A 112,629-nucleotide genomic window follows, 5' to 3' on the forward strand; every position below is an offset into this window, starting at 1 on the left:
GATCCGGGTTTCCACGCAGCGGCGACCGGCCGCATAGGCGTCAACCTGGACAGCTGGGCAATGGGTCCGGCGTTGCTGGACGCACTGCTTCGGGAGGCCGCCGAAGGCGCGGATGCGGTGATCGTCGAGAGCGCCATGGGCCTTTTCGACGGCATCGAGGCCGGCCGGAGGCGTTCCGGGGCAGCGTCCGACCTGGCCGCCAGGTTCAGCCTCCCCGTGCTACTCGTGCTGGACGTGTCGGGCCAGTCGCGAACCGCCGCGGCCATTGCCAAGGGTTTTGCGGTCTACGACCCCGAGGTCCGGATTGCTGGCGTTGTGCTGAACAAGGTGGCCAGCGAACGCCACCGTTCGCAGTGCGCAAATGCCATCGAGGCCGCCGGCCTGCCGGTGCTTGGCGCAGTCATGCGCAATCCGGACATGGAGATACCCGAGCGCCACCTAGGCTTGGTCCAGGCCAGCGAGCACGAAGCGCTCGAAGGGTTTATCGACCGTCTGGCGGACGTGATGGAGAAATCACTCGATCTTGACCGAATCCTTGCCGCCGCGAGCCCGATCGCGGACGGCGGCGACGCTGCGGCAGAAGCGCTTGATCCTCCCGGCCAGCGCATCGCACTTGCGCGCGACAAGGCCTTTGGATTCCTCTACCCGCACCTGCAGTCGACGTGGCGCGAAAAGGGCGCGGAACTCGTCTTCTTCTCGCCCCTGGCCGACGAGGCGCCTCCAGGGGACTGCGATGTCTGCTGGCTGCCGGGCGGTTACCCGGAGCTTCATGCAGGGCGATTGGCGGCGGCCGAAATTTTTCGCGCAGGCATGGCGCGTTTCGCCGAGACCAAGCCCGTCCACGGCGAATGCGGAGGGTTCATGGCGCTGGGTGTCGCAATCGAGGATTCGGAGGGGATCACCCATCCGACGCTGGGTCTTCTCGGTCACGCCACCAGCTTCGCCAGGCGCAAGATGAACCTCGGCTATCGCCAGGCGCGGCTGCTCTCCGACTGCGCCATCGGGCGCGCGGGCGAAACGGTGCGGGGCCATGAGTTCCACTATGCCAGCGTCGTCGATGCCGGCCACGACGCTCCGCTCGTCGAGATCGCGGACGGTCTCGGCAATCCGCTCGGCCGGGCCGGCGGTCGCCGCGGCAACGTCACCGGCAGCTTTTTCCACGCGATCGCAAAGGGCTGAGCGGTGAACGGCGTCTTAGCGGTTCGCACCATCGTCGGCGACCTGTTCAGCTGCGTCGGCTTCTTCACGCGCATACCCGTCTTCGGCCCAATGGAGCGTCGTCTTGCGGACGCGATCTGGGCGGCCCCGCTCGTCGGCATCGTCGTGGGATTGGCGGGCGCGCTTGCCTTTGCCGTTTCGGCCGCCCTCGGCCTGCCGCCCGCCATATCGGCGATCCTGGCGATCGCCACGACGATGCTCATCACCGGATGCCTGCACGAGGACGGCCTGTCCGACGTCGCCGACGGATTCGGCGGCGGCGTTACGCGCCAGCGCAAGCTGGAGATCATGAAGGACAGCCGCATCGGCGCCTACGGCGTCATTGCGCTCGTCGTCACCGTTCTCTTGAGATGGCAGGCACTCATTGCAATCGCCGATACCGGTTCCGTTCTCCTCGCCCTGCTGGCGTCGCACGCGGCGTCCCGGTCAATTATTCCGGCCTTCATGATGCTAGTGCCGCCGGCGCGCGATACGGGTCTGTCGGCGACCGCGGGCGCCATTCGGGCGGGCGCGGCGCGGACGGCCTTGCTGGCGGGCGCAGCCTCTCTGCTGTTGCTCGGCATCGGTCCGGCGATCGTCGCCGCCATCGTACTCACCATCTGGTTCATCGCCTTGAAATGGCTCACCGAACGCCAGATCGGAGGTCAGACCGGCGACGTGCTCGGCTGCTTGCAGCAGGGGGCCGAGATCGCGGTCCTGCTGGTGGCGCTCTCGTTAGATCATTGAATCATTCTGAGGTTACAAGTGTCTGTTTTCCCGACCATTGACGCCCTGCGGCAAGCCTGCTCCTCGCTCAGCTCCGGAGATGACGCGGCAGCTGCGGCGGCCATCGCGAGGCAGGATACGCTGACGAAACCTCGGGGCAGCCTGGGACGCCTTGAAGACCTCGCGATCTGGTTGGCGCGCTGGCAGGGAAAGCCTGTTCCCGCCCTCGACAACGTGGCCGTCCTCATCTTCGCCGGCTCTCACGGGATCACGGCGCGCGGTGTTTCGGCGTACCCCGCGGAGGTAACCGCACAGATGGTGGCCAATTTTGCGGCCGGCGGTGCAGCCATTAACCAGCTCGCACGCATTGCAGAGGCCGAACTCAAGGTGACGGCGCTCGACATCGATCGTCCGACGGCCGACTTCACACAGGCTCCGGCGATGAGCGAAGCCGAGTTCCTGGACGCGTTTTCGAGGGGATACACAGCGCTCCCGGAAGGCACGGATCTGGTGTGCGTCGGCGAGATGGGGATCGGCAACACCACGACTGCGGCAGCGGTGGCCGCCGCTCTCTTCGGCGGCGCAGGTGCGGACTGGACAGGTCGCGGCACCGGCGTCGACGATGCCGGCCTTGCACGCAAGGCGGCAGTGGTGGACAGCGCGATCTCCTTCCACGGCGCAGCGCTCGGTGACCCGCTCGAAGTCCTGCGCCGCGTTGGCGGCCGCGAACTCGCGGCCATTTTCGGGGCGGTGCTCGCGGCGCGGCGCATGGGAACCGCGGTCCTGCTCGACGGCTTCGTGACGACTGCGGCTGCCGCGCCTCTGGCCCGTCTTGTTCCCGGCGGACTCGATCATGTGCAGGCGGCACACTGCTCGGCCGAGGCCGCGCATGCGCGCTTGCTTGAAAGACTCGAACTCCGTCCAATCCTCGATCTCGGCATGCGCCTTGGAGAGGGATCGGGCGCCTGCCTGGCTGTCAACATCCTGAAATCAGCGGTTGCATGTCACTCTGGCATGGCGACTTTTGCCGATGCCGGCGTCGCCGAAGGCTAGTCGTCGCCGGGACTGTTCAGTTTCGGAACCAAGCGCGCTATGATCCGTTCTCGAAAGGGACATTCCGTTTCTCGAGGAGATTCGAGATGAAGAAGTTCTTATCCGGGTTGATGCCGTCCGCGCTGGCGGCTTCGTTCGCGGTGGCAGCGGGCGTCCCCGCGGGCGCAGCACCGATGGCTGCGCCTTCCGTGCCAGCCGCTTTCCAGGATGTGCAGAAGGTTCAGGATTGGAGATGGCGGCGTTTCGGCGATCACGTCAACTCAGACCACATGCGCTACGCCCAAGGTCAGCGGCCCTGGGTCTACAACAACAACGGATGGCGGGGCCGAGACAATTGGCGCGGTGGGGATCGCTGGCGCGGTAGCGACTGGCGCGGCGGCAACTGGCGCGGCCATGGTGATGGCTATTGGCGCGGCCATCGCGGTTACCGGTACTGGCGCAACGGCTATCGAGAGTACAATGGCTGGTGGTATCCGCTGGCAGCATTCACGGCTGGCGCCGTGATCGGCAACGTGCTGAGCGAGCCGCGCGTCATCTATCGCGAAGGCGGCGATGCTCACGTGCAGTGGTGCTACAACCGCTACCGGTCCTACCGGGCGTACGACAACACGTTCCAGCCCTACAACGGGCCGCGTCGTCAGTGCTACTCGCCATACGGCTGAACGCCTACAAACAGCATGAGCATTGAACCCGCGCCAGCGCGCGGGTTCATCTGTCTGATGGGACGGTCAGGTTTCCGAAAGCGTGCGCCGCACCGCGTTGTGCCATCCCTGCAGTTTCCGGGCGCGGGTCGCTTCCTTCATTGCGGGCATGAAGCGCCGGTCGAGAGCCCATGCCTTGGCAAAGCCGGAGGCGTCCGGCCACACGCCGGCGCGCCAGCCCGCCAGCCATGCCGCGCCGAGTGCAGTGGTTTCCAGAATCGTGGGACGATCAACCGGCGCGTCGAGGATGTCCGCCAGCCGCTGCATGGTCCAGTCCGACGCCACCATGCCGCCGTCGACCCGCAGCACCGTCTCACCATTCCCCGTATGCCAGTCCTTTGTCATCGCGTCGTGCAGATCGCGCATCTGGAAGGCGACCGACTCGAGCGCCGCTTGAGCGAACTCTGCGGGACCGGTGTTCCGGGTCAGGCCGTAAATGGCTCCACGCGCGTCGGCGTCCCAGTGCGGCGCTCCCAATCCGACGAAGGCCGGGACCAGGTAGACGTCCTGTGATTGGTCGGCGAGCGCCGCCATCTCCCCCGAGTGTTCGGCGCGACCGATGATCTTCAGCCCGTCGCGCAGCCACTGCACCGCCGCGCCCGCGATGAAGATCGATCCCTCCAGCGCGTAGGTGGTCTTTCCGTTCAAGCGGTAGGCGATGGTGGTCAGCAACCGGTTCTTAGAGAGGCACATGTCGCTGCCAGTGTTGAGCAGCGCGAAACAGCCGGTACCGAAGGTGGATTTCACCATCCCTGGCTCGAAGCAGGCCTGGCCGATTGTCGCGGCCTGCTGGTCGCCGGCGACGCCAAGGATCGGTATCTCGGCGCCCAGCACCGACTTGTCGCTGACGCCAAAATCGTCGGCACAGTCCTTAACATGCGGCAACAGCGAAGCCGGGATGCGCAGGACCGCCATCAGCTCCGCGTCCCATTCGTTGGTCTCGATGTTGTAGATCAGCGTGCGCGATGCATTGGTGGCGTCGGTTGCATGCATCTTGCCGCCAGTCAGACGCCAGATCAGGAAGGTGTCGATCGTACCCGCCAGAAGCTCGCCTTTCTCGGCGCGAAGGCGCGCGCCCTCCACATTGTCCAGCAACCACGCCAGCTTGGTCCCCGAGAAATAGGGATCGAGCAGCAGGCCGGTCTTGCCGGTGAATTTTGCCTCGAGCCCCTGCTCCTTGAGTTTTGCACAGAGCGGCGCGGTGCGGCGGTCCTGCCAGACAATGGCGTTGTGGATCGGCTTGCCGGTTGCCTTGTCCCAGATCACCACCGTCTCGCGCTGGTTGGTGATGCCGATGGCAGCGATGTCCGCGGCGCCGAGGCCCGCTGTCTCCAGCGCGGTCCTGCAGGTCTCTACGACCGTTGACCAGATCTCTTCCGGGTCATGCTCGACCCAGCCCGAGGCCGGGTAATGCTGTTTGAACTCCTTCTGGCCGACACCGAGGGGCTTCATGTCTTCGCCGAAGACGATGGCGCGCGACGAGGTGGTGCCCTGGTCGATCGCGAGAATGTGGCCGGTCATGGTCGGGTCCCCGCGAGCGAATGCTGCTCAAGGCAAAGTTCGAGTTCCAATTCCGTCTCTCCGCGCAAGAAGGAGGCGGCATTACTGCCGCCTCCCGTTTCCTAAGCCAAGGCCTGGCAGCCTCAAAATGCTCAGCCCCTCACCAATTCGTCATGATCGACGGCGATCGGCCGAAATAGACAGAGGCAGCGCCCGGCGTCGCGGCGCGGTGCGCATTCCCCTGTCGCCCCTTCCATGCACTCCCTGAACAAGCCTATTCGGCTGCCGCCCTGCGCCCGTCGCTGCCGTTCTGATCCAGATAATCCGCCAGTGCGGCGGCCTCCTCCGGCTTCAGCACCAGGCCCCGCTTGGTGCGCCGCCACAAGATGTCGTCGGCCGTGCGGGCCCATTCGTGCTCGACCAGATAGCGGACCTCGGCTTCGTAGAGATCCGCGCCGAAGTGCCGTCCGAGATCGCCGAGCGATCCAGAACGCCCCAGAAGCGTGCGCGCCCGCGTCCCGTAAAGGCGGGTGAGCCGTCGCGCCATGCCGGCGCCGAGAAATGGATAGGAAGACTTCAGCTTCGACACCTCGGCGTCGAAGGCGGTCGCAGGGAAATCGCCGCCGGGCAGCGGCGCAGTCTCAGTCCACGGCTTGCCACGCGCGCCGAGCCTGGCCTCGATCAGTTCCAGCATGGATTCGGCCAGCCGCCGGTAGGTGGTGATCTTGCCGCCGAAGGCATTGATGATCTGGGGCTGCCCGGGCTTGCCTTCCGGCTTCAGCACATAGTCGCGCGTTGCCTCCTGGGCCTTCGAGGCGCCGTCGTCGAAGAGCGGCCGCACGGCGGAATAGGTCCAGACGATGTCCTCACGCCTCACCGGCTCCGCGAAATACTCACTCGCCGCGGCGCACAGATAGTTCGTTTCCGCCTCGGTGATCTCGACCTTTCGCGGGTCGCCGTCAAAATCCCGGTCGGTCGTGCCGATCAGCGTGAAATCTTCCTCGTAGGGGATCGCGAAGATGATGCGCCCGTCAGTATTCTGGAAGAAATAGGCCCGCGGGTCATCGAACTTCCTGCGCACGACGATGTGGCTGCCCTGGACCAGGCGTACATTGTGGACGCCGCTGTTACCAACCGCCTCCGAAAGGACATGATCGACCCAGGGTCCGGCCGCATTGATGAGCAGTAGCGCCTTCACGAGCTGCGCGGAGCCATCGGGCCCCTGGAGCGTGACCAGCCAAAGCGAACCTTCGCGCCGCGCCGAGACCACCTTCGTTCGGGTGCGGATGATCGCCCCTCGGTCGGCCGCATCGCGCGCGTTGAGCACGACGAGACGCGCATCGTTCACCCACCCGTCGGAATACTCGAAAGCCTTTGTGAACAACGCCTTGAGGGGCTTTTTCGCCGCATCGCGGGTCATGTCCAGCGTGCGCGTCGGGGGCAGCAGCTTGCGGCCACCGATGTGGTCGTACAAGAAGAGGCCAAGTCGCAGCATCCACGCCGGACGCGGCCCGCCTTTGAAAAAGGGCAACACGAAACGCATCGGCCAGATGATGTGCGGCGCGTTTCGCCACAGGACCTCGCGCTCCATCAACGCTTCGCGCACCAGCCGGAACTCATAGTGCTCGAGGTAGCGCAGACCGCCATGGATAAGCTTGGTCGAACCGGAGGATGTGCCGCTCGCCAGATCGTTCATCTCGGCCAGCATGACGCTGTAACCGCGCCCAACCGCATCACGCGCGATGCCGCAGCCGTTTATGCCGCCGCCGATGACGAAAACATCATGGACCGTTTCGTTGTCCAAGGGGCTTACTCCGCACTTTCGCAGTGCAGCGCCCTGCCCACCTACTCGAAAACGCAAAGCGATTATTTCGAAGTATAAACGAATGTCAAACGAATTTCGCCCAGCCGCGGCTCTGCCTCAGCGGGCGGTTTCGATGAGTTCGACTTCCGCCTCGGCGCAGATGCTGCGGATGCCTGGCAGATCGCACCGGTCGGTTATGAAGGTATCGACCTGGGACAGATGGGCGATGCGCACGGGCGCCGTACGTTCGAATTTGGTGGAGTCCGAGACCAGGATCACGTGGCGGGCGTTTGCGATGATCGCCTGCGCAACCTTCACCTCACGGAAATCGAAGTCGAGAAGCGCCCCGTCATGGTCGATCGCGGATGCGCCGATGACCGCATAGTCCACCTTGAACTGCTTGATGAAGTCGACCGCCGCCTCACCGACGATGCCTCCGTCGGAACCGCGGACGACACCACCCGCAATCACGACCTCCATCGAAGGATACACCCGCATCCTGTTGGCAACGTTGATATTATTGGTGATGATCATCAACCCCGAATGATCTAGCAGCGCCTTGCTGACGGCCTCCGTGGTGGTGCCGATGTTGATGAACAGGGAGGCGCTGTCGGGGATGAGCCTGGCCGCCGCGGCGCCGATGGCTTCCTTCTCCATTGCAGCAATCTTGCGCCGCGCCTCGTATTCGACGTTCTCGATGCCGGACGGGAACAGCGCGCCGCCATGGATGCGGTTCAAGAGCCGCTGGTCGCACAGATCGTTGAGGTCCTTGCGGATCGTCTGCGGCGTGACGTTGAAATGGGTAGACAGATCGTCGACCAGGACACGCCCGTGATCCTTCGCCATCTGCAGAATTTCAGCGTGGCGTGGCGACAGGAACATTGGCTAGCCCTCTGACTTTCGTTTACGGGAACTATATCAATAAACGAAAGTCATTTCCACTCGGTTGAGCCAGTAACGAAATTCGCCGACTCGAACCAGACTCCCAGGAATTGCAAGGTCCGTCGGCTCAGTTCAGCGAACCGGCAATCTCGGTGATAACGTCATAGGCGAAGTCGACATCCGCCGTGGTGGTTTCGAATTGCCCGACCTGAAAGCGAATCGCGACGCGCCCGTCGACACGCGTCTGCGTGACATAGATGCGGCCGTCGGCGTTGATCTTCTCGACCAGCGAGAGATTGTGCATGTCGAGGTCGCGATCATCGCCGGCAATGTGCCGGAACGAATAGAGGGAAAGCATGGGCTCAGAGACGATCTCGAAGCCGCGCGTGGCGCGGATGCGCTCGCAGTGCCGGCGCGCCCACGAGACATGATCGCGGATCATTTTGCGCAGGCCTTCGAGCCCGTGCGCCCTAAGCAGGAACCACAGTTTCAGTGCTCGGAAGCGGCGACCGAGCGGCACTGACCATTCGGAGAAGTTGATGATGCCGTCCTTGCCGTGCGTCTTCAGGTACTCCGGCTTGATCGCAAGTGTTTTCACGAGGCTTTCGGGATCGCGCAGGAACTGGATCGAGCAGTCGAACTGCGCGCCGAGCCATTTGTGCGGGTTGAAGACGATGGAGTCGGCGCGTTCCGCGCCGTGCCAATAGTGCCTGAACTCCGGGCAGATCATCGCTGAGCCCGCCCACGCCGCGTCAACGTGAAGATAGAGACCGTTTCGCGCGGCGACATCAGCGACCGGGTTCACATCGTCTGTTCCCCCGACGCTGGTGCCGCCAATGCAGGCGATGATCCCGGCCGGGATCATGCCTGCGGCCCGATCGGCGGCTACGGCTGCTTCAAGCCTCGCGGCGTCCATCCCCCGCAACGGGCCACTCGTCGGGATCCGCACGAGGTTGTCTTCGCCTATTCCCGAAATCCAGATCGCGCGGTCGATCGAAGTGTGGACGTGTTCGGAGCAATAGACCCGCAAACGCGGCTGGCCGGCGAGGCCTGCACTGTTGCCTTTCCAGTCCAGCGCCCGTTCCCGCATGGTCAGCACCGCGGCCAGGGTCGCCGTCGAGGCCGAATCCTGGATGACGCCGGCAAAGCCGTCGGGCAGACCGAGCGCCTGCCGCATCCAGTCGACCACCCTCACCTCCAGTTCAGTGGCGGCGGGCGACGTTTGCCACAGCATGCACTGCGCGGCCATCGCGCTTACCAGGTATTCCGCGACGACGGAGACCGGGGCCGCGTTTGCCGGAAAATAGGCGAAGAAGCGAGGATGTTGCCAATGGGTCATGCCGGGCAGGATCTTCGCTTCGAAATCAGCGAAGATCGCTTCCATCGATTCCGCGCCTTCAGGGGGAGCATCCGGGATGAGCGCCGCAATGGAGCCGGGCTGGACTTGCGCACGCACAGGTCGGTCACGGACCCCGTCCCGATAGTCCACTCCCCAATCGGCCGCGCGGCGCGACCATTCCCTAAATGTGTCGCGGTCCATGCTTGTGTCCCCCTGCTTCGCTTGATTACTTCTCCGGATAATCAGGAAGCGCCGTGAAGGCGTTCCGCAACGCGTTCGACCAGGCGTCGGAAACTGTGCGGTAATACGGATCGTCCTGTGTGATCCGTCGCTTGAGGCCGACACGGAAGGTGTCGCGTTCGTAGAACATCATGTCGAGCGGCAGGCCGACGGACAGGTTCGACCGCACCGTCGAATCGAACGAAACCATCAGCAGCTTCGCCACCTCGGCAAAGTTCATGTGCCGGTCGTAGGCGCGAACGATGATGGGCTTGCCGTACTTGGTCTCGCCGATCTGGAAGAACGGGGTATCCTCGCTCGCCTCGATGAAATTGCCCTCCGGGTAGATCAGGAAGAGGCGTGGCTCGCCGCCGCGAATCTGGCCGCCGAGGATGAACGAGGCGTTGAAGTAGGACTCGGCCTTCTCCCCTTCCGGCGCCGACGACGAGATCACCTCCTTGATCGTGCTGCCGACGAGCCTGGCCGTCTGGTAGAGCGACGGCGTTTGCAGGAGCGACGGTACCCGGTCGGACGGCGCCTTGGATCGCTCATTGAGCAGACTGACCACGGATTGCGTCGTGGCGAGATTGCCCGATGTCAGCAACACGATGACGCGCTCGCCGGGCTCCTCCCAGACGTGCATCTTGCGAAACGTGGAAATGTTGTCGATTCCGGCATTCGTGCGGGTGTCGGACATGAACGCAAGGCCCTGATCAGTCTGCAGGGCGACGCAGTAGGTCATATTATGCTCAAGATCGGCGGCAACGCCGATTCCCGTTTGGCTTGTCCGTGATTACTGCTCCACGGTAATCCTCACTGCAAGGCGCTCGTCGCCTTGTCCAAGTCGAACGCCCGACAGGGGCATGGCGTCGCGATAGTCACGCCCGGTCGCGATCCTCACATAGCGCGCGTCGGGCGAGATGCCGTTGGCGACATCGAAGCCCACCCACCCGAGTTGACGAACATGCGCCTCGGCCCACGCATGGGTGGCGACCTGGTGCGTGGCGGAATCCATCATCAGGTAGCCGCTGACGTAGCGCGCTGCGAAGCCGAGATGGCGGGCTGCGGCGATGAAGACATGCGCGTGGTCCTGGCAGACGCCTGCTCCCGTCGCCACTGCATCCTCCGCGGTCGTCAGCGTGTCCGTCGCGCCGGTCTGGTAGGCCACGCGCTTACGGATGAGCGTCATCAACTCGTGCAGGCGCGCCAGTTCGTCACCCTGTGGCGCCGCTTCCGCGATCGACCGCACACCCTCGCCGATCGTGGTCAGGGCGGTGTCCGATTGGAAGAGCCACAACGGCGCGAAGCCGCGATGGGGTCCGGCCACCCCTGCCCGGTCCTCCGTTTCCACCTCGCCAGAGACCTCCACCGCAATCACATGCGGTTCGCCGCTGACGCTGAGCAGGCGGGTGTCGTTGCCGAAATGGTCCACGAAGCGGAGTTCCTCGCGAGCGCCATCGATCGCCATCGACCAGGACAGGACCGTCTGGCCCTCTCCCGTCAGCGGTACGAGACGGATGCGCTGCAAGGCGTAGGCTACCGGCGCATCGTACTGGTACTCGGTCCGGTGCGAGATTCTCAGCCGCATGGCCGGCCTTCAGTGGAATTGGTAGTCGAGCGCGATCTGGTCGCCCAACTGATTGTTGTCGCGGATGAAGTCCGAGAGGAACTCGTGCAGGCCCGCATCGATGATCTCCTTGATCGAGCCAACCCGCAACTTGGCGAAGATGCGGTCGAGCGCATCATGGCTAGGATGCCGCATGCCGTACGCCGCCGCCAGGGAATTCAGATGTTCCGAGATCATGCGGTAGCAGAACGCGAGCGAGCGGGGCATACGCCCGTTGAGGATGAGGAAGTCGGCGATGTTGGTCGGCCTGTATTCCGCCTCATAGACCCAGCGATAGGAACGGTGCGCCGAAACCGAGCGCAGGATGGACTCCCACTGGTAGTTGTCGAGTGAGGAGCCAACCCAGGAGATCGACGGCAACAGGACGTAGTATTTGACGTCGAGGATGCGCGCGGTGTTGTCGGCGCGTTCGATATAGGTGCCGATCTGGTAGAAATCGAAGATCTCGTTGCGCAGCATGGTGCTGTAGAACGAGCCGCGGATGAGGGCCGCCTCGCGCTTCACGGCGTCGAGGACGGCCGGCAATTCGCGGCCATCGATCGGCCCCTCAAGCATGCGCTCCAACGACATCCAGGCTTCATTGATCGCCTCCCACGTTTCGCGGGTCAGCGCCGTACGCACCATGCGTGCGTTGTTGCGCGCCGTTTCGACTGCCGCGAGCACGCTGGACGGGTTGTTGCCGTCGCGCAGGAGAAATCCCGCGACCGTCTCCTCGGTGTAGTTCGTGCCGTGCATCGTCTGGAACGCTACCTGGGCGCCGGCGCTGGTCACCACGGAAGACCACTCCTCCGCGGTGTTCTCGGACCGCGTCAGCGCCATGCGCAGCCCTGCGTCGACCAGACGCGCCATGTTCTCCGAGCGCTCGATGTAGCGGCTCATCCAGTAGAGGCCATTAGCGGTGCGGCCGAGCATCAGGGGCGCCCGCTGGCGAGTGAGTAGTGAATAGTGAGTAGTGAGTAGTGGACGACAGAGTTCATGATTTCTCCTGCAATCGGCGGATCGACGAACGCAGCATCTTTCCGATTTCCTTTGTCCGTTTCATCAGCTGCTTCACATCGGACTCGCCCAAGAGATTGACGCGATCTACTCTCTACTCTCCATCTAATCATCCAGCACCCACGTATCCTTCGTCCCGCCGCCCTGGGAGGAGTTGACGACCAGCGACCCCTCCTTGAGCGCTACGCGCGTCAGGCCGCCGGGCACGATCTGGATACGGTCGGAGACAAGTACGAAGGGGCGCAGGTCGACGTGGCGCGGCGCTAGCCCTTTTTCGGTGAGGATAGGACAGGTCGAAAGCGAAAGCGTCGGCTGCGCGATGTAGTTCGAGGGCTTCGCGGCGAGCTTCTTCGAAAAATCCTCGCGTTCCTTCTTCGAGGCGGCGGGTCCGACAAGCATGCCGTAGCCGCCAGAGCCGTGCACCTCCTTCACGACCAGTTCGGCAAGGTGCTCCTGGACGTATTTGAGACTGTCCGGCTCGGAGCAGCGCCATGTCGGGATGTTGCCCAGGATGGCCTTGCGGCCAGTGTAGAACTCGATGATCTCGGGCATGTAGGAATAGATCGCCTTGTCGTCGGCGATGCCCGTGCCGGGCGCATTTGCGATGGTGATGTTGCCGGCGCGGTAGACATCCATGATTCCCGGCACGCCGAGCGCGGAGTCGGACCGGAAGGTCAGCGGATCGAGGAAGGCGTCGTCGACCCGGCGATAGAGCACGTCTATCTGCCTATAGCCCTCGGTGGTGCGCATGGCGATGTGGCCGTCGATCACCCGCAGGTCCTGGCCTTCGACGAGTTCGACTCCCATCTGGTCGGCCAGGAAGGCGTGCTCGAAATAGGCGGAGTTGTAGCTGCCGGGCGTCAGGATCGCGAGCGTGGGCGGACCTTTCAGATTGGCCGGGCAGACCGCGGCCAGGGACTGGCGCAGCAGTTGCGGATAGTTCTCCACCGGACGGACCCGCACGCGCTGGAAGAGCTCCGGGAAGAGCTGGAGCATCGTCTCCCGATTCTCCAGCATGTAGGAGACGCCGGAAGGCGTGCGGGCGTTGTCCTCCAGGACGTAGAACTCGCTTTCGCTGATGCGCACGATGTCGACGCCGATGATGTGGGTATAGACGCCGCCGGGCGCGCGTACGCCGATCATCTCGGGCAAAAACGCCTCGTTTCCGGCGATGAGGTCGTGGGGCACGCGGCCCGCCTTCAGGATCTCCTGCCGATGGTAGATGTCGTCGAGAAACGCGTTCAGCGCTTGAACCCGCTGCTCGATGCCCTGCGTCAGGCGACGCCATTCCGAGCCGGACAGGATGCGTGGAACGATGTCGAAGGGGATCAGCCGCTCGGCGGCCTCTTCCTCCCCGTAGACGTTGAAGGTAATGCCGGTCCGCCGGAACACGCGTTCCGCGTCGCACATCTTGTCGGCCAGCCGCTTGGGATCCTGCCCGCTCAGCCAGCCCTCATAGGCTGCGTAAGGCTGGCGAATTCCCGCGCCGTCCGGGAGCATTTCGTTGAATGCGGCCACGCATGTCTCCCCTGCATGGCCTATTCAACGGCGCGCGGGAGCAAATGCAAGCGGATTCAATGCGCTGGGGTGTCGGGGAAAGCGCGGGCTCATCAACGTGCCCGCTTCGTCGTCAGCCTGCCTTCGGAGCGGGCAGCGACTGGCCGCGATGTGGGCAGCTCAGAAGGCGCGATAGGTGACGATCGTGTGGGTGTCCTTGATATGGGGAATCACCTGAACGCGCTGGTTGACGAAGTGGCCGATATCGATCTCGTCCTCCTCGACATAGAATTTCGCCAGCAGGTCAAAACTGCCGGCGGTCGAGTAGATCTCCGAAGCGATCTCGGCATCGGCGAGCGCGCTGGCGACCTCGTAGGACTTTCCAAGCTCGCATTTGATCTGGACGAAGAACGCTCTCATGGCCGCACCGTCGATTTGTCTTGCCGGTTTCTGGCAGACCACGCCCGCGGTTTCAAGGCGAGTGCGTCGCTTGCCCTGTCGCTGCGCCGAAATTTCGCGGCTTGGCGAAACCGGACGCGCCAAAACGGCGTATGATCGCCATAATCGGTTATCGCCGCCCCAACGGACAAGGGCATAGGATCATGCTTCGCGCCGTCATCATCTTGTTGGTCCTCTTCGCGCCACTGTTCGCCCGAGCGGGCGAAGTCGAAGTGCAGGCCGCCCAGACCACCATAGACAGCCAGATCCGCGCATTTTTGGCCGATGATGCGGATAGAGCCTACAGTTTTGCGGCGCCGAACGTGCAGCGTCTTTTCCCCACGGTCGAAACCTTCATGGGAATGGTCACGGGCGGTTACCAGCCGGTATATCATCCGCGCGACTGGTCCTTCGGCAAGGTCAAGGAGATGGACGCAGTCTCCATCATCCAGCAGGTATTCACCGTGGGCCCGGATGGGAAGGATTATGAAGCGGTCTACACACTGGAATTGCAGGCTGACGGGGTCTGGCGCATCACCGGCGTCAGTTTGCGCGCCGCGAACAGCGTGAGCATGTAGTGCGTCAGGCGGGCCGACGCGCCTCGAAGCTGATGGTGTCGTCCGTCCGTTGCGGAGCGCGACCGTACTGGTAGTTGCCGGAGGCAACGACGTCCACGAATCCCGCCGCGCCGAGAGCCATGGAGAATTCGGCCACACCCCACCAGCGCAGGCTGAACAGCTCGCGCTCCGTCTCAACCAGCCTGCCCTCGCGCCAGCGTTCGTAGCGGTGCTGGGAGACGGTGGTCTGGGCGACGAAATCCGTCTCGATCCGCTGATCGGTCAGCGTCAGCACATCAGCCTCCTCCGTGGTCCAGCTGCGAACGGCGCTGCCGGGGTCAAGGAAGCCTCCTATCGGATCGAGGTCCACCATCAGCCGCCCATTCGGGGCGAGATGGTGGTGAAACCGCCGGAGAACCGACATGGCCACGGAGAACTCGGTAATGAGCTGGAACGAACCAAGCGGAATGACGATCGCCTCGAAGCGGCGATCGTAGGAAAAGGTCTCGAACCTCTGACAGGTGAGGCTTTCGTCGAAGGCGCGCACCTTCTCGTGGCTGCGGCAATGGGCCAGCATCTCTTCTGAGGGGTCGAAGCCCTCGACGGCGAGACCGGCCTCCAGCATCGGAACCAGGAAGCGCCCATTGCCTACCGCCGGCTCGAGCACAGGTCCCTGGCAGCTGGCGAGGCGCGCCCGATAATACTCGACGTCCCCGAAGGAGCAGCCCACAGGCTTGTCCAGATTGTAGACCCAGGACGCCAAAGTCCCGTAGCGATTGTTCATGCGCCCCGCGCCCTCTTGCGTCTCGCTACCATCATGGCGGCAACCTCGAGTTCACCGCGCCTGATAGACGGGAAGGTCGCCCCTCACCCAGCCTTCGGAGATTTCCGCGGCGCGATCGGTGAAGCGGCCCGCCTCGATGGCGTCGCGCAGGTCCTGCATCAGCCTCTGGTAGTAGGCGAGGTTGTTCCAGGTGAGCAGCATGGCGCCCAGCGCCTCCTGCGATTTCACCAGGTGATGCAGGTAGGCCCGGGAATAGTCGCGGGCGGCGGGGCAATTGCTCTCCTCGTCGAGGGGGCGCGGGTCGTCGGCGTGGCGCGCGTTGCGCAAATTGATCTTGCCGCGCCGGGTGTAAGCAAGGCCGTGCCGCCCTGCCCTGGTGGGCATCACGCAGTCGAACATGTCGATGCCACGCGCCACCGATTTCACGATATCGTCCGGCGTGCCGACGCCCATCAGGTAGCGCGGCTTCTCCGTCGGCAGCTCAGGACAGGTGACGTCGAGCATGTCCAGCATCACCTGCTGCGGCTCGCCCACCGCGAGGCCGCCGACTGCATAACCCTTGAGATTCATCGACTTCAGGGCCTGCGCCGACCTCACGCGCAACGGCGTGCTGTCGCCGCCCTGCACGATGCCGAACATAGCCTTGCCCGGCTGGTCGCCGAACGCGACCTTGCAGCGCTCCGCCCAGCGCAGCGAAAGCTCCATCGCGCGCTCGATCTCGTCCGGCTTCGCCGGCAGCGCGGTGCATTCGTCGAGCTGCATCTGGATGTCGGAGTCGAGCAGACCCTGGATCTCGATCGAGCGCTCCGGCGTCATCTCATACGGCGCCCCGTCGATGTGGGAGCGAAAAGTGACGCCTTTCTCGGTCAATTTGCGCAATTTCGACAGCGACATGACCTGAAAACCGCCGGAATCCGTGAGAATCGGATGGGGCCAGCGGGCGAATTCGTGCAGTCCGCCGAGTCGGGCGACTCGTTCAGCGCCCGGACGCAGCATCAGGTGATAGGTGTTGCCGAGGATCACGTCGGAGCCCAGCGCCCGCACCTGATCGAGATACATCGCCTTGACCGTACCGCCAGTGCCGACCGGCATGAAGGCGGGGGTGCGGATCGTGCCGCGCCGCATGGTGATTTCGCCGCGCCGCGCCTTTCCGTCGGTGGCGATCAGGCGGAAGGAGAACTCGTTACTCATCACGGATCTGCTTGTGCGAATGGGCGTAGGAAATGGTCAAGGCGCATCCCTGAACAGCAGGCTGGCGTCGCCATAGGAATAGAAGCGATAGCCGTTGCCGATGGCGTGCGCGTAAACCTGCCGCATGCGGTCCAGCCCCGCAAAGGCTGAAACGAGCATGAACAGAGTCGACTTCGGCAGATGGAAATTCGTCATCAGCGCGTCGACAACACGAAAGCGATAGCCGGGCGTGATGAAGATATCGGTCGAGCCTGACCAGGCTTCCAGATGACCATCTTCGCGCGCCGCGCTCTCCAGCAACCTCAAGGAGGTCGTGCCGACGGCAACGACACGGTTGCCGCGTACCCTGGCGGTGTTGATCGCAGCAGCCGTTGCTGCCGAAACCATGCCGGTCTCGGCGTGCATCTTGTGGTCTGTCGTGTCGTCGGCCTTGACCGGGAGGAAAGTTCCGGCGCCGACATGCAGCGTCACGAAATGCCGCTCGATGCTGCGTGCATCCAATGCTGTGAACAACTCGGGCGTAAAGTGCAGGCCCGCCGTCGGGGCAGCCACCGCGCCTTCTTCGCGTGCATAGACGGTCTGGTAGTCTGCACGGTCGCGGTCGTCGTCCGGGCGCTTCGACGCGATGTAGGGCGGCAGAGGGATATGGCCGACGGCGTGCAAGGCCTCGTCCAAAAATGCGCCGGAGAGTTCGAAGCCGAGCAGCACTTCGCCGGCCTCGCGCTTTTCAATGACGGTCGCGTCGAGCTTGCCGAGAAAGCACACCTCGCCGTCGTGGCCGAAGCGGATGCGGTCGCCGGGCTGGACGCGCTTGGCCGGCCGCATGAAGGCAAGCCACTGGTCCGGCGCCACCCGCATGTGGAGCGTCGCATCGACGGCGGCGACCGCTTCACCGCGATGCCGTATGCCGCTGAGTTGCGCCGGGATGACCTTGGTGTCGTTGAACACCATGACGTCACCCGGATCGAGCAATGACGGAAGCTCGCTGACGATGCGGTCAGCCAGCACCTCGTCCGGCTTCACGACCAGCAGTTTAGCGCTGTCGCGCGGCTCCGCCGGTCGCAGCGCAATACGGTCGTCCGGAAGATCGAAATCGAAAAGGTCGACACGCATCTCGGGTCAGTACAGCCTGACGAGGAGGGCCCCCGCCATCAGAAGGAGTGCTCCGGTCAGCCGGCCGACCGAAATCTCGCGCACGGCCATGCCCAGGAAGCCGATGCGATCGAGAACGATGCCGGCAATGAGCTGCCCGGCAACCAGAAACGCCATGAGCGAGGCAGCGCCGATGCGCGGCGCGAGTATCACGGAGATGGTCACATAGGCGGCGCCCAGAAGGCCGCCCGTGACGAACAGCCAGGGTGCGGGTGCGCGCCAGTCGAGCACAACGCCCTGCCCCCGCGTGACGGCGATCGACACTATGCCGAGGACCACCGCGCCGGAGAGGAACGAAAATGCGGCGGCCGCGACCGGAAGGCCGAGGCCGCGCGACAGCTGCGCATTGATGGGCGCCTGGATGGCGATGAAGGCGCCCGACAGGATGCCGAGCAGCGACCAGATGAGCCCCAACATCGCCGAATCCGCTTCGGTTAGGCCGGCTTCACGTCGGCCGCGACCTTCATCGAAACGATCGTGTCGGGGTCCTTCACGGGCTCACCGCGCTTGATCTTGTCGACATTCTCCATGCCCTCGATCACCTGGCCCCAGACGGTGTACTGGCGGTTCAGGAAGCCGGCGTCCTCGAAGCAGATGAAGAACTGCGAGTTGGCCGAATTCGGATTCTGGGCGCGCGCCATGGAGCAAGTGCCGCGGGCATGGTTCATGTTCGAGAACTCGGCCTTGAGATCCGGCTTGTCCGAACCGCCCATGCCGGCGCGCGACGGATTGAAGGACGCGCCGCCGGTCTTGCCGAACTTAACGTCGCCCGTCTGGGCCATGAAGCCGTCGATGACGCGATGGAAGACGACGCCGTCATAGGCGCCTTCGCGCGTCAGCTCCTTGATCCGCGCGACGTGGCCGGGCGCGAGATCCGGAAACAGTTCGATGACGACGTTGCCCTTCGTCGTCTCCATGATGATGGCGTTCTCGGGATCTTTGATTTCGGCCATGGCCGCTTCCTTTCGTCTGGTGAATTGCCGGTCAGTTGCCGTCGGCGCCGATGCGCACCTTGATCATCCTGTCCGGATCGGCGACGACGCCGTTCTGGTTCGGGTCGCCTTTCTTGATCATGTCCACCACGCCCATCCCGGCCTCAACATTGCCGACCACGGTGTACTGGCCGTCGAGCCCCGGATTCGGGGCGAACATGATGAAGAACTGCGAATTGGCGGAGTTCGGGTCCTGCGCGCGCGCCATGCCAACGGTGCCGCGCACGAAGTGTTCCTCAGAAAACTCCGCTGGCAGGTCGGGCAAGTCGGAGCCGCCGGTTCCGGCGCGCTCCGCGCTGTATCCGTCGTTCAGGTCGCCAAACTGCACGTCGCCGGTCTGCGCCATGAAGCCGTCGATGACGCGGTGGAACGCGACGTTGTCATACGCGCCGTCACGCACCAGCTTCTTGATCTGCTCGACATGCTTCGGCGCCAGGTCGGGGCGCAGGGCAATCGTCACATCCCCATCCTTGAGCGTGATGATCATGGTGTTTTGCGGCTCGGCGGCCTGGGCGGCCGGAGCCCCTGCCACCACGGCGGCGAACGCGAATGCGAGTGCGAACTGTCTCAGGCGCATGATCGATCTTCTCCCTAGGATCGCTTTGGGAACTTGGTCTGGAGAGCGGCTGCGACGTCGGTGGGCACGAATGGGCGGATGTCGCCTCCCATTCCCGCAATCTGCCTCACCAATGTCGCGGTGATGGTGCGAACCGATGGGCTGGCCGGCAGGAAGACGGTCTGCAGTTCGGGCGCCATCGTCTCGTTCATGCCGGCCATCTGCATCTCGTAATCGAGGTCAGTGCCGTCCCGCAGGCCGCGGATCATGATCGAAGCGCCATGTTTCCTGGCAGCGTCGATGACGAGACCGTCGAAAGCGACCACTTTCACCCGCGCACCGTTCTCGCCAAGTTCTGCCCGGCAGGCCTTCTCGATCAAGTCGACCCTTTCCTCGAAGGAGAAGAGCGGCGTCTTGCCCGGATGGATGCCAATTGCGGCATAGATCACGTCCGCCACGGCGAGCGAGGCCTTGATCACGTCGAGGTGACCGTTGGTCAGCGGGTCGAAGGAGCCCGCGTAGATGGCGATGCGTTCTTTCATGGCGCTGCTTCTATCGGGCGACGCAGCCAAACGCAATTCGCCAGCCGCAGGTTGAAGGGGCAACGACGCATTCAGCAACTGTTCAGGCAAGCCGCCGCAACGTCGCCGCACGTCAAATGCAACCAAACTCCCGAACGGCCGTTACTTGCCGCAGGAGATGAACATCATGCTGATCTACATGCTCGCTATTGCCATGACCGTGCTGATGCTGATCGCCACCGTGTTTGGCCTGCACGAGGAAGCTCAGCGCGTCAGGGCGGAAAACCGCCGACGCGGTTCCGAACGCTTCGGTCCGGGCTGGAACTGACCTCCGACACCCGGTCCCGCTGCACCATCCTCCCAAGAAGAAGTGCGGATTGCGCTGCAACGCAATCCGCCCTTCTTGATTCCACCGAGGCAGGGCCGATGCTCAGTCCGAAATCACGGCTCCGGCGAAGCCGCTTCGTCCTCTTCGCCTTCCGGTTCCGAAATACGCTCCACCGACACGACCTTCTCGCCTTCGGCGGTGGAGAAGATGGTGACGCCCTTCGTTGCTCGGCTGGCGACGCGGATGTTGTTCACAGGAACGCGAATCACCTGCCCGCCGTCCGAAACCAGCATGATCTGGTCCTCGTTCTCCACCGGGAAGGTCGCGACCAGCTTGCCGATCTCCGCCGTCTTGGAGACGTCAGTGGCCCGGATGCCCTTGCCGCCGCGTCCTGTCAGACGGAAATCATACGAAGATGACCGCTTGCCGTAGCCGAACTCCGTGACTGTCAGCACGAACTGCTCATGCGCCTTGAGGAATTCGTACCGCTCATCATTTAGCTGTGCGTCCTCGCTTACCTCTTCGTTGGTCAGGGCGATTTCTTCGTCGTCGCCGCTCACTGCGCGACGCTCAATCACCGAGCGCTTGAGATATGCAGAACGCTCCGCCGGATCGGCGTCGACATGCTCCAGGATGGTCATGGAGATGGCGCGGTCGGTCTCACCCATCAGGATGCCGCGCACGCCCTGCGAGCCGCGGCTCTGGAAGACGCGGACATCGGTGACCGGGAAACGGATGCACTGGCCAGAATCGGCCGTGAGCAGCACGTCGTCGTTCTCGGTGCAGGTTTCCACAGCGAGGATGGCGTCGCCCTCCTCGTCGAACTTCATGGCGATCTTGCCGTTGCGCTTCACGTCGACGAAGTCGGACAGCTTGTTGCGGCGCACTGTTCCGCGCGTGGTCGCGAACATGACGTCGAGGTTGCCCCAGCTTTCCTCGTCCTCCGGCAGCGGCATAATGGCGGTGATGCGGTCGCCGCTTTCGATGGGCAGCATGTTGATGAGGGCCTTGCCGCGCGACTGCGGCGTACCGATGGGCAGGCGCCAGACCTTCTCCTTGTAGACGATGCCACGGGAGGAGAAGAACAATACCGGCGTGTGCGTGTTGGCCACGAACAGGCGGGTGACGAAGTCGGTGTCCTTGGTGGACATGCCAGACCGGCCCTTGCCGCCGCGATTCTGCGCCCGGTAGATCGAGAGCGGCACGCGCTTGATATACCCCTCGTGGGTCACGGTTACGACCATGTCCTCACGCTGGATGAGGTCCTCGTCCTCCATATCCGCGCCGCCGTCGGTGATCTCCGTGCGACGCGGTGTCCCAAACTCGTCGCGAACCGCGGCCATTTCATCCTTGACGATCTGCTGGATGCGCGCGCGAGACGACAAAATGTCAAGGAAATCAGCAATTTCAGCGCCGATCTTGTTCAGTTCGTCGGCGATCTCATCGCGGCCCAGCGCCGTGAGACGGGCCAGACGCAGTTCCAGGATGGCGCGCGCCTGCTCGTCGGACAGATTGTAGGTGCCGTCTTCGTTGATGCGGTGGCGCGGATCGTCGATGAGCAGGATGAGCGACTCGACGTCGGCCGCCGGCCAGCGCCGCGTCATCAACTGTTCGCGCGCCGTCGACGGATCGGGCGCATGGCGGATCAGGCGGATCACCTCGTCGATATTGGCGACCGCAATCGCCAGTCCCACGAGCACGTGGGCACGCTCGCGCGCCTTTCGAAGCAGGAACTTCGTGCGGCGACTGACGACGTCTTCGCGGAAGGCGACGAACGCCCTCAACATGTCGAGCAGGTTCAGGATCTCCGGCTTGCCGCCGTTGAGCGCCACAACGTTTGCGCCGAACGACGTCTGCAGCGGCGTGAAGCGGTAGAGCTGGTTGAGAATGACCTCGGCGTTGGCGTCGCGCTTCAGCTCGATGACGACGCGATAGCCCTGCCGGTCGCTCTCGTCGCGGATGTCCGAGATGCCTTCGATGCGCTTGTCGCGCACCAGTTCGGCCATCTTCTCGATCATCGTCGCCTTGTTCACCTGGTAGGGAACTTCGGTGACGACGATGGCCTCGCGCTCATTGCGGATCGGCTCGACGTGCACCTTGCCGCGCATGATGATCGAGCCGCGGCCGGTCGAGTAGGCCGAGTAGATGCCGGAGCGACCGAGAATAAGCCCGCCGGTCGGGAAATCCGGTCCGGGAATGATCTCCATCAACTCCGGCAGATCGATTGCCGGATTATCGATGAGCGCTATGGCGCCGTCCACGACCTCCGACAGGTTGTGCGGCGGGATGTTGGTCGCCATGCCGACGGCGATGCCGCCCGACCCGCTGACGAGCAGGTTTGGATAGCGCGCGGGCAGGACCTTCGGCTCGCTGTCGGTACCGTCATAGTTCTCCTGGAAATCGACCGTGTCCTTGTCGATGTCTTCAAGCAGTTCGTGGGCGACCTTGGTCAGGCGCGCCTCGGTGTAGCGCATGGCCGCCGGCGGATCGCCGTCGATGGAGCCGAAATTGCCCTGCCCGTCGATCAGCGGCACGCGCATGGACCAGTCCTGCGCCATGCGCACCAACGCGTCATAGATCGAGGCGTCGCCGTGCGGGTGATACTTACCCATCACGTCGGACACCGGACGCGCCGACTTCACATGCTTGCGGTTCCAGTGATAGCCGCTCTCGTGCGAGGCGTAGAGGATACGCCGATGCACCGGCTTAAGCCCGTCGCGCACGTCCGGCAGCGCACGGCTGACGATGACGCTCATCGCGTAGTCGAGATAGGACCGCTGCATCTCCTCGATGATGGAGATGGGCTCGATATCGGAGGGACCGCCTTCAGAACCGGGCGGCGTTTTCTGGTCTGTCAAAACGGATCACAAAAGTTGGGAATCACTTGATCCTTATATAGGAACACTATCGCCTTCTCCAATGCCGTCGAAGCTTTTCCAACGACGATTTCCATCGTTATTTCAAAAGGATATTAGACTGCTTCACGACGCCGCAAGGAAGCGGCGTACTGCGCGCAAGGTTTCCGGAACAATGGAAGCCGTGGCCGCTGGTCTGGCGCGCCGTCTGGCTTCACGATAGCTTTGCACCGGGGGAGATCCGCAGCGTGCCCAATTTCGACAGCCTGTTCAACGCTTTCGTGACGATCCTGGTGACCATTGATCCGCCGGGCCTGGCGCCGCTTTTCCTGGCGGTGACGCGGGGCATGAACCGCCAGCAACGCTATCAGGTGTCCATCCGCGCCTCGGTCATCGGATTCGGCGTGCTGGCGGTGTTCGCGCTGATGGGCGCCGCCATCCTGGCCGCCTTCGGCATCACGCTGCCGGCCTTCCGAGTCGCAGGCGGCCTGCTGCTCTTCTTCATTGCCTTCGAGATGGTGTTCGAGCGGCGCAACGAGCGCAAGGAAAAGAGCGCCGACACGGCGATCACCAAAGACCACATCCACAACGTCGCGGCCTTCCCCCTGGCCATTCCGCTGATCGCCGGTCCCGGCGCGATTTCCGCCACGGTGCTGCTGTCCGGCGGCATGCCGACCACCGCCGGCCAGATTGCACTGGTCGCCATCATTCTCGTCTGCCTGCTGATCACTTATCTCGTCTTCGTGCTCGCCGAGCGCATCGACAGCCTGCTCGGGGAGACCGGCCGCTCTATCCTCACGCGCCTGCTCGGCGTGATCCTGGCGGCGCTTGCGGTTCAGTTCGTCGCCGACGGCGTCAAGGCGCTGATGGCTATCTGAGGGCACAGCAGCGGAGCCGAACATGGTTTCCGATCTCACCCGTCACCGGCGCGACTTCTGGCAGTATTTTGCCGACACCCTTCCGGAGCTCAACGTTCGCATGCAGCGCGGCAACGAGCACTCGCGCTGGCTGGCCGTCGGCCATCGGCCGCTGGTCATCGCCCACTACATCGCCAACGCCGGCGTCGGGCTGTTCATTCGCGGCGAGGCCGGAGAGCCGACCTGGCGCGTGCGCGAGTTTCTGTTCCCGCACCGCGAATTCCTTGCCAGACGCCTGGACCGGCCCGGCCTCAAGCTGGGCAACATGTTCCTGCTGCCGAATAGCGTACGCCTGGACATGACCGATCGGAGCAACTGGCAGCGGGCGACGGCGTGGTTCGCGCAAAACTCGCCAGTCTACGAAACAGTGTTCACCGACTTGCAATCGAAACGGGAGGGCTGGCCGGACGAGCGCCCTCCACCACCCGATCTGAGATCAAACACACGATGACACAGGACAGGACAACCGCCGGTGCCGAACCCATGACCGCCAAGCACGGCCCACATCCAGCACGATTGCTTGGCGCGGAACCGGTCGTCTTCGTGACGGATTTCCCCGAATCCCTCGCCTTCTATACCGGCGCGCTCGGCTTTCAGGTGGCCTTTACCTATGGCGATCCGCCCTTTTACGGCCAGGTCCGGCGCGACGCTGCGCGCCTGAACCTTCGCCATGTCGACGCTGCTGTCATCGATCCGGCGCAGCCGGCGCGAAGATCTGCTGTCGGCGGCGATCACGCTGCGCGATCTCGACGCCCTCTTCATGGAGTTTCGTCAGGCGGGCGTCCTCTTCCACCAGACGCCGCGCACCGAGCCATGGGGCGCAAGAACCTTCATCGTGATCGATCCCGACGAAAATCTCATCCTATTCGCCAGCGACGATGCCTGAGAGCCTGCCGCGGCATTGGCCGCGATACGGGCCATAGCGCCGCCTGGCAAACGCGCCGCGCGCGTTGCGCCAGTGTGCCTTTCGACTTGTTTCGGCTGGGTTGTGGGTCTATCTCAGGGCAACAATGTTCGCTCGACTCCCACGAGCATATGAAAGGTTCGCGCCAATGAGCGGCATCAACGAATACATCGACAATGAGGTCAAGGGCAGCGACGTGGTGCTGTTCATGAAGGGCACGCCGGGCTTCCCGCAGTGCGGCTTCTCGGGACAAGTCGTGCAGATCCTCGACTACCTGGGCGTCGAGTACAAGGGCGTCAACGTGCTGACCTCGAACGACCTTCGCCAGGGCATCAAGGACTATTCCAACTGGCCGACCATCCCGCAGCTCTATGTGAAGGGCGAATTCGTCGGCGGCTGCGACATCATCCGCGAGATGTTCCAGGCAGGCGAGCTCCAGAGCTTCCTGGAGGACAAGGGTGTGAGCGTCAAAGGCGCCGTGTGATCTCCAGATCATGAATTGAGGTCCCGTCACGCGGGGCCGCTAAGAATGCGCCGGTAGTCCGGCGCATTTCCTTTCCGGCATTGACGCGAGACATCGAATGGACCAGCAGAGATCCGCACCTTCGCAAGCGGCCTTCGGCATTCCGCAGTGGGAGTTCATCACAATCGCGGCAGCGCTGATGGCGCTCAATGCGCTGGCCATCGACATCATGCTGCCCGGCCTGCAGGAGATCGGCGCCAGCCTCGGGGTCGAGAATGAGAATCATCGCCAATATGTGATTTCGGCCTATTTCGCCGGCCTCGCCTTCGCCTTGCTCGCCTATGGCCCGTCGTCGGATCGCTTCGGCCGGCGCGCACCTCTGCTGTTCGGCCTTGGCGTCTACATCGTGGCCGCGTTCGCGGCAGCCTTCTCGACCGATTTCACCACGCTGCTCGTGCTACGCTTCATCCAGGGCATCGGCGCAGCCTCGACGCGGGTCATCGCCGTGTCCATGGTGCGCGACCGCTTCGGCGGGCGTCAGATGGCCGAAATCATGTCGCTGATCTTCATGGTGTTCATGGTCATCCCGGTCGTGGCGCCGGGCATCGGTCAGATCGTCATGCTGTTCGCCGAATGGCACTGGATTTTCATCTGCATGGCCGTCATTGCGCTGGCCATCATGGCATGGGCGGCGATCCGCCTACCTGAGACCCTGCCGGCCGAACACCGGCGTCCTATGGATATCGGATCCGTCGGACGCGGCTTCGCGGCCGTGCTGACCAACCGGCTGTCGCTGTTCTATACGCTGGCCTCGACGATCCTTTTCGGCGCGCTGTTCGGCTTCATCAATTCGGCCCAGCAGGTCTATGTCGGCATCTATGGACTGGGCGTCTGGTTCCCCGTCATCTTTGCTGCGATCGCCGGCATGATGGCGGTGTCGTCCTTTCTCAATTCACGGCTGGTCGGGACGCTCGGCATGCGCAGGCTGTCGCACGGCGCACTGCTTGGCTTCCTGGGGGTCAGTGTGATCTGGCTCGCCTGGTCGCTCGTAGGCGTCATTCCGCTCGCCGCCTTCGTGCTCCTCTTTGCGGCCGCAATGTTCCAGTTCGGCTGGATCGGATCGAATTTCAACGCGATCGCGATGGAACCGCTCGGCCACATTGCCGGAACAGCGGCGTCCGTCCAGGGGTTTTTCCAGACGCTGGGGGGCGGACTGATCGGCGCGTTCATCGGACAGTCGTTCGACGGAACGACGACGCCGCTTGCCGCCGGCTTCTGCGGCGTCGCCCTGTTGGGATTGACGATGGTCCTGATCGGCGAACGCGGCAAGCTGTTCACGGCTAGCCACAAGCCAACCCGCTAGGACCTACTCCGCCCACAGCTCTTCGCGCAGCTCGCGCCAGCTGTCGCGGTCCGGCGCGACCAGCAGCCCGCCGTCGACATGACCCGGCATATAGGAGCTACCATCGATACGTGCGGAGTATCCTCCAGCCTCCTGGTGGATCAGCACGCCGGCCAGGTGGTCCCAGGGCATCAGCTTGTTGTAGACGACGAAGTGGCCGAAGCCGCTGGCCAGCAGGCGGTATTCGTGCGCTGCGCACCGGTAGCCGAACTGCGCGAGGCTCTTGGCCTGGTTCTTCGCCATGCGCGAGCGCATCGGCTCCTTGAGATAGTGCCAGGAGACGGCGCCCGTCATCTGCGAGATGGGGGCGGGCGCGGCGACCCGAACTGGCGCCTGTGAGCCGTCGGTCGATCTGACATGGCTTCCCGCACCCTTTGCGCCGATCAGCCAATCCCGGCCGAGCGGGTCATGGATGAGACCGGCGACTGTCTCCCCATTCGCCACGACGGCGAGCATAACGCCGAACAGCGGGACGCCTGATGCGAAGTTGAACGTGCCGTCGACCGGATCGATGACAAAGGCCAGCTCTGCATCGGAGAGACCCGGGAGAAGCGAGTTGTCCCGCTCGTGCGCCTCTTCGCCGACGATCAGGGCGTCTGGGAACTTCTGCTTGAGTTCGGCGGTGATCATGAGTTCAGCGCGTTCGTCGGCTTCGGTCACGAGATCGGCGGCCGAAGTCTTCTGGCGGATGTCGTCGGGCGAGAGCCGCCGGAAGCGCGGCATGATCTCCGCAGTCGCTGCACGGGCTAGAAGATCGGCAAGCCAGTCGATGTCGGCGTCGCGGAAAGTCGTCACTCAATTCTCCTTGTCATTCGGCTGCGCGAGCGTAAGCCCGGCAAAGTCGAAGAGCCTGCGGTCCAAAAGGTGCGAGGGCTTCACGTTGCTCAAGGCCCGCAGCATCGTCTCCTTGCGACCCGGCATCCGGCGCTCGATGTCGTCGAGCATGGCCTTCATGGCGTTGCGCTGCAGTCCGTCCTGGCTGCCGCAAAGATCGCACGGAATGATCGGAAAGCGCATGTGCTCGGCGAAGCGGGCGAGATCGGCCTCGGCGCAATAACTCAACGGCCGGAGCACCATCACGTCGCCTTCGTCGTTCAGGAGCTTCGGCGGCATCGCCGACATGCGGCCGCCGTGGAAGAGATTCATGAAGAACGTCTCGAGGATATCCTCGCGGTGGTGGCCCAGCACCAGGGCAGAGCACCCCTCCTCCCGCGCGATGCGGTAGAGGTGTCCCCGGCGCAGCCGCGAGCAGAGCGAACAGTAAGTCTGGCTCTGCGGGATCTTCTCGGTCACCACTGAGTAGGTATCACGATACTCGATCCGATGTTCGATACCCAGCCCGTCGAGAAAGTCGGGCAGGACATGCTTGGGAAAATTGGGCTGCCCCTGGTCCAGATTGCAGGCCAGAAGGTCAACCGGCAGCAGGCCGCGCCATTTGAGATCGAGGAGCACCGCGAGCAGCCCGTAGGAGTCCTTGCCGCCGGACAGCGCGACCAGCCATCTCTCGCCGGCGTTCGCCATGGCGAAATCCTCGATCGCCTGGCGGGTCAGACGCAGCAGCCGCTTGCGCAGCTTGTTGAACTCGACCGACGAAGGCGCGCTGCGGAACATCGGGTGGCACCCGTCTTCCGGCAGATCCTCGATCAATTCCGACATCATGTTCATGGCGCGGGCGCTCCTGTCGCGAAGCGCTCTAGTCGACCTCGCCGACAAAGAAAAGGCCGCCTGGAGGCGGCCATTTCGATCGAAGGCGTCTGATCGGTCACATCACGATCACGTGCGTGCCCATCTTCACGCGAGAGTAGAGGTCCTTCACATGCTCGTTGACCATGCGGAAGCAACCGTTGGACGAGTTGGTGCCGATAGTCTCCGGCTGATTGGTTCCGTGGATGCGCAGGTAGGTGTCCTTCCTGCCCTGGTAGAGGTAGATGGCGCGCGCGCCGAGCGGATTGCTCGGACCGCCCGCCATGCCGTCCTTGTACTGACCATACTTGTGCGGCTCCCGCTTCTGCATGTCCTGCGTCGGGATCCAGCGCGGCCATTCCTGCTTGTCTCCGACGGTGACATTGCCCTTGAACTGCAGCCCCTCGCGTCCGACGGCGATCGCATAGCGACGCGCCTTCGACGAGGACTGGACCAGGTAGAGGTAGCGGGCGGAGGTATCGATGACGATTGTGCCGGCCTCGTATCCGGGAAACTGAACTGTCTGCGGCTCGAAGTCGGCCCTGACCTTGAATTTGCGTCTTGCCTCCTGCTGCTCCAGCGCCGCGTCCAGGGCGCGCGTCTCCGGAAGCATCGACGCAGTCGGGGCGGCGCCGAACAGACCGAGGAACCCGGTCTTCTGGGGCGTCGCCAGCGTCTCGCTGCGAAGCTCACCGTTGTTTCCGGTGCGCGCAATGTCCATCGACGCAAGTTGGGCGAGTTCGGCCTGGCGTGATGCCTCGGCGGCGCGGACGCGGGCCTGATTAGCGTCCTCAATCGCCTTCAGCTTGGCCAGACGTGCGTCTTCCCTGGCCTTTTCCTTCGCAAGCTTGGCCGCGAGAGCTGCGTCTGCCTTTGCCTTCGCAGCCTGCTGCTTCTCCTCGAGAGCCTTGGCCTTTGCGGCGAGGCGCTCCTGCTCGGCCTTGGCCTTGGCTGCCTTCTTCAGCTCCGCAGCCTTGGCGGCCGCTGCTTTCTTCTCGGCAAGCTCCTTGGCACGAGCAAGCTTCTTCGCCTCTTCGGCCTTCTTCTTCTCGGCGAGCTTCTTGTCCGCCTCGGCCTTGGCCTTTGCTGCCAGCTTCTGCTTCTCGGCCGCCTTGGCCTTTGCGGCGGCCTCGCGCGCCTTCTTCTCAGCCGCCTTCTTCTCGGCGGGTGTCATCTCTTTGGCAGTCTTGGCGTTCTTCCTGACCTTGGCGGGGTCCTGGGCGGAGGCTGTCGCCTCCGTCTTGAGAATGGATGTGAAAATCTTGCTTTCCGCGAAGGCCGGCGAACTGACGCCGATCAACGCGCAGAGGCTCAACGCGACGAAGCCACGGAGTTGCATGAGAAAAATCCCGAGTATGCTCTAATGTTTTTGAACGCGCGCCAAGGGCACCGAACATATCTCCCCCCGGCCGCCGGCACTCATAATCGAACTGCTTGTGACGACTCAAGCGCAGACATGCAACACTCGGATGCGCATTGCTTTTCCGACGGGCAAATCACGCGAGTGTGATCGAATCACAACAAGCCCGCATACAATTTGTTGCGGGCCTGCCAGGAAATGTTTGAGGAGCGCTACTGGCCCGTGGGGACCTGCGGCTGCGCGGGTGCGGCCGGCGCCTGCGATTCGCCGGCGGGAACCGTCGCAGAGCCGGCGGGAGCCGGAGCGGTGTCGGTGCTCTCCGCAGGAGCAGGGACAGCCGGCGCGGTGGAGCTGCCGCCAAGCTGGTCAAGCACGCCGGCGCCGCCGCTCTGGCCCTGGCCGCTCTGCGCGGGCACGCGGTCAAGGATGTCGATCGGACGGTCCGAATAGCGCGCAATGATCGACAGCGTCAGCGAGGTGGCGAAGAACGCGATGGCAAGGATGCCGGTGGTGCGCGTGAGCGCGTTCGCCGCGCCGCGGGCCGTCATGAAGCCCGAACCGCCGCCGATGCCCAGTCCCCCGCCTTCCGAGCGTTGCAGCAGAACGACGCCGACCAACGCCAGCACGACCATGAGGTGGATGACAATGATGATTGTTTGCATGGTCGTTCCAAAAGCTAGTCGCAAGCGGGCCGGATGACGCGCTCGATGGAGGCGGCTCAGTACAATGGTTTCATTGCAAATCCAAGCCCCGCGCGAATATGGGGCGGGGCAGGCGAATTGCAACCGCGACGGTCACATCGCGCGATAGGCTTCCGCAATGCCAAGAAAGTCGGCTGCCTTCAGGCTGGCGCCACCGACAAGCGCGCCATCGACATTGGCGACTCCCAGCAGCTCGACCGCATTCGACGGCTTGACCGAGCCGCCATAGAGAATGCGCAATTTCGCTGCTTCGCCACCCACTTTGTCGTGAAGCCGGGCCCGGATGTGGGCATGCGCCTCGGCAACATCCGAGGCGGTCGGCGTCAGCCCGGTACCGATGGCCCAGACCGGTTCATAGGCCACGATCGTGTTGTTCGCATCCGCGCCCGGCGGAACGGAGCCCACGATCTGGCGGGCCAGCACGTCGAGCGTGGCGCCCGATTCGCGTTCGGCCTGCGTCTCGCCGATGCACACGACGGCTACCAGCCCGGCCCGCCATGCCGCCTCGGCCTTCGCACGGACGATGTCATCGGTTTCTCCATGATCCGTCCGGCGCTCGGAGTGGCCGACGATGACATGCGAAGCGCCCGCATCCTTCAACATCTCAGCAGCAATGTCGCCCGTGTGGGCGCCGCTCGGCTTCGGATGACAATCCTGTCCCCCGACCTTCAGCGGCGTGCTCGCCGCGATAGCCGCGGCGCGGTGAAGCAAGGTCGCAGGCACGCAAATCAGCGCCTCCGTTTCGGCATCCAGCCCGCCCATGAAACCATGGCCGATGCTTCTCAGCTCATCGAGCTGCGGGCCCGCGCCGTTCATCTTCCAGTTCCCCGCCACCAGCGGGCGAATGCCAGGTGTCATCAGCCGATCTCCAGTAGGCCGGTCCCCGGCCGCGCGGGGCTTCACTAGCAAAATCAGGCCACAAAGCAATCGACACTGGCGGCGAAGGACGCTATTGCGCTTGCCAGGAACAGCGCACAACAATGCGCAACACCGGATTTTGCGATGCTTGACAGTCTTAGAAAAGCCGCCGGAACATGGGTGGCAAAGCTTCTTTTGCTCCTCCTCGTGGGCAGCTTTGCCGTATGGGGGATCTCCGGCCAGCTGGTGACCGGCATGGGCGGCAACAGCGTCATCGTGGCAGGCGGCACCGAGGTGTCCGCCACGGACTACCGCCTCGCCTACGACCGACAGCTTTCGGTCATGTCGCAGCAGTTCGGGACGCGCATCACCCGCGACCAGGCGACGGCGCTGGGCATCGACAACCAGGTGCTGGCGCAACTGGTCGCTGGCGCCGTGCTGGACGAACAGGCGCGCAAGCTCGGTCTCGGAGTTTCACGGGATCGCGTCGCCGCCCTCACCGTCGAGGATCCGGCGTTCCAGGGTCCCGACGGCAGGTTCGATCGCAACCAGTTCGACTATGTGCTGCGTCAGGTCGGAATGCGCCCGGAGGATTACCTGACCAATCGTGAGCAGGTGGCCGTGCGCCAGCAGATCGTCGAAGCGGTTTCGGACGGACTGACAGCGCCAGATGCGTTTTTCCGCGCTCTCGCTTTGTACGAGGGCGAGGATCGTACGGTCGATTTCGTCGTGCTGCCCAGCAGTCTGGTCGAGCCGATTGAAGATCCGTCCGCCGACGTGCTCGCAAAGTGGTTCGAGGACCGCAAGGCGAACTATGGAGCGCCCGAGTACCGCAAGATCTCCTACGTCAAGCTTGAGCCGGAGGACATCGCCGACGAGTCGGCTATTACCGACGATCAGGTCGCCAAGGACTACGAGGCCAGCAAGGCGCGATACACGACGGCCGAGACGCGCAGGATCGAGCAGCTCGTGTTTGCCTCCGAAGAGGCTGCCCAGGCTGCGGCCGACAGCCTGAAGGCCGGCTCCACCTTCGATCAGGTCGTCGCCGCGGAAGGCAAGTCGATGGGCGACGTTCAGATGGGAGCGTTGACGAAGGACAAGGTGCCAGATCCCGCCGTCGCCGAGGCCGCGTTCAAGCTCCAGGCCAATGAAGTGAGCCCCATCATCAAGGGTTCATTCGGCCCCATGCTCGTCCGCGTCACCGAAATCACGCCCGAGACGGTCAAGTCGCTGGACGACGTGAAGACGGAGATCCGGAAGGCCCTGGCGCTCGCCGAGGCCAACCGCATCCTGCTCGACGTTCATGACAGCTACGAGGATGCGCGCGCCGGCGGCGACAGCCTGCAAGATGCCGCCACGAAGCTCAATCTCAAGGTGACGACCATCGACGCCATCGATCGCACCGCACAGCGCCCCGATGGCACGATCGTCGACGACATCCCGGAATCGGCGGCCCTTCTCGCCGCGGCATTCGAATCCGAGGCGAACGTCGAGAACGACCCGATCAACATCGGCAGCAACGGCTTCGTCTTCTTCGAGGTCGAAGGGATAACGCCGGCGCGGGAACGCATGCTGGACGAAGTTCGGGAAAAGGTTGTCGCCGACTGGAAGGTCGCCGAAGTCGCGGCTCGCCTCGGCGCGAAGGCGACCGAGCTCGAGAAGCGCCTGAAGGATGGCGCCACACTGGACACCATCGCAGCCGAGCTGAAGCTGGAGAAGCAGACGAAGCGCGGACTGAAGCGCCAGGCAGACGATGCGGATTTCGGCCGCACGGGCGTCGCGGCGGCTTTCGGCGTCCCGGAGAAGGGCGTGGGCCTCACTCCCGCCCCGACCGACGGCGGACAAATTCTCTTCCAGGTCTCCGAGGTGTTCGAGCCTGCCGGCGCCGATGCCAGCACCCTGCCCGAGCAGACCCGTACCTCGCTTTCGCAGGGGCTGGCCGATGATCTGCTCGACCAGCTGGTGGCACGGCTCCAGGCCGAATACGACGTCGAGGTCGACCAGGGCGCTATCCAGCGCGCACTGAGCTTCTGAACCCAAATGAGCGCGCTCAAGCCATACATAGCAAAGGCAGCCGGCGCCCAGTCGCTGACCTTCGAGGAAGCCAGGGACGCCTTCGACATCATCATGTCGGGCGACGCCACCCCGGGACAGGTCGGCGGCTTCCTGATGGCGCTGCGGGTGCGCGGCGAGTCCGTCGACGAGATCGCGGGCGCTGTGGCGACCATGCGTGACAAGATGCTGCGCGTCGAGGCGCCCGCCGACGCCATCGACATCGTCGGAACCGGCGGAGACAATTCGCACAGCGTCAACATCTCTACGGCGTCGGCATTCGTGGTGGCCGGCTGCGGCGTCCCAGTCGCCAAGCACGGCAATCGCGCCCTCTCCTCCTCAACCGGATCCGCGGATGTGCTGACGTCGCTTGGCGTCAGGCTCGACCTTGGGCCGGAGATGATCAGCCGTTGCGTCAACGAGGCCGGCATCGGCTTCATGTTCGCGCCGGCGCATCACCCCGCCATGAAGCACGTTGGTCCGGTGCGGGCCGAACTGGGGACGCGCACCATCTTCAACCTGCTCGGGCCGCTCTCCAACCCGGCCGGTGTCAGCCGGCAGCTGGTCGGCGTCTTCGCACCTGAGTGGGTGGGGCCGGTTGCCGAGACGCTTCGCAACCTCGGCGCGGAGACGGCCTGGGTGGTCCATGGCGACGGCTTCGACGAGATCACGGCGACAGGCGAGACCCAGGTGTCACGGCTCGCCAACGGCGGCATTGAAACTCTCGTGCTGAAGCCAGAGGACCTTGGCCTGAAGCGCCATGCCCGCGAGGCATTGCGTGGTGGCGACGCCGCCTTCAACGCGCAGGCCCTGCATGCGGTCCTCACCGGCCAGCAGGGGGCATACCGCGACACCGTCCTGATGAATGCAGGAGCAGCGCTGGTCGTCGCCACCAAGGCCGAAACACTCCAAAGCGGTATTGAGCAGGCTGCAGCATCCATAGACAGTGGCCGCGCTGTCGGCGTTCTCGAAACCCTCAAGCGCGTATCAAACGCTTGAACCGGCAGGCGTGACGATGGCCGATATTCTCAAACGCATCGAATCCTACAAGCGCGACGAGATCGAAGCTGCAAAGTCGCGCGAACCAATCGCCGAACTCAAGGCGCGCATCGCCGACCAGGACGCTCCGCGAGGCTTTCTGCGCGCCCTCGAAGCGCGGCGTGCGGCGCAGTCGTTTGGGCTTATCGCCGAGATCAAGAAAGCGAGTCCGTCGAAGGGCCTGATCCGGCCGGATTTCGATCCACCCTCGCTGGCGCAGGCTTACGAGGCCGGCGGCGCAGCCTGCCTGTCCGTGCTCACCGATGCGCCATCCTTCCAGGGCGCACCGGAGTTTTTGACCGCCGCGCGGGCGGCAACGCGTCTGCCTGCACTGCGCAAGGACTTCATGTTCGAGCCTTACCAGGTGTACGAGGCGCGCGCCTGGGGCGCGGACGCCATCCTGATCATCATGGCCAGCGTCGATGACGGCATGGCGCGCGAATTGGAGAGCACCGCCTTCGAACTTGGCATGGACGCCCTGATCGAGGTGCATGACGAGGCCGAGACCGAGCGCGCGCTCAAGCTGTCGTCGCGCCTCATCGGCATCAACAACCGCAATTTGCGGACCTTCGAGGTCAGCCTGACGACCTCGGAGCGGCTGGCTGGCATGATCCCGGACGATCGCCTGCTGGTCGGCGAAAGCGGCATCTTCACCCACGAGGACTGCGCGCGACTGGCGCGCTCCGGCATTACGACGTTCCTGGTCGGCGAGAGCCTCATGCGACAGCAGGACGTCACGGCGGCGACGCGCCTGCTGCTCGGAGGCGCGCCCGCCGGCGCGACCGCGGGCTGAAGCCATGACGGCCGGACCGAAACTCACCCATCTCACCGCCTCGGGCGAGGCGCACATGGTCGACGTGGGCGCGAAGGCCGAAACCGAACGCACGGCGATCGCGGAGGGCGCGGTATCGATGAAGCGCGAGACGCTCGAGATGATCCTCGCCGGCGACGCCAAGAAGGGCGACGTGCTCGGCGCCGCGCGCATTGCCGGCATCATGGCCGCCAAGCGCACGCACGAACTCGTCCCGCTGTGCCATCCTCTCCTCCTCACCAAGGTCACCGTCGACATAGAGCCGGATTCCAATCTGCCGGGCCTGCGCGTGACCGCCCTCGCCCGGGTCACCGGCAAGACGGGCGTTGAGATGGAGGCGCTGACCGCCGCCTCGATCGCCTGCCTGACGATCTACGACATGGCCAAGGCGGTCGACCGCGGCATGGTCATTTCGGACATCCGGCTCCTGCGGAAAACCGGCGGCAAGTCCGGCGATTTCCAGGCAGATTGAAGCAATGTCGCTCCTGCCCGTCGAAGACGCCCTCACCCGCCTGCTCGACGGCGCCAAACCGAGACCCGCAGAAACGGTGGCCCTGAACCGGGCCGCCGGGCGCGTTCTCGCCGCCGACGTGAAGGCGCGCCGTACGCAGCCGCCGTTCGACGCGTCGGCCATGGACGGCTACGCTGTCCGCTGGAGCGACACCGCCACCCTTCCCGCGAAGCTCAAGGTCATCGGCCAGGCGCCAGCCGGCAGACCCTTTCAAGGCAAGATCGGCGCCGGGCAGGCCGTGCGCATCTTCACCGGCGCTCCGGTGCCCGAGGGCGCGGACACCGTGGTGATCCAGGAGAACACCAGGGCTGTCCCGGGCGCGGTCGAGATCGTTGAAGCCACCCTGAAAGGCCGGAACATCCGCGCCCGCGGTCTCGATTTCGCGGAAGGCGATATTCTTCTCGAGAAGGGCCGCCTCATCGACCCGGCAGCGCTGTCGCTGGCCGCCGCGGGCAACAACGCCACGCTCGAGGTCGTTGGACGGCCGCTTGTCGCCATCATCGCCACGGGCGACGAGCTTCTGCCGCCGGGCAGCGATCCCGGGCCAGGGCAGATCATCGCCTCGAACGGTTACGGTGTGGCCGCGATCGCGGAGCAGGCCGGCGCTGACGTGCTGGATCTCGGCATCGCGCCGGACGATGTGACGGCTGTCTCCGCGCTGGTCCGTCGCGCGCTCGCGGCGAAGGCGGACGTGATCGTCACGCTCGGAGGGGCCTCCGTCGGCGATCACGACCTCGTTCATGAGGCGCTGACGGGCGAAGGCATGACGCTCGATTTCTGGAAGATCGCCATGCGCCCGGGGAAACCGCTGATGTTCGGCCGGCTCGGCGCCACCCGCTGCATCGGCCTCCCCGGCAATCCGGTAGCCAGCCTTGTCTGCTCGCTGGTGTTCCTAAAACCGCTGCTGGCAAGCCTTTCCGGCGCCGCGCGGTCTGCGAGGCTGCTTGAGGGCGAACTCGAAACGCCGATGTCCGCAAATGACCACCGACAGGACTATATCCGCGCGGTCGTCAGTGAGACGCCTCGCGGCCTGAGCGCAGCACCCTTCCCTGTCCAGGATTCGTCCATGCTGCGAACGATGGCGACCGCCAACGCGCTGATCGTACGCGAACCCCATGCGCCAGCCGCGCCCGCTGGGGCGATGTGCCGGCTGATCCGCTTTCGCTGAACAGTCCGCTGTACGCCTTTGACGGCTGACGCCGGCTCAATGGGGTCGGGCCGGCGGGTATCCGAAAGCGTGCTTGTGTCTCCGACAGCCGTTCAGTCGAGGCCAAGCAGGGCAAGGCTGTCGCGGTGAATGATCTCTTCGATCTTGTCCTGCGGCACACGGGGCATCCTGGTGCCTTCGAGGATGTCGTTCACCCCCCGAAGCCCGGCCATGGTCTCGGCGGGCGTGGCGATGGGAAAATCCGAACCGAACAGGATCTTGTCCAGGACGTTCCACTCCGTGGCCTTTATCAGCGCCTCGTAGGAGGTGTAGGGCCTGTAGAACAGGCCTGAAATGTCGGTGTAGACATTGGCGTGCTTGCGCACGACCACGACCGTGTCGACCGTCCACGGGTGCCCCATATGGGCCATGATGATCCGGAGTTCGGGATAGCGCATCGCGATCTCGTCCACGATCAGCGGGTGCGCTGCAGGGATCGGCGCGGTCTTCACTGCAGAGGTGCCGGTGTGAAAGAGGATCGGCAATCCGTGGCGCTCGGCGTACTGGTAGACGGCCAGCGCGCGCCGGTCGAGCGGATCGTAGCTCTGGTAGTTGGCCCCCAGCTTGACGCCCTTCAGGCCAAGGTCGACGCGGCTGCGCTCCATCTCGTCCATGAGCTGGAGGTCGTAGGGGTGGACCGCCATGAAACCTATCAGTTCGTCCGGATAGGCGTGGACGAACGCCGCCGTGCCATCATTGACTCGGTCGGCCACATCGCCCTCGTCCTTGGGGCCGTTGCTGCCCCCGACGCGCTCGCCTGGTTCCCAGGCGATGCCGAAGACGATCGACTTGTCCACCGTGGACTGGGCCTCGCGATACTCAGCCCATGAATAGTTGGACGGCCTGGCCGCATCGGGCCGCCAGGTCGTATTGATGCGCCTGCGGTCTTCGGGCACCGCGTTGCGGAACTGTGGCGTGTGCGTATGGACGTCGATGATCATGCGCGAAACCGCTCCCTGCAAATATCCGAGTGCCTGAAGGATGCAGCGCGTTCCGGACCGTCACCCGCTGCATCCGAGGCATTGCGCCTGGGCGCTTTTCTTACCGATCCATCAGTTGAGCGTGCTGACAACCTTTTCGGTCATCTCGATGGTGCGGTCGATGTCGGCGTCAGTGTGGGCCAACGAGATGCTGCCCTGCTTGGTCACGACGGGGAACTGGAAGATCCCTTCCTCGATCAGCGCCCTGCGGTAGGCGATGTCGCGATCCATGTCGTGGTTGAGAACCACGTCGCGCCAGCTGACCGGAGCATGGTCCATGAAATAGACGGCGAACGCAGAACCCTGCCTGACGATCGTGGTGGGGTAGTTCCGCGCCGCGAACACCTCGTTCAGACCCTTCTCTAGGCGGGCGCCGAGGCGCTCCAGTTCGCCATAGACTTCACTCTCCCGCGTCTTGAGACGCGTGAGACAGGCCTTGGCGGCAGCGACATTTACCGGATGCCCGTTGTAGGTGCCGGCCACGACCACGCGCTTGGCGGCTGATGGGTGGCTGCACAGGCTCATGATGTCGCGCTTGCCGCCGATGACGCCCATCGGATAGCCGTTGGCCACGGCCTTGCCGAAGGTGCAAAGGTCGGGGGTCACGCCGGAAAGCGCCTGATACCCGCCCAACGCATGGCGGAAACCGGTCTTCACCTCGTCGAAAATCAGCACCGTGCCGTACTTGTCGCAGAGCGCCCGCAGCCCTTCGAGGTAGCCCGGCAGCGGCTTGACGATGCCGATGTTCTGGAGAACCGGCTCCAAGATGATCGCCGCGACATCCCCCTTGGCAAGAGTGCGCTCGGCGGCTTCGAGGTCGTTATACTCGATGGCGCGCACCGTCTGGTCGATGACCTTCGGAACGCCGGCCGTGATAACGCTCAGCGGGTATTCCTCGCCGGCCATGTGCGGCTCAACGAAAGAGGCCGGATCCATCAGATTGTAGCTGACGTAGTCGGAACAACCGTTGTAGCCGCCCTGCATGACGACGACGACGTCGCGTCCCGTATGGGCCCGCGCCAGGCGCAGCGCATAGCCGACCGCTTCCGAGCCGGTGCTCGTGAGCTGCAATTGTTCGATGCCCGGAACGCACTCCACCAGCAGTTCCGAGATTTCCGCCTCCCAGGGCATGGTTCCGGCGCCGATGAGGGAGGCGCCGGACCGGATCGCGGCGATTACCGCCTCGTCGATTTCCTCGTCGCCGTGACCGAACAGATAGGGAGCGAAACCGGCATGATAGTCGATGTATTCCTTGCCATCGACATCATAGAGATAGGCGCCCTTTGCGCGGACGAAGAGCTTCGCGGGGTTGATCGCCCGGTTGACGGACATGGTGCCGCCGGCGATGAACTGACGCTGCCTTTCGACCGAATTGCGCAGATTTTCAGACATTTCTCAGCTTTCGATTTGTTGGTGGCGGCCGTTGTCGACGATGCCGAGACGTGTCCCGGGTGTTCTTGATCCGGCCCTGGATCCCAAATTGGGTAAGATTTAACGTTAAGTCAATGCCGAAAGCCGCCAATATCGGTGGAATCTGATCAGGTGACGGGTGTCAGGGGAGATCTGCCGGCGAAGTGGGCGTCGAGATTGGCGACGACGAGCGCGCCCATGGCGTCCCGGGTCTCATAGGTGGCGCTGCCCTGATGCGGAGACAGGACCACGTTCTCCATCTCCCACAGCGCTTGCGGCACGGTCGGCTCGGCCTCGAACACGTCGAGCGCCGCGCCGCCCACTCCCCCGCTCTGAAGCAGTTCGACAAGGGCCTCCTGGTCGACAACCGTTCCGCGCGCGACGTTGACGAGCATGCCGTCCGGACCGAGCGCCTCAAGCACGGCGCGGCTGACCAGCTTGTCCGTGCCGGCGCCGCCAGGTATCACCACAACGAGCCAATCGGCATCCCGAGCCATATCCAGAAGGCTGGAGTAAAAGACGTAGGGCTGGTGGTCCTGCCGGTTGCGGCCGTGGTAGACGACGCGCATCTTCATCGCCTGCGCCCGCAGCGCGATCTCCTTGCCGATGCGGCCGAGGCCGACGATCCCCAGCGTGCGTCCCCTCAGCTCGTGGGTCAGGGGAAAATTGCCGGCCGGCCAGCGCCCTTCCCGGACATACCGGTCGGTCTGGGGGATGCGGCGCGCAAGGGCAATCATCAGCCCGATGGTGATTTCCGCCATCCCGTCATTGAGGACGTCGGGGGTATTCGTCACCGTCACCTTGCGTGCAGCGGCCGCGCGCACGTCGATGGAATCGTAGCCCACGCCGAAATTCGCGATGATCTCGAGGTTTGGCAAACGGTCCATCAGCCCTGCCGAAACTTGGCCGCCGGCGATGGCTCGAATCAATTTCCCGGTGTCTGTCAGCAGCCGGTCGCGGTCCGTCGCCTCGTACAGCTTGTGGACAATGAAACGCTCGGCAAGGGCCGTTTCGCAGCTCTCGTGCAGCGGATGGGTTTGAAGGATATGAATGCTCATGTGTCTCGTTCCTGGTGGCGGAAGGGAAGTGGGCGACAAGATCTACGGCCAGAAGGTGCTGCCCTCGATGAAGCCGTACCGGGCAAGGAGTTCCTCATTCAGCCTCACGCCGAGGCCGAGAGCGGTCGGAGCGGCGATCTTGCCGTCCACGAGCTTGAACGGGGTCTCCGCCAGTTCATCGACAAGCGGCAGCCCGTGGGTCGGATATTCGAGATAGCGCGCGTGGGGGTCGGCGAAGGCGAGGCTGTAATTGGCCGCCAGGCACGGGGCCATGCCCCATGAGTGATAGATGACGCCGACGCCGTAGGCGCGGGCGAGCGCGGCAATGTCCATGCACTCCGTGATGCCGCCGGAATGGGTCGGATCCGGCTGCACCCAGTCGAGCGCGCCGCACTCGAAGTAGGGCAGGAACTCGTGCACGCCGACGGCCGTTTCACCAGCTGCGACAGGGACCGGCGAATTCTGGCGCACGAAGGCGCAGCCATCGTAGTCGCGATTGCCGACCGGATCCTCGAACCAGGCGATATCGAACTTCTCCAGCGCGTTAATATGCGCGAGGGCCTGCTTGGCCGAGAACGGGCGCGGATTATGTCCCATCACCGCATCGACCATGAGCTCTACGTCAGGCCCCAGCACGTCGCGGCAAAGACGTACCTTCTCGACATCCTCGGCAATGGATTGGCCGATTCGAATCTTGACGGCGCGAAAGCCGCGTTCGAGGTATCCTTCCATCTCGGCGATCAATTGATCGCGCGGAGCATCCATGCCGCCGCTGGCATAGGCCGTGATCGCATCATGCGCCTTGCCGCCAAGGAGTTCATACAGCGGCACGCCAAGCGCCTGCGCCTTGATGTCCCAAAGCGCGACCTCGATGGAGCCGGCGACCATGAGCGGCAGCCCCGCCTTGCCCCAGGCGAGCGATTTCGAGCGCAGCTTGTGGAAAAGTCCGGTTGCCTCGGTCGCATTCTCGCCGATAAGTAGTGGGGCGTAATTTTCAACAAGCGCGCGTGTCGCCAAGGGGGCGCTAAGGCCGGGATAGTATGCCTCGCCGAAGCCGCGCAGGCCGTCTGCCGTCGTCACTTCGACGAGCGCAGTGTTCCAGTAGCGCATGTTGCCGCCGGCCCACCTGATGGCGAGTTGACTGATATCCTGCGTCAGGAGATGGCAATGGACCTTCGTAATGGTGGTATCTGTCATGAGCATCCTCCGCAAAAGGGTGAGAGTGGCCGCATGGCCATGTTCAAGGGTTGATTGACGGTTCGAAGCGGGAGTTGAGGGTTTGGCGCAGCTGGAAAAGCCGACGGGGGAAAGACCGGTCACGATTAAGGACGTCGCCCGCGAGGCGGGCGTGTCGGCGATGACGGTTTCCAACGTTCTCAACGGGCGCGGCCGCGTTTCGGATTCCACTGCCGAGCGCATCCGCGCCGTAGTCGAGAGGCTGGGCTATCGACCGTCCGTCGTCGCCAGACGACTGCGCCTCTCGCAGCAATGGACAATCGGCATGCTGATCGTCGTCGAGGATCCCGACTTTCTCAGCGATCCCTTCATCACCGCGCAGGTCACCGGTCTGACGAACTATCTCACGGCGAACTCGTACAGCCTCATCCTGCGCGGCATAAAGCCGTCCGATTTCCGCACGACCGGCCTCTTCCAGGACATCGAGGCGGACGGGATGGTGGCGATCCTGTCCGGAGAGAAGGTCCAGCGAAACTGGTTCGTAAGCGAATTGGCGACGCTGCGCGTACCCTTCGTTCTCCTGCAGGAGCACCACGTCCCCGAAAACGCAGACTGCGCCATTATCCGCCAGGACGACGAGGATGGAGGGCGTCAAATCGCCCGCCATCTTCTGGCTACCGGCGCGCGCAAGTTCTGGATGCTCATGCCGCAGGCCGAATGGGCCGCGATGCGATCCCGCATGGAGGGCGTCGCCTCGGTGATCAGGGAAGCAGGCGCTCCCGACCTCGAAGTGATCCGCTGCGGCGACGAAAGCTATGATGTCACCTTCGACGCGACGCTGGCCGCGCTCGGTCAGCGCCCGCCGCCGGACGCCATCATCGGCGGCAACGACCAGATGGCAATTGCCGCGATGAAGGCCTGCATCGCCAGGGGCATGCGCGTCCCCGAGGACATCCAGGTCAGCGGCTTCAATGCCTTTGACATCTGGCGCTATGTCGACCCGGTGCTGACGACTGTGCGTTCTGCCGCGCACGCGCTCGGCGAGCGCGCGGCATCGGAGCTGATCGCCCGCCTTCAGGAAGGCAAATTCAGCAAGACCGAAATCGTCCTTCCCATCGAGTTCCAGCCCGGCCGCTCGACACGATCCCCCGTCTAGTCGCATCCACCCTCCCCGGTGCGTTTCGGATTCTCTGCGTTTGACAAGACCCGAGATTGATGTATCGTTAAACCAACTGGACAACAATACGGTTCTTTAGTCGCGCTGGGCATTCAGGAGGGGAAGCTTCGGTTCGATCCGTAGCTCCATGCCGCCGGAAAGCCTACCAAAGCTTGGGCCTGAGGCCGTCCGGCCATTCGTTTCGAAATGGAGCGCAGCGCATGATCGTCGATTGCCACGTCAACATCTTCAACGCCGACCAGTTTACACCGCCGCCCGTCGACCTGAGCGGCGGCGCGCGTCCGGGCGGCGTGCCCATGAAGGCCGACGCGGACACGCTCTATGAGGCGATGCGCGAGGTCGACAAGGCGATCATCTTTTCGCTGCGCTACAAGGATGCGGTCGGCATCGACGGCAATGACGAAGTGACTGCCGCGGCGGTCGCGAAGTATCCGGACAAGTTTGTCGGCTTCGCCTGCGTCGATCCGCGGCGGCCTGACTACATGGACCTCCTGGAGCACGCCATCGGAACGCTCAAACTGAAGGGCGTGAAGTTCGGGCCGATCTACAACAGCGTTCCTCTCGATGATCCGCGCCTCGATCCGGTCTACGCATACTGCCAGAAGAACGACATTCCGCTGACCATGCACATGGGCACCACATTCGCCCGCGACACGCTGCTGGACGCCGGTCGGCCGCTGCATGTCGATGCAGTGGCGCAGCGCTATCCCGACCTCAAGATGATCATGGCGCACATGGGCCACCCATGGATCGACGAATGCATCGTCGTGGCCCGCAAGCGGCCCAACGTCTACACCGAGGTTTCAGCCCTCTGCTATCGTCCCTGGCAGTTCTATCAGGCGCTGATCTCCGCCCAGGAATACCTCATCACCGACCGGAACAAGATCTTCTGGGGCACGGATTTTCCGTTCGCCCAGGTGCGCGAATCGATCGACGACCTGCGCAACATCAATCGCTTCACCGAGGGAACATCGCTTCCGCGCGTATCGAAGGAAACGATCGACGCCATCCTCTACTCCAACCCTTTCGAACACTGGTGGCACACGCCGCTGGCTGTCTGAACAACGCCACAACAGGCTTCAACCGATCAATGGGAGACTATCGGATGAGAAGATATCTTGAGTTCGCGACCGCAGCCGCAATGGCCGTCGGCCTCACCGTTTCGGCGGCATCGGCCAGCGAATGGCCGAACCGACCCGTCACGCTGATCGTAGCCGCCGGAGCTGGCGGCGGCACCGACGCGACCGCTCGCTGGCTGGCGGCGGACCTGGAGAAAAAGTTCGGCAAGCCGTTCAACGTCGTCAACCGCGCCGATGGCGGCGGCATCGCCGGCATCACGGAGCTCTCGAACGCTACGCCCGACGGCTACACGGTCGGCATTCTGTTCAACTACGCGCCGTACCGCTTCCTCGGGATGGGAAATTTGACGAGCGATTCCTACACCCCGATCGCCCAGTACAATTTCGACTACTCCGCCATTCACGTCAAAGCGGACAGCCCGTTCAAGTCGCTGGCAGACGTCATCGAAAAGCTCAAGGCAGATCCGCAGTCGGTCGCCATCGGCTGCGGCGCGACCTGCCCCAGCAGCTGGAGCAGCGCCTTGTCGAAGGTGCTCATCGACAACGGCATCGACATCAAGGTCCTGCGCTGGGTCCCGAGCGCCGGCGCCGCGGCCGGCCTGCAGGAACTCGTTGCCGGCGGCGTCGATGTGCTGACCGCATCGGTTCCGGAAGCCGCATCGATGCTCGATGCAGGCGAGGTGCGCTCGCTTGCCGTCCTCGCGCCCGAGCGACTGGCAGCCTTTCCGGATGTTGCGGCCGCCGGCGAACAGGTGAAGGACGCAGCTCCGGGCGGCGTCTTCCGCGCGCTTGCCGGCCCGCCCGGACTGCCCGTCGAGATCGTCGACAAGCTGGAGGCGGCAGTCGAGGAAATCTACAACAGCGAGTCCTTCCAGAAGAGCATGGGCGACCGAGGCTTCGGCCTTCAGTACCGTGACCGCGAAGGCCTGCTCGGCTGGATGAAGACCCACGAACAGGACACCGAAACGGTGCTTCGCGCGGCCGGCGCGGTCCAGTAGTCCGGACCCGCTTCGAGGCGTCGACAGCAACGAGAGAGGAGGTCTTGTGAAGGTATCCGACATCATACTGGGACCGATCATCGTCGCCATCGGCGTCATCGCGCTGATCGCCGCGTCGGTGCAGCCCAAGCCGATCTTCGGCGGGGGTTATGGAGGGGGATTCTTCCCCTCCATAATCGGGGTCGGCCTCCTCGGCGCCGGCTTGATCCTGAGCTGGAATGGCTGGCGCGAACGCGCCGGCGTGCCATTCGTCGCCTTCGACGGCTGGATCAGGTCTCCGAGGCATATCGCGAACGTCGCGGTCGTCATCGGAGCGCTGCTGTTCTACATCCTTGCCTCCAACTGGCTCGGCTTCATCATCGCGGGCTTCATCACGCTGTTCGCGACCCTCCTGCAGTTTACCCGGTCTCCCATGCGCTCGCTGGTTGTCGCGGCCATCACGACCCTGGCCGTCAAGGCGACGTTCCAGGACATGCTGCTGGTTCCGCTGCCATGGGGATTGCTCGAGCCCTATGCGGGAGTGCTGACATGGCGGTGATCTACGACGCCTTCCTCGCGCTGATGGCGCCCGAAGTCCTGATCGTCGTGGTGCTGTCGTCGGTCTTCGGGCTGTTCGTCGGCGCAATTCCGGGGCTGACCGCGACCATGGCGGTCGCGCTCCTGGTGCCCGTCACCTTCTTCATGGATCCGTTGCCGGCCATTGCCGCAATCGTCAGCGCCAGCGCCATGGCAATCTTCGCCGGCGACATCCCGTCCGTGCTGTTGCGCATACCGGGCACGCCCGCATCCGCCGCCTATACGGAAGCGGCCTATCGCATGACCTTGCGCGGTCAGGCCGAGCTCGTGTTGGGCGTCTGCGTCGTCACTTCCGCCGTAGGTGGTCTGGTCGGCGCGCTTTTCCTGATGTTCTTCGCGCCGGCAGTGGCCCGTTTCGCACTGAATATCAGCAGCTACGAATATTTCTGGCTCGTCTGCCTGGGCCTGACCTCGGCCGCGTTCATTTCGCCGGGCAGTGCGGTGAAGGGCATCATATCGCTTCTTCTCGGCTTGCTCATTGCGCTGATCGGCCTGTTCCCGGTCACCGGACAGCCGCGCTTCACATTCGGCAGCACAGCCCTCTATGGAGGGGTTGGACTTGTCGCGACGCTGATCGGCATGTTCGCCATCGCGGAGATCCTTCGCTTCGCGATGTCACGCGACCCATTGCCCAGCATGGCGAAGATGAAGATCGGCAACATCTTCAAAGGGCTCATGCCCGAACTCTGGCGATACCGCAAAGGCTTTGCCAACGGCATTGTCGTGGGGACCGCCACCGGACCATTGCCCGGCGCCGGCGCCGACATCGCGGCCTGGATCTCCTACGCGCTGTCACGGCGCTTCAGCCACAACCGCAAGGAGTTCGACGAGGGAAGTCTTGAGGGCATCGTCGCAGCGGGCGCGGCCAACAACGCCAGCGTTTCGTCGAGCTACGTTCCTGCGACCGTTCTCGGCATCCCCGGGGACTCGATGACGGCCATCGTCATCGGCGTCCTGTTCATGAAGGGCCTGACGCCCGGCCCGACGATCTTCCAGACGCAACCGACGCTGATCTACGGCATCTTCCTGTCGTTCATCCTCGCCAATCTGCTGATGATTCCGCTGGGTTACGGCGCCATCAAACTCTCCCGCTACATCCTCGATGTTCCGCGCGCATATCTGATGCCGATCATCATGATCTTCTGTGTGGTCGGCGCTTTCGCAATGGACAACACGCTGACGGCGGTCGTCACCATGCTCATATTCGGCGTCGTCGGATGGTTCATGGAGGAAAACGGCTTTCCCATCGCGCCCGCGCTTCTGGGCATCGTCCTCGGCCGGATGCTCGAGGAAACGTTCCTGACCTCGATGATCAAGGCGCAGGGCGATTTCCTGCAGTTCTTCTCGAGGCCCATCGCCGGCACGATCGGAGTGATCACCATACTGGTCTGGGTGTCGCCGATCCTGGTCATGCTGTGGAAGCGCACCAGCGGCCGGAAGGTGCTCGCTTAGCCTCTGCACCTGAACCTGCATTCGAATTGGATAACCGCCGGCGGCCGCGCCGGCGAGGAGGAGATTTGCATGACGAAACCTGCAGGCGAGAAGCCGGGTAGCCAGACACCCATGCGCAGTGGCGAGTGGTTCGCCCGCGAGGGAAAGTACGGTTTCATTCCACGCAGCTGGATGCGCAGCCAGGGCTTCGGGCCGGAACTGTTCGATGGCCGCCCCGTGATCGGCATCTGCAACACCTGGTCGGAGTTGACCCCTTGCAATGGGCACCTGCGCGATCTCGCGGAGTTCGTGAAGCGGGGCGTGCTCCTGGCCGGCGGCTACCCGCTGGAGTTTCCCGTCATGAGCCTTGGCGAGCCGTTGATGCGGCCGACCACGATGATGTTCCGCAATCTCGTCAGCATGGACGTCGAGGAGACCATTCGCGCCAACCCGATCGACGGGGTCGTGTTGCTTGCCGGCTGCGACAAGACCACGCCGGCGTTGCTCATGGGCGCGGCGAGCTGCGACATCCCCTCAGTGCTCGTGTCCGGCGGACCGATGCTGAACGGACGTTTTCGAGGCCGTGAACTTGGCTCCGGCACCGACGTCTTCCGCTTCGACGAGGATTACCGGACCGGCCGCCTGAGCCGCGAGGAATATGCGGAGGCCGAAGCGGCGATGAGCCGCTCGGCGGGTTCCTGCATGACCATGGGAACCGCGTCCACCATGGCCTCGCTTTCCGAGGCGATGGGTATCGCCCTTCCCATGAACGGCTCGATTCCGGCAGTCGACAGCCGGCGGAGCCGCCTTGCCGAGGAGGCTGGCGGCCACATCGTCAGCCTGGTGCGCAGCGGCACGACCATCTCGCGCATCCTCACGCGAGCAGCCTTCGAGAATGCTATCGTCGTCAACGGCGCCATCGGTGGATCGACGAACGCGGTGGTGCATCTGCTTGCGCTGGCGGGCCGTCTCGGGGTGCCGCTCACGCTCGACGATTGGGACAGGCTCGGCGCGGACGTGCCATGCCTTGTCGACCTCAAACCTTCCGGCCGCTTCCTGATGGAGGATTTCTACTACGCCGGCGGCCTGGCCGCGCTGATGAAGCGCATCGAAGACCGGTTGGACCTCTCCGCGCGCACGGTAGAAGGCGCTGCGATCGGGGACAGGCTCAAGCGCGCCGATTGCTATGACGACGCCGTGATCCGGCGTCGCGACGATCCCGTCACCGAACTGGGCGGGATTGTCGTTCTGCGCGGCAACCTCGCGCCTGAAGGCGCGGTGCTCAAACCATCGGCGGCTTCGCCACGCCTGATGAGTCATCGCGGCAAGGCGCTCGTCTTCGACAACGCCGACGACTATCGCGCGCGCATCGATGATCCGGACCTGGAGGTCGACGCGGACACCGTGCTGGTGCTGCTGAACGCCGGCCCCGTCGGTTATCCGGGCATGCCGGAGGTGGGCAACCTGACACTCCCAGCCAAGCTGCTCGCACAGGGCGTGACCGACATGGTGCGCATTTCGGATGGGCGGATGAGCGGCACCGCATACGGAACGGTGGTGCTGCACGTATCGCCGGAATCCGCCATCGGCGGCCCTCTGGCCCTCGTGCGCACCGGGGACGAGATCGTTCTGGACGTCGCATCGCGCAGCCTGGAGCTCAAGGTTGACGAAGCCGAGTTGCAGCGACGCCACGCAGAGCTGGTGCTGCCCCCGCCGTATTTCGAAAGGGGCTACGGCCACATGTTCATCAACTCGGTCCAGCAAGCCCATCAGGGCGTGGACTTCGACTTCCTCGTCGGCGCGACGCGCATTCAGCCGAGCAAGGTATCGTTCTGAACCGGCCCACCATCCATAGCCTTCTTCACGCAATTGCGAACGGGAGAACCAAACGCGCGACAACTAACTTTCGGCTTTCTGAACGCATTCATTAAAATTTAAACAGTTGCGGAACACAACTGGAACAGATAGTGATTGTTCTGGTTTTGTTTTGATGCGATTCACAGGGGCCGCGAAATGCTGACGCGCAAGCAACTTGAACTTCTGGTGTTCATCAACCAGCGCCTCCGGGAAGCCGGCGTCCCTCCCTCGTTCGACGAGATGAAGGAGGCGCTGGACCTCGCATCGAAATCCGGAATCCACCGCCTGATCACGGCGCTCGAGGAGCGCGGCTTCATCCGCCGTCTGCCTAACCGGGCGCGCGCGCTCGAAGTGATCAAGCTGCCCGAGGCCATGGCTCCCGGATTGGGCCAGCCCCGAAAATTCTCTCCGAGCGTCATCGAGGGCAGCCTTGGCCGCAAGACGGAACCACCCAAGCGGCCGATCGCCGGCAATGACGACGAATCCTCCGCCGTCTCGATCCCCGTAATGGGGCGCATCGCGGCGGGTGTGCCGATCGACGCCATCCAGCACAAGACGCATTCCATCGCCGTGCCCCCGGAAATGCTCTCCGGCGGCGAGCACTATGCGCTGGAGGTCAAGGGCGATTCGATGATCGAGGCCGGCATTCTGGACGGCGATACGGTGATCATCAAGAATGCCAGCAACGCCAATCCGGGCGAAATCGTCGTGGCCCTGGTCGATGATGAGGAGGCGACCCTGAAGCGGTTTCGTCGCAAGGGCGCATCGATCGCGCTGGAGGCCGCCAATCCGGCCTACGAGACACGCATCTTCGGGCCGGATCGGGTGAAGGTGCAGGGCAAGCTGGTCGGACTGATCAGAAAATACTGAGCGAGGCGACGCATGTGTCGGCGCTTGCGCCCGCGTGCGCGAGGCTCTTGGTTGCGCGCACGCGCGGATTGCTCTTCATTTCCCAGACCGTTAGGGTTGTTTTCCGGGAACCTTGCGGGCTGAGTTGGGCGCTGGCGCGTATCGCAATGCGAGCCCCCTCCTCCTGATCAGTGCACTTCGCAGCCCTAGGCGCTGCGCCTTTGCTACACTCGCCGACGCTCCTGGACCAACCGCCGCCCAAATGGCTCCCTCGCGCCGGGCTTGTATCAGGCATTTCCCTGCACCTGAGATGCGAGCCTGCTGGACTTGGCGTTCGCTAGCCTGCTGCGGGCTTGCGCTTTGCCTTCGCGGGGTCCGGCTTCCAGGGCGGAAGTCCTCTCGCCTCGCGTGAAAATTGTCGGTGGACGTGCCAGGGGCGATAGGGCTCGAAAGTCGCGAAGGTGGCGCGATAGGCGTGTTGCCCTGATCTTTGCGACTCAACCACGGGCAGCGCCTGCGAGCCTGGCGCGACATGCGGATTGGCGGCATTGGCGCTGACAGCATCGTCGCTGGGAGCAGCATAGCTCCGGCGCGAGGGGAGTGTTTCGCGGAAGATCATCGCGCTGCCCCAACGTGCAAGCTCGCGACGCGTAATGACAAGGCCAGCCGTCGCCGGGCAAATGTCGACCACGGTCGGATCGTCGAAGATCAGCACCGCCGCATCGCCGCAGGCCGCGCGTGCTATCGACAGGTCGGACGTCGTGACAACGAGGTCGCCGTCGAGTCGCGCCACGCAGGTCGATCTGGTGCAGGTGAAGCGCGCAACATCGTCTGCGCCGGCCGCAGGCATGGCGGACGCCTCTCCGTCGGCCGCCTGATCGACCAGAATCGGCTTGCTCACGCCGCTTGCCGCCATCGCCGACTCCCAGTTCCGGAGCGTGAAATCGTTCGGACCTGAGCGGTTGAGCGCGATGCGTCCGTCCTCCGTCAGCAACGCCGCCAGCCGCCCGTCTTCCGAGACGATCAGCCGGGGCGTCGGAGGAAGGAAGCACAGGACCAGCCCGCCGGCGATGAAAGGGACGGCCAGCAGCCGAAGCCAGGTGGTCAACAGCGTGGCGAGGACCAGCGCGATAGTGAGCGCGATGATGGCGGATGGAGCAATCATCCCGATCACGTCGATCGGTGAGCGGTCCGAAAACCACCGCGCGATGGCGACCATCATCCGCAGGCCCTGCCCCATCACGCCGAATGGCAGGTCATCAAGGCCGAACGGCATGGCAACGACGCCGAGTACTGCGAACGGCATGACCAGAACCGAAACGACCGGCATCGCCGCGAGGTTGGCGGCGAGACCCAGCGGCGACACCCGCTGGAAATGGTAGGCGCCGTAGATCGTCGTCGCAACGCCGGCCAGCAGCGACGTCGCAGCCAGACCCAGGACATAGAGCACAACGAGGCGGATTGCCCGCAGCAGAAGATGAGAGCTGCGCGCATGCGGACCTTGCGGCCGCCGCCTCGACCAGGCCGCATAGGCTCCGATCAGTGCTGCGGTCGCGGCAAACGACATCTGGAAGCTCGGGCCCACCACCTCATGCGGCGACACGACGATGACGACGATTGCGGCCAGCGCAAGATTTCGCATTGTGAGCGCAGCATGGTCGAAGAGCAGCGCGATCAGCATGATGGCGATCATGATGAAGCTGCGTTGCGCCGCGACCTGGTAGCCGGAGATGAAGAGGTACACCGCCAAGACGGCCAGCGCGACCGCGCCGGCATATTTGCGGACGGGACGACGCGCTGAAAAATTCTGGAAGCAAGCAAAGAACGCGCGCATTGCGCCCATGATCGTGGCCGCGACCAGCGCCATGTGCAGTCCCGATATCGACAGCACATGAGCGAGGCCGGTCCGGCGCAGGGCCTCGTTGACATCCTCAGGAATGCCTGCGCGCACGCCCGCGATGAGTGCGGCGGCGATTTCGCCCTCTGCGCCACCGATCGTGTCCCGGATGCGGGCCGCCAGTGTGTCACGGGTATTTTCCACGACCGCACCGAGACGCTCCGAAGGCGTCGGCGGATCGGATGTGGCGATCAGTGTCGGCTCCATCAGGAAGAAGCCGGTTGCGCCGACGCCGTCGAAGTAGCTTTCGAAGGCGAAATCGTAGGCGCCGGGCCGCACTGGGCCGCGCGTAGGCAGCAGCCTGACGACCCCTTCCAGCACGTCGCCCGCCTCTGTCCCTGCTGGAATGGCGCGCGCCGAGACACGCACCCGCTCCGGCGCATGGCGAAGGCTCGGGCGTTCTGTCGCGATGACGTCAAGCGTCAGGCGCACCCGGCCGCTGGCAAGATGGTCCGTCGCGACGATCCGCCCGGTCAGGCGGGTGGTGATCTCGCCTCCCAACATCTTGGTGCCGGCGCGGATGGTCTCGACCTTGGCGAAGAGTGCGCCCAGCGAGATGCATAAAAGCGCGGCGGCAATCAGTTGCGCCAACGCCGAGCGTCTTGCCGCGAATGCGGTCACTGCAAGAGCGCCGGATGCGCCGAATAGCGCCCAGAGAGAGGGCTCGGCTCGGGCAACGAAATAGGCGAACGCCCCGATCGCAAGAAAGACAGGAACGAAGGTGAACGGTGTGCCGCGCTCCATTTCCACGGCAACGGCCCGTGCGATGCCTTTGTGCAGTCTTGCAAGCCGCTGGTGCGGCGCCAGCGCCGAAACGGTCGCGTCGAAGGCGCTCAGCGTACCCGCGACGCCCCCTGCGGCCGGCGGGTCGCCCCCGTCCCCGGGCGGGCGAAAGGGATCCGTCGCCAGACGATAGGCGGCGTCCGGCGACGGAGCGAAGAATCGGTCTTCCTCTGCGTCTATGGAGGACGAACCCACCGTTCGCCGGTTCCCCAACCCTTGCACCCCCGGGAGCCTATGCTACATGGACGCCATCAGCGCGCCACTGGCGCGAAACCGTACCTTGCCGCGCGTATTGCCGGCCGCTCGAGAAGCCCCATGACCGACACAATCGTTACCCGATTTGCGCCCTCACCGACCGGCTACTTGCACATCGGCGGCGCGCGCACCGCACTCTTCAACTGGCTCTACGCCCGCCACACTGGCGGCAAGATGCTCCTGCGGATCGAAGATACCGACCGCGAGCGTTCGACGGACGCTGCAACTGCCGCGATACTCGACGGGCTGACCTGGCTCGGCCTGCACTGGGAAGGCGAGCCGATTTCCCAATTCGGGCGCGCCGAGCGGCATCGGGACGTCGGCGAGGAACTGGTGCGCCTTGGCAAAGCCTATTACTGCTACGCATCGCAGGCCGAACTCGAGGAGATGCGCGAGAAGGCGCGCGCCGAGGGTCGTCCCCCGCGCTATGACGGGCGCTGGCGTGACCGCGATCCTTCCGAGGCGCCCGCGGGCGTGAAGCCGGTCATCCGAATCAAGGCTCCGCGCGAGGGCGAGACGATCGTGCGCGACCGTGTGCAGGGCGACGTGCGGTTCCCAAACAAGGATCTCGACGATTTCATCATCCTGCGCTCGGATGGAACGCCGACCTACATGCACGCGGTCGTGGTCGACGACCATGACATGGGCGTCACGCACATTATCCGGGGCGACGATCACCTGACCAACGCGGCGCGCCAGACGGTCATCTACGACGCCATGGGCTGGGAGGTGCCGGTGATGGCGCATATCCCGCTGATCCATGGAGCTGATGGCGCCAAGCTGTCGAAGCGCCATGGCGCGCTGGGCGTCGAGGCGTATCGCGCCATGGGCTACCTGCCGGCGGCACTGCGAAATTATCTTGTGCGGCTGGGCTGGAGCCATGGCGACGACGAGGTCATGAGCCTCGACGACATGATCCGCTGGTTCGATGTGGATGACATCAACAAGGGCGCGGCGCGCTTCGACTTCCAGAAGCTGGAGGCGCTGAACGGCCTCTACATGCGCAAGATGGATGACGCCGAGTTGCTGGACGCCTTCATCGTCACCCTGCCCTATCTTCCCGGCGGTGACGAGATATTGAAGCGGCTGACGGACGACCGCAAGGCGCAGTTGCTTGCCGCCATGCCAGGTCTCAAGGAGCGCGCAAAGACGCTTGTTGAACTCGCCGACGGCGCGGGATTCCTCTTCGCCGAGCGCCCGCTGCCAATGGACGAAAAGGCAGCCGCGTTGCTCGATGCCAACGGACGCTCTGTGCTCGCCGGCGCCCATGCGGCGCTGGAGGGGACGCAGGAGCCCTGGAGCGCGGCCTCGACCGAGGCTGCCGTCAGGGCTTTCGCGACCGAAAAGGGCCTCAAGCTCGGTGCGGTGGCGCAGCCGCTGCGCGCCGCTCTGACCGGCAAGGCGACGTCACCGGGGGTGTTCGACGTGCTTGCCGTGCTTGGCCGAGATGAAAGTCTTGGCCGAATTCGGGACAAAATCGATTAGGTCAGCCTCACTGCCCCAAAACCGTATTGAGTCCCGACTTTTGCGATGCAACATTGCTGTCACGGGCGAGCTTGGCACGTGTGCTGAAATACGTTAGCACAAGCCGCCTTCCATCATACTGTCCCCTGCGCCGGCGGGCCGTCCGTCCCTCGGCGACGGGGATTTTTCAAGGAGCCTTCCATGACCAATTCTTCGGCGAAACTCGAACTTGGCGGCAAGACCCTTGATCTCAAGATACGAAAAGGCTCGGTAGGACCGGATGTGATCGACATCGCCCCGCTCTACAAGGAAACGGGCGCATTCACCTACGACCCCGGTTTTACCTCGACCGCATCCTGCGAGTCCGAAATTACCTTCATCGACGGCGATGCGGGCGTGCTGCTGCACCGCGGCTATCCGATCGACCAGCTCGCCGAGCACGGCGATTTCCTCGAAGTCTGCTACCTCCTGCTCTACGGCGAACTGCCGACCAAGGCCCAGAAGGAGGACTTTGACTACCGCGTCACGCGCCACACAATGGTGCATGAGCAGATGTCGCGCTTCTTCACCGGTTTCCGCCGCGACGCGCATCCGATGGCCGTGATGTGCGGAGTGGTCGGCGCGCTGTCGGCTTTCTACCACGACTCCACGGACATCTCCGATCCCTACCAGCGCATGGTGGCGTCCATGCGCCTGGTCGCCAAGATGCCGACGATCGCGGCGATGGCCTACAAGTACCACATCGGCCAGCCCTTCGTTTATCCGAAGAACGAGCTCGGCTACGCCGCCAACTTCCTGCATATGTGCTTCGCGGTTCCGTGCGAGGAGTACAAGGTGAACCCGGTTCTCGCCCGGGCGATGGAGCGCATCTTCATTCTGCACGCAGATCACGAGCAGAACGCCTCGACCTCGACCGTGCGTCTGGCCGGCTCGTCGGGCGCCAACCCGTTCGCCTGCATCGCAGCCGGCATTGCCTGCCTGTGGGGTCCGGCGCATGGCGGGGCCAACGAAGCGGCGCTGAACATGCTGGCCGAGATCGGCTCGGTCGACAACATTCCGGAGTACATCGCCCGCGCCAAGGACAAGAACGACCCGTTCCGCCTCATGGGCTTCGGCCACCGCGTCTACAAGAACTACGATCCGCGCGCCAAGATAATGCACAAGACCACGCATGAGGTTCTGGGCGAGCTGGGCATCAAGGACGACCCACTTCTGGACGTCGCCATGGAACTCGAGAAGATCGCCCTCACGGACGAGTACTTCATCGAGAAGAAGCTTTACCCGAACATCGACTTCTATTCGGGCATCACGCTGAAGGCGCTGGGCTTCCCCACGACCATGTTCACCGTGCTGTTCGCCGTCGCGCGCACCGTCGGCTGGATCGCACAGTGGAAGGAAATGATCGAGGATCCGCACCAGAAGATCGGCCGTCCGCGCCAGCTCTACACCGGCGCGCCGGAGCGCGACTACGTTCCGATCGCCAAGCGGTAAGCCGCCGGCGCTAGATCGAAGATCCGGGGAAAGAAGGCGCGAGGTTCGCGCCTTTTTCTTTTCTTGCGGAGCCTACCGGCCTCTCCGCGCCTCGATCAGCTGCCTGACCACCCCGGCCGCGATCTCGCCGGCCGGCCGATCGACAGCCATGCGACGGGCCACTTCGGCAAAGCCCTCTTTCTGCCAGGCGCGCAGAGATGTGTCGCAGAACAGCGCCTCCATGTGCCTGACGATCGTCTCGGATCGGATATAGCGGTCGTACACTTCCGTCACGATGGGGCGGTCGGCGATGATGTTTGGAAGCAGGGCGGACCACGTCGTCAGCATCCTCACGGCAAGCTTGGCAATCGGGTCGAGCGTGTAGCAGGAGTACATGGGCACGCCCGCCAGCGCCAGTTCGAGCGACACTGTGCCCGACGCGATCATGGCGGCGTCGGCCTCGCCGAAGGCCTTCCATTTGCGCTCGGGTTCGACCGTGATCTCCGGCTTGACGTCCCAGTCTGTCGTGGCGTTGGCGACAAGTTGCGCAACATGCGGAACCGTCGGCATCAGCACCTTCAGCCGATGGCCGCGGCGCTGCAGGGACGACACCGCCTCGCCGAAGACGTCGATCAGGCCCGAGACTTCCCCGCGGCGCGAACCTGGCAGCACAAGCAGCTTCTTCTCACGCCCAGGCGAAAGGTCGGCCTTTTCCGCTTGCCTCTGCGCAGCGCGCAAAAGACTGGGATCGTGTGTCAGCCGGTGACCGACATAGGTGCCGGGCGGCCCGCCAAGACGCGCAAGCGCCTCGACCTCGAACGGCAGAATGCAGAGGATGTGGTCGACATGACCGCGCATTGCAGGCGCACGCTTGGGACGCCACGCCCACACGCTCGGGCAGACATAGTGGATGATCGGGATATCGGGGGCCGCCGCCCTCACCTTCCTGGCGACGCGCAGCGAGAACTCGGGACTGTCGATCGTGATCAGACAATCCGGTTTCGCCGCCACGATCTCACGCGCCGTCTGCGAGATACGGCGCATCAGCCGCGGCAGATCGCGCACGATGGCGCCGATGCCCATCAGGGCGATCTCGCCTGCATCGAACAGGCTGGTCAATCCGAGGTCCTGAAGGTGGCGTCCGCCGACGCCGACCAGCTCAAGCCCGGAGCTTTCGGCCCGCAGCGCCCGCACGATATCGGCGCCCAGCAGATCGCCAGACTCCTCGCCCGACACGATCGCTATCTTGAGCGCGCGGCTGATCATGGTTCGCGATCCGACTTCAATCCGACGACGAACAGTCCCAGCGCGTCGGCCCTCTCGATGACCTTCGCCCAATCCAGGATGAGCGAACGCCCGGCCTCCACACCGATTCCCGCAAGCCCGGCGGCATGGGCGCCGTCAACGGTCGCCGGACCGATGGCCGGCAGGTCCGCCCTCACCTCCTGATCGGGCTTGGCGCACTTGACGATGACGCCGCGCTTCAGCTTTGCGATGCGGCCGTGGGTGCGCAGCTCCCGGGCGCGCTCCAGCAGGCCGTCGGTGCCCTCTATGCCCTCCAGGGCAATGACGCGCCCATTGACCGATATCGCGGCCTGCCCGATGTCGAGGGCGCCTATCGCCAGGGCCGCCTCGCGCGCTGCCTCAAGGTCGCGCCAGTCGTCCGGCAATGGCTGAACCGCGGTCAGCGAACCTTCCAAGGCAAGCAGGTCCGGGACAATCTCGTGGGCGCCGACCACCTTCATGCCGGCCGCCTCGATGTGCTCGATGAGCAACCTCAGCATGCCATCGTCGCCGCGCTTCAGGGCTCTGGAGAGCCGCGGAAGCGCGGCCAGCAGGCCGAGATTGAGCTTGTAGGAACCCAATGAAGGACGTCGGTCGATGCTGCCGGCGAGCACCACATGGGTAACCTTGCGGCGCTTCAGCAGGCCACGGAGCGCGCCAGCGTCCTCCAGACTCATCGTCCTGTGCTCGAAACGGTCGAGACGGGAATCCGCGTCGGTTTCACCCTCGATAAGGACCACGAAAGGATCGTGTCCCAGCGCCCTAAGGCCTTCCGCGACATTGACCGGAAGCCGGCCGCCGCCGGCAACGACCGCGACCTTGTCCGGCGCAGACAGACGAACGGTTGCCCGCCGCTCAGACGTCTTCGACATCGGCGCCGGCGTCGCGGCCCTTGCCACGGGGCGGCACGACGAAATGCCTCTTGCCGCGCGCTGTGATGAAGTCGACGATCTTCAGCACTGTCGGTGAACCGGAGAACTCGGTCCGCACCCGTTCCACGTTCTCGCTGACGGGGCGCGCCTCGTCGAAGAGCGCACGATAAGCCGCCCGCAGGGTGTATATCTCCTGGCGCGGAATGCCGGCGCGCTTCATGCCGATGATGTTGAAGCCGCGCAGGCTGGCCTTGTTTCCTTCCGCCATTCCAAACGGGATGACATCCCCGGCCACGCCGCAGGCCCCACCAACGAAGGCATTGTCGCCGATCCGCACGAACTGATGAACGGCAGTCAGCCCGCCGATGATGACGTTGTTGCCGACTTCCACGTGACCACCCAGCGTCGCCAGGTTGGCGAAGGTGACGTTGTCGCCGACGATGCAGTCATGAGCAATGTGCGTGTAGGCCAGAAAGTTGCCATTCTCGCCGACCCTCGTCTCGCCGCGGCTGGTGTCGGTGCCCGTGTGCATCGTCACGCCCTCGCGAATGGTCGTGTTGCGGCCGACGATCAGCGTGGTACGGCCGCCCTTGTGTTTGGCGTTCTGGGGCGGTGCGCCAAGCACGGCCTGCGGAAACACCTTGCAGCCCGAACCGAGCGTTGTAGCGCCCATTATCGTCACGTTGTTCATGAGCTCGACGCCGTCGCCGATCTCCGCGTCCGGGCCGATGCAGCAGAACGCGCCCACGCGCACGCCAACGCCCAGCTGAGCACCGGGTTCAACAAGTGCTGTGGGGTGGATAAACGTCTCGGCGGTCATTCGGGCTCCTGGTCGGACGTCTTCGGCGTCATCAATGCGGAAATCTCCGCTTCGGCGACCTTGCTTCCAGCCACGATTCCCTCGCACTGGAAGCGCCAGATGTTTCCGCGCTTCTTGAGTTTCTTCACATGGAGTTCCAGCCTGTCGCCCGGAATCACGGGCTTGCGGAACTTGGCGTTGTCGATGGTCATGAAATAGACGAGGGACGGTTTGTCCCCGCCCATTGAAAGCAGGCAGATCGCCCCAGCCGTCTGGGCCATGGCCTCCACGATGAGCACGCCCGGCATCACCGGCGCGTCCGGGAAGTGACCCTGGAAATGCGGTTCGTTGATCGTGACGTTCTTGATCCCGATGGCTGAATTGTCCTGGTCGATCTCGACGATCCGATCGACCAGCAGGAAAGGATAGCGATGCGGCAACAGACGAAGCAGCCGCATGATGTCGACTGCTTCCAACGCGGACTGTTCGGCCTCAGCCATCTGATGTTCCTGCCTTGCCCTTAGACTTCGCCAATGCACGCAAAACCGCGATCTCGCGGAAATGCGCCTTTACCGGCTGCGCGGGATAACCCGCCCAGCGCGATCCTTCCGGAGCGTCCTTGATAACGCCCGAGCCGCCGGCGATCTGGGATCGCGCGCCGATGGTGACGTGATCAGCAATGCCGACGCTGCCGCCCAGCATCACGAAATCCCCCAGTGTCACCGACCCGGAGATGCCGCAGTGTCCGGCGATGATGCAACCCCGACCGATGCGGCAGTTGTGGCCGATCTGAACGAGATTGTCGATCTTCGTCCCCTCGCCGATCACCGTATCCGCGAGCGCGCCACGGTCGATGGTCGAATTGGCGCCGATCTCGACGTTGTCCTGGATAACGACGCGGCCGAGCTGCGGCATTTTCTCAGGACCTTGCGGGCCCGGCACGTAGCCGAACCCATCCTGGCCGATCCGGACGCCCCCATGGACGATGACCCCGTTGCCGACAAGCGCATACTGAATAGACGCTCCCGGCCCGACAAACCCGTCACGCCCGATCTGGCAGTTGCGACCGATCACGGCATTCGGTCCGATCACTGTGCCGCTGCCGACGCCGGCGCCAGGACCGATCACCGCGCCCGCCTCGATAATCGCGCCATCCTCGATATGCGCTGACGGATCCACATGGGCGCGGCGCGAGATCCCGGTCTCGCCGGTGATCGCCGCGGGAACGGCGGCCTGGGGAAACAGCAACCGACCGACCTGCGCAAACGCACGGTGGGCGTGTTTCGTCACCAGCACGGCGACGCCCGGCGGCACCGCCGAGGCGAGTTCCTCCGGACACAGGATGGCCGCGGCGCCAATGGCCGCAACGTCGGCCGGACGGCGGCGCGAATCGGCGAAGACGAGGTCACCCTGTCCGGCGTCGGACAGGGATGCCACGCCGTCGATCTCGACATGCCCGTGCTGGGGCGTCGCCAAAACGGCGCTTGTCAGCATCGCAATCTCCGCGACGGAGAAACGACGCGCGGGAGCGAAGAAAACCGGTTCTGTCATGACAACCTGCCTTCCGGGCCAGAGGCCCGGAAGCCGTGCAATCGCGTGCTAGAACTTGTTGCTGATGCTGAAGTTGAAGTTCTGCTCGTCGTCGGTGTCCTCTTTGGCGACCGGAACCGCATAGTCGATGCGCAGCGGTCCGAACGGCGACGCCCAGATCACGCTGGCGCCGACCGAAGCGCGCCACTCCATGTCCCTGCTGCCGATGGTCACGCCCGGAACCGAGATGTCGTTTCCGTACAAGGTGGCCGCATCGGCGAACACGGCGCCCTTGAGCCCGAAGCTCTGTGGGATGCCGGGTACCGGGAATTGTGCTTCCGCGCTCACGTTGAAGTAGGTCGTGCCGCCCAGGTGATCGCCGGTCGCGGCGTCGACCGGACCGATGCCGCCATACTCGAAACCGCGGATCATACGGTCGTTGCTCTGGAACAGGTCGAACACCCGCAGGCCGTCATCGCCGATCGGCTCGATGTGGCCAGCGCCCAGACGGATCAACCCGATGAGATCCATTTCTTCGTTGAGCGTGTGGTAGTAGTTCGCACGCCCGGCGACCTGGAAGAAGTTCGCATCGCCGCCGAGGCCCGCGAACTCCGTCGTGAACGTCGCGTAGAGACCCTGGCGTGGGTTCTTCATGTCGTCGATGTTGTTGTAGGTCGCCGTTGCGCTGAGCGAGGACTTCGACCACGGGCTCTGGTTCTCGATCGCGTCCTGGATGACCGGGCTGAGATCGCACTTCGTCGGATCGAACGCGCCGAATGCGTCAACGCACTCGTCGTTATATTCGTACTCTTCCTCGGTGTAGTTGTAGGCCAGCTGCGTGCTCAGGTTCTCCGTGATCGGAAGACCAAAACGCACGGTCGCGCCGTTCAACTCGCTCTTATAGTCGTCATAGGTTCGCGTCTGGCGGTAGACGTCGAAGCCCGCTGCGATACGGCGACCGAGGAAATACGGCTCGGTGAACGAGATCGAGTAATCGCGCGCGTTCTTGCCACCGCCGGCAGAGAGCCGGATGAACTGGCCGCGGCCGAGGAAGTTGCGCTCGACAATCGAGCCTTCAACCGTGGGACCGTCGGTGGAGCCGCCCGTCGTATACCCGCCACCGATGGCGAACTCGCCGGTCGACTTTTCCATCAGATCCACGACCAGCACGACCTGGTCGGGCTCGGATCCGGGCACGGTCGAAATCTCGACGACCTGGAAATAGTCGAGCTTCTCCAGCCGGCGCTTGGCGCGCTGGATGAGAACCTGGTTGAACGCGTCGCCCTCGGCAATGTCGAACTCGCGACGGATGACATAGTCGCGCGTCTTCGCGTTTCCGCGGATTTCGATGCGCTCGACGTAGGTGCGTGCGCCCTGGTCGATCGTGTAGACGACGGAGATCGTCCGGTTCTCGAAGTTGCGATCGCCGCGCGGGGTGACCTGCGCGAACGCATAGCCCATCCCGGCCAGACGCTCGGTGATGGCGATGATCGTGTCTTCGACATTCTTGGCGCTGTAGACATTGCCGGAATGCGTCTCGAGCAGCGAATTGAAGGACTCGCTCTCGACGCCGGGAATGGTGCTTTCGACGCTGATGTCGCCGAATGTGTAGCGCTCGCCCTCTTCCACCGTGATCGTCACGGTGTACTCGTTGCTGGTCTCGTTCAGCTCGCCGACGGCCGACAGAACCTGGAAGTCGGCATAGCCGCGATTGTAGTAGAAGCGGCGCAGCGCTTCCTCATCCGCCCGCAGACGGTCCTCGTCGTAAATGTCGTCGCGCGTCAGCAGCGACAGGACGGTCGACCGCTTGGTCGAGATCACGTCGGCCAGACGGCCGTCGCGGTACGCGGTGTTGCCGACAAAGTTGATCGCGGCGATCTTGGTGCGATCGCCTTCGTTGATCTGGTACACCACGTTGACGCGGTTGTTGCCGAGATCGATGACCTGAGGCGTCACCGTGGCGTCGTCACGGCCGATGCGCGAATAGGCCTGACGGATCATGTCGGCGTCGGCCTCCATGGTCGCGGTCGAGAATGCGCCACGAGGCTTCAGCTGCACCTGAGCGGCAAGCGCGGCATCCTTGAGCTTCTTGTTGCCCTGGAAGAGCACCTGGTTGACGACGGAAAGCTCGCTGACCTCCACGACGAGCGTCGAGCCCGCCTGACTGACGCGCACGTCCGAAAACAGTCCAGTGGCGAAGAGCTTCTTCACCGCTTCGTCGATGTCGTCGTTGGAAAACGACTTGCCAGGCTGGATGCCCACATAGCTGCGAATGGTTTCGGCGCCGACGCGCTGGTTGCCCCGCACTTCAATGCGGCTGACAACCGCAGCCTCCGCGGCGGTGACGGCGACCAGCTGGATCGCAACCGCGCCCTGCAAGGCAAGGGCCGCGCTTAAAGCGACCGCCGAAACGGCCCCCTTGAAACTTTTCGTTGCCTTCATCGGGCGTTCAAACCTTTTTTCTCGTAGTCCCCACGGCGAGAAATCCGGACGTCGCTGTGTTTGCGATACCGTAATAGCCGGATTTTCCCTACACGCAAGGCTTCTGGTTAATTTGTATTTACTAAGCGTTCCGGCGTGACATTCGCGTCACGCCTAACGAGCCTCATGGTAAACGAAATCTCAATACGCGCCCGCATCCCATGGAATTTCCTAACTTTTCAGCAGCCAAAGAGATCATTCCAGAAGACGAACACCATGAACCCCAAAACCAGAAACATGCCGACGCGGTAGATGGCGTCCATGAACCGCTCCGACACGGGCCGCCTCAGCACAGCCTCGGCTCCGTAGAACGCGAGATGGCCCCCGTCCAGAGGCGGAATCGGGAGGAGATTGAGTATGCCGATTCCTACGGAAAGCAAGGCCACCAGTTGCACCAGCCACTCAAAGCCAAGCTTTGCCGCGCGTCCCGCCATGTCCGCTATCTTGACCGGCCCTCCAAGCTGGCATTTGTCCTCACGCCCGACAACAAAGCGTTTCAGAAATTGACCGGTTCGAGCCACTACGTGGCCGGTCTCGCGGACCGCCTCCACGACCGCACCGGCGGGCGTGAAGGTGATCACTCGCGGCTCGCCCATCTCGGCATTGTTGATCACGCCTATGGCGGCCACCTTGATCTTGTTGCCTAGCGCGTCCTCCTGCTCAACGAGCTCAGGCGTCGCCCGCAGGGTGACCTCCCGCCCGTCACGCAGGACGACGAAGACCAGCTCGTCGCCGGCCCGCCCCTGAACGAATCGCTGCAGGTCGGCAAAGGTCTCGACCACACCGCCATCGACGGACACGAATCGGTCGCCCGGCTCGAATCCCGCGGCGGCGGCGGGGCTGTCCGGACGGACTTCGGCGACCGTGGGTTGCAGAACGGTCTTCCCATACATCGCGAAAAGTACGGCGAAAACGGCGATCGTGAGCAGGAAATTGAATAGCGGTCCGGCGACTACGGTCGCCGCCCGCTTCCAGATCGGCTGCAGATGGAAAGCGCGCCGGCGGTCGGCCTCGCTGAGGTGACTGGACACATCGCCGCTTGGACTGCTGGTGACGCTCATGTCACCGACGAACTTCACGTAACCTCCGAGCGGCACGGCGCAGATCTTCCAGCGCGTGCCGTGCCGATCATTGAACCCGATCAGCTCCGGCCCGAAGCCGATCGAAAACGCGGTAACCCCGATGCCGCACCAGCGGCCTACGAGATAGTGGCCAAGCTCGTGGACGAAGACGACCACCGTCAGCACGAAAAGGAACGGGACGATGGTGCCGATCAGCAGTCCCTCGGTACTGAAGATAGCGGGCAGGAGATCGCTCAAATGACACACTCAGCGCTGGCAGGGACCTTGCGCGCAATTGCCAGAGCAATGGCGAAGAATCCGTGGCTTGTCGTCTGTGACGATCGTGGCGTGGGCCCGGTCTCCCGCCGCCCCGTCACGGGAAGAGGGATTGTGCCGGGTGGTTGAGCCCGCCAGTCGCCGCTCCGATCAGGTACAGACCAAACGCGGCCGCGACAAGCCCGTCGACGCGATCCATCACGCCTCCGTGACCCGGAATGATGTTGCCGGAGTCCTTCGCGCCGTGGCGCCGCTTGACCGCGGATTCGAACAGATCGCCGACCTGCGATACGATCGAGAGCAGCAGCGCGACGAGCGCCAGCATCGGAAGGTTGCCGGCTCCCGCCACAAGGGCAACAAGGACCCCGCCGAGAACGCCGCCGGCAGCGCCACCGAGCGCGCCGCTCCACGTCTTGCCAGGGGAGATCGACGGCGCGAGCTTCGGCCCGCCGACAGCGCGGCCGACGAAATAGGCCAGGATATCCGTCGCCCAAACGACCGCGAAGAGATACAGGATCGCCAGCAGCCCTCCGGCATCATTGTCGCGCAGGAACGCCAGGGAAATCGCCGCCGCGCCCGCATAGGCTAGGCTTGCGGCCGTCTCCCGGCCGTCGCCCCCTGCGAGACCGAAGGCGAAGCTCGCCACGACCGAGGCCGTGACCAGCAGGATCACCGTTTCCGCCGAAAAACCCGCCACAAGCGCCAGCATGCAGCCGCCGAGCAACGCACCGGCAAGAATCTTCCCCGCTACGCTGCCGGTCCGCCGCGAGATCGTCGACCACTCATAGATGATCGACATCGCTATCAATGCAGCAAGCAGGCGGAACCAGAAGCCGCCGACCCACGTGATCGCCAGCACGGCCACCGCAAGGATAATCGAGGAAATGACGCGCAGCTGGAGATTGCTGAGCGGCAGCCTTCCTGGTTCCGCGTTCGTCACGAAGCCACGTCCCGGGCGGCAGCGCCGCCAAACCGCCGCTCCCGCGCGGCGAAGATCTTCAGCGCCTCGTCGAGATCGGCCGTGGAGAAATCGGGCCAGTAGCAGGGAAGGAATACAAGCTCGCTGTAGGCCGCCTGCCATGGCAGGAAATTGGATAGCCGGACTTCTCCGCTGGTTCTTATTACGAGGTCGGGATCCGGCATCTCCGCGGTGTCGAGGCAGCGCGCAAAGGCGGCCTCATCTATCGCGTCCGGCTCGATGGCGCCTGCCCTGACCGCCTCGGCGAGCTTCCGCGCCGCCCGGGCGATCTCGTCGCGACCTCCATAGTTGAAGGCGATGACGAGATTGAGCTGACCGTTTCCGGCCGTCAGCGTCTCGGCCTCCTGCAGCAATGCACGGATGTCGGGCGCCAGGCCCTCACGGTCGCCGATCACGTGAACGCGTACGCCGTTCTGATGAAGGTCGGCAAGGTCGCGTCGAATGTAGATCTTCAGCAATCCCATCAGATCGCTGACTTCCGACTTGGGCCGGGCCCAGTTCTCGGACGAGAAAGCATAGACCGTCAGCCAGGGGACGCCGGCGTCGCCGACGAAGCGCACCGTCTTGCGAAGCGCTTCGACGCCCGCGCGATGCCCCGCGAGGCGCGGAAGGCCGCGAGCCTTCGCCCAACGGCCGTTGCCGTCCATGATGATCGCTATATGAGCGGGCGTCGCCATTCCCTGCCCTTCAAGCCGCCCCGGTCAGACGCCGGTGCGGTCAAACCTGCATGATCTCAGCTTCCTTTTCAGAAAGCAGCGAGTCGACCGTGCTGATCATGTCGTCGGTCATCTTTTGCACGCGATCGTGTTGGGCGCGATGATCGTCCTGACTGATGGTGCCGTCTTTCTCGGCCTTCTTCAGGATCTCCATACCGTCGCGGCGCACGTGGCGCACGGCAACGCGCGCGTTCTCGGCGTAGGTATGAGCGATCTTCACCAATTCCTTGCGCCGCTGCTCGTTGAGCTCCGGCAGCGGAATGCGCAGCGTGGTGCCGTCCATGATCGGATTGAAGCCGAGATTGGCTTCGCGGATCGCACGATCGACGGCGCCGACCATCTGCTTGTCCCATACCGACACCGAGATCATCCGGGGTTCCGGCACAGAGACCGTGGCCACCTGGTTGATCGGCATGCTGCTGCCGTAAGCGGTCACCTGAATGGGATCCAGCAGGTTGCTGGAGGCACGGCCCGTCCGCAGCGAAGCAATATCATGCTTGAAGGCGCTGATTGCGCCATCCATGCGCCGCTGCAGGTCCTTGAAGTCCGCCCCTTCCGACATCTTTAGTTCTCCTTGCTACTGCTGGGGACTGCGGCGATCAGGCGTCCGCCACGATCGTACAGCGTCCGCCGCCTGTCAGAATTTCCCCAAATCCGCCTTTCTCATGGATCGAAAAGACAATTATCGGGATGTGGTTTTCACGTGCAAGCGCTATTGCGGCGGTGTCCATGATCGACAGCCCGCGCTGCAGCACTTCGTCGTGGGTGATGCGTTCGTAGCGCTGAGCGCTCGGATCCTTCTTCGGATCAGCCGAATAGACCCCGTCCACCTGCGTGCCCTTGAAGAGCGCATCGGCGCCGATCTCGGCTGCCCGAAGCGCGGCGGCGCTGTCCGTCGTGAAGAATGGATTGCCCGTGCCGCCGGCAAAGATGACGACCTTGCCCTGATCCATGTAGGCGGTCGCCTGCCGCTGCGAGAAGCTCTCGCACAGCTCGGGCATGGCGATCGCGGACAATACGACCGCGTCGACGCCAAGCTTCACCAGCGACGTGCGCAGCGCGAGAGAATTGATGACGGTCGCCAGCATGCCCATGTGGTCGCCGGTGACCCGGTCGCCGCCCTTGGAGGCGACTGCAACGCCGCGGAAGATGTTGCCGCCGCCGATGACGACGCCTACCTCCACGCCAAGCGCCCTCGCCTCGGCGATGTCGGATGCGATCTGGTCGACCACGGAAACGTCGATGCCAAAGCCTTGGCCGCCCATCAAAGCCTCGCCCGACGCTTTCAGGAGCACACGTCGATAGAGAGGCTTCACCGGCATTTGTTTCCCTGGATTCGTTGGATGCGGTGCTGCGATACACGAAGGCTGCCGCGATGTCACGCCGCGCACGGCCGAGTTCACAGCCGTCGCAGGGATTCGGCAGTGCGGGCCATGAGCTCGCGGCTCAAAACGCATCGGCCGGACATTCTCACGAATGCCCGGCCGAAGATTTACCTGCTTGTGGGCAGATCGATCGTTAAAAGACTCAGCTCTTCACCGCCGCGGCGACCTCGGCCGCGAAGTCTGTCTCTTCCTTCTCGATGCCCTCGCCGAGCGCAAAGCGCACGAAAGCGGTGATCTTCGCAGGGGCGCCGATGTCCTTCTCGGCTTCCTTGAGCGCGTTCTCGACCGTAACGTCCGGGTTCATGACGAAAGCCTGCTTCAGGAGCACGACTTCCTCGTAGAACTTGCGCAGGCGGCCTTCGACCATCTTCTCGATGATGTTCTCAGGCTTGCCGGACGCACGCGCCTGGTCGGAGAAGATCGCCTTCTCGCGCTCGACGGCAGCCGGATCGACCTCATTCTCGCTCAGCGCAAGCGGGTTGGTCGCCGCCACATGCATCGCCACCTGGCGTGCGAATGCGGAGGCCTTCTGCGCATCGCCGATCGTCTCGATGGCGACGAGGACGCCCAGCTTGCCGAGATTGTCGGCGACCGAGTTGTGGACATAGGTCGCCACCGCGCCCGACGAAACCTCGAGCTTGGTCGAACGACGGAAGCCCAGGTTCTCGCCGATGGTGCCGACGGCGTCCTTGATCGTCTCGGTAACGGACTTCTCGGAACCCGGATAGCGCGCCTCAGCGACCGCATCGGTCTTGCCGCCCTGCGCCAGGGCAACCTTGGCGACGTTGCGAACGATTTCCTGGAAGGCGGCGTTGCGGGCCACGAAGTCGGTCTCGGAGTTGACCTCGACGATCGCGGCTTCGCGTTCGCCGGCGTCGACACCGATCAGGCCTTCGGCAGCAGTACGTCCCGCCTTCTTGTCGGCCTTGGCGATGCCCTTCTTGCGCAGCCAGTCGACGGCAGCCTCGATGTCGCCATTGGTCTCGGCAAGGGCGGCCTTGCAGTCCATCATGCCCGCGCCGGTCAGATCGCGGAGTTCTTTCACCTGTGCAGCAGAAATGCTCATCTCGAAACCTCTTGTGTAAACACGGCGGCGCACCATCGGTTGCGATGATGCGCCGTTCGCCGGCGCGGATCATACGCGCCGAATCAATCAGGGGTTTGAAGGCCCTGGAGCGGGCCTTCGCACTCAGGCCTTCGGCGCTTCGTCGGTCGATTCCTCGAGCGCAGGCTCGACAGGAACCTCGGCGGACGCGCCAACGTCGACGCCCATGGCGCCCTGCTGGCGTGCGATGCCGTCGATCGCCGCCTTGGCGATGAGGTCGCAATAGAGCTGGATGGCGCGCGCGGCGTCGTCGTTGCCCGGAATCGGGAAGTCGATCTTGTCCGGATCGCAGTTCGAATCGATGATGGCGACGACCGGGATGCCGAGACGCTTGGCTTCCTGGATGGCGATCGCTTCCTTGTTGGTGTCGATCACGAACATCAGGTCAGGCGTCGAGCCCATGTCCTTGATGCCGCCCAGCGCCTTGTTGAGCTTCTCGCGCTCGCGATCGAGGTTGAGGCGCTCCTTCTTGGTGAAGCCCTGAGCCTCGCCGCCGGCAAGAATCTCGTCGAGCTTGCGCAGGCGCTGGATCGAGTTCGAGATCGTCTTCCAGTTGGTGAGCATGCCGCCCAGCCAGCGCGAGTTGACGTAGTACTGCGCCGAGCGCGCTGCTGCGTCAGCGACGATGTCCGACGCCTGGCGCTTGGTGCCGACGAACAGGACGCGACCGCCGCGGGCGACGACGTCGGAAACCTGCTTCAGGGCCTGATGCAGAAGCGGCACCGTCTGCGACAGATCGATGACGTGGATGTTGTTGCGAGCGCCGTAGATGTAGGGCGCCATCTTCGGGTTCCAGCGATGGGTCTGGTGGCCGAAGTGAACGCCAGCTTCCAAAAGCTGACGCATGGAGAAATCTGGCAGAGCCATTCTTTAGTTTCCTTTCCGGTTGGCCTCCACGGACATCGGCAGCTTCCGCCTGAACCGGATCGAAAAGCCAAAAAGCGATTCGGGGTTAGCTTCTGCCGCCACCGGAGGTCTCAGCCGGATTTCTCCCGGACAGACACCAAAGTCCGTGTGTGGAATGGTCGCGCATATAGAGGGAGATGCGAGGAAAGGCAAGCGCGTGGCCGGTAAACGTCTGCCGCGGCCACGCGGGAGCGTGGACCAGACCCTAGTTCTGATCTTCATCCCCCAGATCCCCGTCCATCCGATCATCGGCACGACCATGGAAGAAGATTTGAATCTCCTCCATGTCGACACGCCCGTCTGCATTTCCGTCCACGCCCTTGAAGATACGAGCATGGAAGTCCTGAATTTCCTGGAGCGAGAGTGCGCCATCCCCGTCAGCGTCCGCGACGGCGAACAGGATCTTCATAGCCGGACCGTGCATGCCGCCTCGCCTGTCTCTCCAGCCGTCACGTCTTCCGTGACGAGCCATTCGGTCACCATAGCGGTCCCGGTTCCAGTGAGGCCCGCGATCGCCGCCCCCACGTTGCTCGCGGGACATCATGTCTTCCATCATCTGACGCATCATCTGGCGCATTGCTGGAGCGTCGCCGGGCATTGCCTGCCCATTCGCGCCAGAAGGTGAAGCGGTGGCATCACCCGTCTGAGCCGAGGCGGGTGACACGGCCGCCGTCACCCCGCAGGCGATTGCGAGAGTTGCTAGTTTCCAGAGCGTATTCATCGTCTCCTCCGCTGCACAAAGTGTGCGGTTCACCATTCTGCCGATCGCAGGATGGTGAAGGTGCGAAGACAATTCATCGCCCAGAAGATTGTTCCGACGATGCGATCAAGTGCACGATAACGAGGTTGGAGGTCGTCACGATCCGCATGCTGAGGAAGCGTGGGAGCTTCGCCTCACTTGCAGCCTGTCTCGGCCGGGGCAGGAAACATCGACAGGTTGACGAGCGTACCCTTCATGGAGAAGTCCCCATAATCCATGACCAGATCGCGGCTCATGCCGTTCTCGTGCAGCTTGAAGCTGATCCGGTATTCGGGCACGTCCTCCCCTCCCGTCGCCGCCTCGTCGAAATAGGCGATGTCGACCGGCCAGAATGCGTCCGCGGCAAGCGTCGCCAGCACCTTCTTCTCCGGATCGGAGTCTTGCGGCTTCTGCCGTTTGCCGATGATCACGGTGGTGGTCATCACCTTGTCGGCATCCTCCGAGCCGTCGAAAAGACTGGTCTCGTAAAAAGTCTCGCCGGCCTCGGCCTTATGGATCAACTCTTCCAGGTGCTTGGTCGGAAACTGCGTCGGCTTGAGGTCGATCTCGGCCGGTTCCGGCTTCTCGATATCGACCACGAGCCTGTCGCCCTGGAGCTTGGCAGTGCCCTTTACTTCCCGATCGGGGTTCTGGTCGACGAAGGATTTCGTCACGAAGCTGAAGGTCTTGCCCTCTGCATCCTCGAAGGTGGTGGTCTGCTGATCGGTGAGCCGCGAGACGTCGCGCGTCTGGATGTCGGTGACGAATCGGAACTTGACCGTGTAACCGTCGCAGGGCGAGCCGTTGAATTCGTAGACCATGCGTCCGTTGAGCCCGATGATGCCCGACCGCTCGCTCGCCTTGTCCAGCACCAGATCGTAGACGGCGCGATGCGGCGCCAGCGGCGTGGCGGCTGCGGCGGGCTGCGCGGCAAGGGGAAGAAGCGGCAGGAGAGCAAGGGCTGCGAGGCGCTTGGCGCGCATGAAGTCACTCCGAATGCGCGGTCACAATGAGACCGCTGGGCAAGTTGCCCCACCATAAAAAAAGTCGTGGCGGAAGCGAGGCAAAAATAGCACCTTCCGGCCGATCCGTCCGAACTGCCCCCAAGATTTGAGGAAGACGACCATGGCTGAGACAATCGAGCAAAGGCTGGCGAGCCTCGGTGTCGAGTTGCCCGCGGCGGCCGCGCCCGCCGCCAACTACGTGCCGTTCACACGCACCGGCAATCTGCTGCTCACCGCTGGCCAACTGCCGCTGAAGGACGGGAAGCTCGCGGCCAGCGGCAAGCTCGGCCGCGACCTCGACGTCGGAGCCGGCAAGGAGGCTGCCAAGCTCTGCGCCATCAATATCCTCGCCCAGGCAAAGGCGGCGCTCGGCGACCTGGAGAAGATCGCGAGACTGGTCAAGATAACCGTCTTCGTCGCTTCCGATCCGGAGTTCACCGAGCAGCATCTTGTCGCCAACGGCGCGTCGGACTTCCTCGCCCAAGCTTTGGGGGAACGTGGCAAGCATGCGCGCTCTGCGGTCGGCGTATCCTGTCTTCCGCTCGGCGCGGCCGTCGAGATCGAAGCCATCATCGAGGTCGCGTGAGCCATGGTGTCGGATATCGCATGGCTCACCGAACGCCCGATCGCGCATCGCGGCTATCATGACCTGAACAACAAGATCTGGGAGAACACGCTGACCGCCTTCGCCCGTGCGGCAGAGCACGGATATGCGATCGAATGCGATGTGCATCTCTCTTCGGACGGCGTTCCGGTGATCTTCCACGACACCACGCTCGCACGGCTCACCGGGACCGAGGGATTTGTGTGGCAGCGCACGGCGGCCGAAATGCAAGCGCTGCGCATCGGCGGCACCGCGGACCATGCACCCTCGCTTCAGGAAATGCTCGACCTCGTGGCAGGCCGCGTGCCGCTCGTCATCGAACTGAAGGGCATTCCCGGCAGGGATGCCGGGCTGGTGGCGGAGGTGGCTCGAACGCTCAAGAACTATCGCGGCAAGGCTGCGATCATGTCCTTCGATCACTGGCTAATCCGCGATTTTTCCCGCGACGCGCCCGGCGTTCCGGCAGGCCTCACCGCCTGGGGAGACAAGGAGCACGAACTCGAGGCGCATTTCTCGATCCTCGCCCATGGCATCGACTTCGTATCCTACGGGGTCGGTCACCTGCCGAACCGGTTCGTGTCCTTCGTCCGGGAGCGGCTGAACATGCCGGTAATCACCTGGACAGTACGCGACCAGGCCGCGGTCGAGGCGACCTTTACCCATGCCGACCAGATGACATTCGAAGGGTTTGCGCCCGGCGCAGTGGCTTGAAGGCGGAAACAACGCCGCCAGTTTCAGGCGCTTGTTTTCGCAACTGCGAAGCGTAAGTAAGGGGAATGGACGGCGAAACCGATGCAGGCTTGCAACGTGGGGATGGCGCGCTGGTCATCCGGGCCGCCTCGAGTGTCGGCGCGTTCAGCCGCAGCGAGTGGCTCGCGCTTCGGGGAACCTCCAGAAGCGACTCAAGCATCACTTACAACCCGTTTGTTTCATACGACTTTCTGTGCTCGCTCGAAGAGTCGGGCTGCGCCGTTCCCCGTTCCGGATGGCAAGGGCATCATCTGCGACTGGAAGCGACGGACGGCACCCTGCTGGGAGCCGTACCCTGCTATCTGAAATCACACAGCCAGGGCGAATATGTCTTCGATCACGGCTGGGCGGATGCCTTCGAGCGCGCCGGCGGGCGCTATTATCCGAAGCTGCAGGCCTCGGTGCCCTTCACGCCGGCAACGGGACCGCGGCTGCTGGTGGGGCAGCATGGCGAGCCCGGCGCGATAAAGGCGGCGCTCGCGGCCGGGCTGAAGACTGTCTCGGAGAAGCTCGGCGTTTCCTCCGCCCATGTCACATTCGGGGAAGCGGGCGACATGGCCGCGCTCGAACAGACAGGCTTCCTGAAGCGCACCGACCAGCAGTTCCACTTCTTGAACGCCGGCTATTCCAGCTATGACGACTTCCTAGGATCACTGGCCTCCCGCAAGCGCAAGGCCTTGAAGAAGGAACGACGCGAAGCGCTGGCCGATGGTATTTCCATCGACTGGCTGACCGGCAAGGACCTGACGGAATCCGTGTGGGACGACTTCTTCGCCTTCTACATGGACACGGGCAGCCGCAAGTGGGGGCGACCGTATCTCAATCGAAGATTCTTCTCCCTGATCGGCGAGCGCATGGCGGACGACGTGCTGCTCATCATGGCTAAACGGGCGGGGCGCTACGTCGCCGGCGCCATCAATTTCATCGGCTCGGACACGCTCTACGGACGCAACTGGGGCTGCATCGAGCATCACCCCTTCCTGCATTTCGAGGTCTGCTACCATCAGGCGATCGATTTCGCGATCGAGCACAAGCTGAAGGTGGTCGAAGCCGGCGCTCAGGGCGAGCACAAGCTGGCGCGCGGCTACACCCCGGTCACGACGCATTCGGCGCACTACATTGCCCATCCCGGTCTGCGCCGCGCCATTGCCGACTACCTGGCGCGCGAGCGCCGGGAGGTCGAGAGCATCGGCACCTATTTCGAGGAACATACACCGTACAGGAAAGTGAGTAGTGAATAGTAAGTAATAATCCGCCGATTCACGCTTCACCGGAGAGGCAAGGACAGCAGGCGCATGGGCAGGTCCTGCACAAAATGAATGTGTCTCAGGCATAGATCATTCAATTGTTCCAATCGCTACTCTCTATTTTCTACTCACTACTCACTACTCACTACTCATTATTCACCATTCACTATTCACTATTCACTATTCACTATTCACTATTCACTAAGGAAGCACCATGACACCCCAGTACGACGACGGCAACGTGTTCGCGAAAATCCTGCGCGGCGAGATGCCCGCCTACAAACTCTATGAGGATGGCGACACCCTGGCCTTCATGGACATCATGCCCCGGGGAACGGGTCATTGCCTGGTCATCCCCAAAGCGCCGTCGCGCAACATCCTGGACGTGACGCCTGAGAGCCTGGCGGCGGTGATGAATACCGTGCAGAGGCTGGCGCGCGCCGTGAAGAAGGCCTTTTCGGCCGACGGCGTTACGGTCCAGCAATTCAACGAGACCGCCGGCGGACAGATCGTCTTCCACCTGCATGTCCACATCCTGCCCCGCTTCGAGGGCGTTGCGCTGAGGCCGCATACGGGCGTGATGGAGAAGGCGGACGTGCTGGCGGACAACGCCGAAAAGATCAAATCCGCCCTGCAGGAGGCGTGAAGCGGCGGCCGTCCCCGCAGGGACCGGCCGCTATGGCGTTGCCAGCAGTCCGATCACCAACACAGCCTCGGCGGCAAGAATGCCGGCGAGGACCGAGCGGCGAACCAGGATGAATGTCGCGAAGCCGGAGGCCGCGGCGCCGACACGCAACACCAGCGGGCTCTCAGCCAACTCGCCACCCGGAAAGACGATCAGGTTGCCGATGACGGCCGCCACGAAGGCCGTCGCCACTGCCCGCACGAGCACCATGAACTCCGATTTCTCAGGGATGCGGTCGCCCAGATAGACGCCGAGGAAGCGCCAGGCGTCCGTGGCCAGCCAGCCGCCGACGATGATGAAGAGGTAGGGCCACCACCAGGCGTCGAAATATGCGAAGGTCATGTCCGACGGCCCGCCTTGAGCAGCCTGTGAGCCCCATAGGCGGCGGTCCCACCGATCAGTCCCCCGGCAAGCAGGTCTATCCCCGGCGCAAGCACGTGAAAGACCGGTCCCAGCACCATGCCGAACGCCATCGCGAAGTGCCCGGCCCGCTCTCGCGACGAAGCCCACAACGACGTCAGGAAGTACATCGGCGTGAGGAACAGCAGCGAGGCCGACGCCATCGGCGGCAGCGTCTCGGCCACTGCAAAGGTGACGGCAACGACGGCCATGTTGAGAAGGATCAGCGTCGAACCCAGGCCTGCATAGCAGGATGTCCGCATCTCGGGCGGCACGCTGCGCAGCCTTTCCATGGCGAGCACCCAGGACGTCACCGCCACGAAATGCGAGAGTGCGTAGAACACCCAGCGCGGCGTGCGCGCGCCGCGCAACTCCGGCAATAGCGCAATGACCATCGGCATCAGCCTGACCGAGGAAAACGCCACGGCCAGCGCGGCGGCAGGCAGCGTCGCGCCCGACATGATGGCGCCGATGAGCACGACCTTGGCCGGCAGGGCCCAGACGATGGCCGTCATGAACAGCGTCTGCTGAACGGTGAGACCGGCCTCTCGGGCCAGTCCGGCGAAGCCCACGAAGGAGACCGCCAGAATGAGACCGGGTATCGAGAAGGCCATGATCACGCCGTGGAAGAACCATCGGCGTCGGTTCTGGAAGGATTGGGGTGCGAATTCGGCCATGCTGTCCGGCGCATATCACGGGCGTCCGCAGGCAGCGATGCACATTCCTCACAAAGATGTGCTGTGGCGCCATCAACTCAGGGCCGTCGTTCGGGCGGCGGCTTGTGAAGCGCCACGCCGCCCGTGACGAGCGCGATGCCGAGCAGGTCCCGCAGGGTCGGGATCTGCCCGAGGACGATGGCAGCGATCAGGGTTGCGATGGCCGGAAGCAGCGAGAGCATCAGCGCGAACGTGGCGCGCGGCAGCCGCGACATGGCAAGTTGGTCAGAGACGTATGGGATGACCGAAGAACAAACTCCCACGCCTATTCCGGCCAGGAGAAGGGTCGGCGAGGACATGGCCTCGATCGCCTCGCTCACCCCGATCGGGAACACGACGATGAGTGCTATCAGCATGGCGCTCCCCAGCCGCTCGACGCCCGTTCCAGCCCCCGCCTCTGCTGCCCGGTGGCCGAGCACGATGTACATCCCGAAGAGTGTCGCGTTGGCGGCGGCGAAGGCCAGGCCGACCGGGTCCGAAGCCAGGCTGAGGTTGATGAGCACGAAGACACCGAAAGCTGCGAGCGCAAGAGCCGCCAGATTGCGCAAAGATCGAAGTCCGACGAGTGCGACACAAATTGTCGCGACGAACTCCATTGCCGCGACGAGGCTCACGGGCAGGCGCGCCAGCGCCACGTAGAACGACACGTTCATCAGGGCGAGGCAGGCGCCAAGCGCCATCAGCAGGACTCGGCTTCGCCCGTCGGCGCTGCGAAACGTTTTAACAGGTCGCGTGACGGGCGCGAAGATGAGCGCCGCCGAAGCGATGCGCAACCAGGCCACTCCCAGGACCCCGACGGCAGGAAAGAGCAGGACTGCGAAGGCGGGGCCGAGATAGTGAAAAACAGCACTGACCCCGAACCAAGCTTGGGGCGGAACTCTTTCGGCCATTTCCGTAAAGACTTGCATTGCGCTCTCCCACCAGCACAATGCAAGTCACGAAGCGTATTATCGATAAGCGATCGTCGTCACCAGTTGCCTATTGGCCGACAAAAATGAGAGATTTCGAATGAAACGCCTTCGATATGAAGATGGCAACGTCGACGCCGTGGACGCTCGGATTCTCCAGGCCCTGTCGCAGAACGCCCGCACAAGCGTCGCCGATCTGGCGCGCGCTGTCGGCCTCTCCGCGCCGAGCGTCTCCGAACGGCTCAAGCGCCTGGAGGAGAACGGCGTGATCGAAGGCTATGCCGTCCGGATCAACGCAAGAGCGCTGGGGCTTCCGGTGGCGGCATGGCTCCGCGTGCGACCGCTGCCCGGCGAACTGCAGCGCGTCGCGGATATCTTGAGAAAGTTGCCAGAAGTGGTCGAATGCGACCGTATCACCGGAGACGACTGCTTCATGGCCCGCGCGTTTGTGCGGGACATGCAGGATCTCGAACGGGTGATCGACCAGATCATTCCCTATGCGATGACAAATACGTCGATCATCCAGTCGACGCCTGTGGAGCGCCGCATGCCACCGCTTGTCGCCGGTTCGCGATCAACCACTGGCGCTTTCGCAGCCCGGATTCCCGGCAAATGAAAAAGGCCGCCCGAGAGGACGGCCTGTTTCAGATCAGCTGGAGGCTACTTTCGTGGCAGCTGCGGCACCAGACTACGCTTGGGGCCCTTCCCGGCCGCAGGCTTCGGCTTGGGTGCGGCCGCCTTCTTCGGCGCCGCCGCCTTCTTCGCCTTGGACTTGCGGGGAAGCGGTTTTTCCGGCTCCTCCTTCTTCGGCTTGACCGGCACCTCGTCGGCGACGGTGTCGAGCTTCAGCTTGTCGCCGTCCACGGTGACCCGGACCGTGCCGCCCTTCCTGAGCTTGCCGAACAGCACTTCGTCCGCCAGCGGCTTCTTGATGTGCTCCTGGATCACGCGGCCAAGAGGCCGCGCGCCCATGCGCTCGTCGTAGCCCTTGTCCGCCAGCCAGGCGACAGCCTCCGGCGCGAGGTCGAAGGTGACGCCACGCTCGGACAACTGCGCCTCGAGCTGAATGACGAACTTCTGCACCACCTGGTGGATGACCGGCACGGGCAGCGAGCCGAAGGGGATGATCGCGTCGAGACGGTTGCGGAACTCCGGCGTGAACATCCGGTTGATCGCTTCCATGTCGTCGCCTTCGCGCTTCGATGAGCCGAACCCGATCGCCGCCCTGGCCATGTCGGCTGCACCCGCATTGGTCGTCATGATGAGGATGACGTTGCGGAAGTCGATCTGCTTGCCGTTGTGATCGGTCAGCTTGCCATGGTCCATCACCTGCAACAGGATGTTGAACAGGTCCGGATGCGCCTTCTCGATCTCGTCGAGCAGCAACACGCAATGCGGATGCTGGTCGACGCCGTCGGTCAGAAGGCCGCCCTGGTCGAAGCCGACATAGCCGGGAGGCGCGCCGATGAGCCTGCTCACCGTGTGGCGCTCCATGTATTCCGACATGTCGAAGCGCAGAAGCTCGACCCCGAGCGAGGCAGCAAGCTGCTTCGCCACCTCGGTCTTGCCGACGCCCGTCGGACCGGAGAACAGGTAGGAGCCGATCGGCTTTTCCGGTTCGCGCAGGCCGGCACGCGCCAGCTTGATCGACGCCGAAAGCGCCTCGATCGCCATGTCCTGGCCGTAAACGACGCGCTTCAGCTCGGCCTCGAGATTGGCGAGTACCTTCTCGTCGTCGGCAGAGACGGTCTTGGGCGGGATGCGCGCCATCGTGGCGATGGTCGCCTCGATTTCCTTCACCGAGATCGTCTTCTTGCGCTTGGCCTCCGGCAGCAGCATCTGCGACGCGCCCGTCTCGTCGATCACGTCGATCGCCTTGTCCGGCAGCTTGCGATCGTTGATGTAGCGGGCCGAAAGCTCGACAGCCGCCTTGATCGCGTCGTTGGTGAACTTCACTTTGTGGAAGTCTTCGTAGTAGGGCTTCAGGCCCTTCATGATCTCGATGGCATCATCGACCGTCGGCTCGTTCACGTCGATCTTCTGGAAGCGACGGACGAGGGCCCGGTCCTTCTCGAAGAACTGGCGGAACTCCTTGTAGGTGGTCGAGCCGATGCAGCGGATCGTGCCGGACGACAGCGCCGGCTTGAGCAGGTTGGACGCGTCCATGGCGCCGCCGGACGTCGCACCCGCCCCGATCACTGTGTGGATCTCGTCGATGAAGAGGATGGCGCCGGGGTAGTCCTCGAGCTCCTTGACGACCTGCTTCAGCCGCTCCTCGAAGTCGCCGCGATAGCGCGTGCCGGCAAGCAGCGTGCCCATGTCGAGCGCGAAGATGGTGGCGTTGGTGAGCACGCCGGGGACGTCGCCCTCGACGATGCGCTTGGCCAGTCCCTCGGCGATCGCCGTCTTGCCGACGCCGGGATCGCCGACATAGAGCGGGTTGTTCTTGGAGCGGCGGCACAGCACCTGGATCGTGCGATTGATTTCGGACGCCCGCCCGATCAGCGGGTCGATCCGACCGGCCTTGGCCTTGTTGTTCAGGTTGACGCAATAGGCCGACAGCGCATCTTGCTGCTTCTTCTTGCCGTTGTCTTCGGACTGATCGCCGTTCGCCTGGCCGGACTGCTCCTCCTCGGCGCCACGCGGCGAACGCGATTCGTTGGCCCCCGGCCGCTTTGCTATGCCGTGCGAGATGTAGTTGACCGCGTCGTAGCGGGTCATCTGCTGCTCCTGGAGGAAGTAGGCAGCATGGCTCTCGCGCTCGGCGAAGATGGCGACGAGCACGTTGGCGCCGGATACCTCCTCACGACCCGATGACTGCACGTGGATCACGGCGCGCTGAATCACGCGCTGAAAGCCGGCCGTGGGCTTCGAGTCCTCGTCATAGCCCGTGACCAGGTTGTCGAGCTCGGTGTCGATGTAGGTGATTACTGTCTGCTTGAGCTCGTCGAGATCGACATTGCAAGCACGCATGACCGCGGCGGCGTCGCCGTCATCGATCAGCGCGAGCAGCAAGTGCTCGAGCGTCGCATACTCGTGATGGCGTTCGTTGGCGAAGGTCAACGCCTGATGCAGCGCCTTTTCCAGGCCTTGGGAGAAAGCCGGCATTATAACCTCACTTCTTCTCCATCACGCATTGCAGCGGATGCTGATGCTGACGGGCAAAATCCATGACTTGCGTCACTTTGGTCTCTGCGACCTCGAACGTATAGACGCCACACTCGCCCACTCCGTGATTGTGGACATGGAGCATAATGCGCGTCGCGGCTTCCCGATCCTTCTGAAAAAAGCGTTCCAGCACATGGACCACAAATTCCATCGGCGTGTAGTCGTCGTTCAGGATCAGGACACGATAGAGCGAAGGCTTCTTGGTCTTGGGTTTCGTGCGCGTGATCACGGCTGTGCCGCGACCGGGTCCGCCGCTCCGCTCGTCGCCGTTCTGCATTCGCGCCACGATGTCTCGCGTGGCCGCACCGCCCATTCTCACAACATCTGCCCTTGATTCCGCAAGCTCGCTCACTTCCACATGTATGTGCTTCGGTCTCGATTTTAAGCCCTTCTTCCACGCTGACAATACGGTGCGGAACTGACCATGCGGAGAGTTGACGGAATTGTGTGGCAGGGCGTGCATAGCAAAAGCCCGGCCGCGCTTCCGCGACCGGGCTTTTGATGCCTGTTGCTGACGCTGACCGAAGTCAGACGTCGGCGATCATTTCGCCTTGGCGATGATGGACTCGTAAGGCTTGTAGGCTTCCTTGGCCAGATCGGCATAGAGTTCGCCGAGCTTGGTGGCTTCGGCGACGAGGCCCTCATAGGCCTGCTTGGCGTAATCCGACTGGATCTCGATCGCCTTCTCGAGCGACTTCGCAGAGACCAGCTTCTCGAAAGCCTGGCTGCCGGCCTCGAAGCTCTTCTTCGAATAGTCGGTCGCCTCGGCTGCGATCGCCTGGGCGCCCTTCGACACCGAAGCGTAGCTCTTCAGCCCGGTATCCACGAACTCTTTGCCATACTTGCTGAAATCATCAAACGACTGCCACATCTGGAAATCCTTTCATTCCTGGGGATGCTGCGGTGCGCTAGAGATATTGTGCACTGCACAATTTGTCAAGAAGCGCCCCGCGAAAAGGCCGGAAACCGCGGTTTCGAGACAAGGTCGAATGAAATTGTGAACGTCTCGGTTACCATAAACGGATTGGTAACGCTGGCGCAGCTAAAGTCCCCGGATGCTTGGATGGACACCTTTGGCCGTCCGGGGACCGACAAGAACATCAAAGGATGTAACAGTGCGTCAGGCGTTTGCGCTGCCCAGCAAGTGGGCTTTCTTCGGCCGGCCGGCCGCCCTCCTCCTCGCCATCGTTCTCAGCTTGTCGTTCGCCGCCGAGGCTGTCGCGGCGAAGTATGCGGCGATCGTGGTCGACGCGAACACCGGCAAGGTCCTGCACTCGTCGAGTGCGGATTCGCGACGCTACCCCGCGTCCCTGACGAAGATGATGACGCTCTACCTGACGTTCGAGGCGCTGCAGCGCGGCAAGATCAAGACGACGAGCCAGGTCCGGTTCTCCCAGCATGCTGCGTCGCAGCCGCCCACGAAGCTCGGCGTGAAGGCCGGCGGTTCGATCAGCGTCGAAACCGCCATCTATGCGCTGATCACGCGCTCCGCCAACGACGCGTCTTCGGCGCTCGCGGAACTGCTCGGCGGTTCAGAGGCCGACTTCGCGAAGATGATGACGGCCAAGGCGCGCAGCCTCGGCATGAAGAGCACGGTGTTCCGCAATCCACACGGCCTCCCCAACACCGGCCAGTTCACGACGGCGCGCGACATGGCAACGCTCGGCATCGCGCTGCGCGAGCACTTCCCGCAGTATTACGACTACTTCTCCACCCGCTCGTTCAAGTACGGCAAGCAGCGCATCGCCAACCACAACCGCCTGCTGGGACGCATCGAAGGCGTCGACGGCATCAAGACCGGCTACACGCGCGCATCCGGCTTCAACCTCGTTTCCTCGGTGGTCGACGGCAACCGCAAGATCGTCGCCGTGGTGCTCGGCGGCGAGTCGGGCCGCAGCCGCGACAACCGTATGGCCGAACTCATCAAGACCTACCTGCCGAAGGCTTCGGGTCGCGGCGGCGGGGGCGATCTGATCGCCAAAACCGACCCCAAGACTCTGAAGGACATGGCTGTCGCCATGCTGCCCAAGAGCGACGCGCCGACGCCCGACGAGCGTCCTGACGCGTTCGACGTCTCCGAAGGCGACGCCAATGACGTCGCCGACGCGATCGAGGAATACAAGATCGCGTCCGCCGGCGTCGCGATCGAGGCGCCCGCCGCTGAGCGCTTCGGCGGTGACGTGCCGACGCCGAAGCTGCTGGCGCGGCAGGAGCGTGTCGAAGCGATCGAGCAGGCCTACGCGGACCCCGCCCCCAGGCCGAAGGTCGCCGTCGACCCGATCAGCACGGCATCCACGCGTGGCGGGAGCGGCTGGTCGATCCAGGTCGCCTCTTCGCCCAGCGAAAGCGAAGCCCGCAAGGCGCTGGAATCCATCGCCCAGAAGGCGGGCGCCGCGGTTGCCTCCGCATCGGCCTACACCGTCACCTTCGAGAAGGACGGGACCCTCTACTATCGCGCCCGTTTCGGTGGGTTCGAAACCAAGACCGCCGCATGGAGCGCCTGCGGCGCGCTCAAGAAGAAGAAGATCGCCTGCTACGCCACTCAGTGAGTGGGTGAACTCTCCGCCTCCGGGCTTGTATTTCGTCGAAGGAGCTTCAGTTGTGATCGGAGAGAAGGACGTCCTTGGCTTCGTTGATCCGCGCCGCCAGGAACGGCGATCCGCCGATGTCGGGGTGCAGGCGCTGCATCAGGCGGCGGTGCGCCTTGCGGACATCCGCCGGGGTAGCCCCCGATTCAAGACCAAGGACCTTGTAAGCCTCCTCCTTAGTCATGGCGCCCGAGCCTGGAGGAATTCCCTTCCCGTGGCCAGCGTCCGCCTTCAGGTCTTCGCGCCAAGCGGGAAATCGGCCGTCAAGGTACGTCTCAAGTAGCTGCCGGCTCTCGCCGTCCGACGCCAGCTCGGCGTAAATGCCGAGCAGATCGGCCTCGCTCATCCGAGTCAGGATGCTGCCTTCGTAGCGACCGGCAAGCACGATTCCTTCCAGGGCGCCGGTGTCGTGGTCAAGCTCCATCTCCAGCGCAGCGGTACGCACCGTCGAGCGCCTGGAGGGCGACTTCGTCGCTCGGGTGGCGCGGCGCACCGACGCGAACCATGCCAGTGCGCCGGAGATGAGCATCCCGCCCAATCCTGCGCGTCCGAGCAACATGAGCACGACGCCGGCGACGCCGGCCACCACCGGCCCGGCCAGCCGCAGTCCGTTCGCCAGGGATTGCGCGTCCGTCCTGACAAAAACGACGAACAGAGCGGCGATCACGGTCAATCCCGCGAGCAGTCCAAGAAAAACGCTCATCTCGACCCGCTCAGATGTTCGATCATCAGGCGATCTTCGGGGCGATTGCGCGCCTGCAGCGCCTTCAGACCGCCAGTGGCGAAGACGGCGATCGACGATAGGAGCTTTGCCAGCGTCGACGCCGAGTCGCGGTCGAATCGGAACCATGCGCCTTTCGTCAGGCGCGCGATCTCCTTGAATGCGCGTTCCGCCTGTTGGTCCCTGCCCTCCTGGAACACAAAGGCCGGCACGCCATGCAACCCGAGCCGACCGGCCTTCTCGGCGAGGTCGTCGATGCTCTCTTCCATCGCGTCGCCAATATAGACCAGAGCGGCGATCTTCTGTCCGCTTGCTTCCTTGAGCGCGTGCGTCAGCACCTTGCCGATCTGCGTATGGCCGGCCCGGCAGTCGATCCTGGTCATCAGGTCCTTCAGCGAGTTCGTGTCGGCGACGAACCTTGATGACCGGCATTCGCCGAAGCCGCGGAAATAGACCAGCTGGACCTTCAGCGCGCCGGTCTTGCCCACGGCATCGAACATCTTCCCTTGCAACTCGCAGGCAAGGTCCCAGGTCGGCTGGCGACTCATGGTTGCGTCCAGGGCAAGGATCAACCTGCCCGCGCCGGAGGTGGCGGCGGCGGCCTGGACCTGACGCACGAAGGCCTCGATCTCGCTCGGCGCGGAGCGCCGCAGCGACGGCTCACCGGCCTTTCCGGTGGATGTGAGGGATTTTTCGTCGCTCATCACCATCAAGATGTGGCGAACGCCCCGCGCTTGCAAGCCCGCTGGTGGCATGAAGGCTGAACTGGACCGAACGCGGTCAACCTCAGCGCGTTCTTACAGCAGTCCAAGCGAGGCGAGTTCCTGCCGAAGGTCGGCAGGCATGGCGACCAAGCCGGCATGCCCCTTCCCGAGATCGGCCGGGGCATCTTCCGCCTTCAGGTAGCGCCATCCCTGGAAAGCGCGGCGCGGCTGCCAATCGGTGCGCACCACGTTTTCATCCAACATGAGCTTGCAGCGCCCGATTCCCTCGCCGTCGACGAACGGCCTGATCTCGGTGATCAACTGGCGGCACTGCACGTTGCCCTTGATGACCCAGTAGAGCGAACCGCCCGACGTCACCTCGTTGGTGCGGCTGGGCACCATGCGCGTCGTATGGAAATGCTCCACAGGCTCGCCGGCGCGCCGCCGCTCATCGAGCTTGAACGCGATCCATTCTTCGAGATCCTCAACGCTGTCGCAGCCGACGCAGAGTTTTAGGATGTTCAGGGCCATTGCAGGACCGTTTAAGCCTCCGGCATGGCGGGTCAACCGTGAAGGCGGTTATTCACAGGGGGCGCTCAGCACTCCACGACGTTCACGGCAAGCCCGCCCAGACTCGTTTCCTTGTACTTCTCGTTCATGTCGACGCCGGTCTGACGCATCGTCTCGATGGCCGCATCGAGCGGCACGAAATGCGTTCCGTCCCCCTTGATCGCCAGCGAGGCAGCGGTCACGGCCTTCACCGCGCCGAGAGCGTTGCGCTCGATGCATGGCACCTGCACAAGACCCGCAACGGGATCGCAAGTCATGCCCAGATGATGCTCGAGGGCGATCTCGGCAGCATTCTCGACCTGCTCGGGCGAGCCGCCCAGCACTGCCGCCAACCCGGCGGCGGCCATTGCCGATGCGGAGCCCACCTCTCCCTGGCAGCCCACCTCGGCGCCGGAGATCGAAGCGTTGGTCTTGATGATGCCGCCGATGGCGGCCGCCGTCAGCAGGAAGTCACGGATGCTCGCCTGGTCGGCCTCGGCGTGAAAATGCAGCCAGTAGCGCATCACCGCGGGCACCACGCCGGCGGCTCCATTGGTGGGCGCCGTGACGACGCGGCCGCCGGCCGCATTCTCCTCGTTCACGGCCATCGCGTAGATCGACAGCCAGTCATTGGCGAGCAGAGGATTGGGCCGATTCCGTTGCCATTCGTCCTGCAGCTTGTCGTGCAGTTGGCGCGCCCGGCGGCGCACCTTGAGCCCGCCAGGCATGATGCCGTCCTGGGAGAGCCCGCGGTCGATGCAGGCTCGCATGGCGTTCCAGATCGCGTCGAGGCCGGCATCCAGCTCGTCGCGCGACATGAGGCTTTCCTCGTTCACGCGCTTCATCTCGGCAATGGAGAGCCCGCTCTTCTCAGCCATCGCGAGCATTTCAGCGGCGCTCCTGAACGGATAGGGCACCTTCTTGCCGGCCGCGGCCTTGGCGCCCTGCGCCTTCATGCGCTGCAGTTCCTCCTCGGATACGACGAAACCGCCGCCGATCGAGTAGTAGATGCGCTTGAGGAGCAGTCGGTCGGAAGCGTCGTAGGCGTAGAAGGCCATGCCATTGGCATGACCCAGCAACGGCGTCTTCTTGTCCAGGACAAGGTCGTGGGCCGGATCGAAACGGTAACCCGAATGTCCGGGCGGCGACACGCGCCGTTCTGCCGTGATGCGGGCGATCGTCTCGTCGACCCTGTCCGGATCGACAGTCTGCGGGGTCTGGCCCGTCAGCCCCAGGATGACGGCGCGGTCACTTCCGTGGCCGACACCCGTAAAGGCCAGCGAGCCGTGCAGGCTGGCGGCCACGCGGTCCACCCGGACACCTGCCGGGCGCGGCCAGTCGCCGTTGAGGATTTCGTCTAGAAACCGAACGGCGGCCGACATCGGCCCCATCGTGTGCGAGCTCGACGGGCCGATGCCGATCTTGAAAAGGTCGAATACAGAAAGGAACACGCGCCTGAGCTCCCGATATGCCGTCAGCAGGTATCGATAGGCTTTGTCGATTTGATGGTCCAGCGCGCAACTGTCGCCGTCTTCGGCTGGCGGACGCACGACATCGAGCCTGAGAGAATGCAACGAGGGCGCAGCCCCGAAGCCGCGCCCCCAACAATCCCGGATTGACCGTCTATCTTGCCAGCACCGCTGTCGCGGTTTCAGCTCCGGTGAAGAGCCATGCCAGAAGCAACAAAACTGCAATTCCAATCACTGCTTTGACGGTGACGCCCCAGCAGGATTTCTGAACGCTTTCGTCCATGATTTTCCTGTATGCCTGCCAATCCCACCGGGGACACCGGCTTTGCCGCATCTTTCCCGGTCCCAAGTGACGCCTTGGGATACGCGTTCGGTTCGCCCTTCGCAACGAGAAAAGTGGCAAGAACGTGGCAGCGCCCCGCAGGCCTGCCATGCACAAAGCACATGCCGTCGTCAGATCAATGGCTTAGCCGCGGCAGCGCGTATACGCATTGGTAGGATTTGCGGCAAGTCTGCGGCGGCGCGCCACCCTGCTCCGCTCCTCGATGGTTCGTGCTAGACAGGCGCATGGCCGAATCCCTTCCTTTGTCCGGTGCGGACATTGCCTCCCTAGCGCTGTTCCTGATCGTCTGGATTGTTCATTCGATGGCCGCCGACGGGCGGCTGTTTTCACGCGTCTCGCTGTCGAGGGCGATGAACCGCCAGCGCGAGGAATGGATGCGCATGATGGCGCGCCGCGAGTTGCGCATGATCGACACCAGCATCATGATCGGGCTCCAGCAGGGTACCGCGTTCTTCGCCTCGAGCTCCCTGATCGCGTTGGGCGGCTGTTTTGCACTGCTGGGCTCGCGTGACGTCGTCCACTCGGTGCTGGTGCAGCTTCCCTTCGTCACCGAGCCGCCGCCCGGCGTTTTCGAGCTGAAGGTCGTCGGCCTCGCCGTGTTGCTGGCCTATGCCTTCTTCAAGTTTGGCTGGTCGTACCGGCTGTTCAACTATTGCTCGATCCTGATCGGCGCCGTGCCCCTGCCGCACGACGCGGCCTCTTCCGGCACGGCGACCGAGATCGCCGCCTGGCGCGCCGCCCGCATGAACGTTCTTGCCGGACGGCACTTCAATGCCGGGCTGAGGGCGATCTTCTTCTCGATCGCTTATCTTGGCTGGTTCGTCGGCCCGCTGGCGCTGGCCGTCAGCACGCTGCTGCTGTTTGGCGTCCTGGTACGGCGCCAATTCTTCTCCGAAGCGCGGCACGCCGCCATCCGCGCGTCGACCGGTCAGGGTGGCCCGGGAAATGGGGTATCGATGCGGCCGGAGAACCAATAGGCAAGGAGCCCTATCCACTCGCGGATCGCGGTTCCCGTGTTGCGGATCGAATCGTTGGGGTTGTCGCGGAAGAAGCCAAGACCCTCTGCTCCGGAGGTGCGATAGTCCACCGGCCATGGCAGCACGTCGAACCCAGCTTTACGGAAAAGCGCCATGGACCGAGGCATGTGGAACGCCGACGTGACCAGCAGCCAGGTCTCGCCCGGTTTGGGATCGACCATTGCCTTGGTGTAGACCGCGTTCTCGTAGGTGTCGCGAGACTGGTTTTCGAGGGTCAGTCGTTCGCGCGGAAAGCCGAGGGCTGTGAACAGGCGCACCGCGGTATCCGCATCGCCTTCCCCCTCCAGGATGAGGGTGCCCACCCCACCGGTCACGACAACCCTCGCATCGGGGAACCGCCGGCCGAGCACCGCCGCCTCGAGGAAGCGGTCGCCGCCCGCATTGAGCTCGTAGCCGCCGCGCACGCGGTTGATCTGTCCTTCCAGCCCGCCGCCAAGGACGACGATGCCGGTCACGCTTTCTGGGAGATGGGGCCGCTGGAAGCGTTCCTCAAGCGGATTGAGCAGCAAGGCGCCCAGCGACGTCCAGGCCGACAGCACCAATCCCAACGCCGCAGCGGACATCACGGCCGTCGCTGTCGTCTTCCATCCGATCAACAGGAAAAAGACACCGAGCAGAAGCAGGATCGCCGTCAGATTGATCGGCTGCGCGACGAACCAGAAGACCTTGGCGGCGACGAAGAACAAAGGGTCAGCTGCCGATGGGCCTACCACCACCTCTCGGGCTCGAAACGGCCCGCGGCCTTCTCGATCACCGCACCGGTGCGGAACAGCGTCTCCTCGTCGAAAGGCTTGCCGATGAGTTGCAGCCCAAGTGGGAGCCCGTGACCGTCAAGCCCGGCAGGCACGGCAATGCCCGGCAGGCCGGCCATGTTCACGGTAACGGTGAAGATGTCGTTGAGGTACATCTTTACCGGGTCCGCGGCCATATCCTGGTCGGCAAGGCCGAAGGCGGCGGATGGCGTTGCCGGCGTCAGGATGACGTCGACGCCCGCCGCGAAGACGTCCTCGAAATCCTTCTTGATGAGCGTACGCACCTTCTGCGCCTGCAGATAGTAGGCGTCGTAGTAGCCGGCCGACAGCACATAGGTGCCGATCATGATGCGACGCTTGACCTCGCGGCCGAAGCCTGCGGCGCGGGTCTTCTCGTACATGTCTATGATGTCCTTGCCCGGCACCCGAAGGCCGTAGCGGACGCCGTCGTAGCGGGCGAGGTTCGAAGACGCCTCGGCAGGCGCCACGATGTAGTAGGCCGGCAGCGCATATTTCGTGTGCGGCAACGAGATGTCGACGATCTCCGCGCCGGCATCCTTCAACCATGCGATGCCCTTCTGCCACAGGGCTTCGATCTCCTGCGGCATACCGTCGACGCGGTATTCCTTCGGGATGCCGACCTTCATGCCACGGATGGACTGGCCGATAGCCGCCTCATAGTCAGGGACCGGACGGTCTACCGAGGTGGTGTCCTTGGCATCGACCGAGGCCATCGACTTCAACATGATCGCCGCGTCGCGCACGTCGCGCGTGATCGGCCCGGCCTGGTCGAGAGACGAGGCGAAGGCGACGATGCCCCAGCGCGAGCATCGCCCGTAGGTGGGCTTGATGCCGACCGTGCCGGTGAAGGCCGCAGGCTGGCGGATCGAGCCGCCGGTGTCCGTCGCCGTTGCTCCGGCGCAAAGCCACGAGGCGACGGCCGAGGCGGAGCCGCCGGAGGAGCCGCCGGGAACCAGATCGCGATTGGAGCCCTTCGCACGCCACGGGTTCTTGACCGGCCCGTAGTAGGACGACTCGTTGGAGGAGCCCATCGCGAACTCGTCCATGTTCAGCTTGCCGAGCATGACCGCGCCGTCGGCCCAGAGATTGGACGAGACGGTCGATTCGTAGCGAGGCTTGAATCCGTCGAGCACGTGGCTGCACGCCTGGGTGTGCACGCCTTCGGTGGCGAACAGATCCTTGATGCCGAGCGGAATGCCTTCAAGCGCGCCGCCCTCGCCGCTCGCGAGCTTCGCGTCCGAAGCCCGGGCCATGTCCCGCGCCTTCTCATGGGTCACGGCGACATAGGCGTTGATTGCCGGATTTGCCCGGTCGATGGCGTCGAGATACGCGTTGGTCAGCTCGCTCGACGTGAATTCGCGAGCACGGAGCTTTTCGCGCGCCTCAGCAATCGTCAGTTTCGTCAAATCGCTCATGGCAACAGATTCCGTTCAGCCTTCGAGGCTCTTTTCATAGAAGACGGACCACTTGGAGTCCGGGTAGTCGAGCACCGGCCCGCAGCGCCTGAATCCGGCACGTTCGTACACCGCCCATGCCGCCGGGTGGCGATCGCCCGTTTCCAGAACCAGCCGCTTGAGGCCTTCCTTGCGGGCCTGCGCCTCGATCCGTCCAACGATCTCGGCGCCGATCCTGCGACCCCGATGCGTCCGCCGCGTGTACATGCGCTTCACCTCGCCGACGCCGTTGTCGTGGCGCTTCAGCGCTCCGCACGCGATGGCCTGCGCGTCATCGCGCGCGATGAAGACGGAGGTATCGGCATCCGCCATCTGCTCGACGGTCATGTGATAGCAGAATTCTGCAGGCGTCAGTTCGAGCAGCGTGGCGTTGAGCTCGGCAATCAGCGCGCGCACGTCGTCCTGCAGCGGGCTCTCGACTGCGACCGCGAGGACCATCGCCTACTCCACCACTTTGGGGACCAGGAAGAAGTTCTCGTCCGTAGCCGGTGCGTTCGCCACGATGTCGGCGGCCTTGTTGCCGTCGGTGACCTGGTCCTCACGCTTCTTCATTTCCATTGGCGTCACCGAGGTCATGGGCTCGACGCCCTCCACATTGACCTCGTTCAATTGCTCGACGAAGCCAAGGATGGCGTTCAGTTCGCCGGTCATGCGCTCAGCGTCCTCATCGGTCACTGCAATTCGGGCAAGATGCGCAACGCGCTTCACTGTCTGGAGATCGACGGACATGGATGCTCGTGGTTCAGCTGAAGTCAGTACCGGCCTATAGCGGCGCGGCGGCGGCGGCGCAACACACCCACCCGGAGGAACCGGCCGGATTTCTCCCAAGCGAGGCGAGAGGCACGCCCAGCCGGTCCTGCACGGCGATGCGCCTAGATGGTGAACGCTTCGCCCGGCTTCGGCAGCTTCACCTCAACGCCGGATCCCTGCATCCCGGCGACGAACTTGTCGGCGTTCTGGTCGATGATCGGAAACGAGCCATAGTGGCAGGGGATGACCGTCTCGAACTTGAAGAAGCGCTTGCAGGCGAGCGCGGCCACAGCGCCGCCCATCGTGAAGCGATCCCCGATCGGCACGATACCGACAGCAGGCTCATGCAACTCGTTGATCAGCGCCATGTCGCCAAAAATGTCGGTGTCGCCCATGTGGTAGAGCGACTTGTCGTTCGGAAAGTGCAGCACGAGCCCAGCCGGATTGCCAAGATAGGTGTTGGAGCCGTCGCCGGCATTGAAGGACGAGGAATGCAGGGCATTCACGAAGGTCGTGGTGAAGCCGCCGCAATCGACGGTGCCGCCGTGATTGCCGGGGTTGATCCTGTCGCCGCTGACGCCCTGGCCAACGAGGTACATGCAGATCTCGAAATTGGCCACCAGCATGGCGCCGGTCTTCTTCAGGATCGCCGCCGAGTCGCCGATATGATCATTGTGACCATGGGTGAGCAGGACGTGAGTCACGTTTTCGGCAGCCCCCTCCCAGCCGCCGCTCCACGAAGGATTTCCGGTCAGAAAGGGGTCAATCAGGATGGTCGCGTCTCCCGCTTCGACGCGAAACGCCGAATGCCCGTACCAGGTGAGTTTCATCGCGATCTCCTGTCTCGATTTCAAATCGCCGGGAGGATAGAACGCGGTAGCTTCAAGTCAAAGGAAAGCCGTTGCCCGTCATCGAAATCGACGCCGTTCCCGCTCACCTTGGCGAGCGCGGCGCTCTCGCGGCTCTCGACCTCGGCGAGAAGACGATCGGTGTCGCCGTGTCGGACCGCGGCCTGTCCTTCGCGCATCCCCGCCCGGTGATCATCCGCAAGAAGTTCACCGCCGACGCCGAGGCGCTCCTGGCTTTGCTGGCCAGGGAGGGCGTCACGGCAGTGATCATGGGATTGCCGGTCAACATGGACGGCTCCGAGGGCCCACGCGCACAAGCGTCCCGCGCCTTCGTGCGCAACATGGCGCGGCTGACCGAAATGCCCTTCGCCTTCTGGGACGAGCGCCTGTCGACGGTGGCCGCGGAGCGCGCGCTGCTTGAGATGGATGTGTCCCGCAAAAAGCGGGAGGGCCGGATCGATTCGGCCGCGGCCGCTTTCATTCTGCAAGGAGTGCTGGACCGGATCCACGCTCTGCGTTGAGCGCCACTGACTCCGGTGCTTCCCTGCGCCGGCGCCACCAGGCCGCTATCTCGCGGCGGCGGCGGAATGCCCAAATCGCCCCGATGATCCCCGTGTCGATGATGCAGGCTTTCAGGATCATGCCGGGAATGACCGCAGGATCGATGCCGAGAATCTGCCCGTACATCCGGAACGCGAAATCGTGGACCTGTCGGCTCAGCATCGCGTAGCCGAAGTTGATGTCGTTGAGGGAGAGAAAATACCAGCCCCAGAATATGACCAGCGGCAAAGCCCACAGCGTCAGGATATAGCGCATTATCGGCGTCCTCCGGACGCGGGTACGGCGGATGCGGACATCCGGCTGGAAGTGAGATCGGATATCGGAACGCGCCGCATGATTTGCCTAATCTGCTGAGACTAAAACTGACGCGGGCGGAGGCCGACGGCAACGTAAACCATTTGTTAAGGTTAACGCGCATCGCAAAAACGTGGAAAACCCGCGCTGCGAGGTGGGCTGCGCGGGAACCGTATGACTGCGAGCGCTTGTTGTCCTACGACGCCGGATAGAGCGTTTCGACGATCAGCCGCGCGTCGTGGCGCGCGTCCAGCATGCCGTAGGTTCCTCGCCATTGCCCGGCGAGCCGGGTCTCGAGGAAGGCGTCAGCGATTCGCCCTGCCCCCAATCGGCGCAGTTCGGCAGCAGCGGCAGCCAGCGCGAGCTGCTCCGTGAGGATGCGCGCCGAACCCTCGTCGCGGCCGGCGACCTGCATTGCCGCCCGCAGCACGCCAACGGTACCGCGGCCATGCGCCCCGAGATCGCGCTCGATACCGCCCAGCACCTCGTCGAACAGCGCAGGGGCGCGTGACAGCACACGCAGGACGTCGAGCGCCATCACGTTGCCGGACCCCTCCCAGATGGCGTTGACGGGCGCCTCGCGATAGTAGCGCGCGACAGGCCCTTCCTCGACATAGCCGTTGCCGCCCAGGCACTCCATCGCCTCATAGAGCAGCGCCGGGGCGATCTTGCAGACCCAATACTTGACGACCGGCGTCATCGCCCGGGCAAAGGCCGCCTCCCCGCGCGATTCCGCCGCCTCGTCGAACGACCGTGCGAGGCGGAACGAAAGCGCGGTCGCGCCGGCGACGTCCAGGGCCATGTCGGCCAGGACCCGCTGCATGAGCGGCTGGTCGAAGAGCGCATTGCCGAAAACCTTGCGGTGGCGGGCATGGTGCACCGCCTCGCTCAGGCCTGCCCGCATGAGGCCGGCCGAGGCCACCGCGCAATCAAGCCGGGTCAGCGTCACCATGTCCATGATCGTCTTGATGCCGGCGCCGGGCTCACCCACCATCTCCCCGATGGTGTTTTCGAGCTCGACCTCGGAAGAGGCGTTCGAGCGGTTGCCGAGCTTGTCCTTGAGCCGCTGAAAACGGAAGCCATTGCCCTTGCCGTCGCTGAGGAGCCGGGGCGCAAGGAAGCAGGACAGACCTTCCGGCGCCTGCGCGAGGATAAGGAATGCGTCGGACATTGGCGCCGACATGAACCATTTGTGGCCGGTCAGTCGGTAGAACCCGTTCCCCGCGCGCTCGGCGCGGGTGGTGGTGGCGCGCACATCCGTCCCGCCTTGCTTCTCGGTCATGCCCATGCCCAGCGTCAGCCCGGTCTTCTCGACGGGCGGCTTCTGCGACTGGTCATATTTGCGCGTGGTCACACGCGGAGCCCATTCGCGGAACAGCTTCGGGCTCGACATCAGCGCGGCGAGCGAAGCGGAGGTCATCGTGATGGGGCACAGGTGGCCGCATTCGAGTTCCGCCGTCAGGTAGAAGCGCGCTGCCCTTACCTGATGTCGACGTCCGATCTCGGCGTCGCCGTTCTCCCAGATCGAGGCGTGAAGGCCGTTGGCGATCGAACGCCGCATCAGGGCGTGATAGGCCGGATGGAATTCCACCATGTCCAGCCGGTTGCCATGCCGATCGTGCGTCTTGAGCTTCGGCGTCTCGCTGTTGGCAAGGCGGGCGAGCTCCTGGGCTTCCCCGTTCGTCACGAATCGGCCCAGCTGGTCCAGGTCCCTGCGCACCGCTTCCGAAAAGCGCTCGCCTATCTGGGTCAGCAGCGGGTCGCCACGCCAGGCATTGGTTCCCGTCATAGGCGGGGACTGATTGGTAACCTCGTGGTTCAACTGAAACCTTTCGCTCCGCCCGCCGGCGGAGAATTCTCGGATGCCCGCGTCGCTTATAAACCATGGCTGCACGCCGTCGCGACGAAAATCCCGGTAAGAATCGCCACTATCCCCGGTCGCCGCTTGCAGCGGGCTGCCCCCCCGCCTATAGCACCGGCTTGAGATGACCGAGCCAAGATCCCTGCCGCTCTACCCCCACCGCCACCTGCTTGGCATCCGCGACATGTCGCCCGTCGACATCGAGCTGCTGCTCGACCGCGCCGACGCCGCAGTGTCGATCTCTCGTCAGCAGGAAAAGAAGACGGCGACGCTGCGCGGACGCACGCAGATCAACCTCTTCTACGAGGCGTCGACGCGGACCCAATCGTCATTCGAACTCGCGGGAAAGCGCCTCGGCGCGGACGTCATGAACATGTCGGTCGGCAGCTCTTCGGTGAAGAAGGGCGAAACGCTGATCGACACGGCCATGACGCTCAACGCCATGCGACCGGATATCCTGATCATTCGCCACCAGTCGGCCGGGGCCGCCGCGCTGCTCGCGCAGAAGGTGGGATGCTCGGTCGTCAACGCGGGCGATGGCGCGCACGAGCACCCAACCCAGGCGCTGCTCGACGCGCTGACGATCCGGCGCGCAAAGGGTTCGATCTCCCGACTGACGATCGCCATATGCGGGGATATCCTCCACTCCCGCGTCGCTCGCTCGAACATCATTCTTCTCAATGCGTTGGGCGCGCGTGTTCGTGTGGTTGCGCCATCGACGCTGCTGCCCAGCGGCATCGCCGAGATGGGCGTGGAAGTTTCCCACAGCATGGCTGACGGCCTCAGGGGCGCCGACGTCGTGATGATGCTGAGGCTGCAGCGCGAGCGCATGAGCGGCGCATTCGTGCCGTCCACGCGCGAATACTTCCGCTATTTCGGCCTCGATGCGAAAAAGCTGAGGGTCGCCAAGGAGGACGCCCTGGTCATGCATCCGGGGCCCATGAACAGAGGCGTCGAGATTTCGTCGGAAATTGCCGACGGACCGCAAAGCGTGATCCAGGAACAGGTCGAGATGGGCGTAGCCGTGCGGATGGCCGTGATGGAGGCCCTGCTCGATCCGCGCCGCAACCGGGACGCTGTGTGATGTCCGTTACAGTCTTCACCCATGCGCGCGTTGTCGACCCCTCGCGCAACATCGACGAGATCGGCGCGGTCATCGTGGATGGCGCCACCATCGCGGCCGCCGGCGCGTCGGCGATCAACCAAGGCGCGCCTGCCGGTGCGAAGATAGTCAACCTTCACGGCAAGACCATCATCCCGGGCCTCGTCGACGGACGGGTGTTCGTCGGCGAGCCAGGGGCAGAGCATCGCGAAACGCTAGCCTCGGCGAGCGTCGCCGCCGCCGCGGGCGGCGTCACGTCGATGGTGATGATGCCCGACACCAACCCGGTCATCGACGACGTCGCCCTGGTGGAGTTCGTGCTCAGGACCGCTCGCGAGACGGCCTGCGTCAACGTGCATCCCGCCGCGGCCATCACCAAGAGGTTCGAAGGCCGCGAGATGAGCGAGTTCGGCCTCTTGCGCGAGGCCGGCGCCGTCACCTTCACCGAAGGGCGGCATACGATCGCCAACCCCCTGATCATGCGGCGCGCCCTCACCTACGCCCGCGATTTCGGCGCGGTCATCGCGCATGAGACGCAGGACGTGGATCTGGCCGCCTCGGGCGTGATGAACGAGGGGCTCTATGCCAGCTGGCTCGGGCTGTCAGGCATTCCGCGCGAGGCCGAGGCCATTCCGCTCGAGCGCGACCTTCTGCTCGCCCGGCTGACCCGGGGCGCCTATCATGCGGCCAAGATCTCCACCGACATGTCTGCACAGGCGGTCGCGCGGGCCAAGTCGGACGGTGCGAACGTCACCGCGGGCGTCTCGATCAACCACCTTTCCCTCAATGACAACGACGTCGGCGAGTACCGCACTTTCTTCAAGCTCTCCCCGCCGCTGCGCGCCGAGGAGGACCGGCGGGCGATGGTCGAAGCGCTGAGGGACGGGGTCGTCGACATCATCGTCTCCTCGCACGATCCCCAGGACGTCGACACCAAGCGCCTGCCCTTTGCCGATGCGGCGGACGGCGCGATCGGCCTGGAGACGCTGCTGGCCGTTGCCCTGCGACTCCATCACAATGGCGAAGTTCCTCTGCTGCGGCTGATTGAGGCTCTCTCGACGGCGCCGGCTCGCATCTTTGGTCTGCCGGGCGGCACGCTCGCACCCGGCTCGACGGCCGACCTAGCGATCGTCGATCTGGATGCGCCGTGGATCGTGCGCGAAGCCGATATCCGCTCGCGCTCCAAGAACACCTGCTTCGAAGGCGCCCGCCTCCAGGGCAAGGTCTTGCAAACGCTGGTGGCGGGCCGCACAGTGTTCGAGGAAGGTGGAGGAGCTTGATGGAGGGGACGACTGCCGAAGCCGGCGCGCTTGCGCTCGTCCTGTTCCTGATCCTCGGCTATCTGGTCGGATCAATTCCGTTCGGCTTGCTTATCACCAGGGCTGCGGGCCTCGGGGATGTCCGTAGCATCGGATCCGGCAACATCGGCGCCACTAATGTGCTGCGAACGGGCCGGAAGGAGCTTGCGGCGCTGACCCTCCTGCTCGACGCGCTGAAAGGCGCGGTCGTGGTCTGGATCGCTGCGCAATGGGGAGGGTATGCCGCAATCGCCGCCGGGTTTGGCGCGTTCATCGGTCATCTGTTCCCCGTTTGGCTCTCGTTCAAGGGCGGCAAGGGGGTCGCGACCTATCTCGGCGTGTTGCTGGGGTTGGCTTGGCAAGGATTTGTCGCTTTCGCCGTGGTCTGGCTCGCCGTCGCGTTCCTCACGCGTTATTCGTCGCTGGCCGGTCTCATAGCGGCGATCACCACGCCCATCTTCCTGTTCTTGTTCGGCGCTGAACCCGTCGCCATCCCTCTTGCCGTGATGAGTGCGCTCATCGTCTGGAAGCACCGGGCGAACATCGAGCGGCTGCTTGCCGGCACCGAAGGCAAGATCGGGGCGAAATAGATGAACGACGCGCCGCAGGCCGGAGCCCTTCACCTCTCCGACCGGCAGCGCCTCGCCTGGCTTCGCCTCATCCGGACGCCGAACGTCGGTTCGGCCAGTTTTCGCGAATTGATCAATCGATTCGGGTCGGCAGAGGCGGCGATCGAGATGTTGCCGGAACTGATGCGTCGTGGCGGCGCAGTCCGCCCGGTTCGCATTCCCTCCATTGCCGATGCCGAGGCGGAGCTGGATCAGGCGCGGACGTGCGGCGCCGCGTTCGTCGCCATCGGCGAACCGGATTATCCGCCGATGCTGAGGCGCATGGATCAACCGCCGCCGATTCTCGCGGTCAAGGGCGCGACATCCGTATTCCGTCTTCCACCGGTCGCCATCGTCGGCGCACGCAACGCTTCGCTCGCCGGATGCAAGTTCGCCCGGCAGATCGCCGCGGATCTGGGCCGCGGAGGCTATGCCGTCGTTTCCGGATTGGCGCGAGGCATCGACACGGCCGCCCACCAGGGGGCCCTGCACTCGGGTACGATTGCCGCAGTCGCCGGCGGCATCGACCGCCCCTACCCGCCCGAGAACGCCGGCCTGTTGGGCGAAATCGCCGCCCGCGGCGGGGCGATCGTCTCGGAAATGCCGTTCGGCTGGGAGCCGCGGGCGCAGGATTTTCCACGACGCAACCGGCTCATCGCAGGCCTTTCGCTGGGCCTTGTGGTGGTCGAGGCCGCCAGACGGTCGGGATCGCTGATCAGCGCCCGCCTCGCCGGCGAGATGGGGCGCATCGTCTTCGCCGTTCCCGGCTCACCGCTCGATCCGCGCGCCGAGGGGACAAACGGGCTCCTGAAAGACGGCGCCATTCTGGTGACGAGCGCCCTCGACGTCTTCGAGCACATCGCGCCATTGTTGCCGCAACCCGCTCCGTCGACGGACCGCCTCAATGAGCCACCAGACGATCAGGGAGATTTCGCCTCGGCGCCTGCCCCGGCCGATCGGGACCGCGCCGCAATCATCGAGGCCTTGGGGCCGACGCCGGTCACGGTGGACGAACTGATCCAGCATACCGGGCAGCATGCCGCCCAAGTCCTGATGGTTCTCCTGGAACTTGATCTGGCGGGTCGGCTGGAGCGTCACTCAGGCGGCGCTGTTTCGCTTTTGTTTCCTGATTCTTGACGGCCGCTCCCCGCGCAGGATGTCGCCGGCCTCCACATAGGCCATGTCAATCAGGTATGTCAGCATGTCGTGCCCATTGGCCTGGGTGAGCCCACGCAGCTGACCGAGCATCGACTGGACATAGTCGAGCGTCTCCGACCGACTGTCAGCCATGCGCCCAGACCTAGACATCTCTCCCGTCCATGGTTGGCATGTCACGCTGTTGCGGAGGCCCGGCCGGCACCTTTGCCGGCAAAGCCATGCGGCCAACGCGCGTCATGCTTGCTGGCATAAATCCAATCATAAGTTGTATCATCATTTACTACATCGTCAAGGTTGCACACGTCGCCCGAGCCGGATTTTGCGCCCTCGCCCTTGACCTCCTCGAAAACCACAGCCATGTGACGGACGATTTTCCTGCGAGCGGACCGTATGCCTCGCAATGCCGGTCATCTGACCGCCTGTTTCAGTGAGAGAGAATGGACGTCGTCGTCGTCGAGTCACCGAACAAGGTGAAGAGCATCAACAAGTATCTCGGGCGGAACTACAAGGTTCTCGCCTCGTTCGGCCATGTCCGCGATCTCCCCGCCAAGGACGGATCGGTCAAGCCGGACGAAGACTTCGCCATGTCCTGGGAGGTCGATGGCCCCTCATCGAAGCGGCTAACCGACATCGCCAAGGCGGTGAAGGAGGCCGATGGCCTCATTCTCGCCACCGACCCCGACCGGGAGGGCGAAGCGATCGCATGGCACGTCCTGGAAGTGCTGAAGCAGAAGCGCGCGCTCAAGGACAAGCCGGTCAAGCGGGTGGCCTTCAATTCCATCACCAAGCAGGCCGTTCTCGACGCCATCGCCAATCCGCGCGAGATCGATCCGCCCCTGGTGGACGCTTACCTCGCCCGGCGAGCGCTGGATTACCTAGTCGGTTTCACGCTGTCGCCTGTCCTGTGGCGAAAGCTGCCGGGCGCGCGGTCGGCGGGCCGCGTCCAGTCGGTCGCGCTACGCTTCGTCTGCGATCGCGAAGCGGAGATCGAGCGCTTCGTGCGCGAGGAATACTGGAACATCGCCGCCGTACTGGGCACGCCGCGCAGCGAGAGCTTCGAGGCGCGGCTCACCGCCTATGACGGCAAGAAGCTGCAGAAGCTCGACATCAAGAGCAAGGATCAGGCCGACGCCATTCGGACAATGCTGGAAGGCGCGGCCTTCAAGGCAGTGTCGGTGGAAGCGAAGCCGACCCGGCGCAATCCGGCTCCGCCGTTCACCACTTCGACGCTGCAGCAGGCCGCCTCCTCGCGCCTCGGCTTTTCCGCCAGCCGCACCATGCAAGTGGCGCAGCGCCTCTATGAAGGCATGGAAGTGGGCGGCGAGACCACCGGCCTGATCACCTATATGCGTACCGACGGCGTGCAGATGGCGCCGGAGGCGATCGCCGAGGCGCGCACCTCTATCGCCAGGGAGTTCGGCGAAAAGTACCTGCCGGAGAAACCGCGCCACTACACCACCAAGGCCAAGAACGCCCAGGAGGCGCACGAAGCCATCCGTCCGACTGATTTCTCTCGGCTGCCGCAGGAGATGAAGAAATACCTCGATGCGGACCAGGCGAGACTCTATGAGCTGATCTGGAAGCGGGCGATCGCCAGCCAGATGCAGCCGGCCGAGATCGAGCGAACGACGGTGGAGATCGAGGCTGTCAACGGCGGCCTCACCGCCGGTCTGCGCGCGGTCGGGTCGGTGATCCGCTTCGACGGCTTCATCGCTGCCTATACCGAGCAGAAGGAAGATGACGCGGACGACGAGGAGAACAAGCGCCTGCCCGACATCCGCTCCGGCGAGAGCCTGAAGCGTGAGAGCGTCGTGGCGACGCAGCACTCCACCGAGCCGCCGCCGAGGTATTCCGAAGCCTCCTTCATCAAGAAGATGGAAGAACTGGGCATCGGCCGTCCTTCGACCTATGTCGCGACCCTGAAGACGCTCGAGGATCGCGACTACGTCAAGATCGAGAACCGCAAGCTGATGCCGCAGCCCAAGGGCCGTCTGGTCACCGCCTTCATGGAGAGCTTCTTCCAGCATTACGTGGAGTACGACTTCACCGCGTCTCTGGAGGAGAAGCTCGACGAGATTTCGGACGGCAAACTTGCCTACAAAGACGTGCTGCGCGATTTCTGGCGCGATTTCTCGCGAGCCATCGCCGACATCAAGGATCTGCGCGTCACCGAAGTTCTCGACGCACTGAACGAGGAACTTGCCCCGCTGGTCTTCCCCGAGCGCGAAGACGGCTCCAATCCGCGCATCTGCCCGAAATGCGGCTCCGGCAATCTGTCGCTGAAGCTCGGCAAGTTCGGCGCGTTCGTCGGCTGCTCCAACTACCCCGAATGCAGCTTCACGCGCCAGCTCGGCGACGCTGTGAACGGCAACGGCGAGGCCTTGTCCGGCGAGGACGGCACCAAGGTGCTCGGCAACGATCCCTACACCGCCGAAGAGATAACTTTGCGCAGCGGCCGCTTCGGCCCCTACGTCCAGCGCGGCGACGGCAAGGAGGCCAAGCGCGCCAGTTTGCCGAAGGGCTGGACGACCGACAGCATCGATCATGAGAAGGCTTTGGCGCTGCTGTCCCTGCCGCGCGACGTCGGCAAGCATCCCGAGTCCGGCAAGATGATCTCGGCCGGCATCGGCCGCTATGGTCCCTTCGTCCTCCATGATGGCACATACGCCAATCTGGAAAGTCCCGAGGATGTGTTCTCGATCGGCATCAACCGCGCCGTCTCGGTCATCGCGGAGAAGCAGAGCAAGGGCAAGGGTGGACGGAACGGCGGCACGCCGGCGGCGTTGAAGGATCTGGGCGCCCATCCGGACGGCGGCGGCAACGTCACCGTACGCGACGGGCGATACGGCCCTTATGTCAATTTCGGCAAGGTGAACGCCACGCTGCCCAAGGACAAGGATCCGGCGTCGGTGACCCTGGAAGAGGCGCTCGTGCTGATCGCCGAGCGAGAAGCGAAGGGCGGCGGCAAAAAGCCGGCGCGGGCGAAAAAGGCTACCGGCGGCGCAAAGAAGCCGGCCGCGGCCAAAAGCGCCAAAGCGAAAGGCTGATTCGGGTTGGCGCGCAGCATCTCCGGCCGAAACAGGTCCAGGTCCACCGGCAGCAGCGTCGCTCCTGCCGACGCACCCGACTATCGACCGACGCGCGAGCAGATTCTCGCCTACATAACCGAGAATCCCGATCAGGCAGGCAAGCGCGAAATCGCCAAGGCCTTCCGGCTCAAGGGAAGCGACCGTGTCTGGCTGAAGGACGTGCTGCGCGACCTTCAGGACGACGGCCTGCTGCAGAAGAGCCGCAAGCGCCTGTCAAGACCGGGCGCGCTGCCGGCTGTGGCGGTGCTGGAAATCTTCGGCCGCGACGCAGACGGCGGACTTCTGGCAAGGCCGGCCGAGGGGGACGAAGCGGAAGGCGAAAGTCCTGTCGTCTCCGTACGGGTCCCGCGTGACGCCAAGGGCCCCACCCCCGGCATCGGGGACAAGGTGCTTGCCAAGACGTTTCGGGCGAAGGAGCCGGAGGGACCCGCCTACACGGCCCGCGTGCTGAAGGTCCTGGATTGGCGCGTGGAGGCGGTTCTCGGCGTCCTTCGCGCCGGCCACAATGGCGCCTTCCGCCTGGAACCGGTGGAGCGCCGCCAGCCGGCGCTGATGATCGACGCTGAGTTCGTCGGCGACGCCAAGCCCGGCGATCTGGTGGAGGCTGAGCCCGTCAAGGTCGGCCGCTACGGCCTGCCTCGCGCCAAGGTGCGCACGGTTCTGGGCTCCATGACGTCGGAGAAGGCGGTCTCGATGATCGCAATTCACGCCCACGACATCCCGCATATCTTTCCGCAGGGCGCCATCGACGAAGCGGAAAGCATGAAGCCCGCAACGATGGCGGGCCGGGAGGACTGGCGTGAGCTGCCCCTGATCACCATCGATCCGGCCGACGCGAAGGACTATGACGATGCTGTCCATGCTGCGCCCGATCCGGATGAGAAGAACCCCGACGGCGTCATCGTATGGGTGGCGATCGCCGACGTTGCCGCCTATGTGCGCCCGGGGTCGGCACTCGACAGGGAAGCGCTGAAGCGCGGCAACTCCGTCTATTTCCCCGACCGCGTCGTACCGATGCTGCCGGAGCGTATCTCAAACGATCTCTGCTCGCTGCGCGAGAACGCCGAACGCCCGGCGATGGCGGTGAAGATGACCTTCGCCGCGGACGGACGGAAGATCCGCCATTCCTTCCACCGCGTGATGATGAAATCGGCCGCTCGCCTCGCCTATCCCCAGGCACAGGCAGCCATCGACGGTTCCCCCGACGACAAGACCGGCCCAATCCTCGATTCTGTGCTGAAGCCGCTTTGGGACGCGTATGCGATCCTGAAGCGAGGGCGCAATGCTCGCGAGCCCCTCGAACTCGATCTTCCCGAGCGCAAGATTCTGCTCAAGCCCGACGGGACGGTGGACCGTGTCATCGTGCCGGACAGGCTCGACGCCCACAAGCTGATCGAAGAGTTCATGATCCAGGCCAATGTGGCCGCCGCCGAGACGCTGGAGCAGAAGCGACAGCGGCTAGTCTACCGCATCCACGACGGCCCGTCGCTGGCCAAGCAGGAGACCCTGCGCGAGTTCCTGGCCACGATCGGCATGTCGCTGGCGCGCGGCCCACAGCTGCGGCCCTCGCAATTCAATGCCATCCTGGAGAACGTGCGCGGGCGCGACAACGAATCGCTGGTCAATGAAGTCGTTCTGCGCTCCCAGAGCCAGGCCGAGTACTCGCCGGACAATATCGGGCACTTCGGGCTGAACCTGCGCCGCTACGCCCATTTCACGTCGCCAATCCGCCGTTATTCGGATCTGATCGTTCACCGCGCCCTGATCAGCGCGCTCGGGCTTGGTCCCGACGGCCTGACGCGCGAGGAGGAGGCGCGGCTCGAAGAGACGTCGGCGCTCATTTCGGCCAGCGAGCGGCGCGCCATGGCGGCGGAGCGTGACACGGTCGACCGCCTCGTCGCGGCTTATCTTTCCGAGCGCGTCGACGAAACCTTCGAGGCGCGCATCTCCGGCGTCACCAAGGCCGGCCTCTTCGTGAAGCTGCCGCATTTTGGCGCAGATGGCTTCATCCCCGTGTCATCACTCGACGGCGACTATTATATCTATGACGAGGCCGCGCATGCGCTCTTCGGCGAACGTACCCGCAAGGGTTATCAACTTGCCGACAGCGTCGAGGTGCGGCTGGTGGAGGTGGCGCCGTTGGCCGGCGCAATGCGTTTCGAGATGTTGACCGAACCCAAGCCATTGCCCGGCTCGAAGCGGTCGTTTGAGAAATCACGCGGACACAAGGGTCGTCTGCGAGCAGCCCAGGGCCGTGATCGCGCGCGCGGCAGGAGACAATGATGGAAGAGCAGATTTTCGGCGGAGAACGTCACAGCAGCCGCCCCGCCCGCAGCATTTGGCAGGCTATGAAGCGCGGCATGCTTTGCAGCTGTCCGAACTGCGGCGAGGGAAAGCTCTTCCGCTCCTTCCTGAAGACGGTCGACCGCTGCGAGGCCTGCGGCGAGGAGATATACCATCATCGTGCCGACGACCTGCCGGCCTACCTCACCCTTGTCATCGTCGGCCATGTCGTCATCGGCGCCTTCATGGGCGTCGAGGCCGCTACGGCCCACTTCTCGCTTCTGCAGCATCTCGCCATCTGGGTGCCTTTGACGGTCATCGGCTCGCTGGCGATGCTCAGGCCTGTCAAGGGCGGCGTCGTCGGCTTGCAGTGGGCGCTCTACATGCATGGCTTCGGAGGCGAAGCTGAACTCGCCGAACCCCACCCAGAACTTTGAAGGCGGTCGCTTCGATGTCAGCGCCTGCAATTGCTGGGATGACGCGTGCGGCCCTGGATCAGGCCGAGTCACGTGACTTTGCACTGGGCAAGGGGCCGCTGAAGCCCCGAGACGCCGCAACATTGATACTTCTCGACCGTTGCGGGAACGACGTCCTCGTGCTCATGGGCCGCCGTCATGCCCGCCACGCCTTCATGCCGGGCAAGTTCGTCTTTCCGGGCGGCCGCACCGATGCTGCCGACAGCCGTGTGCCCGTCGCGACGGCCCTGCATGCCGCCGAGGAAGCCCGCATCGCAGGCGGTGGCGTCCGGGCGACGGCGACCAGGGCGCGCGCCATCGCCCTCTCCGCCATCCGTGAGACCTACGAGGAAGCCGGCCTGCTGATCGGCCGCAGGGGCCCCTTCAGCGGGCAAAATGCCGGTTGGCAAGGCTTTGTCGAGCACGGTGTCACGCCTTCACTGGAAGGCCTGCGCTTCATTGCGCGCGCCATCACGCCTCCCGGCCGCGTCCGGCGCTTCGATACCCGGTTCCTTGCGGCGTGGAGAAGCGAGGTCGCCGTGGCGCTGCCGGACGGCGGTCCTACCGACGAACTCGAAGAACTGGTCTGGCTGCCCATCGCCGAGGCCAAGAAGCTGGACCTGCCGACCATCACGTCGAGTATCCTGGACGACCTCATGCTGCGGTTCGACCAGGATCCGCAATTGAGCCCGGGCGGAGCGGCGCCGTTCTATCGAATGCGCCACAACAGATTCCATCGCGAGATTCTCTAACCCTCGCATGACCGTATCCATCGAAGAACAGGGCGGCCAGTCCCTGGACCGCGTACGCTGGCTATCGATCTCGGCGGCAATCGCATCCATCAGCGTGGTCGGCATCGCCATCGGGCTCGGCGTTCCCCTGCTGAGCTTTATCCTGGAACAGCGCGGCTATTCGGCCACGATGATCGGGCTGAACACCGCCATTGCCGGCATCGCCTCCATCGCAGCTGCTCCGATCGCGACGCCGCTGGCGGCACGATTCGGGGTGGTTCCGACAATTCTGGCGATGATCGTCGTCGGAGCGCTTTCCTTTGTAGGCTTCTATTTCGCCCCGGCCTTCTGGATGTGGTTTCCCCTGCGGGCTCTGCTCCACGTCTCGCTGACCGTGCTTTTCATCCTTTCCGAATTCTGGATCAGCATGTCGGCGCCGCCCAAGCATCGCGGGCTTGTGCTCGGCATCTATGCGACGGTGCTGTCGTTGGGATTCGCATTCGGCCCGTGGCTTTTTGCAATGATCGGAAGCCAGGGCTTCCTGCCGTTCGCCATCGCATTCGTGATCGTGATGCTGGCTGCAGTGCCCGTGCTTGCCGCGTGGGGCGACAGTCCGCCCATGCAGGGCGGGGCGAAGGCGACGGGCTTCCTCCCCTACGTTTGGCTCGTGCCGACGGCCACGGCCGCGGTGCTGGTCTTCGGCGCCGTGGAGACAGGCGGGTTCGCACTGTTTCCCGTCTACGGCACGCGCATCGGCTTTTCCGAGGCGGAAGCGGCAATGCTGCTCTCCATGGTAGGCCTCGGCAACGTCGTTCTGCAGATTCCCCTCGGCATGATCAGCGACCGCGTGCGCGACCGGCGCTACCTCTTGATGTGCTGCGCCGCTTTCGGGCTGGCAGGCATGCTGGTTCTGCCGGCTGTCACGTCCAACTGGCATGCGACGGCGACGCTGCTGTTCGTCTGGGGCGGCGCGGTGGCGGCCATGTACACGATCGGCCTTGCTCACCTCGGCTCGCGCCTTTCGGGCCGCGATCTCGCCAACGCCAACGCAGCCTTCGTGTTTTGCTACGGCCTCGGGATGCTTGTCGGCCCGCAGGCTGTCGGCCTCGGCATGGACATGTTCGGGCCGGCGGGCTTCGCATGCTCTCTCGCCGCGTTCTTCATCGCCTATATCGTGCTGGCTCTCGGACGCCTGGTCGCCGCCAGGTAAACCCGCGGGAGCCGGAGCGTCTGAAGGCTCGGCGCGGCCCGCGTCAATCCGCCAGACGTTTCTCGAACCAGTAATCCGCGTAGGGATTGTCGTTGTAGCGGCCGACTTCTGAAAACCCCTCGCTGCGATAGAGCGCATGCGCTTCCTTGAGCGCTCGGTTGGTGTCGAGGCACAGCCGGCGGAAACCTGCCTCGCGTGCGATCTGCTCCAGCTTGTGCAGCATCCGGCGCGCGAGGCCCTGGCCGCGTGCGGCAGGCGACGTCCACATCCGCTTGATCTCCGCTGTCTCGTCCGACAGCCGCAGGAGGGCAGCGCAGCCGACCGGCTCCGCGCCGCGGCGCGCGACAAGGAAGTAACCCGCCGGCGGCGTCATCTCCGCTTCCGACACCGTGTTGCCCTTCGTCTGGTCAAAACCCTCCTCGAAGCGGGCGGCGAGCTCGGCAAAGTATTCGGCGAGGCACCAGCGCGCGTCCGCGCTGCCCGGCGGCTCCACGCCGATGTCGATGGCCGCCACCTGCAGCAGCCGCCGTACCTCCTCCATGGCCGAAAGCAGCCGCCGGCGCTGGCTCTCGTCGAGCGGGTTCAGGATCGAAAGCGCAAGCTCATCCGAGCGGCTCTCATAGGCGTCGAATTCGGCCCGCCCCTCGGACGTCAGCATGGCTCGGCGGACGCGCGCGTCCCTTGGGCTGCTCTCGACGTGGACCAACCCCTGCCCTTCCAGCGAGCGCAGCAGCCTGCTGAGATAGCCCGAGTCAAGGGAGAGCCTGCTGCGCAGGTCGCGGATGTCAGCGCCGGTGGCGCCGATCTCGTAGATCAGGCGCGCCTCACCGAGCGGCCGCCCCTGGCTGAGGTAGCTGTCCTGCAGCGCGCCTACCCGCTGCGTGACCATGCGGTTGAAGCGGCGAACTTCCTGGATCCAGCTTGCGTCCATTACCTGACTTTAGTCAGATAAAGCGGCCTCAGCAAGACGCTTCACCGGTCATGCCGGGCGAACACGGCCGATCACGCAGGCCACCTCCCTACGGCGACCGGGCTTCTCGCCTCTCGCGGTCAATGGTAATTTGCAACCGGGGCGCTTCGGAACAGCTCATGGCTCGAATCATAAAGGCCATCGTGAGCAGAGATGCGCCAACCGACGGCTTCGATCCGGACGTTCCCTATCAGATGGTCCCGTTGCAGGGCACGCGCGACATCATGGTGGAAACGTTCGAGAACAAGGCGGAACTGTCGTTCCGGACCGCCGGCGTGGCGCGGATGTCGAATTTTCGCATCCGGCGCCAGAGCGTGCCCAGCCTGTTTCCCCTACCCGGCCCAGCCGAGCTGGTGGAGCGCATCGTGCTTCCGGAACGTTCGCTTATCGAGTTAACGCTGACCGGCATGCGCATCGAGATGACCGCCCTCGATGCGCGGGAAAGGCTGCCCTCAGGCGCCCTCGAGCCTACTCCCCGTCTCATCCTCGCGGTATCAGTCAAGGAGCATCACACCCGCACGTTCGCCGTCTGCTACCTGTTCGACCGCGTCAACCGCGACACCGGCCGCCGCCTGGGTTTCGGTCGCCATTTCGAGGACGTGAGCACCATCTGGCTGGACCAGGCGAACTTCACGCTGACCAATGTCGACGGCCACAATTCGAGTTCGGACTTTGCGCGCACCCTGATCGTGCCCGGCTCGCTGGGGGCCGTTCTGGATGTCGAGAACAATGCCAACATCCAGATGATCGTCGATGCATTCGATCTGCGCTTTCCCGGGCTCTTTCATCAGCACCACGCCATTGTCTTCGCCTCGCCCGTGCCTGTCCGCTCGCAGGGGCTGCTGCGCGACGGGATCGCCGTGAAATTCCGGCGAACCTTCGACCAGCGGACGTTCAGCATGATCTTCATCCCGCCCCACACACAGGATGACGTGCTCCGCCACACGATCGCGCATGAAGTCGGACATTCCCTTGGTCTCGGCCACGTCCCTGAAAAGATTCCCGACAACCTGCCCCAGGACGCGCCGATCCTGCGGTTGGTGGATTCGCACAACATGATGTTCCCCAACAACGTCCTGCTGTCGAACCGGCTGAATGCCTCGCAGATCGAACTCGTCCATCTGCTCGGGCCCCAGTTCCGCGAACTGAACATCTGAAGGAAGGCGATGCGATGCCGCTGCAGTCCAAAACCTTGTCGGGCGACGAAAGGCTCGAAGCGTGCCTGGTCCAGGACAGCGCCCATCTGACCAGGGGCACGACCGGCGAAGCCGTGGCAAAGGTCCAGGCGGCGTTGATCTTTCTGGATGACGCCGCAATCGACAGGGACGAGCTTCTTGCCGAGACATACGGCCCGTCGACGGCGGCAGCCGTCCTCGCCTACAAGACCGCACGCAAGATCATCAACACGTCATATCAGCAGACAGCGGACGAAATCGTCGGCAAGATGACGATCAGGGCGCTCGACGACGAGTTGCTCATCGCCGAGGCGCGCCCTCCGGGTTCTCCGCGCGGGTTCCTGTGCGCCTGAGACGGCGCGACAGCCCCGGTCACACCAGACGTGACTGCTCCACCGCCGCTTCGATGAAGCTGGCGAACAGCGGGTGCGGCTCGAACGGCCGGCTCTTCAGTTCCGGATGGTACTGCACGCCGATGAACCACGGATGATCCTGATATTCGACCGTCTCGGGCAGCACGCCGTCAGGCGACATGCCGGCGAAGACCAGGCCGCAGGCCTCAAGCCGCTCCTTGTAGTCGATATTGACTTCGTAGCGGTGACGGTGGCGCTCGGAGATGGCCGTGCCGCCATAGATGTCGGCGATCTTGGACCCGCCCTCGAGCCGCGCTTCGTAGGCGCCCAGCCGCATGGTGCCGCCGAGGTCGCCGGCTTCCCGGCGCTTCTCAAGCATGTTGCCCTTCAGCCATTCGGTCATCAGACCGACGACCGGCTCATCGGTCGGGCCAAACTCCGTCGATGACGCGTTCTCGACGCCGGCCAGGGACCGGGCCGCCTCGATGCACGCCATCTGCATGCCGAAGCAGATGCCGAAGTAAGGCACCTTGCGCTCACGCGCGAACTTGGCCGCAAGAATCTTGCCCTCCGACCCGCGCTCGCCGAAGCCGCCCGGCACGAGGATGCCATGCACCTTTTCGAGGAAGGGCGACGGGTCTTCCTTCTCGAAAATCTCGCTCTCGATCCAGTCGAGTTTTACGCGGACCTTGTTCGCCAGACCGCCATGCGACAGCGCCTCGATCAGGGATTTGTAGGCGTCCTTGAGGCCGGTGTACTTGCCGACCACGGCGATCGTGACCTCGCCTTCGGGGTTGTGAATGCGGCTCGCGACTTCCTGCCAGCGCTCCAACCTCGGCTTCGGCGCAGGATCAATGCCGAATGCGGCCAGCACCTCCGAATCCAGGCCTTCCTTGTGGTAGGCCATCGGCACATCGTAGATGTGGCCGACGTCGAGCGCCTGGATCACGGCGCTCTCGCGCACATTGCAGAACAGGGACAGTTTCCTGCGCTCTTCCTTCGGAATGGCGCGGTCGGCGCGCACAAGCAGAATGTCGGGCGCAATGCCGATCGAGCGCAGTTCCTTGACGGAATGCTGGGTGGGCTTGGTCTTCAGCTCGCCCGCCGTCGGGATGTAGGGCATCAGCGTCAGATGCACGTAGACGGCGTTGTTGCGCGGCAGGTCGTTGCCAAGCTGGCGGATTGCCTCGAGGAACGGCATCGCCTCGATATCGCCCACCGTACCGCCGATCTCGCAGAGCACGAAGTCGTACTCCTCGTTGCCGTCGAGGACGAAATTCTTGATCTCGTCGGTGACATGCGGGATCACCTGCACGGTGGCGCCGAGATAGTCGCCGCGGCGCTCGCGCTCGATGATGTTCTTGTAGATGCGGCCGGTGGTGATGTTGTCCTGCTGGTTGGCGGAGCGGCCGGTGAAGCGCTCGTAGTGCCCCAAGTCGAGGTCAGTCTCCGCACCGTCGTCGGTGACGAACACCTCGCCGTGCTGGTACGGGCTCATCGTGCCCGGGTCCACGTTCAGGTATGGATCCAGCTTCTTGATGCGCGCGCGGTAACCGCGCGCCTGCAGGAGGGCTCCAAGAGCCGCCGCTGCAATGCCTTTGCCAAGCGAGGAAACCACGCCGCCGGTGATGAATACATATCGCGCCATGGGAATCGGTCCTTAACGCCGCGGAGTTGATTCCGCCAGCGGAAAACACCGATCCGAGTGCTTTTCCAAGGCTGCGGGAACAGCGACCTCGCCGCTATTCGCATGCCCTAACGGCAGGCGCCTACTTCTTGGCTGCCAGCCGATCGCCGATCTTCGAGGCGTAGTTCATCACGTGGAAGGTGTAGTTCTCCTCCACCGTGCCCTGGAAGAGATGCGCCCAGGGGCCGATCGCATAGATGCCGAGATCCTCCCCGCCATGCGTCTCGCTGCCCAAGGGCACCAGCGAAGGCTGCACGAAATCGGGCTTCATGGTTTCCTCGGAGGTCAGCATCGGCCGTTCGGTCGGCTTTTCCGCGCCGCCCGGCCCGTTCGCGAAACCGATGGTCGTGTATGTCTTGCCGTCCTTGCCGTAGATCGGCTCGTCGTCGACCCCCACCGATACGCCGAGGATCGGGTTGCCTCGCTTGGCGTAGCCGGAAATGGTCAGCGTGTGGCTGTGGTCGCCGGTCACCACGATCAGCGTCTCTTCGAGGTTCACCTTGCCCAGCACGGCCTTGACGGCCTCGTTCATCGCCACCCCGTCCGACAGCGTGCGGTAGGCGTTGGATTCATGGCTGGCGTGGTCGATGCGCCCACCCTCGATCAGCAGCACGTAGCCTTCCGGATTGCGCGACAGGATGTCGATCGCCTTCTCCGACATCTCCGCCAGCGAAGGTTCGCCCGCCCCATCTCCGGCACGATCATGCTCGTATTGCATGTGAGACGGTTCGAACAAGCCAAGCAGATGGTCGATCTTGGCCGAATCGATGGCGGCGAATTGCTCCTTGTTCCAGACATAGGCGCCCTTCTCGCCATACCGGTCGAGCCAGGTCTTGGTCAGGTCCTTGCCGTCCTTGCGCTTGGGCTTCTTCTTCTCGTTGCCCGGGTACTCGGGGTCCTGGGCGGTTTCCGGCAGGAAGTAGGCGCGACCACCTCCCAGCGCGACCTCCAGTCCGTCGCCATACTTCATCTCGACCAGTTGCCGCGCGATGTCGGTGCATCCAGCGCTCAAGGCTTCCGCGGGCATATTGGCGTCGGCTTCCCAGTCGCGATTGGCGATGTGCGAGTAGGTGGCGCCGGGCGTCGCATGCGTCACCCGCGCTGTGGTGATCGCACCGGTCGCCATGCCGATCGTTTCGGCCATCTCCCAAAGAGTGGTCACATGCTTGGTCTTTTGATCCTCACAGGAATCGAGCCTTGCCGTGTGGTCCAGTCCCATCACATCGTTGATGGTCTTCACCCCTGCGGTCATCGCCACGGCGCTCGGCGCCGAGTCGGTGATCTGTGCGTCCGCCGAATAGGTCTTTGATGCGGCCAGATAAGGAAACGCCTCCCAGGCCAGCACATTCGATTCGCCATCGACGCCGCGCTGCTGACCCTCGAAGATGCGGGTGGCGGTGACTGTCGAGAAACCCATGCCATCGCCGACGAATAGAATCACGTTCTTGGCGCGGTTGGTGTTTTTCTGCTGTCTCAGGATAGCGCCGAGCGCTGCGTCGGCCTGCTTGTAGTAGGGGTCGTCGCCCTGGATCAATCGGGCGTCCTCGGCGAAGGCGCCCGCCACGCCGGCCGTCATCCACGCCAGCGCTGTCAGCGCGTGCGCCGCATGCTTCCGCTGCATTCTCATTTGCTCTCCTCCCCACCGGGCCCGTTTCGCAAATAAAGATTAGCCTGCTAACAATCTCATACAACAGTGAAAGACTGGCAATTGCAAGCCGAAACGGTGGCGGAGCGATCGCCATCGGCGTCAGCGATAACCGCAAACGAAAAAGGCCGCCCGGAGGCGGCCGATTTGTACTGCCGTGGGTGGCAGATCAGCGCGAGTAGAACTCGACGACCAGGTTCGGCTCCATCTGCACCGCGTAGGGCACGTCCGACAGAGCCGGCACGCGCGCGAAGGTCGCGGTCATCTTGTTGTGGTCGGCCTCGATGTAGTCAGGCACGTCGCGCTCGGCGAGTTGCACGGCTTCAAGAACCATGACGAGCTGCTTCGACTTCTCGCGAACCTCGATCACGTCGCCGGGCTTGCAGCGATACGAGCCGATGTTGGTCCGCTTGCCGTTGACGTTGACGTGGCCGTGGTTGACGAACTGACGGGCCGCGAAAATGGTCGGCACGAACTTGGCGCGGTAGACGATGGCGTCGAGGCGCGACTCCAGGAGGCCGATCAGGCTCTCCGGCGTGTCGCCCTTGCGGCGGTTCGCCTCCTCATAGGTCTTGCGGAACTGCTTCTCCGAAATGTCGCCGTAGTAGCCCTTGAGCTTCTGCTTGGCGCGGAGCTGCAGACCGAAGTCCGACATCTTGCCCTTGCGGCGCTGGCCGTGCTGGCCCGGGCCGTATTCGCGCTTGTTGACCGGGGACTTCGGGCGGCCCCAGATATTTTCGCCGAGACGGCGATCGATCTTGTATTTTGCGGATTCGCGCTTGCTCATCGCATTCCCTTTCAATCATACGAACCCGGACCTCGCGGCCGGGCGAAGGAAACGCGCCCTCCTCTGGCCTCCTTTTCCGAGACCTGACAGGATCTTCCACGCACGCTTTGCGGAAAGATCCACGGGACACGTCAATGACAACACCGGACCTCACGGCCCGGCGTTGGCGGCGAGATAGGGGAAACAGCCGCCGATGTCAACGGCGCGCGAGACACCCGGAAGCTCCCAAATGCCCCCGTCTGGCTGGCGGACACATATCCGGGAGCCATCGTTCGCAGCTCTGCGGACAGGATCAGGCGTTCCTGAAGGCTTTCCAATGCGCCAGCTGTTGTGCGATCAGCGCCACTCGCTTCTGGTCATCACGACCATCCAGTACGCCTACGTCGTCTGGATGGGCGCGCCACCACACGCCAGCCGTCCGAGTCGTCATGTGAGGTTCCGAGTCCGCACGGATCGTGAAGAACCCGTTTGCGCGGTCCTCGGTTTCCAGCCGAATCTCGCCTACTCCCTCCAGTTGCGGCGCGTTCGGGTCCAAGGGCCGCTCTCCCTTCCAATAGAAGAAGACGCCTGCTGGTCCTTCCCTCTCCCTGACCGCCTCGCTCCAGTATCGCGCAGAGAGACGTCCATCCTCTCGCCACGCCCGACCCGTCAGATCGAGAGCGCCAGTACGATCGCGCGAGATCTTCAAAAGGCTGACGGCATCGGGCTCCCTGGCGGTGCGCTCCGTCAAGGAAAAGTGCCACCATGAGCCTTCGATGCGCGCAACGCGACCCTCGTTCTCGATTGCTTTGCGGATCTTCTGGTTGACCGCCTTCATCTCGGACGGCGTCATCTCGCCGGGATAGCGGACGCATGTGAGGCCAAGGAGGTCGCTCGGAAGCTTTGCCCCGCTTGCGTGGAGGATGAAGGTTCGACGCATCCCCAGGACGCCGCCGAATAGCCCGGCCTCGAACACGACATTGTCGCGCGGCGACGCCTGACCCGGACCTTGCTGGGCAGAAGCCGCTGGGGTGCTCGTCGTCCAGTCGTCCTGGGCGAAGACGAACGCCGCGAAATCCACCTCCTGGGTGAGTTCAAGCAGGCGCTCCAGCGTGGAGGTGCCGGGATTGAAGGATGTCGTCCACGGTTCGACGCGCGCAATGTCGCCGAGGCCACGCGTCAATGCCTGTAGCAGCTTCTCCTGTTTTCCGGACGAACCCAAAAAAAGCCGAGGCTTATCCATCGGCGTCT

At 64.0% G+C, this 112,629-nt stretch carries 111 protein-coding genes and 1 pseudogene (1 of these 112 only partly in view); 45 read left to right on the forward strand and 67 right to left on the reverse strand.

Annotated elements, in window-relative coordinates; genetic code table 11:
- The 4 genes from PD284_RS15650 to PD284_RS15665 all read left to right on the forward strand — a co-directional run.
- A protein-coding gene (locus PD284_RS15650) for a cobyrinate a,c-diamide synthase (protein ID WP_274629101.1) crosses the window boundary here: on the forward strand, positions 1-1,179 show its 3' portion. Its footprint begins 135 nt before the window's first position; the window shows 1,179 of its 1,314 coding nt (coding positions 136-1,314); its start codon lies beyond the left edge, outside the window; its stop codon occupies positions 1,177-1,179.
- Between the two features lie 3 nt (positions 1,180-1,182).
- Positions 1,183-1,944 carry an adenosylcobinamide-GDP ribazoletransferase gene (gene cobS / locus PD284_RS15655; protein ID WP_274629102.1) on the forward strand — a complete coding sequence of 254 codons (762 nt, stop codon included), beginning with the start codon at positions 1,183-1,185 and terminating at the stop codon, positions 1,942-1,944.
- Positions 1,945-1,962: 18 nt separating this feature from the next.
- Positions 1,963-2,976, forward strand: a complete 1,014-nt coding sequence (cobT, locus tag PD284_RS15660; RefSeq protein ID WP_274629103.1) for a nicotinate-nucleotide--dimethylbenzimidazole phosphoribosyltransferase — start codon at positions 1,963-1,965, stop codon at positions 2,974-2,976.
- Positions 2,977-3,062: 86 nt separating this feature from the next.
- A complete protein-coding gene (locus PD284_RS15665; RefSeq protein WP_274629104.1) occupies positions 3,063-3,638 on the forward strand; it encodes a BA14K family protein in 576 nt (191 codons plus the stop codon).
- Positions 3,639-3,704: 66 nt separating this feature from the next.
- On the opposite strand, the gene glpK is transcribed toward PD284_RS15665, so the two are convergent.
- The 9 genes from glpK to PD284_RS15710 form a co-directional block, all read right to left on the reverse strand.
- The gene (gene glpK, locus PD284_RS15670; RefSeq protein WP_274629105.1) at positions 3,705-5,198 is read right to left on the reverse strand and encodes a glycerol kinase GlpK; all 1,494 of its coding nucleotides are present in this window, start codon (positions 5,196-5,198) and stop codon (positions 3,705-3,707) included.
- Between the two features lie 253 nt (positions 5,199-5,451).
- Entirely contained in the window at positions 5,452-6,981 is a 1,530-nt protein-coding gene (glpD, locus tag PD284_RS15675; RefSeq protein WP_274629106.1) for a glycerol-3-phosphate dehydrogenase, read from the reverse strand.
- Between the two features lie 117 nt (positions 6,982-7,098).
- On the reverse strand, positions 7,099-7,863 hold the full coding sequence (locus PD284_RS15680; protein WP_274629107.1) for a DeoR/GlpR family DNA-binding transcription regulator: 765 nt from the start codon (positions 7,861-7,863) through the stop codon (positions 7,099-7,101).
- A 127-nt stretch (positions 7,864-7,990) separates the two neighbouring features.
- A complete protein-coding gene (locus PD284_RS15685) occupies positions 7,991-9,403 on the reverse strand; it encodes a pyridoxal phosphate-dependent decarboxylase family protein (RefSeq protein WP_274629108.1) in 1,413 nt (470 codons plus the stop codon).
- Between the two features lie 25 nt (positions 9,404-9,428).
- Entirely contained in the window at positions 9,429-10,163 is a 735-nt protein-coding gene (locus PD284_RS15690) for a proteasome-type protease (RefSeq protein WP_274629109.1), read from the reverse strand.
- Between the two features lie 51 nt (positions 10,164-10,214).
- Positions 10,215-11,009, reverse strand: a complete 795-nt coding sequence (locus PD284_RS15695; RefSeq protein WP_274629110.1) for a transglutaminase family protein — start codon at positions 11,007-11,009, stop codon at positions 10,215-10,217.
- Positions 11,010-11,018: 9 nt separating this feature from the next.
- Positions 11,019-11,963, reverse strand: coding sequence for an alpha-E domain-containing protein (locus PD284_RS15700; protein WP_274630657.1), 945 nt, complete (start codon positions 11,961-11,963; stop codon positions 11,019-11,021).
- Between the two features lie 186 nt (positions 11,964-12,149).
- The gene (locus tag PD284_RS15705; RefSeq protein ID WP_274629111.1) at positions 12,150-13,562 is read right to left on the reverse strand and encodes a circularly permuted type 2 ATP-grasp protein; all 1,413 of its coding nucleotides are present in this window, start codon (positions 13,560-13,562) and stop codon (positions 12,150-12,152) included.
- Positions 13,563-13,721: 159 nt separating this feature from the next.
- Positions 13,722-13,961 carry an Lrp/AsnC ligand binding domain-containing protein gene (locus PD284_RS15710; RefSeq protein WP_274629112.1) on the reverse strand — a complete coding sequence of 80 codons (240 nt, stop codon included), beginning with the start codon at positions 13,959-13,961 and terminating at the stop codon, positions 13,722-13,724.
- A gap of 131 nt (positions 13,962-14,092) precedes the next feature.
- Between PD284_RS15710 and PD284_RS15715 the strand changes: the two genes are divergently transcribed.
- Positions 14,093-14,557 carry a DUF4864 domain-containing protein gene (locus tag PD284_RS15715; protein ID WP_338036660.1) on the forward strand — a complete coding sequence of 155 codons (465 nt, stop codon included), beginning with the start codon at positions 14,093-14,095 and terminating at the stop codon, positions 14,555-14,557.
- Positions 14,558-14,561: 4 nt separating this feature from the next.
- Here PD284_RS15715 and PD284_RS15720 read toward each other — a convergent pair whose 3' ends face one another.
- From PD284_RS15720 to coaD, 7 genes are read right to left on the reverse strand one after another with little or no spacing between them, the layout of a single operon-like run.
- Positions 14,562-15,320, reverse strand: a complete 759-nt coding sequence (locus PD284_RS15720) for a class I SAM-dependent methyltransferase (RefSeq protein ID WP_274629113.1) — start codon at positions 15,318-15,320, stop codon at positions 14,562-14,564.
- Positions 15,321-15,371: 51 nt separating this feature from the next.
- Positions 15,372-16,511: a tRNA guanosine(34) transglycosylase Tgt gene (tgt, locus tag PD284_RS15725; protein WP_274629114.1), complete on the reverse strand. Its 1,140-nt coding sequence runs from the start codon at positions 16,509-16,511 to the stop codon at positions 15,372-15,374.
- Positions 16,512-16,547: 36 nt separating this feature from the next.
- Positions 16,548-17,624 carry a tRNA preQ1(34) S-adenosylmethionine ribosyltransferase-isomerase QueA gene (gene queA, locus PD284_RS15730; RefSeq protein WP_274629115.1) on the reverse strand — a complete coding sequence of 359 codons (1,077 nt, stop codon included), beginning with the start codon at positions 17,622-17,624 and terminating at the stop codon, positions 16,548-16,550.
- Between the two features lie 6 nt (positions 17,625-17,630).
- Positions 17,631-18,080: a DMT family transporter gene (locus PD284_RS15735; RefSeq protein ID WP_274629116.1), complete on the reverse strand. Its 450-nt coding sequence runs from the start codon at positions 18,078-18,080 to the stop codon at positions 17,631-17,633.
- Positions 18,081-18,097: 17 nt separating this feature from the next.
- Positions 18,098-18,616, reverse strand: a complete 519-nt coding sequence (locus PD284_RS15740; protein WP_274629117.1) for a peptidylprolyl isomerase — start codon at positions 18,614-18,616, stop codon at positions 18,098-18,100.
- Positions 18,617-18,647: 31 nt separating this feature from the next.
- A complete protein-coding gene (locus PD284_RS15745) occupies positions 18,648-19,232 on the reverse strand; it encodes a peptidylprolyl isomerase (RefSeq protein ID WP_274629118.1) in 585 nt (194 codons plus the stop codon).
- A 14-nt stretch (positions 19,233-19,246) separates the two neighbouring features.
- The gene (coaD, locus tag PD284_RS15750) at positions 19,247-19,753 is read right to left on the reverse strand and encodes a pantetheine-phosphate adenylyltransferase (protein WP_274629119.1); all 507 of its coding nucleotides are present in this window, start codon (positions 19,751-19,753) and stop codon (positions 19,247-19,249) included.
- A gap of 166 nt (positions 19,754-19,919) precedes the next feature.
- On the opposite strand from coaD, the gene PD284_RS15755 reads away from it, so the two are divergent.
- Positions 19,920-20,060, forward strand: a complete 141-nt coding sequence (locus tag PD284_RS15755; protein WP_274629120.1) for a hypothetical protein — start codon at positions 19,920-19,922, stop codon at positions 20,058-20,060.
- A 113-nt stretch (positions 20,061-20,173) separates the two neighbouring features.
- Here the strand turns inward: PD284_RS15755 and gyrA are convergent, their stop codons facing one another.
- Positions 20,174-22,918, reverse strand: a complete 2,745-nt coding sequence (gyrA, locus tag PD284_RS15760) for a DNA gyrase subunit A (RefSeq protein WP_274629121.1) — start codon at positions 22,916-22,918, stop codon at positions 20,174-20,176.
- 245 nt (positions 22,919-23,163) lie between these two features.
- Between gyrA and PD284_RS15765 the strand changes: the two genes are divergently transcribed.
- The 6 genes and pseudogenes from PD284_RS15765 to PD284_RS15790 all read left to right on the forward strand — a co-directional run bounded on the left by PD284_RS15765 (position 23,164) and on the right by PD284_RS15790 (position 26,562).
- Positions 23,164-23,793, forward strand: a complete 630-nt coding sequence (locus PD284_RS15765) for a MarC family protein (protein ID WP_274629122.1) — start codon at positions 23,164-23,166, stop codon at positions 23,791-23,793.
- 22 nt (positions 23,794-23,815) lie between these two features.
- Positions 23,816-24,283, forward strand: coding sequence for a hypothetical protein (locus PD284_RS15770; protein ID WP_274629123.1), 468 nt, complete (start codon positions 23,816-23,818; stop codon positions 24,281-24,283).
- Positions 24,284-24,315: 32 nt separating this feature from the next.
- A pseudogene (locus PD284_RS15775) lies at positions 24,316-24,477 on the forward strand (VOC family protein); the annotation flags it as partial.
- Between the two features lie 25 nt (positions 24,478-24,502).
- Positions 24,503-24,718, forward strand: a complete 216-nt coding sequence (locus PD284_RS15780) for a VOC family protein (protein ID WP_274629124.1) — start codon at positions 24,503-24,505, stop codon at positions 24,716-24,718.
- A gap of 166 nt (positions 24,719-24,884) precedes the next feature.
- The gene (grxD, locus tag PD284_RS15785; RefSeq protein WP_274629125.1) at positions 24,885-25,220 is read left to right on the forward strand and encodes a Grx4 family monothiol glutaredoxin; all 336 of its coding nucleotides are present in this window, start codon (positions 24,885-24,887) and stop codon (positions 25,218-25,220) included.
- 97 nt (positions 25,221-25,317) lie between these two features.
- Positions 25,318-26,562: a multidrug effflux MFS transporter gene (locus tag PD284_RS15790; RefSeq protein ID WP_274629126.1), complete on the forward strand. Its 1,245-nt coding sequence runs from the start codon at positions 25,318-25,320 to the stop codon at positions 26,560-26,562.
- A 3-nt stretch (positions 26,563-26,565) separates the two neighbouring features.
- Here the strand turns inward: PD284_RS15790 and PD284_RS15795 are convergent, their stop codons facing one another.
- The 5 genes from PD284_RS15795 to tpiA all read right to left on the reverse strand — a co-directional run bounded on the left by PD284_RS15795 (position 26,566) and on the right by tpiA (position 31,203).
- Positions 26,566-27,396 (reverse strand): inositol monophosphatase family protein, encoded by an 831-nt coding sequence (locus PD284_RS15795; RefSeq protein ID WP_274629127.1) that lies wholly within the window; start codon positions 27,394-27,396, stop codon positions 26,566-26,568.
- Positions 27,397-28,266 carry a tRNA 2-thiocytidine(32) synthetase TtcA gene (ttcA, locus tag PD284_RS15800; protein ID WP_274629128.1) on the reverse strand — a complete coding sequence of 290 codons (870 nt, stop codon included), beginning with the start codon at positions 28,264-28,266 and terminating at the stop codon, positions 27,397-27,399.
- Between the two features lie 97 nt (positions 28,267-28,363).
- Positions 28,364-29,623: a L,D-transpeptidase gene (locus PD284_RS15805; RefSeq protein ID WP_274629129.1), complete on the reverse strand. Its 1,260-nt coding sequence runs from the start codon at positions 29,621-29,623 to the stop codon at positions 28,364-28,366.
- 233 nt (positions 29,624-29,856) lie between these two features.
- Positions 29,857-30,306, reverse strand: a complete 450-nt coding sequence (gene secG, locus PD284_RS15810) for a preprotein translocase subunit SecG (protein WP_274629130.1) — start codon at positions 30,304-30,306, stop codon at positions 29,857-29,859.
- Between the two features lie 132 nt (positions 30,307-30,438).
- Positions 30,439-31,203: a triose-phosphate isomerase gene (gene tpiA / locus PD284_RS15815; RefSeq protein WP_274629131.1), complete on the reverse strand. Its 765-nt coding sequence runs from the start codon at positions 31,201-31,203 to the stop codon at positions 30,439-30,441.
- A gap of 144 nt (positions 31,204-31,347) precedes the next feature.
- Here tpiA and PD284_RS15820 point away from each other — a divergent pair, with 144 nt between their 5' ends.
- From PD284_RS15820 to PD284_RS15840, 5 genes are read left to right on the forward strand one after another with little or no spacing between them, the layout of a single operon-like run.
- Positions 31,348-33,237 (forward strand): SurA N-terminal domain-containing protein, encoded by a 1,890-nt coding sequence (locus tag PD284_RS15820; protein WP_274629132.1) that lies wholly within the window; start codon positions 31,348-31,350, stop codon positions 33,235-33,237.
- 6 nt (positions 33,238-33,243) lie between these two features.
- Positions 33,244-34,254, forward strand: a complete 1,011-nt coding sequence (gene trpD / locus PD284_RS15825; RefSeq protein ID WP_274629133.1) for an anthranilate phosphoribosyltransferase — start codon at positions 33,244-33,246, stop codon at positions 34,252-34,254.
- 16 nt (positions 34,255-34,270) lie between these two features.
- Complete coding sequence (gene trpC, locus PD284_RS15830) at positions 34,271-35,086, forward strand: indole-3-glycerol phosphate synthase TrpC (protein ID WP_274629134.1); 816 nt, start codon at positions 34,271-34,273, stop codon at positions 35,084-35,086.
- A gap of 4 nt (positions 35,087-35,090) precedes the next feature.
- Entirely contained in the window at positions 35,091-35,576 is a 486-nt protein-coding gene (gene moaC / locus PD284_RS15835) for a cyclic pyranopterin monophosphate synthase MoaC (RefSeq protein WP_274629135.1), read from the forward strand.
- A gap of 4 nt (positions 35,577-35,580) precedes the next feature.
- The gene (locus PD284_RS15840; RefSeq protein ID WP_274629136.1) at positions 35,581-36,783 is read left to right on the forward strand and encodes a molybdopterin molybdotransferase MoeA; all 1,203 of its coding nucleotides are present in this window, start codon (positions 35,581-35,583) and stop codon (positions 36,781-36,783) included.
- A gap of 92 nt (positions 36,784-36,875) precedes the next feature.
- Here the strand turns inward: PD284_RS15840 and PD284_RS15845 are convergent, their stop codons facing one another.
- The 4 genes from PD284_RS15845 to PD284_RS15860 form a co-directional block, all read right to left on the reverse strand.
- Entirely contained in the window at positions 36,876-37,763 is an 888-nt protein-coding gene (locus PD284_RS15845) for an amidohydrolase family protein (protein ID WP_274629137.1), read from the reverse strand.
- 111 nt (positions 37,764-37,874) lie between these two features.
- Entirely contained in the window at positions 37,875-39,194 is a 1,320-nt protein-coding gene (locus tag PD284_RS15850; protein ID WP_274629138.1) for an aspartate aminotransferase family protein, read from the reverse strand.
- Between the two features lie 146 nt (positions 39,195-39,340).
- A complete protein-coding gene (locus PD284_RS15855) occupies positions 39,341-40,270 on the reverse strand; it encodes a 2-hydroxyacid dehydrogenase (RefSeq protein ID WP_274629139.1) in 930 nt (309 codons plus the stop codon).
- Positions 40,271-40,312: 42 nt separating this feature from the next.
- Positions 40,313-41,467, reverse strand: a complete 1,155-nt coding sequence (locus PD284_RS15860; RefSeq protein WP_274629140.1) for a mandelate racemase/muconate lactonizing enzyme family protein — start codon at positions 41,465-41,467, stop codon at positions 40,313-40,315.
- Between the two features lie 82 nt (positions 41,468-41,549).
- Between PD284_RS15860 and PD284_RS15865 the strand changes: the two genes are divergently transcribed.
- The 7 genes from PD284_RS15865 (at position 41,550) to lexA (ending at position 49,434) form a co-directional block, all read left to right on the forward strand.
- Positions 41,550-42,602 carry a LacI family DNA-binding transcriptional regulator gene (locus PD284_RS15865; protein ID WP_274629141.1) on the forward strand — a complete coding sequence of 351 codons (1,053 nt, stop codon included), beginning with the start codon at positions 41,550-41,552 and terminating at the stop codon, positions 42,600-42,602.
- Between the two features lie 221 nt (positions 42,603-42,823).
- Positions 42,824-43,684: an amidohydrolase family protein gene (locus PD284_RS15870; protein WP_274629142.1), complete on the forward strand. Its 861-nt coding sequence runs from the start codon at positions 42,824-42,826 to the stop codon at positions 43,682-43,684.
- Between the two features lie 44 nt (positions 43,685-43,728).
- Positions 43,729-44,700, forward strand: a complete 972-nt coding sequence (locus tag PD284_RS15875; RefSeq protein ID WP_274629143.1) for a Bug family tripartite tricarboxylate transporter substrate binding protein — start codon at positions 43,729-43,731, stop codon at positions 44,698-44,700.
- Between the two features lie 46 nt (positions 44,701-44,746).
- Positions 44,747-45,238: a tripartite tricarboxylate transporter TctB family protein gene (locus tag PD284_RS15880; RefSeq protein WP_274629144.1), complete on the forward strand. Its 492-nt coding sequence runs from the start codon at positions 44,747-44,749 to the stop codon at positions 45,236-45,238.
- Complete coding sequence (locus tag PD284_RS15885) at positions 45,229-46,728, forward strand: tripartite tricarboxylate transporter permease (RefSeq protein ID WP_274629145.1); 1,500 nt, start codon at positions 45,229-45,231, stop codon at positions 46,726-46,728. Before PD284_RS15880 ends, PD284_RS15885 begins: the two co-directional genes overlap by 10 nt.
- Positions 46,729-46,797: 69 nt before the next feature.
- Complete coding sequence (locus PD284_RS15890) at positions 46,798-48,543, forward strand: IlvD/Edd family dehydratase (protein WP_274629146.1); 1,746 nt, start codon at positions 46,798-46,800, stop codon at positions 48,541-48,543.
- Positions 48,544-48,720: 177 nt separating this feature from the next.
- On the forward strand, positions 48,721-49,434 hold the full coding sequence (lexA, locus tag PD284_RS15895) for a transcriptional repressor LexA (RefSeq protein ID WP_274629147.1): 714 nt from the start codon (positions 48,721-48,723) through the stop codon (positions 49,432-49,434).
- A 316-nt stretch (positions 49,435-49,750) separates the two neighbouring features.
- Here the strand turns inward: lexA and PD284_RS15900 are convergent, their stop codons facing one another.
- Positions 49,751-52,288, reverse strand: coding sequence for a ComEC/Rec2 family competence protein (locus tag PD284_RS15900; RefSeq protein WP_274629148.1), 2,538 nt, complete (start codon positions 52,286-52,288; stop codon positions 49,751-49,753).
- A 120-nt stretch (positions 52,289-52,408) separates the two neighbouring features.
- On the opposite strand from PD284_RS15900, the gene gltX reads away from it, so the two are divergent.
- Together gltX and gltA are read left to right on the forward strand one after the other, a co-directional pair.
- On the forward strand, positions 52,409-53,833 hold the full coding sequence (gene gltX, locus PD284_RS15905) for a glutamate--tRNA ligase (RefSeq protein ID WP_274629149.1): 1,425 nt from the start codon (positions 52,409-52,411) through the stop codon (positions 53,831-53,833).
- 180 nt (positions 53,834-54,013) lie between these two features.
- Complete coding sequence (gltA, locus tag PD284_RS15910; protein ID WP_274629150.1) at positions 54,014-55,303, forward strand: citrate synthase; 1,290 nt, start codon at positions 54,014-54,016, stop codon at positions 55,301-55,303.
- Between the two features lie 72 nt (positions 55,304-55,375).
- Here gltA and lpxB read toward each other — a convergent pair whose 3' ends face one another.
- The 15 genes from lpxB to PD284_RS15985 form a co-directional block, all read right to left on the reverse strand.
- Positions 55,376-56,548, reverse strand: a complete 1,173-nt coding sequence (gene lpxB / locus PD284_RS15915; RefSeq protein WP_274629151.1) for a lipid-A-disaccharide synthase — start codon at positions 56,546-56,548, stop codon at positions 55,376-55,378.
- On the reverse strand, positions 56,545-57,438 hold the full coding sequence (locus PD284_RS15920) for an LpxI family protein (protein ID WP_274629152.1): 894 nt from the start codon (positions 57,436-57,438) through the stop codon (positions 56,545-56,547). Before PD284_RS15920 ends, lpxB begins: the two co-directional genes overlap by 4 nt.
- Entirely contained in the window at positions 57,422-58,258 is an 837-nt protein-coding gene (lpxA, locus tag PD284_RS15925; protein ID WP_274629153.1) for an acyl-ACP--UDP-N-acetylglucosamine O-acyltransferase, read from the reverse strand. Before lpxA ends, PD284_RS15920 begins: the two co-directional genes overlap by 17 nt.
- The gene (gene fabZ / locus PD284_RS15930) at positions 58,255-58,737 is read right to left on the reverse strand and encodes a 3-hydroxyacyl-ACP dehydratase FabZ (protein ID WP_274629154.1); all 483 of its coding nucleotides are present in this window, start codon (positions 58,735-58,737) and stop codon (positions 58,255-58,257) included. The genes lpxA and fabZ overlap by 4 nt, the downstream gene beginning before the upstream one ends.
- Positions 58,730-59,788: a UDP-3-O-(3-hydroxymyristoyl)glucosamine N-acyltransferase gene (gene lpxD / locus PD284_RS15935; RefSeq protein ID WP_274629155.1), complete on the reverse strand. Its 1,059-nt coding sequence runs from the start codon at positions 59,786-59,788 to the stop codon at positions 58,730-58,732. The genes fabZ and lpxD overlap by 8 nt, the downstream gene beginning before the upstream one ends.
- 48 nt (positions 59,789-59,836) lie before the next feature.
- Positions 59,837-62,209 (reverse strand): outer membrane protein assembly factor BamA, encoded by a 2,373-nt coding sequence (bamA, locus tag PD284_RS15940; RefSeq protein WP_274629156.1) that lies wholly within the window; start codon positions 62,207-62,209, stop codon positions 59,837-59,839.
- A 218-nt stretch (positions 62,210-62,427) separates the two neighbouring features.
- Positions 62,428-63,567, reverse strand: a complete 1,140-nt coding sequence (rseP, locus tag PD284_RS15945; RefSeq protein ID WP_274629157.1) for an RIP metalloprotease RseP — start codon at positions 63,565-63,567, stop codon at positions 62,428-62,430.
- 115 nt (positions 63,568-63,682) lie between these two features.
- Positions 63,683-64,525, reverse strand: a complete 843-nt coding sequence (locus PD284_RS15950; protein ID WP_274629158.1) for a phosphatidate cytidylyltransferase — start codon at positions 64,523-64,525, stop codon at positions 63,683-63,685.
- Positions 64,522-65,241 carry an isoprenyl transferase gene (locus PD284_RS15955; protein WP_274629159.1) on the reverse strand — a complete coding sequence of 240 codons (720 nt, stop codon included), beginning with the start codon at positions 65,239-65,241 and terminating at the stop codon, positions 64,522-64,524. The genes PD284_RS15950 and PD284_RS15955 overlap by 4 nt, the downstream gene beginning before the upstream one ends.
- A gap of 40 nt (positions 65,242-65,281) precedes the next feature.
- Positions 65,282-65,842, reverse strand: coding sequence for a ribosome recycling factor (gene frr, locus PD284_RS15960; RefSeq protein WP_274629160.1), 561 nt, complete (start codon positions 65,840-65,842; stop codon positions 65,282-65,284).
- Positions 65,843-65,879: 37 nt separating this feature from the next.
- Complete coding sequence (gene pyrH, locus PD284_RS15965; RefSeq protein ID WP_274629161.1) at positions 65,880-66,602, reverse strand: UMP kinase; 723 nt, start codon at positions 66,600-66,602, stop codon at positions 65,880-65,882.
- Positions 66,603-66,807: 205 nt separating this feature from the next.
- Positions 66,808-67,731 carry a translation elongation factor Ts gene (gene tsf, locus PD284_RS15970; protein WP_274629162.1) on the reverse strand — a complete coding sequence of 308 codons (924 nt, stop codon included), beginning with the start codon at positions 67,729-67,731 and terminating at the stop codon, positions 66,808-66,810.
- 123 nt (positions 67,732-67,854) lie between these two features.
- On the reverse strand, positions 67,855-68,637 hold the full coding sequence (rpsB, locus tag PD284_RS15975; RefSeq protein ID WP_274629163.1) for a 30S ribosomal protein S2: 783 nt from the start codon (positions 68,635-68,637) through the stop codon (positions 67,855-67,857).
- A 244-nt stretch (positions 68,638-68,881) separates the two neighbouring features.
- Positions 68,882-69,397, reverse strand: a complete 516-nt coding sequence (locus PD284_RS15980; protein WP_274629164.1) for a PLC family EF-hand domain-containing protein — start codon at positions 69,395-69,397, stop codon at positions 68,882-68,884.
- A gap of 173 nt (positions 69,398-69,570) precedes the next feature.
- Positions 69,571-70,398, reverse strand: a complete 828-nt coding sequence (locus PD284_RS15985; protein WP_274629165.1) for a cell envelope integrity EipB family protein — start codon at positions 70,396-70,398, stop codon at positions 69,571-69,573.
- A 142-nt stretch (positions 70,399-70,540) separates the two neighbouring features.
- Between PD284_RS15985 and PD284_RS15990 the strand changes: the two genes are divergently transcribed.
- From PD284_RS15990 to PD284_RS16005, 4 genes are all read left to right on the forward strand, one after another.
- Entirely contained in the window at positions 70,541-71,005 is a 465-nt protein-coding gene (locus PD284_RS15990; RefSeq protein ID WP_274629166.1) for a RidA family protein, read from the forward strand.
- Positions 71,006-71,011: 6 nt separating this feature from the next.
- Positions 71,012-71,734, forward strand: a complete 723-nt coding sequence (locus tag PD284_RS15995; RefSeq protein ID WP_274630659.1) for a glycerophosphodiester phosphodiesterase — start codon at positions 71,012-71,014, stop codon at positions 71,732-71,734.
- Positions 71,735-71,799: 65 nt separating this feature from the next.
- On the forward strand, positions 71,800-73,014 hold the full coding sequence (locus tag PD284_RS16000; RefSeq protein WP_274629167.1) for a GNAT family N-acetyltransferase: 1,215 nt from the start codon (positions 71,800-71,802) through the stop codon (positions 73,012-73,014).
- A 220-nt stretch (positions 73,015-73,234) separates the two neighbouring features.
- On the forward strand, positions 73,235-73,666 hold the full coding sequence (locus PD284_RS16005; protein ID WP_274629168.1) for an HIT family protein: 432 nt from the start codon (positions 73,235-73,237) through the stop codon (positions 73,664-73,666).
- Positions 73,667-73,696: 30 nt separating this feature from the next.
- Here PD284_RS16005 and PD284_RS16010 read toward each other — a convergent pair whose 3' ends face one another.
- The 3 genes from PD284_RS16010 to PD284_RS16020 form a co-directional block, all read right to left on the reverse strand.
- The gene (locus tag PD284_RS16010) at positions 73,697-74,047 is read right to left on the reverse strand and encodes an AzlD domain-containing protein (protein ID WP_274629169.1); all 351 of its coding nucleotides are present in this window, start codon (positions 74,045-74,047) and stop codon (positions 73,697-73,699) included.
- Complete coding sequence (locus PD284_RS16015) at positions 74,044-74,781, reverse strand: AzlC family ABC transporter permease (protein WP_274629170.1); 738 nt, start codon at positions 74,779-74,781, stop codon at positions 74,044-74,046. The genes PD284_RS16010 and PD284_RS16015 overlap by 4 nt, the downstream gene beginning before the upstream one ends.
- Before the next feature lie 77 nt (positions 74,782-74,858).
- Positions 74,859-75,728: an EamA family transporter gene (locus PD284_RS16020; protein ID WP_274629171.1), complete on the reverse strand. Its 870-nt coding sequence runs from the start codon at positions 75,726-75,728 to the stop codon at positions 74,859-74,861.
- A 100-nt stretch (positions 75,729-75,828) separates the two neighbouring features.
- Between PD284_RS16020 and PD284_RS16025 the strand changes: the two genes are divergently transcribed.
- Positions 75,829-76,344, forward strand: a complete 516-nt coding sequence (locus PD284_RS16025; protein ID WP_274630660.1) for an Lrp/AsnC family transcriptional regulator — start codon at positions 75,829-75,831, stop codon at positions 76,342-76,344.
- A 44-nt stretch (positions 76,345-76,388) separates the two neighbouring features.
- Here the strand turns inward: PD284_RS16025 and clpA are convergent, their stop codons facing one another.
- From clpA to PD284_RS16040, 3 genes are all read right to left on the reverse strand, one after another.
- Positions 76,389-78,836: an ATP-dependent Clp protease ATP-binding subunit ClpA gene (gene clpA / locus PD284_RS16030; RefSeq protein ID WP_274629172.1), complete on the reverse strand. Its 2,448-nt coding sequence runs from the start codon at positions 78,834-78,836 to the stop codon at positions 76,389-76,391.
- A 7-nt stretch (positions 78,837-78,843) separates the two neighbouring features.
- Positions 78,844-79,209, reverse strand: a complete 366-nt coding sequence (gene clpS / locus PD284_RS16035; protein ID WP_411956221.1) for an ATP-dependent Clp protease adapter ClpS — start codon at positions 79,207-79,209, stop codon at positions 78,844-78,846.
- A 228-nt stretch (positions 79,210-79,437) separates the two neighbouring features.
- Entirely contained in the window at positions 79,438-79,767 is a 330-nt protein-coding gene (locus PD284_RS16040) for a phasin family protein (protein WP_274629173.1), read from the reverse strand.
- Between the two features lie 244 nt (positions 79,768-80,011).
- On the opposite strand from PD284_RS16040, the gene PD284_RS16045 reads away from it, so the two are divergent.
- A complete protein-coding gene (locus PD284_RS16045) occupies positions 80,012-81,445 on the forward strand; it encodes a D-alanyl-D-alanine carboxypeptidase (RefSeq protein ID WP_274629174.1) in 1,434 nt (477 codons plus the stop codon).
- Positions 81,446-81,491: 46 nt separating this feature from the next.
- On the opposite strand, the gene PD284_RS16050 is transcribed toward PD284_RS16045, so the two are convergent.
- The 5 genes from PD284_RS16050 to PD284_RS16070 all read right to left on the reverse strand — a co-directional run bounded on the left by PD284_RS16050 (position 81,492) and on the right by PD284_RS16070 (position 85,210).
- A complete protein-coding gene (locus PD284_RS16050; RefSeq protein WP_274629175.1) occupies positions 81,492-82,187 on the reverse strand; it encodes a DnaJ domain-containing protein in 696 nt (231 codons plus the stop codon).
- Positions 82,184-82,909: a vWA domain-containing protein gene (locus PD284_RS16055; protein WP_274629176.1), complete on the reverse strand. Its 726-nt coding sequence runs from the start codon at positions 82,907-82,909 to the stop codon at positions 82,184-82,186. The genes PD284_RS16050 and PD284_RS16055 overlap by 4 nt, the downstream gene beginning before the upstream one ends.
- 93 nt (positions 82,910-83,002) lie before the next feature.
- Positions 83,003-83,440, reverse strand: coding sequence for a DUF1489 family protein (locus PD284_RS16060; RefSeq protein WP_274629177.1), 438 nt, complete (start codon positions 83,438-83,440; stop codon positions 83,003-83,005).
- Positions 83,441-83,505: 65 nt separating this feature from the next.
- On the reverse strand, positions 83,506-84,909 hold the full coding sequence (locus tag PD284_RS16065) for an L-serine ammonia-lyase (RefSeq protein WP_274629178.1): 1,404 nt from the start codon (positions 84,907-84,909) through the stop codon (positions 83,506-83,508).
- A 172-nt stretch (positions 84,910-85,081) separates the two neighbouring features.
- Complete coding sequence (locus tag PD284_RS16070) at positions 85,082-85,210, reverse strand: hypothetical protein (protein WP_274629179.1); 129 nt, start codon at positions 85,208-85,210, stop codon at positions 85,082-85,084.
- A gap of 284 nt (positions 85,211-85,494) precedes the next feature.
- Between PD284_RS16070 and PD284_RS16075 the strand changes: the two genes are divergently transcribed.
- Positions 85,495-86,247: a DUF599 domain-containing protein gene (locus PD284_RS16075; protein ID WP_274629180.1), complete on the forward strand. Its 753-nt coding sequence runs from the start codon at positions 85,495-85,497 to the stop codon at positions 86,245-86,247.
- Here PD284_RS16075 and PD284_RS16080 read toward each other — a convergent pair.
- From PD284_RS16080 to PD284_RS16100, 5 genes are all read right to left on the reverse strand, one after another.
- On the reverse strand, positions 86,199-86,993 hold the full coding sequence (locus PD284_RS16080) for a YdcF family protein (protein WP_274630662.1): 795 nt from the start codon (positions 86,991-86,993) through the stop codon (positions 86,199-86,201). The genes PD284_RS16075 and PD284_RS16080 overlap by 49 nt on opposite strands.
- A gap of 20 nt (positions 86,994-87,013) precedes the next feature.
- The gene (gene gatA, locus PD284_RS16085; RefSeq protein WP_274629181.1) at positions 87,014-88,495 is read right to left on the reverse strand and encodes an Asp-tRNA(Asn)/Glu-tRNA(Gln) amidotransferase subunit GatA; all 1,482 of its coding nucleotides are present in this window, start codon (positions 88,493-88,495) and stop codon (positions 87,014-87,016) included.
- A gap of 15 nt (positions 88,496-88,510) precedes the next feature.
- Entirely contained in the window at positions 88,511-88,972 is a 462-nt protein-coding gene (locus PD284_RS16090; RefSeq protein ID WP_274629182.1) for a GNAT family N-acetyltransferase, read from the reverse strand.
- A 3-nt stretch (positions 88,973-88,975) separates the two neighbouring features.
- The gene (gene gatC / locus PD284_RS16095) at positions 88,976-89,263 is read right to left on the reverse strand and encodes an Asp-tRNA(Asn)/Glu-tRNA(Gln) amidotransferase subunit GatC (RefSeq protein WP_274629183.1); all 288 of its coding nucleotides are present in this window, start codon (positions 89,261-89,263) and stop codon (positions 88,976-88,978) included.
- Between the two features lie 143 nt (positions 89,264-89,406).
- Positions 89,407-90,114, reverse strand: coding sequence for a metal-dependent hydrolase (locus tag PD284_RS16100; RefSeq protein ID WP_274629184.1), 708 nt, complete (start codon positions 90,112-90,114; stop codon positions 89,407-89,409).
- Positions 90,115-90,185: 71 nt separating this feature from the next.
- Here PD284_RS16100 and ruvX point away from each other — a divergent pair, with 71 nt between their 5' ends.
- Positions 90,186-90,653 (forward strand): Holliday junction resolvase RuvX, encoded by a 468-nt coding sequence (ruvX, locus tag PD284_RS16105; RefSeq protein WP_274629185.1) that lies wholly within the window; start codon positions 90,186-90,188, stop codon positions 90,651-90,653.
- Here ruvX and PD284_RS16110 read toward each other — a convergent pair.
- Positions 90,610-90,948, reverse strand: coding sequence for a DUF6105 family protein (locus PD284_RS16110; protein ID WP_274629186.1), 339 nt, complete (start codon positions 90,946-90,948; stop codon positions 90,610-90,612). The genes ruvX and PD284_RS16110 overlap by 44 nt on opposite strands.
- Positions 90,949-91,183: 235 nt before the next feature.
- Positions 91,184-92,809: an acyl-CoA dehydrogenase family protein gene (locus tag PD284_RS16115; RefSeq protein WP_274629187.1), complete on the reverse strand. Its 1,626-nt coding sequence runs from the start codon at positions 92,807-92,809 to the stop codon at positions 91,184-91,186.
- A 163-nt stretch (positions 92,810-92,972) separates the two neighbouring features.
- Between PD284_RS16115 and PD284_RS16120 the strand changes: the two genes are divergently transcribed.
- From PD284_RS16120 to dprA, 4 genes are read left to right on the forward strand one after another with little or no spacing between them, the layout of a single operon-like run.
- Entirely contained in the window at positions 92,973-93,932 is a 960-nt protein-coding gene (locus PD284_RS16120; RefSeq protein WP_274629188.1) for an aspartate carbamoyltransferase catalytic subunit, read from the forward strand.
- Positions 93,932-95,230, forward strand: a complete 1,299-nt coding sequence (locus PD284_RS16125) for a dihydroorotase (protein ID WP_274629189.1) — start codon at positions 93,932-93,934, stop codon at positions 95,228-95,230. The genes PD284_RS16120 and PD284_RS16125 overlap by 1 nt, the downstream gene beginning before the upstream one ends.
- Complete coding sequence (gene plsY, locus PD284_RS16130) at positions 95,230-95,838, forward strand: glycerol-3-phosphate 1-O-acyltransferase PlsY (protein WP_274629190.1); 609 nt, start codon at positions 95,230-95,232, stop codon at positions 95,836-95,838. Before PD284_RS16125 ends, plsY begins: the two co-directional genes overlap by 1 nt.
- Positions 95,839-96,993 carry a DNA-processing protein DprA gene (gene dprA / locus PD284_RS16135; protein ID WP_274629191.1) on the forward strand — a complete coding sequence of 385 codons (1,155 nt, stop codon included), beginning with the start codon at positions 95,839-95,841 and terminating at the stop codon, positions 96,991-96,993.
- Here the strand turns inward: dprA and PD284_RS16140 are convergent.
- Positions 96,955-97,146: a hypothetical protein gene (locus PD284_RS16140; protein ID WP_274629192.1), complete on the reverse strand. Its 192-nt coding sequence runs from the start codon at positions 97,144-97,146 to the stop codon at positions 96,955-96,957. The two genes, dprA and PD284_RS16140, sit on opposite strands and share 39 nt — an antisense overlap.
- A gap of 41 nt (positions 97,147-97,187) precedes the next feature.
- Positions 97,188-97,373 carry a hypothetical protein gene (locus tag PD284_RS16145; RefSeq protein WP_274629193.1) on the reverse strand — a complete coding sequence of 62 codons (186 nt, stop codon included), beginning with the start codon at positions 97,371-97,373 and terminating at the stop codon, positions 97,188-97,190.
- 78 nt (positions 97,374-97,451) lie between these two features.
- Between PD284_RS16145 and topA the strand changes: the two genes are divergently transcribed.
- The 5 genes from topA to PD284_RS16170 are packed head-to-tail and all read left to right on the forward strand — an operon-like array spanning position 97,452 to position 104,782.
- The gene (gene topA / locus PD284_RS16150; protein WP_274629194.1) at positions 97,452-100,061 is read left to right on the forward strand and encodes a type I DNA topoisomerase; all 2,610 of its coding nucleotides are present in this window, start codon (positions 97,452-97,454) and stop codon (positions 100,059-100,061) included.
- 6 nt (positions 100,062-100,067) lie between these two features.
- On the forward strand, positions 100,068-102,386 hold the full coding sequence (gene rnr, locus PD284_RS16155) for a ribonuclease R (protein WP_411956222.1): 2,319 nt from the start codon (positions 100,068-100,070) through the stop codon (positions 102,384-102,386).
- On the forward strand, positions 102,386-102,823 hold the full coding sequence (locus PD284_RS16160; RefSeq protein ID WP_274629195.1) for a DUF983 domain-containing protein: 438 nt from the start codon (positions 102,386-102,388) through the stop codon (positions 102,821-102,823). The genes rnr and PD284_RS16160 overlap by 1 nt, the downstream gene beginning before the upstream one ends.
- 29 nt (positions 102,824-102,852) lie before the next feature.
- Positions 102,853-103,593 (forward strand): NUDIX hydrolase, encoded by a 741-nt coding sequence (locus PD284_RS16165; RefSeq protein WP_274630664.1) that lies wholly within the window; start codon positions 102,853-102,855, stop codon positions 103,591-103,593.
- A 7-nt stretch (positions 103,594-103,600) separates the two neighbouring features.
- Positions 103,601-104,782 carry an MFS transporter gene (locus PD284_RS16170; RefSeq protein WP_274629196.1) on the forward strand — a complete coding sequence of 394 codons (1,182 nt, stop codon included), beginning with the start codon at positions 103,601-103,603 and terminating at the stop codon, positions 104,780-104,782.
- A 43-nt stretch (positions 104,783-104,825) separates the two neighbouring features.
- Here the strand turns inward: PD284_RS16170 and PD284_RS16175 are convergent, their stop codons facing one another.
- Positions 104,826-105,713 carry a bifunctional helix-turn-helix transcriptional regulator/GNAT family N-acetyltransferase gene (locus PD284_RS16175; protein ID WP_274629197.1) on the reverse strand — a complete coding sequence of 296 codons (888 nt, stop codon included), beginning with the start codon at positions 105,711-105,713 and terminating at the stop codon, positions 104,826-104,828.
- A 158-nt stretch (positions 105,714-105,871) separates the two neighbouring features.
- On the opposite strand from PD284_RS16175, the gene PD284_RS16180 reads away from it, so the two are divergent.
- Positions 105,872-106,909, forward strand: a complete 1,038-nt coding sequence (locus PD284_RS16180) for a hypothetical protein (protein ID WP_274629198.1) — start codon at positions 105,872-105,874, stop codon at positions 106,907-106,909.
- Positions 106,910-106,923: 14 nt separating this feature from the next.
- Positions 106,924-107,280 carry a peptidoglycan-binding domain-containing protein gene (locus tag PD284_RS16185; RefSeq protein WP_274629199.1) on the forward strand — a complete coding sequence of 119 codons (357 nt, stop codon included), beginning with the start codon at positions 106,924-106,926 and terminating at the stop codon, positions 107,278-107,280.
- Between the two features lie 19 nt (positions 107,281-107,299).
- On the opposite strand, the gene PD284_RS16190 is transcribed toward PD284_RS16185, so the two are convergent.
- The 4 genes from PD284_RS16190 to PD284_RS16205 all read right to left on the reverse strand — a co-directional run bounded on the left by PD284_RS16190 (position 107,300) and on the right by PD284_RS16205 (position 112,621).
- Complete coding sequence (locus PD284_RS16190; protein WP_274629200.1) at positions 107,300-108,928, reverse strand: CTP synthase; 1,629 nt, start codon at positions 108,926-108,928, stop codon at positions 107,300-107,302.
- Positions 108,929-109,049: 121 nt separating this feature from the next.
- Entirely contained in the window at positions 109,050-110,594 is a 1,545-nt protein-coding gene (locus PD284_RS16195; protein WP_274629201.1) for an alkaline phosphatase, read from the reverse strand.
- Between the two features lie 187 nt (positions 110,595-110,781).
- Positions 110,782-111,399 (reverse strand): 30S ribosomal protein S4, encoded by a 618-nt coding sequence (rpsD, locus tag PD284_RS16200; protein WP_274629202.1) that lies wholly within the window; start codon positions 111,397-111,399, stop codon positions 110,782-110,784.
- Between the two features lie 292 nt (positions 111,400-111,691).
- Positions 111,692-112,621: a TIR domain-containing protein gene (locus PD284_RS16205; protein ID WP_274629203.1), complete on the reverse strand. Its 930-nt coding sequence runs from the start codon at positions 112,619-112,621 to the stop codon at positions 111,692-111,694.
- Positions 112,622-112,629 lie beyond the last annotated feature (8 nt).

Origin of the sequence: Mesorhizobium shangrilense, assembly GCF_028826155.1 — a bacterium.
GTDB classification, from domain to species: domain Bacteria; phylum Pseudomonadota; class Alphaproteobacteria; order Rhizobiales; family Rhizobiaceae; genus Arvimicrobium; species Arvimicrobium flavum.

Coding starts and splice junctions, on each gene's coding strand:
- PD284_RS16125 (WP_274629189.1), top strand. CDS start 93,932: ATGTCCGTTACAGTCTTCACCCATGCGCGCGTTGTCGACCCCTCGCGC.
- PD284_RS15850 (WP_274629138.1), bottom strand. CDS start 39,194: ATGTCTGAAAATCTGCGCAATTCGGTCGAAAGGCAGCGTCAGTTCATC.
- PD284_RS16160 (WP_274629195.1), top strand. CDS start 102,386: ATGGAAGAGCAGATTTTCGGCGGAGAACGTCACAGCAGCCGCCCCGCC.
- PD284_RS15735 (WP_274629116.1), bottom strand. CDS start 18,080: ATGTTGGGGCTCATCTGGTCGCTGCTCGGCATCCTGTCGGGCGCCTTC.
- PD284_RS16075 (WP_274629180.1), top strand. CDS start 85,495: ATGGCCGAATCCCTTCCTTTGTCCGGTGCGGACATTGCCTCCCTAGCG.
- PD284_RS16005 (WP_274629168.1), top strand. CDS start 73,235: ATGACACCCCAGTACGACGACGGCAACGTGTTCGCGAAAATCCTGCGC.
- PD284_RS16060 (WP_274629177.1), bottom strand. CDS start 83,440: ATGGCCCTGAACATCCTAAAACTCTGCGTCGGCTGCGACAGCGTTGAG.
- queA (WP_274629115.1), bottom strand. CDS start 17,624: ATGCGTGTCGACCTTTTCGATTTCGATCTTCCGGACGACCGTATTGCG.
- PD284_RS15745 (WP_274629118.1), bottom strand. CDS start 19,232: ATGCGCCTGAGACAGTTCGCACTCGCATTCGCGTTCGCCGCCGTGGTG.
- grxD (WP_274629125.1), top strand. CDS start 24,885: ATGAGCGGCATCAACGAATACATCGACAATGAGGTCAAGGGCAGCGAC.
- PD284_RS15755 (WP_274629120.1), top strand. CDS start 19,920: ATGCTGATCTACATGCTCGCTATTGCCATGACCGTGCTGATGCTGATC.
- ttcA (WP_274629128.1), bottom strand. CDS start 28,266: ATGAACATGATGTCGGAATTGATCGAGGATCTGCCGGAAGACGGGTGC.
- rpsB (WP_274629163.1), bottom strand. CDS start 68,637: ATGGCTCTGCCAGATTTCTCCATGCGTCAGCTTTTGGAAGCTGGCGTT.
- lexA (WP_274629147.1), top strand. CDS start 48,721: ATGCTGACGCGCAAGCAACTTGAACTTCTGGTGTTCATCAACCAGCGC.
- PD284_RS16000 (WP_274629167.1), top strand. CDS start 71,800: ATGGACGGCGAAACCGATGCAGGCTTGCAACGTGGGGATGGCGCGCTG.
- PD284_RS16015 (WP_274629170.1), bottom strand. CDS start 74,781: ATGGCCGAATTCGCACCCCAATCCTTCCAGAACCGACGCCGATGGTTC.
- PD284_RS15780 (WP_274629124.1), top strand. CDS start 24,503: ATGTCGACGCTGCTGTCATCGATCCGGCGCAGCCGGCGCGAAGATCTG.
- PD284_RS15870 (WP_274629142.1), top strand. CDS start 42,824: ATGATCGTCGATTGCCACGTCAACATCTTCAACGCCGACCAGTTTACA.
- PD284_RS16025 (WP_274630660.1), top strand. CDS start 75,829: ATGAAACGCCTTCGATATGAAGATGGCAACGTCGACGCCGTGGACGCT.
- PD284_RS16190 (WP_274629200.1), bottom strand. CDS start 108,928: ATGGCGCGATATGTATTCATCACCGGCGGCGTGGTTTCCTCGCTTGGC.
- moaC (WP_274629135.1), top strand. CDS start 35,091: ATGACGGCCGGACCGAAACTCACCCATCTCACCGCCTCGGGCGAGGCG.
- bamA (WP_274629156.1), bottom strand. CDS start 62,209: ATGAAGGCAACGAAAAGTTTCAAGGGGGCCGTTTCGGCGGTCGCTTTA.
- tpiA (WP_274629131.1), bottom strand. CDS start 31,203: ATGACACCTGGCATTCGCCCGCTGGTGGCGGGGAACTGGAAGATGAAC.
- PD284_RS15855 (WP_274629139.1), bottom strand. CDS start 40,270: ATGAGCATTCATATCCTTCAAACCCATCCGCTGCACGAGAGCTGCGAA.
- PD284_RS15920 (WP_274629152.1), bottom strand. CDS start 57,438: ATGTCGAAGACGTCTGAGCGGCGGGCAACCGTTCGTCTGTCTGCGCCG.
- PD284_RS16020 (WP_274629171.1), bottom strand. CDS start 75,728: ATGCAAGTCTTTACGGAAATGGCCGAAAGAGTTCCGCCCCAAGCTTGG.
- PD284_RS16055 (WP_274629176.1), bottom strand. CDS start 82,909: ATGAGCGACGAAAAATCCCTCACATCCACCGGAAAGGCCGGTGAGCCG.
- PD284_RS16205 (WP_274629203.1), bottom strand. CDS start 112,621: ATGGATAAGCCTCGGCTTTTTTTGGGTTCGTCCGGAAAACAGGAGAAG.
- PD284_RS16100 (WP_274629184.1), bottom strand. CDS start 90,114: ATGAAACTCACCTGGTACGGGCATTCGGCGTTTCGCGTCGAAGCGGGA.
- PD284_RS15805 (WP_274629129.1), bottom strand. CDS start 29,623: ATGCAACTCCGTGGCTTCGTCGCGTTGAGCCTCTGCGCGTTGATCGGC.
- plsY (WP_274629190.1), top strand. CDS start 95,230: ATGGAGGGGACGACTGCCGAAGCCGGCGCGCTTGCGCTCGTCCTGTTC.
- PD284_RS15820 (WP_274629132.1), top strand. CDS start 31,348: ATGCTTGACAGTCTTAGAAAAGCCGCCGGAACATGGGTGGCAAAGCTT.
- PD284_RS16050 (WP_274629175.1), bottom strand. CDS start 82,187: ATGAGCGTTTTTCTTGGACTGCTCGCGGGATTGACCGTGATCGCCGCT.
- secG (WP_274629130.1), bottom strand. CDS start 30,306: ATGCAAACAATCATCATTGTCATCCACCTCATGGTCGTGCTGGCGTTG.
- tsf (WP_274629162.1), bottom strand. CDS start 67,731: ATGAGCATTTCTGCTGCACAGGTGAAAGAACTCCGCGATCTGACCGGC.
- frr (WP_274629160.1), bottom strand. CDS start 65,842: ATGTCGGAAGGGGCGGACTTCAAGGACCTGCAGCGGCGCATGGATGGC.
- PD284_RS15770 (WP_274629123.1), top strand. CDS start 23,816: ATGGTTTCCGATCTCACCCGTCACCGGCGCGACTTCTGGCAGTATTTT.
- PD284_RS15680 (WP_274629107.1), bottom strand. CDS start 7,863: ATGTTCCTGTCGCCACGCCACGCTGAAATTCTGCAGATGGCGAAGGAT.
- PD284_RS16090 (WP_274629182.1), bottom strand. CDS start 88,972: ATGGTCCTCGCGGTCGCAGTCGAGAGCCCGCTGCAGGACGACGTGCGC.
- PD284_RS16070 (WP_274629179.1), bottom strand. CDS start 85,210: ATGGACGAAAGCGTTCAGAAATCCTGCTGGGGCGTCACCGTCAAAGCA.
- pyrH (WP_274629161.1), bottom strand. CDS start 66,602: ATGCCGGTGAAGCCTCTCTATCGACGTGTGCTCCTGAAAGCGTCGGGC.
- PD284_RS15790 (WP_274629126.1), top strand. CDS start 25,318: ATGGACCAGCAGAGATCCGCACCTTCGCAAGCGGCCTTCGGCATTCCG.
- PD284_RS15990 (WP_274629166.1), top strand. CDS start 70,541: ATGGCTGAGACAATCGAGCAAAGGCTGGCGAGCCTCGGTGTCGAGTTG.
- trpD (WP_274629133.1), top strand. CDS start 33,244: ATGAGCGCGCTCAAGCCATACATAGCAAAGGCAGCCGGCGCCCAGTCG.
- PD284_RS16195 (WP_274629201.1), bottom strand. CDS start 110,594: ATGAGAATGCAGCGGAAGCATGCGGCGCACGCGCTGACAGCGCTGGCG.
- PD284_RS15845 (WP_274629137.1), bottom strand. CDS start 37,763: ATGATCATCGACGTCCATACGCACACGCCACAGTTCCGCAACGCGGTG.
- PD284_RS15720 (WP_274629113.1), bottom strand. CDS start 15,320: ATGAACAATCGCTACGGGACTTTGGCGTCCTGGGTCTACAATCTGGAC.
- PD284_RS16145 (WP_274629193.1), bottom strand. CDS start 97,373: ATGGCTGTGGTTTTCGAGGAGGTCAAGGGCGAGGGCGCAAAATCCGGC.
- PD284_RS15715 (WP_338036660.1), top strand. CDS start 14,093: ATGATCGCCATAATCGGTTATCGCCGCCCCAACGGACAAGGGCATAGG.
- PD284_RS15690 (WP_274629109.1), bottom strand. CDS start 10,163: ATGACCTACTGCGTCGCCCTGCAGACTGATCAGGGCCTTGCGTTCATG.
- PD284_RS15695 (WP_274629110.1), bottom strand. CDS start 11,009: ATGCGGCTGAGAATCTCGCACCGGACCGAGTACCAGTACGATGCGCCG.
- PD284_RS16170 (WP_274629196.1), top strand. CDS start 103,601: ATGACCGTATCCATCGAAGAACAGGGCGGCCAGTCCCTGGACCGCGTA.
- coaD (WP_274629119.1), bottom strand. CDS start 19,753: ATGAAAGAACGCATCGCCATCTACGCGGGCTCCTTCGACCCGCTGACC.
- gltA (WP_274629150.1), top strand. CDS start 54,014: ATGACCAATTCTTCGGCGAAACTCGAACTTGGCGGCAAGACCCTTGAT.
- gltX (WP_274629149.1), top strand. CDS start 52,409: ATGACCGACACAATCGTTACCCGATTTGCGCCCTCACCGACCGGCTAC.
- PD284_RS15740 (WP_274629117.1), bottom strand. CDS start 18,616: ATGGCCGAAATCAAAGATCCCGAGAACGCCATCATCATGGAGACGACG.
- gatA (WP_274629181.1), bottom strand. CDS start 88,495: ATGAGCGATTTGACGAAACTGACGATTGCTGAGGCGCGCGAAAAGCTC.
- fabZ (WP_274629154.1), bottom strand. CDS start 58,737: ATGGCTGAGGCCGAACAGTCCGCGTTGGAAGCAGTCGACATCATGCGG.
- lpxA (WP_274629153.1), bottom strand. CDS start 58,258: ATGACCGCCGAGACGTTTATCCACCCCACAGCACTTGTTGAACCCGGT.
- PD284_RS15875 (WP_274629143.1), top strand. CDS start 43,729: ATGAGAAGATATCTTGAGTTCGCGACCGCAGCCGCAATGGCCGTCGGC.
- rpsD (WP_274629202.1), bottom strand. CDS start 111,399: ATGAGCAAGCGCGAATCCGCAAAATACAAGATCGATCGCCGTCTCGGC.
- lpxB (WP_274629151.1), bottom strand. CDS start 56,548: ATGATCAGCCGCGCGCTCAAGATAGCGATCGTGTCGGGCGAGGAGTCT.
- PD284_RS16120 (WP_274629188.1), top strand. CDS start 92,973: ATGACCGAGCCAAGATCCCTGCCGCTCTACCCCCACCGCCACCTGCTT.
- PD284_RS16110 (WP_274629186.1), bottom strand. CDS start 90,948: ATGCGCTATATCCTGACGCTGTGGGCTTTGCCGCTGGTCATATTCTGG.
- PD284_RS15710 (WP_274629112.1), bottom strand. CDS start 13,961: ATGAGAGCGTTCTTCGTCCAGATCAAATGCGAGCTTGGAAAGTCCTAC.
- PD284_RS15885 (WP_274629145.1), top strand. CDS start 45,229: ATGGCGGTGATCTACGACGCCTTCCTCGCGCTGATGGCGCCCGAAGTC.
- glpK (WP_274629105.1), bottom strand. CDS start 5,198: ATGACCGGCCACATTCTCGCGATCGACCAGGGCACCACCTCGTCGCGC.
- PD284_RS16140 (WP_274629192.1), bottom strand. CDS start 97,146: ATGGCTGACAGTCGGTCGGAGACGCTCGACTATGTCCAGTCGATGCTC.
- PD284_RS15860 (WP_274629140.1), bottom strand. CDS start 41,467: ATGACAGATACCACCATTACGAAGGTCCATTGCCATCTCCTGACGCAG.
- lpxD (WP_274629155.1), bottom strand. CDS start 59,788: ATGACAGAACCGGTTTTCTTCGCTCCCGCGCGTCGTTTCTCCGTCGCG.
- PD284_RS16040 (WP_274629173.1), bottom strand. CDS start 79,767: ATGTGGCAGTCGTTTGATGATTTCAGCAAGTATGGCAAAGAGTTCGTG.
- trpC (WP_274629134.1), top strand. CDS start 34,271: ATGGCCGATATTCTCAAACGCATCGAATCCTACAAGCGCGACGAGATC.
- PD284_RS15890 (WP_274629146.1), top strand. CDS start 46,798: ATGACGAAACCTGCAGGCGAGAAGCCGGGTAGCCAGACACCCATGCGC.
- PD284_RS15985 (WP_274629165.1), bottom strand. CDS start 70,398: ATGCGCGCCAAGCGCCTCGCAGCCCTTGCTCTCCTGCCGCTTCTTCCC.
- PD284_RS15665 (WP_274629104.1), top strand. CDS start 3,063: ATGAAGAAGTTCTTATCCGGGTTGATGCCGTCCGCGCTGGCGGCTTCG.
- PD284_RS15840 (WP_274629136.1), top strand. CDS start 35,581: ATGTCGCTCCTGCCCGTCGAAGACGCCCTCACCCGCCTGCTCGACGGC.
- PD284_RS16185 (WP_274629199.1), top strand. CDS start 106,924: ATGCCGCTGCAGTCCAAAACCTTGTCGGGCGACGAAAGGCTCGAAGCG.
- clpA (WP_274629172.1), bottom strand. CDS start 78,836: ATGCCGGCTTTCTCCCAAGGCCTGGAAAAGGCGCTGCATCAGGCGTTG.
- clpS (WP_411956221.1), bottom strand. CDS start 79,209: ATGGGCGGTGCGGCCACGCGAGACATCGTGGCGCGAATGCAGAACGGC.
- dprA (WP_274629191.1), top strand. CDS start 95,839: ATGAACGACGCGCCGCAGGCCGGAGCCCTTCACCTCTCCGACCGGCAG.
- tgt (WP_274629114.1), bottom strand. CDS start 16,511: ATGAGTAACGAGTTCTCCTTCCGCCTGATCGCCACCGACGGAAAGGCG.
- gatC (WP_274629183.1), bottom strand. CDS start 89,263: ATGTCCGTCGATCTCCAGACAGTGAAGCGCGTTGCGCATCTTGCCCGA.
- PD284_RS15955 (WP_274629159.1), bottom strand. CDS start 65,241: ATGGCGACGCCCGCTCATATAGCGATCATCATGGACGGCAACGGCCGT.
- PD284_RS16010 (WP_274629169.1), bottom strand. CDS start 74,047: ATGACCTTCGCATATTTCGACGCCTGGTGGTGGCCCTACCTCTTCATC.
- PD284_RS16175 (WP_274629197.1), bottom strand. CDS start 105,713: ATGGACGCAAGCTGGATCCAGGAAGTTCGCCGCTTCAACCGCATGGTC.
- PD284_RS15685 (WP_274629108.1), bottom strand. CDS start 9,403: ATGGACCGCGACACATTTAGGGAATGGTCGCGCCGCGCGGCCGATTGG.
- PD284_RS16180 (WP_274629198.1), top strand. CDS start 105,872: ATGGCTCGAATCATAAAGGCCATCGTGAGCAGAGATGCGCCAACCGAC.
- PD284_RS15980 (WP_274629164.1), bottom strand. CDS start 69,397: ATGAATACGCTCTGGAAACTAGCAACTCTCGCAATCGCCTGCGGGGTG.
- topA (WP_274629194.1), top strand. CDS start 97,452: ATGGACGTCGTCGTCGTCGAGTCACCGAACAAGGTGAAGAGCATCAAC.